We start from the raw sequence: 108,050 nt of genomic DNA on the forward strand, positions 1-108,050 counted from the left end.
GAGGTCGACCCCACCCTCCGCGAGCTGCCAGAGCGCCACCGCCATGCCCGCCGCGGCCCCGCCCAGGGCCACGACGTCCATCACGATGATCGAGTTGAGCTGCATGCGCAGGACCTTCATCGTGACGACGCGGAAGCGCTCGGACTCCTCGTTCATGGCCTCGTGCCGGGCCGCGTCCGCCTGGTAGATCTTGAGGGTGGTGAGGCCCTGGAGGTTCTCGAGGAAGGAGTCACCCAGGGTCGCGTACTCGTCCCAGTAGCTCGCCAGGATGCGCTTGGCGACCTTCTGCACCAGGACGATGGCCACGGGAATCAGGGGCACGCACGCCAGGAGCACGAGGGACGCCGCCAGCGAGGTCCCCCTGAGGACGAGGAAGAGGGTCAGCGGCGCCAGCACCGAGTAGAGGAGCTGGGGCAGGTAGCTGCCGAAGTAGGTCTCGAGCTGCTCCGTGCCCTCGACCGAGAGCTGCACCAGCTCCGCCGTGGGAACGTCGCGCGTGTAGCCGGGACCGACCCTGAGGAGCTTCTCGAAGATGCGCTGCCTCAGCACGCGCCTCACGTCCGAGGAGGCCTCGAAGCACTGGTCGGCCTCGAGCCGCGTCGCCACCGCCTTGACGGCGCAGGAGAGAAGCCCCACTGCCAAGGCGGGGACGAACCCCTGGGTGGAAGCCCCCACGAGCCCCGCCAGCACGGGCGCCAGCGCCCACACCAGCACCACGTCGCAGGCAAGTGAGACCCACTTGAGCCCCACGGCGAGGAGCACGTGGCGCAGGGCCCCAGGCACCAGGTCCAAGAGACGCCTGTCCAACATCCGGCAACACCCTCCCTGCGCCGCAGCGGCGCGGCCGCGGGCGGGCGACGCGCCCCGCGGCAAAAAGTTAGCTTCGTCACTCAGCTGCAAATGATACCCGCTCGCCGCGGGACTGACACTTCCCGCACAATTTGCTAAAGTGTCCATCATTAAAATGTCGCAGGTAGAGGCCATATGGGTCCAGCTACCCAAGGAAAACGAAATCAGCTCGAAAGTCTTGCGACTGACCACGCGAGAGGAGAGGTAGGCGACATGGGCAACGAAGGCAAGAAGGTGAGGGTGCACTACACAGGCACCCTCGACGACGGCAGCAAGTTCGACTCCTCCCACGACAGGGGCGAGCCGCTCGCCTTCACCTGCATGGCCGGCCAGATGATCAAGGGCTTCGACCTCGCGGTGCGCGACATGTCCGTGGGTGACGTCGTCGACGTCAGGCTCGAGCCCGACGAGGCGTATGGCCCCCGCAGGGACGAGCTCGTCCAGACCATCCCCCTGGCGCAGATCCCCGGTGCGGAGGAGCTCGAGGTCGGGGCGCACGTCATGCTCAGCTCCCCCTCCGGCCAGCCCTTCCAGGCCGTGGTCGCCGCCAAGGACGAGGGTCACGTGACCTTCGATATGAACCACGAGATGGCCGGAAAGGCCCTGAACTTCAGGATCGAACTGCTCGAGGTCAGCGAGTAGCCACTACGTCACCCCCTCCCCCGACCGAATGGCACTCGGGAAAGGAAATGGGCCGGGACGTTGCAGAAATGCCACGACGTCCAAAGGACCGAAGATGAACACCACCAGCGAACCCCTGCTTCACGCCTGGCTCCACCTCGCGACCACCATAGACAACGTCAGCATCTCCGCCGGGCTCACCCGCAACGAGATGATGGTCTGCTACGCGCTCTACCTGCAAGACCAGAGGGACCCCAGCATCCCCATCACGCCCACCCAGATCGCGCAGCGGACCAAGATCCGCAAGTCCCAGGTCAACCGCAACCTGAACCAGCTCGAGGAGAAGGGCATCATCACCCGCGAGCACAGCAAGGTCGACCGCAGGCGCGTCTTCGTGCACCTGAACAAGGACAACGTCCACGCCTTCGAAAAGGAGTACAAGGTGGGCCTGGACCTCGTGGACGAGGTCGTCAAGTTCCTAGGCGTCGAGCGCGCCAACGACATCGCCCGAGCCATGGAGGACGTGGCCAAGCTGGCCGAGGAGCAGTTCCCCATGGGGCCCATGTAGGGCGATGCCGCACACCCCGCGCCCCCTGCCACCGGTGATGGCGGGGGGCGCAGCCATGCGTCCGCGCGACGCGGACGAGGACGGAAGTGACGCGATGGCGTACAAGTCGAAGCAGATGATCGTCATGAGGCGCGACCTCAAGATGCGCAAGGGCAAGATCGCGGCCCAGGCAGGGCACGCCTGTGTCGAGGCGACCCTCATGGCCCTCGTGCGCGAGGGAAGGCTCGACGAGCTGCGCGCCACGCCCGACGAGGGCTGGGTCTACCTCGAGGAGGGCGCGCGCGAGCCCACCCCGCTCTCCGACTGGTTCGCGGCGGGAGTGGCCAAGGTCTGCGTCTACGTCGACTCAGAGGAGGAGCTCCTGCGCATCGCGGACGAGGGGCGCGAGCGGGGCCTCGCCGTCGCCCTGGTGCGAGACGCCGGCCTCACGGAGTTCCACGGGGAGCCCACCTACACCTGCCTCGCCTTCGAGCCCCTCCATGCCGACCAGGTCGACCCCATCACGGGAGAGCTGCCGCTCTACTAGGGCAACGGATCCACGGCACCAAGACGGCAGGAGGACGGATGTTCGGGAAGAAGCAGGTCGCACGCGTCACCAGCGCCATCATCGCCCTGCTCGTGGCCATCGTGGTGGCGCTTGCGGGCGGATCCGGCGGCAACGCGGGCCAGGGCACGCCGCAGGAGGGTGCGGCCCAGGCAGGCTCCCCCACCTCCGGCACCCAGGGAACCGCCCTGCAGGACGACGCGCCCTCCGAGGGCGTCAGGGAGGACGGGCGCTACACCTCCAAGGACGAGCTGGCCGCCTACGTCCACGAGTTCGGCCACCTGCCCGCCAACTTCGTCAGCAAGACCAAGGCACGCGAGGCGGGCTGGGACAGCTCCAAGGGCAACCTGGACGAGGTCTGTCCCGGCATGTCCATCGGCGGGAGCCGCTACCACAACGACGACGGGCAGCTCCCGGACAAGCGCGGGCACAGCTGGACCGAGTGCGACGTCAACTACACCGGCGGCTTCCGTGGAGGCGAGAGGATCGTCTTCTCCAACGACGGGCTCGTCTACTACACCGGCGACCACTATAAGAGCTTCGAGCGGCTGTACTAGCGGGGTCCAGCCGGACGGGAGGCACGCGTGAAGAAGGTCGAGCTGCGCGAGAGCGCGTTGGGCGGGCCCGAGGAGCTCCACGCGCTCCTCGCCCGAGAGCTGGGCTTCCCCACCTACTACGGGGGCAACCTCTCCGCCCTGGCCGACTGCCTGGAGGAGCTCGCCGCTCCCACGCGCATCACCTTGGAGCAGGACGGGTCAAGGCGCGGCGACGGTTCGTGGTTCGATCGCGCACGAGCCGTCATCGAGCGCTCCGGCATCCAGAACCCCACCCTCGAGGTCGTCATCCACGCATAGCCTGGCATGCCCGGCGCGCCATCGGGCGGCGGGCCTCCCCTACTCCTCGAGCGCCAGGGGAGACGAGCTCTCCTTCCTCATGCGCTCTATGCGCCTGAGCAGGCTCTCCTTCTTCGGATACGCGTGCGAGCGCCCGAGCGCGTCTCCCGCGTCGTCCACCAAGACGAAGTAGTACTTGCCATCGAGCTGCTGGTGGATGCGGCACTTTGGCGCGGCGACGCGACCGAAGCCGTGGACCGTGCCATCCTGCACGGGAGCGCCCACCGCAAGGGCCCTCGTCGAGTCCATCCCGGCAAGGCACTCCTCGCGCGAGGGATACACCGTGGACGCGAGGACCACATGCCCGTTGCTGTCGCAGAGGTTGAACTGGTAGAGCCCTTCCTTCTCGACCATGACATACTGTCCCATGCGTGCCCCCCTTCTCTCGTGGCGGAGTCACTTATCCACCTGATTCGATATTAGACGCGGGATGCGCGTTTTTGCGCATATCTCCGCAGGCGGACGCCTAGGCCGCGCAACGGTAGGCCCGGGTGCCACACGAAGCGCCAATCCAGGCGCGCTCGTCGAAAGCATCCTTCTGCCGTGACGCGGCGTCATATACCGTTGTGAAATCGGCCGTGCGCGAGGCACGGCCCCGGAGAAGGGGCGGGGCATGTCCAAGCACAGTCGGAGACAGCACACCCGCAAGCGGGAGGACGGACGGGGGCGGCATGGCGTGGCACGGGCCCTCCTGACGCTCCTCCGCACCATCTTGGCCCTCGCCGTCGTCGCGGCCACCGTCGTCGGGGGCTATGCCATCTACCTCGAGAGCCACTACGCGCGCATCCCCGACGACGAGCTGGTCCAGACCGGGAAGGCAGGCGCCGAGGACGCGGCGCGCCAGCTCGAGCCGGGGAGGGAGTACACGGCAGCGACCTACAACATCGGCTTCGGCGCCTACACCCCCGACTACACCTTCTTCATGGACGAGGGCCGCATGGCCGACGGGACGCCCACCCGGGGCACGAGCTCGGTCGCGACGAGCCGCGAGTCGGTGGAGGCCTGCACCCAGGGCGACGTCTCGAGCCTGAGGGACGCCTTCGGGGGCGAGGGCCCGGACTTCGTTCTCCTGCAGGAGGTCGACGTCGACTCCGACCGCAGCCATCATGTCAATCAGGTCAAGGCGTTCGAGGGGGCCTTTGCCGGGTACCAGTCCGTCTTCGCCTCGAACTTCCACTCCGGCTTCCTTGCCTGGCCCATCACGGCCCCGCACGGACGCGTCAGCTCGGGCCTCCTGACGCTCTCGGACGCGAACGTGACCTCGGCCACGCGCAGGAGCTACCCGGTGGACGAGAGCTTCCCCACGAAGTTCTTCGACCTCGACCGCTGCTTCGCCATGCTGCGCATCCCCGTTGCCGACGGACACGAGCTCGTGCTGGTCAACAGCCACATGTCCGCCTACGACGCGGGAGGGGGCAGCCGCGCGCGCCAACTCGCCATGCTGGGCGACGTCCTGTCCTCCGAGCGCGCCCGCGGCAACTACGTGATTGCGGGCGGGGACTGGAACCATGCCCTCTGCGGCTCGCTCGAGCTGTACCCCAGCCGGCAGCAGGTGCCCGACTGGGTTGCCGTCATGGACGACGGGGACCTGCCCCAGGGCTTCTCGGTCGTGCGCGCACAGAACCTGGAGGAGGTCGCCAGCTGTCGCGGGGACGACATCCCCTACCAGCCCGGCGTCAGCTACCAGACCACGGTGGACGGCTTCATCGTCTCTGACAACGTGAGCGCCACGGCGACCAACGTGGACACGGGCTTCGCCACGAGCGACCACAACCCCGTGGCGCTGCGCTTCTCGCTGGGCAACGCCTCGTAGGAGAGGCACGCCGGCCGGGAGAGGAGACCCGCCCTCACGCGCCGGCCATGAAGCGGGGCATGCCGCCCTCGCCCGCCGCCACGGCGATGTCCGCGAGCGCGTCGGCGACGCTGTCCTCGGAGCTCGGCCCTATGTGCCAGCGGGCGGCCTCCCTCACCTCGTCGCTGGCGTTCGCCACCGCGACCGAGTTGGGGAAGCCCGCGATCATTCCCAGGTCGTTCTCGGAGTCACCGAAGGTGGCCACCTCGTCGAGGCCTATCCCCAGCGCATCCGCCAGCACGCGGACGCCCGAGCCCTTGGTCCAGCCCTTGGGCGTGATGTCGATGAGGGGCGCCCAGTTGCTGGGAAACACGAAGTCGAAGGCGGGAAACTCCCCCTTGAGGGCGTCGCGCAGCTCGAGGCGACGCTCGGGGCTACCCCCGCAGCGGATGTTGGACTTCACGTAGCTCGAGGCACCGAGGCGTGGCACGATGCCCGCGCAGCCGAACTCGTCCCCCATGCGTCCAAGCCTCTGCGCGTCGGTGGTCACGCAGAGGGCGTCGCCGTCGACGCCGCTTCCCCCCTGAACGTCGAAGACCGCGAGCACGGTGTCGTCCGTGTTCTGGGTGAGCCACGCCGCGACGCGGTCGAGCTCGCCCCCGTCCAGGCTCGTGACGCTTATGGGCTCGCCGTCCAGGTAGACCATCTGCCCGTTGCAGTAGGCGCCAGTGGCGCAGCACGTCTCGTCGCCCCCGAACATCCAGCCCATGGCGGCAGGGAGCCTCCCGCTCACGGGCCCGAAGTGGAGCCCTGCGTCGAGCATCCCGTGAATCGCGGTGAGGGCGCGGTCGCTCGCGCGCGGCCGCCCGAAGGCGATGAGGGTGTCGTCGAGGTCGGTGAGCGCGAGGCGGATCATGTGGGCCTTCCTGTGACGGGGACGCTCTTCCCATCCTAACGCAATGAAGGGCGGGTGCCGTCTTGGCCACCCGCCCCTGGAGCATGCCGTACCACGTGCCTTTTGCCACCGTGCTGGCAAACGCCTTCTTGCCGCGCCCCTTCGGGCACCCTAAGAGCCCTTTGGACTCCCCTCCTTGGCTCACACCCCAGAACCTGGGTGTCCTGCGACAGATGCGATAACTTGTCACACGCCCTAGCTGAGGTTGCTGTTTGATCGAGGACAGATGCGACTGAAGCACAGCGCCTCATCGGGTGGCGCTCCGACTCCTGCGCAGCTGGGTCGGCACTTCCGACTGTCCCTTGGATTCTGCGATGCTCGTATCGCCTACTAGGCCCTGCTTGCTATGGCCTCTAGAAGAAGACGGGGCTCGCGACGCCAGCTGTGGGACGCCCTGATATCGGCTCTTCCCTGTCCACTGGCATCACCCCCTCGGTTGGCCGATGGCTCGTATCGGCTTCCTGTGTTGATGCAATCGTACCCCAGATTCGGGAATTGTATGCGTTTTTCTGGTCATTTCCGCGAACGGTGGCTTTGGGGGCGCTGGCGAGGGAGACGGCGGCCAGGGGCGGCGGGGCGGCCAAAGCTGCAAGCAGGCGCCCCGCGGCGGGTACAATCTATCCCCTGAGTCGGGGCCGAGCGCCCCATTGGAACAGCCGGACTCCCCGGAGCCACGGCAACGGAGGGATGCCATGCCAGAGCCCATGACCTCGGCCGCAGACGCGACCGCGACCCATCAGGACGACCCCGTCTTCCTCGAGGAGCAGGACCACCTCAAGAGGACGCACGAGCGCCTGCGGGACATCCATGACGCGGTGCAGAGGGAGCTCGAGACCACGCACGAGTATGCTGCCCAGGACCTGCGCGACATGAGCGAGGAAGTCAGGCTCAACTTCAACAGCGACGACGAGACCATGGAGACCCTGGCCGCCATCGAGACCCTGAACAGCGTCATTGACACCTACAACCAGCATCACGACTTCACGCTCGACCGCCTGCGGCGCACCCTCCTGCTCCTGCGGCAACCCTACTTCGCCAAGGTGCGGCTCCAGATGAGGCCGGGGCGGCCCGCCCGCGACGTGTACATCGGGACCGTGGGCATCACGGACGAGCGACAGGTCCCCCTCATCGTGGACTGGCGCAGCCCCGTCGCCCAAACCTACTACAACCAGGAGGTCGGCCCCACGAGCTACGAGGTGGACGGACGCACGAAGACGGTGAACCTCGAGCTGCGCCGACAGTTCGACGTCGTGCAGGACCGTCTCAGGTCCTACTTCGACACCAGCGTGGCGATCCAGGACGCCCTCCTGCTCGGGGCGCTCAGGCGCCACCACTCCGAGAAGCTCCAGGCCATCACGGCAACCATCCAGCGCGAGCAGAACCAGGTGGTGCGCCACGAGGACGTCCCAGCCCTCCTGGTGGACGGCATCGCAGGGTCGGGCAAGACCTCGGTGCTCCTCCAGCGCATCGCCTACCTCTTCTACCAGGAGCGCGAGAGCCTCAGGCCGGACCAGGTCTACCTCTTCTCCCCCAACGACGTCTTCGCCCGCTACATCGACACCGTCCTGCCCAGCCTGGGCGAGTCCAACCCGCACACCCTCACCTGGAAGTCCTTCCTCGCGGGGCAGGGGCTCGACCAGCGCTCGGGAGGCGAGGGCGTGGACGCCTCCGCACTCAGGGAGCTCGGGCGGTCGGTCGCCTCCATCGCCCTCGAGGACGACGACTTCCGCGGCGTCCGCGTGGGCGACGTGCGACTGGTGTCCGCCGCACAGATCCGCAAGTCCGTCGAGGAGCACGTGGGCAGGCTCGGCATGGGCCCCCGCCTCTTCGCGCTCGTGAAGGAGGACCTGCACCAGAAGGTCGAGCGTCGGATGTCGCAGCTTGCCCACAACGAGGAGCTGCAGGAACAGATGCTCTCCCTCGACGTGGACGAGCAAATGCGCATCTTCGGGGAGCTCGTCGCCCCCGCCGACGAGGACGAGACCGTGGCCTGCGCCCGCCGCTATGCCCGCGAGCTCTTCTCGCCCGCCTTCTCCGACGTGGACTCCTGCTCCTGGCTGCGTCTGGACCGCATAGGCATGCGCGTCACCGGCAGGCAGGCCCTGAGCGCCGTCGAATGGCTCTACCTCAAGCTCGCGCTCACCGGGGACGGGGCGCAGGACGCGCGCTACGTGATGGTGGACGAGGTGCAGGACTACAGCGAGGCGCAGCTCATGCTCCTCGCACGCTACTTCGGCCGTGCCCACTTCCTCCTTTTGGGAGACCGTCACCAGGCCATCCGCGAGGGCAGCGCGAGCTTCGAGGCCATCCGCTCCATCTTCGAGGAGACGCACGGCACGGTGGCCCAGTGCCGCCTGCTCACGAGCTACCGCTCCTCCCCCGAGATCACCGAGCTCTTCTGCGGCCTCCTCGACGAGGAGGAGCGCGTGACCCTGAGCTCCGTGAGGAGGCCGGGCGTCGCGCCCCTCATCCGCGCCTGTCCCCAGGACGCGGACGCGTACCTGGCCGAGCTGCGGGCGCAGGTCGAGGAGGCGCGAGGCCGGGAGGGCCTCTGTGCCGTCGTGGCGCAGGACAAGGCCCGTGCCAACTGGCTCTCGCGCCAGCTGGGCGACTCCGTGACATACCTTGGCAAGGGAGACGAGCTCCCCAAGGAAGGCGTGGTGCTCCTGGACCTGAGACTCGCCAAGGGCCTCGAGTTCGACGAGGTCATCGTGCCCGACGCCCAGGCGGAGGCCTACCCGGGCGACGAGATCTCTCGCAGGAGGCTCTACACGGCGATCAGCCGCGCCATGCATCGCGTGGTCGTGCTCAGCCAGGGCCCCATGACCCCGCTGCTCGACGCGTAGGGCCGAGCTCCCGAGGAACGGCCAGACGGCCGGCGCGACCTACGCGCCGGCCGTCTTCCCTCGTGGCACACAAGTCCCTGCCATCGGGACGTGGGGCCAGTACGACCTTCGCACAAGGAAGGGGCCGGAGGATCTCTCCCCCGGCCCCTCGGCTAGCTGGCGGATGCCGTCAGGCAGGCTGCGCTAGGACTCGGCGTACATCGCCTTGAGCTTGAGCAGGTGCTGGTAGCGATCCATGGCCGCCGCCTCGTTGCGCGCGAAGAGCTCCGCCGCGCGCTCGGGGAACTCGGTCGTCAGGCGGGCGTAGCGGGCCTCGTTCATCAGGAAGTCCTGATAGCCGCCCTTGGGCTCCTTGGAGTCCAGGACGAACTTCTTGCCGGCGGGGGCGTCGGGGTTGAAGCGGAAGAGGTTCCAGTAGCCGCAGTCGACTGCCTTCTTCATCTCGTTCTGGCAGTTGGTCATGCCACCCTTCTTGATGGAGTGCATCTCGCAGGGGCTGTAGCCGATGATGAGGGAGGGGCCGTCGTAGGCCTCGGCCTCCTGGATGGCCTTCAGGATCTGCATGGGGTTGGCGCCCATGGCGACCTGGGCCACGTAGACGTAGCCGTAGGACATCGCGATCTCGGCAAGGGACTTCTTCTTGGTCTCCTTGCCCGCCGCCGCGAACTGGGCGACCTGGCCCAGGTTGGAGGCCTTGGAGGCCTGCCCGCCGGTGTTGGAGTAGACCTCGGTGTCAAAGACGAAGACGTTCACGTTGTTGCCGGAGGCAAGGACGTGGTCGAGCCCACCGAAGCCGATGTCGTAGGCCCAACCGTCGCCGCCGAAGATCCAGAAGGACTTCTTGGTGAGGTAGGACTTGTCGGCCAGGATCGCCTTGGCACCCTCGGAGCCGTTCTTCTCGAGCTCCTCGACGTACTTGGCCGCGGCGGCCTTGGACTCGTCGGTGTCCATCTTGGAGTCGACCCACGCCTGGCCGGCAGCCTTGAGCTCCTCGGAGACGCCGTCGGCGGCGATGAGCTCGGAGGTCATGGCCTCGAGCTTGGCCTGCTCGGCCATGTAGCCCACGTAGAGGCCCAGGCCATGCTCGGCGTTGTCCTCGAAGAGGGAGTTGTTCCACGCGGGGCCATGGCCCTCGGCGTTGACCGTGAAGGGCGAGGTGGCCGCGGGGTTGCCCCAGATGGAGGAGCAACCGGTGGCGTTGGAGATGAACATGCGATCACCGAAGAGCTGGGTCACGAGACGCGCGTAGGAGGTCTCGGCGCAGCCGGCGCAGGAGCCAGAGAACTCCAGCAGGGGCTTGTGGAACTGGGAGCCCTTGACGTTGTTGCCCTGGAGCTCCTTCTTCTCGGTGACGTGGTTGACCGCGTAGTCCCAGACCTGCGCCTGGTCGGACTCGCTCTCCTGGGGAACCATGGTGAGGGCGTCCTTGGGGCAAACCTTGACGCAGTTGGTGCAGCCCATGCAGTCCAGCGGGGAGACGACGATGGCGAACTTCAGGCCACTATCCTTGGGCATGGTGACGTCGAGCATGCGCATGTTCTCGGGCGCGGCCGCGACCTCGTCGGCGTCAAGGGCGACGGGACGGATGGTGGCGTGGGGGCACACGTAGCCGCACTGGTTGCACTGGATGCACTTGGACTCGTCCCAGTGGGGGACCATGACGGCGGTCCCGCGCTTCTCGTACGCGGAGGCGCCGAGCTCCCACTGTCCGTCGGGGTTGTCCTTGAAGGCCGAGACGGGCAGGGAGTCGCCGTCCATCAGGTTGATGGGGCCGAGGAGCTCCTTGACCTGCTTGACGATGGCCTCGCGGCCCTCGAGGGACAGCTCGACGTGCTCGTCGGTCGCGGTCGCCCAGTCAGCGGGGATCTCGAGCTTCTTGAAGGCGGTGGCGCCGGCGTCGATGGCCTTGTGGTTGGCGGCGACGACGGCCTCACCCTTCTTGGAGTAGGACTTGGTGGCAGCGTCCTTCATGTACTTCAGGGCGTCCTCGGCGGGCAGGACCTTGGCCAGCGCGAAGAACGCGGACTGGAGGATGGTGTTGGTGCGCTTGCCCATGCCGACCTCGATGGCGAGGTCGATGGCGTCGATCGTGTAGACCTGGATGTCGTTCTTCACGATGTAGCGCTTGGCCTCGGCGTTGAGGTGCTGCGAGAGCTCCTCGAGGTCCCACTGGCAGTTGATCAGGAAGGTGCCGCCGGGCTTGACGTCGCGCACCATCTTGAAGCCCTTGGTGATGTAGGAGGGGTTGTGGCAGGCCACGAAGTCGGCCTTGGTCACGTAGTAGGGCGAGCGGATGGGAGAGTCACCGAAGCGCAGGTGGCTGACGGTCACGCCGCCGGTCTTCTTGGAGTCGTACTGGAAGTATGCCTGGACGTACTTGTCGGTGTGGTCGCCGATGATCTTGATCGAGTTCTTGTTCGCGCCGACCGTGCCGTCGCCGCCGAGGCCCCAGAACTTGCACTCGATGGTGCCGGGGGCCGCGGTGTTGGGGGTGTCCTCCTCGCGCGGGAGCGAGAGGTTGGTGAGGTCGTCGACGATGCCGATGGTGAACTCGCGCTTGGGCTCGTCCTTCTTGAGCTCGGTGTACACCGCGAACGCGTCTGCGGGGGTGGTGTCCTTGGAGCCCAGGCCGTAGCGACCGCCCACGACGGTGAGGTCGCTCATGCCGGCCTCGTAGAGGGCGGTGACGACGTCCTGGTACAGGGGCTCGCCGATGGAGCCGGGCTCCTTGGTGCGGTCGAGGACGGCGATCTTCTTGACGCTCTTGGGGAGCGCCTTGACGAAGTGCTCGATGGACCAGGGACGGTACAGACGGACCTTGACCAGGCCGACCTTCTCGCCGTGCGCGTTGAGGTAGTCGATGGCCTCCTCGAGGGTGTCGCAGAAGGAGCCCATGCAGACCACGACGCGGTCGGCGTCCTCGGCGCCGTAGTAGTCGAAGAGGTGGTAGCTGGTGCCGAGCTTCTCGTTGATCTTGTCCATGTAGGACTCGACGACGGCGGGAAGCGCGTCATAGGTGGCGTTGCAGGCCTCGCGGTGCTGGAAGAAGATGTCGCCGTTCTCGTGCGCGCCGCGGACGTGCGGGTGCTCGGGGTTCAGGGCGTGGTCGCGGAAGGCCTGGACCGCGTCCATGTCGAGCATGTCCTTGAGGTCCTCGAAGTCCCAGGTGGCGACCTTCTGGATCTCGTGCGAGGTGCGGAAGCCGTCGAAGAAGTTGACGAAGGGCGTCTTGCCCTCGATGGCGGCGAGGTGGGCGACGGGGGCGAGGTCCATGACCTCCTGGACGTTGCCCTCGGCCAGCATGGCGAAGCCGGTCTGGCGGCAGGCCATGACGTCGGAGTGGTCGCCGAAGATGTTCAGCGCGTGGGAGGCGACGGTGCGCGCAGACACGTGGAAGACGCCGGGCAGGCCCTCGCCGGCAATCTTGTACATGTTGGGAATCATGAGGAGCAGGCCCTGGGAGGCCGTGTAGGTGGTGGTGAGGGCACCAGCACCCAGCGAGCCGTGGACGGTGCCTGCGGCACCGGCCTCGGACTCCATCTCGACGACGCGCACGGGCGTGCCGAAGACGTTCTTCAGGCCCTTGGCCGCCCACTGGTCGACATGGTCGGCCATGGGGCTGGACGGCGTGATGGGGTAGATGCCCGCGACCTCGGTGAAGGCGTAAGACACCCAGGCTGCCGCCTCGTTGCCGTCCATGGACTTGAATTTTCTTGCCATATCCTCTCCTTCGAAGCGATACGGTCCACCACACCGGTGGCTGTTGCAGAATCACGCCCCAGGACCCTCGGTCCCGGGGACCAGCGCTGCTTGGACCTCCGCCACGCGCCTCTCCATGCGGCAACGGCCCAGACACGTCTCACTATAGCGCAACGGACAGGCACGGGAGCCTCCTTTGTCAGGCCCCCGGGAGCATTGCGGCCCCTCGGGCCGCCAGGGCGGACGATGGCACGCAGGGATGGCCCCCTCATCCGGCCGCCGGCCGGATGAGCTGGGATTATGCTCGTGCGCGATACGATCGGGGACACCACGCGCAAAAAGGGGGAGGGGATCCTCTCCCCTCCCCTCGTGACGCGTTCGTACGGCGTGGCGGCGGGCCCCAGGGGGCCGGGCGCCGCCTAGTCGAGCTTCGAGTTGATGCGCTCGGCGATGCTCGCCTCGTCGGTGGCGCCGAGGACGTCGTTCCTGAAGCCCTCGTCCATGAGCATGACGGCGACCTTCGAGAGGAGCTGCAGGTGGGTGGTGCCCGCCTCTGCCCCGGGGACGAGCAGGGCGATGGCCACGACGATGGGCTTGTCGTCCATGGACTCCCACTCGACGTCGCCCGCGAACTTGACCACCATGACGGTGGCCTCCTTGACGGCGGCGGACTTGGCGTGGGGGATGGCGAAGCCGGACATCATGCCCGTGGTGCCCTCTGCCTCGCGCGCCTTGAAGGCGTCGAGGACGGCCCGCTCGTCGTCGGCGACGCCCAGCTCGACCGCCTTCCTGGAGAGGAACTCGAGGGCCTCGTCCACGTTCTTCGCGGGGTTGTCGAGGAATACGTGCGATGCCTGGACAAAGTCACTCATTGGCTGCTCCTTCGGGACGAGGGCGAGAACCGCGCTCTGTTTCGTGCCTGGCAGGCAGGCTGGCATGCCTGCGCACCGGGCCCTGGCAGGTGCCAGAAAGACAAGGTTAGGATACCACCATTGGAACCATGCGGTCCCATCGAGGCCGCCTAGCCGCGCTGGAGCAGCGCCTCGTAGGCGACTCCGTACATGCCCGCGTCGTTGCCCAGGACGCAGGGCAGGATGCGCGCGGCGGCGGAGGGTGCCAGACAGTGGGAGCGGAAGGATTGGGCGAGCTCCTCTCCGAAGAGGTCGAAGGCGCCCGCGACGCCGCCGCCGATGAGGAAGACTGCCGGGTCCACCACGGCGGAGACCTGCGCCAGGGCGAAGCCCAGCTTCTGGCACATCTGGCCCACGGCCCATGCCGCCGCCTCGTCTCCCTCGCGGTATGCGTCGAAGACGGCGACGGCGTCGGTGGCATGCGCTATGGGAACGGGCCTGGCGCCCGTCCGGACGCAGCGGTCGCGATACAGCCAGACCAGGCCCTTGGCCGAGGCGTACTGCTCCAGGCAGCCCCTCCTGCCACAGCCGCAGACGCGCTCCTCGCCGGGCTCCACCGTGAGGTGCCCCACCTCGCCGGCAGCCCCGAAGGCGCCGGCGACGAGCCTGCCGTCCACCACCACGCCCGCCCCGACGCCCGTGCCCAGCGTGATCATGACGAAGCTCCCCATGCCCTTGCCCGAGCCCTTCCAGAGCTCGCCCAGGGCCGCGGCGTTCGCGTCGTTCACGAAGGCGAGGGTGGCCCCGGGGTACGCCTCCCTGAGCGCGGCGCGCAGGCCGTCCGCGTCGAGGTCGATGTTGGCGAGCAGACCCACGCGGCCCTCGTCATCCACGGGCCCGGGAACGTCCAGCCCCACCGCCAGGAGGTCGTCCGCGACCCTGCCCTGGCTGGCCACGAGCGCGTCCAACCCCTCGACGATGCGCCGGAACGCCTCCTGCCCGACGATGGAGCCCGTGGGGATCTTGGTCGTGCCCAAGAGCTCGCCCTCGCAGCTCATGAGCCCCGCCTTGATGGAGGTTCCGCCCACGTCGATTCCCAGCACGCAGGACCTGCCGTCGTCGGTGCGACCGCCAAGCTCGTCGGACATGTCCCTCTCCTTCCGTCGTCGTTGCCGGGCGGGCCGCCCGACCCGAGGCCCCCGGGCCCCGGTCCGTCTGCAACGAGTATCCAACAAGTGGCAGCGGAACAGTCGATATTTACACGAACTACTAGAACCGGGCCCCGGCCCGTCTGCAACGAGTATCCAACAAGACGCCGCCCGCGGGACCGGGGCGCACGCAGACGGTGTGGGCGGCGGCGGAATCGCGACGGGTCCCGGCGCTTCGGGGTTAGACTCTGGACAGGCAGACAAGACGCGCCCGCGCGAGCGGGCAGAGAAGAGGAGCTCACATGGCCGAGACCACCGACGGCATCCCCAGCTTCGACGACCTCGACGAGCCCGTCGCCGCCACCGCGACGACGACGGCCGCGGGGCAGACCAGCATCCCCGGCATGCCCGCCAGCCCCAACCCCGCCGCCCTGGCCAACCCAAAGGCCGACATCGCGGCCCTGAACGACCTCGAGCGGCACCTCTTCGCACACCGCTATGCCTCCATCGGCATCGAGTGCTACGGCCCCTCGATCGACCCCGAGGCGGCGACAGGAGACCGCGGCGAGGCCCTCTCCATCCTCCAGGAGGAGGACCAGGCGCTGCTCTGCTCGGCCGAGACGGGCGCCCTCCTCGAGCGCCTCGGCTCCGTGGGCGAGCTCCTCTCGCCCACCCAGCGCGCCCAGGTGCGCGTCCTGACGCGCGACCGCTCGAGGCTCGTAGACATCCCGGCCGTCGAGGCGTCCGCCTTCACGCGCCTCACCACCGAGTCCGACGCCGTCTGGCGCAAGGCCAAGGACGCCAACGACTGGGCCTCCTTCGAGCCCTACCTGGACCGCGTGGTCGACTCCATGCGCCGCATCGCCAAGCTTCGCAGGCCCGAGGCGGACCCCTACGACGTCTGGCTCGACGACTTCGAGCACGGCAGCGACCGCGCCTTCTATGACGCCTTCTTCTCGCAGGTGAAGGAGACCGTCGTCCCCCTGCTGGCGCAGATCCAGGCAAAGCGGTGGCAGCCCAGCCGCAGCTGCGTGGAGGGCAAGTTCGACGAGAGGCGCCAGTGGGAGCTCGCGAGCGACCTCATGGCGCTCGAGGGCCTCGACCCCAAGGTCATGTTCCTGACCAAGACAGAGCATCCCTACTCGGACGCGCTCACCACCAACTACGCCGTCATCGCCGCGCACGTCCACCCCGATGACGTGGTGAGCAACGTGTACACCATGCTCCACGAGGGCGGTCATGCCCTGTACGAGACGGGCGTCGACCCCAGCCTCAACTACACCTCGCTCAAGGGCGGCACCTCCTCGGGCATCCACGAGAGCCAGTCGCGCTTCTTCGAGAACTACGTCGGCCGCGACCGCGCCTTCGCCCCCACGCTGCTCGGGACCATGTCCCGCCACTTCAGGGGCCAGCTGGGCCGCGTTACGCCCAACCAGTTCTACCTGGCGACAAACCGCGCGGAGGGCTCGCTCGTCCGCACCGAGGCCGACGAGCTCACCTACCCCCTGCACATCCTGATCCGCTACGAGATCGAGCAGCTGCTCTTCTCAGACGAGGCGAAGGCGGCGGACGTCCCGGGGCTCTGGAGGCAGCGCTACAAGGACTACCTGGGAGTCAAGGTGACCGACGACACCCACGGCGCCCTGCAGGACACCCACTGGGCCGACGGGCTCTTCGGCTACTTCCCCACCTACGCGCTGGGAGGCGCCTACGGGGCCCAGTTCCGCCACCGCATGATCGAGGAGGGCATGGACTGGGAGGGCGTGCTCTCGTCGGGCGACCTCGCCCCCATCCGCGCCTGGCTGCGTGACCACGTGTGGCGCTTCGGCCGCTCCAAGGACCCCGCGCAGATCGTCGAGGACGCCTGCGGAGAGCCCTTCGACGCGCGCCACTACTGCGACTACCTGGTCGAGAAGTTCTCGGCCATCTACGGCCTGTAGGGCAGGGGCCAGGACCGGGCACGCGCCCCGGACGCACAGCCGTCCGGGGCCTTCTTGTGGGGAGGGCGCATGAGGGCGCTGCTTCAGAGGGTCACGGGCGCGGAGGTGCGCGTCGAGGGGGAGCTCAAGGGACGCTGCGGCAGGGGCTACCTCGTGCTCCTCGGCGTGGGCCCCGACGATGACGAGGCCACCGCCCAGAGGCTTTGGGACAAGGTCCGCCGCCTCAGGGTGTTCGACGACGAGGACGGCAGGATGAACCTCTCGCTTGCCGACGTGGGAGGCGAGGTCCTGGTGGTGAGCCAGTTCACCCTCTATGCCCAGACGCGCCACGGGAACCGCCCGGGCTTCACGGGCGCCGCCCGGTCCGACGTCGCCGTCCCCCTCTACGAGCGCTTCTGCGAGCTGGCCGAGGGGGACTGCCCCCACGTGGGCCGTGGCGTCTTCGGGGCCGACATGCAGGTCTCTCTCGTGAACGACGGCCCCGTGACGATCTGGCTCGACACCGACGAGCTCGCCGGCCCAAGGAGGTAGCGGGGCTTTTTCCCTGCTTTGCAAACGCTGCGAAACCGTTCGCCGAAAAGCAGCTAGACAAAAGCAGCTAGACTATTGGGCACATTTGGCGTTAACCAAGGAGAGATTCTATCAAATGAAGAAGTTCATGAGCGAGTTCAAGGAGTTCATCGCCAAGGGCAACGTGATGGACATGGCCGTCGGCATCATCATCGGCGGCGCCTTCACCGCCATCGTGACGTCGCTGGTGTCCAACATCATCAACCCCCTCATCACCCTCGTCACGGGCGGCGGCACCGGCGTCTCGGGCCTGCAGATTCCCGTCAACGCCGACACCGTGATCGACTTCGGCGCGTTCATCTCGGCAATCATCAACTTCCTGATCATCGCCTTCGTCGTCTTCTGCATGGTCAAGGCCCTGAACAAGATGCAGGAGCAGGCCGACAAGCTCCGTCACAAGGAGGCCGTCGAGGAGGCCGCGGCCGCGCCCGTGTGCCCCCACTGCCTCGAGGAGGTCAAGGAGGGCGCCACGCGCTGCCCCCACTGCGGCGGAGAGATCGAGGGCGGCGCCCACGCGGCATAGGCACCACGCTACCGGCACTCAGCCGGGACATGGCAAGGCCAAGGGGGACGTGCTCGGGCGCGTCCCCCTTTCTTGTGTCCCGCCATCATGGGAGGCGAGTGCCTCGGGGCGGATTCCCGGCGACGACAGGCGGACGCCAGGCGCAGGCGGACGCCACCGAAGTAGGTAAGCACCTCGGGCGGATGCCGCGCGGCTATTCCTTCTTGCGAGGCTGGAAGCGGTCACAGATGTTCTTGGTCCGGAGGTACTCCCTGCCAAAGGGGTCGCGTACCGGGACCAGGCCGTCCTCGCGCGCGGCGAAGTACATCTCGGGCTCGTGATGGACGCGGGGATCGGCCAGGGTGAAGCCCCGGCTGCAGGTCCCCTGGTACATCCCGGTCCTCTCGTTGAGCGAGAACTCGGCAAAGACGCAGTCGCTGCAGTGGAGCCCTGCCATGGCCATCCCCTCTTCCCCTGGCGCGGCACTCCCCGGCGCGCGCCCTTGCCTGCATTCTATTCCTAGGTGAGAGGAACTTCTCCCTTGTGCCCGTCCTTCGACCACGCTCCGCGTCACGAGGAGTAGCCTGAGGTCAGTCAATCGCCAGGAGGGCAGCATGAACGACTTCATCTTCCAGTCACCCACCCGCTTCGTCTTTGGCCGCGGCTTCGTCGACCGCGTGGGCGAGGAGGTCAGGGGGCTTGGCGCAAGACGCGCGCTCCTGGTGTATGGTGGCGGATCCGCCGCGCGCTCCGGCGCGCTCGACCGCGTCCGAGCCTCCCTCGCCGCGGCAGGCGTCGACTTCGACGAGCTGGGAGGCGTGCGTCCCAACCCCGAGGTCTCCCTCGTGCGCGAAGGCATCGAGCTCGCCCGTGCCCAGGGCGTTGACCTGGTGCTCGCCCTGGGCGGCGGGTCGGTGATCGACAGCTCCAAGGCCATAGCCTTCGGCGTGCCCTACCAGGGCGACGTGTGGGACTTCTTCTGCGGGAAGGCGAAGGTCGGCGCCTGCCTCCCCGTCGCCGTGGCGCTCACCATCCCCGCCGCCGGGTCCGAGGGTTCCGCCTCCTGCGTCATCAGCAACGACGAGCTGCAGGTCAAGAAGGGCACGAGCTCCGATGCCCTGCGCCCGCGCGTGGCGGTCATGGACCCCGAGCTGACCTTCGGGCTCCCTCCCTACCAGACCGCTGCGGGCGTGACCGACATGATCTGCCACGTCTGCGAACGGCTCTTCAGCAACGCCGGACCCGTCCCCGTGACCGACAACGTCGCCCACGGCATCATCCGCGCGATCATGGGCGCGGCGCGCGTGGTGCACGGGCGGCCCGACGACTACGACGCCCGCGCCACGCTCATGTGGGCGGGCAGCCTGGCGCACAACGACCTCTGCGGCTGCGGAAGGGGGCCTGCCGCCGGCAGACGCGCGGGCGGCTGGGAGAGCCACGGCCTCGAGCACGAGATATCGGCCCATCACCCCGAGGTGGCCCACGGCGCCGGCCTGGCGGTCATCCTCCCCACCTGGATGCGCTTTGCCTGGCGCTCCAACCCGCAGCCCTTCCTCTCCTTCGCCCGAGGGGTCTTCGGAATCGAGCCGGACGACGGCAGCGATGCGGCACGGGAGCGCGCCGTCCTGGCGGGCATCGACGCGCTCGAGGACTTCCTCGCCCAGCTGGGAATGCCGCGCACCTTGGGCGAGCTGGGCCTCTCGCCTTCCAACGTCGACGCCTGGGTTCGCACCCTGGCCCAGAACAAGGGCCCGGTCTTCGGAGAGGTCAGGCCGCTCGACATGGACGACGCCCGGGCGATCTACCTCTCCGCGTTCTAGTCGCATCGCCCGCGCACATGCCCATCGCACGTCGCCCGCCCGCGGCAACGTCCTGCGCGACTTTCTCACGCGTGACTACGTCCGACGCGTCTTTCTCACGCGTGACTACGTCCGACGCGTCTCGATTCTGCGCGAATACGTCCGATACGTCTCTCCGCCCTCCGGCAACTGGGCAAACGCGACGGCATTAGACGCGTTCGACGTAGTCGGGCTTAAAGGCCGCGCATTCGACGTAGTCGGATGTAAGTGCGGCGCGTTCGACGTAGTCGGCGGAAGTCCTAGACGCCTGCGCGGGAGAGGAATGCGGAGAGGATCTGGGCGTATCCCTCCTGGCCCAGCGCCTCGCGCGACTCGGCATGGCCCGCTCCCGGGACCAGGTGCAGCTCGACGTAACCCGCGGTCGCGTCGCGCAAGCGTTCGCTGTTGGAGGGTGGGATGAGGGCGTCGTCCTCCCCGTGGATGAGGCAGAGGGGGACGCGGTTGCCCGCGAGCGCCGAGACGGGGGCTCGTCTCGGCGAGCTCGAAGCCATAGCGCAGGCGACAGGCTGCGTCCACCACGGGCAGGAGCGGACCCACGCGCGCCTGGTCGTAGCCGGATCGGAGGAGTTCGCGCAGGTTGGCGAAGGGGCAGTCCGCCACGGCGAAGTCGACCTTCGGCCTCGACCCCAGGGCACAGAGCGTGGTGGCGCTCCCCATAGACTCCCCCATGAGCCCCAGGGTGATGTCCTCGCCGAAGCGCTCGCGGGCGTCCGCCACGAGCGTCAGGAGGTCCTCCGACTCGACCTTGCCCAGGGTGCAGGTGGCAGGTGCGTTCTCTCCGTGGGCGCGTAGGTCATAGACGATGCAGTTGTAGCCAAGGCTCCCCCAGGCACCGACGTACTTCGCGGCACCGTAGCGATTGGCCCTGAACCCATGCGAGATGATCACGTAGCGGTCGCTGGGCTCGGGCGCGCTCACGAGCTCGCAGTGGAGCTCGTAGCCGTCCTTGCCGGGCGCGACGTACGCCGTCCTCTCCAGCGATTCGAAGTCTCCCCAGAGCCCGTGGTCCTGCTCCCATCGGCGCTCCTCTGTCAGGCTGTTCCCGTGGGGACGTGCGATGGTCGAGGCAATGTAGAGCGCGAAGCCGCACACCGCAAGCACGGCAAGGAGGACGAGGGCGAGCGCTATGGAGGCTGGTCGGGGCATGTCTGGGGCTCCTCTCGCCCGTGGGCACTCTCGGGACGTCGCGTCCAGTCTAGGCCTCGGTCTGCCCCATGGTATCCGGGTCGAGGGTGGGACCCATCCCAAAACGCTTTGTCAACTCGGCATATAATTTGGGAGTGACTGTTTCCTTGGAGGAGGAATACATGGGAATTCGCACCCGCAGGGCCCACATGCACTCCCGCACCCACGTGGTGGGGTTTGGCATCGCCGGGGTCTTCGGCTTCATCGCCCTGCTGTTCGTGACGCTGGCGATCTCTCTCGGCGCCATGGTGAGCAACTGGCTCCAGAGCCTGCCCGACTACTCCTCGGCCAACGCCTACCTGGTCGCCGAGCCCACCACGGTCTACGCCGCGGACGGCTCCACCATCGCCGAGTACTACCTGCAGAACCGTAGGAGCGTCGACCTCGACCAGATCTCGAAGTACGTCCTCCAGGCCACGGTCGACACCGAGGACCGCCGCTTCTACCAGCACAACGGAGTGGACCCCCAGGGCATCCTGCGCGCGGTCGTGGCCCAGCTCGGCGGTGGCTCCGAGGGCGCCTCCACCATCACCCAGCAGCTCGTCCGCAACACCGTCCTCTCTGACGAGCAGTTCGAGCAGACGATCAAGCGCAAGGTCCGCGAGGCGTACATCGCCATCCAGATGGAGAAGATGTACAGCAAGGACCAGATCCTGAACATGTACCTCAACACAATCTACTACGGCCACAGCGCGTACGGCATCGAGGCGGCGTCCACCACCTACTTCAACAAGCACGCGAGCGACCTGACCCTGGCCGAGGCGGCAACGCTGGCCGGCCTCCCCCAGTCCCCCTCCGCCTACGACCCCTTCTCGAACCCCGAGGCGGCGACGGCCCGGCGCAACACGGTCCTGGACCACATGCTCAACGAGGGCGACATCAGCCAGGAGGACCACGACGCCGCCGTTTCCGAGGAGCTCACCCTCAACGAGGGCAGCTTCTCCGAGACCGCGGCGAACTACCCCTACTTCACCGACTACGTGAAGCAGCTGCTCCTTGAGGACTTCGACCAGGACACCGTCATGCAGGGCGGCCTCAAGGTCTACACCACCCTCGACCCCAGCAAGCAGGCGGCGGCCGAGGATGCCGTCCAGAGCCGTCTCGAATCTATCGGGAACGACCGCCTCGACGCCGCGCTCTGTGCCGTAGACCCCAGCACCGGCTACATCGTCGCCATGGTGGGCGGCCGGGACTACTCGGAGAACCAGTTCAACCTGGCCACGCAGGCTCGCAGGCAGCCGGGCTCCAGCTTCAAGATCTTCACGCTAGCGGCGGCGCTCAACGCGGGCATGAACCCCAGCGTGCTCATCAACTGCAACTCCCCCATGCAGTTCACCCCCACCTGGAAGGTCCAGAACTTCGGCAACGAGAGCTACGGCACCCTGAGCCTCGCCAACGCCTTCGCCATCTCGTCCAACACGGGCTTCGTGCAGGTCATCGAAGCCGTCGGCGCGGACAAGGTGGTCAGCATGGCCAAGGCCATGGGCATTGACGTCGACCTTCCCGCCTACGAGTCGATCACCCTGGGCACCGAGGGCGTACCCCCCGTGCAGATGGCCGAGGCCTACGCGACCATCGCCTCCGGCGGCGTGCATCGCGACGCCATCGCCATCACCAAGATAGAGGACCGCAACGGCAACACAGTCTACGAGCACCAGGACAGCCCCACGCAGGTCATCGAGCCCTCCGTGGCCCAGGACATCCGCAAGGTGACCCAGGGCGTCACGCGCAGCGGCGGCACGGCGAGCGTGGTGGGCTACACCATGAGTGCCAACCAGCCCGTGGGCGGCAAGACCGGCACTTCCGAGAACTACCGCGACCTCTGGTTCTGCGGCATCACCCCGCAGCTCTCCGTCGCCGTGTGGTGCGGCTACCAGGAAGAGGCCCCCGTCATCGTGGGCGGCTCCTACGGCCACCCCTACAACACCGCCGTGCCCATCTTCGTGAGCTTCGTGAACCAGGCCCTCGACGGCGTCGACCGGGCGGAGTTCCCCAGCGTCACGACCAGCCCCACCTACAAGGAGAACAGCTCCTGGAAGTTCAGCAAGACCAACGAGTACACGAACAGCAACTATTACTACTACGAGACCGTCGAGGACGACGAGGAGGAGACCCAGGTCGACGAGGAGACCCAGAGGCAGACTCGCGAACGCACCCGTGACGAGTCCGAGTCCGGAGGTGGCACACAGGCTACGCCCGGCGCGTCGACGGGCGGGACGTCCGGCACGGGCGAGTCCACGCCCCCGGCCGAGACGGCGGGCGGAGGCGGATCGACGACTGAGTAGGCACCTTCCCCACGCACATTGCCGCAAGACACGCTTGCCCCCGGCGCCGGAAGTGCGCGTGCCGGGGGCAAGCCGCTTTCTATGGCAAAAGATGCGAGCGAGAGGTGCGTCCTTTCCTACTTGTTGTGCGTGTCCCTCAGCTTGCTGACCAGGTTGACCAGGTCCTTCGCGGCATCCTCGCTGCCCGAGACGACCAAGACGGTGTCATTGCCGGCAACGGAGCCCTTGACCTCGGGAAGCGCGGCGGCGTCGACTGCGGCGGCGACACCAGGGGCGGTGCCGGGCTGCGACTTGATGACCACGAGGTTGCCAGCCCTCTCCACGTCGCTCACGAACTCGGAGACCATGCGCTGCAGGTGAAGGTCCTCGGCCAGCACGTAGATGCCCTCCGCGAGCTTGCGCAACCCCATGTCCGCGATGTCGCGCGAGACCGTCGCCTGAGTGCAGTTGTAGCCGATGGACTGAAGCTCATCCACCAGCGCCCGTTGGGTGCGGATCGACTTGCCCCTCACGATGTCCCTGATGGCATCCTGCCTGTTGTTGCGCCTCTTGACCACTACTCGTCCTCCCAATATGCATGCGTCGACGAGCGACGCGATTCTCACCCTTTACGCATATGCGATAAGGTTTTCTCACAAACATGTTTACTTTGCTCCAGCATGTAAATAAAAGTCAAGAAGTATTGGCTAAACGCACAAGGTGCTTCGATATGCGCAGGCCATCCCCTTACCGGCGCGGTGGCCACGCGACGCCCTTCCCAACGCGACCCAGGCAGCACCGTCAGCCGCAGCGCCGCCGACCCATGGGACCAGGATACTAGCACCTTGCCTGGCCAGGCCTCCGTTAGCCGCTCCCCTGGCACCCGTTCTGACAGCCTGCCGTAATATGTGATGCACGTGGTGCGATTGCGCACGTTCCGGGCGCGTCCGCCAGAGTGCTACGGAGGAATCGAAATGGCCAACTCCCCAGACCCAAGACGACGCCGCGGCTCCTCGGGCCGCTCGGCCAGGTCCGCCGCCCAGCGGCAGAGCGAGCAGCGCTACGGGTCAACCAACAGCAGGGACTACTCGCGCTCCAGGCAGGGGCGCACCCTCAAGGGCACGTCCCACCCCAGCCAGAGGAACCAGGGCCGCTACCGCAGCGAGCGCAACTACCGCTCCATCGCGGGCCATGACACGGGCTACTCGCTCAAGTCGCACCGCATAGGCTTCGAGCGCGGCTCGGGAGGGCTGCTGGGCCGCCACGGCCTCAACAATCGCTCGCTCCTCCTGCTCCTCGCCGGGCTCGTCGTCATCCTCGCCCTCGTGGCGGGGGTCTCGAGCTGCGTCAGGAGCTGCTCCTCCCCCGCACAGCCCAACCAGGGCGACCAGACCTCACAGGCGGAGGGGGGCAACTCCCTCGACTCGCGCGTGGCCGCCGGCGCAAGTGACGACCTCACGGCCAAGTTCTCGACCGCCCTCGACCACGGCGAGAAAATCGCCCAGATAGCGGCCAACGCCAACAAGTACCCGGACGAGCGGCTCTGCGAGCTGGCCCTCCTCGAGCCCGACGCCATCGACTTCGTGACGGCGGTCCCCACGGCCGAGAAGAGCGCCCAGGCCTACCAGGACAGCGTCACCCAGGGCACGTTCCCCGAGCTCTACGACTGGGACATCCGCTGGGGCTTCGTGGACTACGCAGGCAGCAACATCGGCGTCAACGGCTCGGGACCGACCTCCCTCGCCATAGCCTACATGGGCCTCACGGGCAAGTCCGACAAGACCCCCGCCGACCTCGCTGCCGACGCGACGAGCGGCAGCTACGCCACCAACGAGGACATCGCGACCAAGACCGACTTCTTCGCGAGCGAGGCCCAGAAGCTGGGGCTCACCCTGCACGAGTACACGGCCTCGGGAGAGAACCTCTCCACCATCCTCGCGGACGGCCAGGAGGTCGCGGTCATCGTCCAGCTCGCGGCGAACTTCGACAGCCCCTACGTCCACTGGGCCGTCGTCGTAGGCATCAACCAGGACGGCTCGGTCATCCTGCGCGACCCCAGCTCCAAGCAGGCCTCCTCGCACGGCTGGGCGGCCGGGACCATCGGCTCCAACTCCTCGGTCTTCTACGCCCTCAGCTACGACGGCGGGTCGTCCGCGACGGAGGGCAACTCCTCCGGCGAGTAGCCCCACGAACGTTCTGGCCCATGCCCCGGGCGAGGGGGACTCACCTCTCGCCCGGGGCATCTCCATGCGTGGCGGCAACGGGGACCCACGCCAGAGGGACCGTGCCCGAAGGCACCCTGGCCCCAACCAACGAAGGGCCGGGCCGCCAACCAGGCGACCCGGCCCCGCAAGCTGCCCGACGCCATCCGTCAGGCAGGTCAGACGATGTCTTCCCGCACCCTACGAGAGGAGCGCCTCGGAGGCCGCCTGGAGCTTGTCCCTCACGGCCTCGGACTCGGCGCGCGTGGCACCCTTGGAGAAGAGGTAGGCCTTGACCTTGGGCTCGGTCCCCGAGGGACGGAAGATGACCTTGTTGTCGTCCTCCAAGCGGAACTCGATCACGTTGGCGGGAGGCAGCACCTGCGCCTCCTCCTTCTGCAGGCCAGAGACGCGCGGCATCTGGGCGCCGGTGGCGTAGTCGGTCATGCCCACGACCTTGAGGCCGCCGATCTCCGCCGGTGGGTTGTCACGCAGGCCCTGCATGATGCCCGCCATCTTCTGCGCCCCGGCGGCACCGGGGAAGGCGGCGTTGACCGTGCCGTTGAGGTAGTAGCCATACCTCTGGTACAGGGCCTCCATGGCCTCGTAGAGGTCCATGCCGCGGGACGCGTAGTCGGACGCCATCTCGACGCACATCTCGACCGCGACGATGGCGTCCTTGTCGCGGGCATGGGTGCCCACGAGGTAGCCGTAGGACTCCTCGAAGCCCATGAGGTAGCGGTCCTCCTCGCCCTCGTCCTTGAGCTGGTCGATCTGGTCACCGATGTACTTGAAGCCGGTGAGCACGCGTCTGAGCTCGAAGCCCTTGTCACGTGCGAGGGCGTCGGGCATCGCGGACGAGACGATGGTGGTGACCGCGACCTTGCGCGCGACGTCCTCGCCGTTGGCCTCGGCCATGTTGGCGAGCCAGTCCATGAGCAGGACGCCCATCTCGTTGCCCGAGAGCAACTTGTACTCGCCGTCGTGCGGGATGGCGGTGCCCATGCGGTCGGCGTCGGGGTCGGTGGCGACCAGGAGGTTGGGCTTGACCTCGTCGGCGAGCTTCAGGCCGAGCTCGAGCGCCTCGCGGAACTCGGGGTTGGGGTACTTGCAGGTGGGGAAGTTCCCGTCTGGCTCAGCCTGCTCCGGGACGACGGTCACGTTCTCGACGCCGATCTCCTTGAGAATGCGCGTGACACACTCCATGCCCGTGCCGTTGAGCGGAGTGTAGACCACGGAGTAGCTCTCGTCCGCCTTGAAACCGGGGACCGAGACCTTCTTGATGCTCTGGATGAAGGAGTCCAGGACCTCCTCGGGGGTCCACTCGATCAGACCCTTGGCCAGGCCCTCCTCGAAGTCCATGCGCTTGACGTCCTCGAAGGGGTCGACCTTGGCGATGTTGGCGCTGATTTCGTCCGCTGCCTCGTCGGTGATCTGGCCACCGTTGTCGTTGTAGACCTTGTAGCCGTTGTACTGCGCGGGGTTGTGGGAGGCCGTGAGCACAATGCCGGCAGAGGTGTGCAGGTAGCGCACCGCGAACGAGAGCGTGGGGACGGGCTCGATGCGGGGGTAGACGTACACGTGGATGCCATTGGCGGCAAGGACGCCCGCCGCGACCTTCTGGAAGTCCTCCCCCTTGAGGCGGGAGTCGCGGGCGAGCGCGAGCGTAGGCTTGTCGTAGTGGGCGTTGAGGTAGTCCGCCACGCCCTGGGTCGCCTGGGCAACGACGTAGACGTTCATTCGGTTGGTGCCCACGCCCAGGACGCCGCGCAGACCCGCGGTGCCAAAGGCAAGGTCGCGGTAGAAGGCGTCGTTCAGGGCCTCGTCGTCGGATGCCAGCCCCTCGAGCTCGGCCTTGAGGTCAGGCTCGCTGACCTTCTCCCTCCAAAGCTGGACCTTGGCCTGCGTGTCCTTGTCCATGTGCTTCTCCTTTGGGTCGACCTGCTGCGCTCTCGCGCCCTATATGTACCTTGCCCATCATGGTAGTCGTTGGTGGGCACCTCCGGGGTCGCGGCCGCGCCAGAGGGGCGGCGCATGCCGCGGGCGGGGAGCGGAGCGAGGGACGGCAGGTGCGTGCCGCGCAAACCGCGGACAGACTGCGCGGGTCTCGGCCTTTCCCCAGCCCAGCAGAGATTCGCGCGCAAACCGCAAACGACCTGCGCGGCAATGGCCCCGGAGTCTCGTCTGCGGCGCGCAAGCCACGAACAGCCTGCGCGCAATCTCACGTTTTCCCAGCTCGGGAGAATTTCGTGCGCAATCTGGCCCCAGCCTCCCGGCGTGACGGGGCGTGTGGCTTTGGGGAGCACCCGACGATTCCCAGAACGGCGAGAGGAGCCCAGCTATCATGGTTCGCACCTACATTCCACGGGCGAAAGGTGACCCGATGAACGCCGAGCCAGGCCCCACCACCCAGACAGCCACAGAAGTCCCCGACGAAGGCGACGTGCGCCGCGAGACAACCGGAGGCCTCGAGTTCTTCGCGAGCTGCCCCTCCGGCTTCGAGCAGCTGCTCGCCGACGAGCTCTCTGGCCTGCGAATCCAGCAGCTGCGCCCCCTCAGGGGCCAGGTCGGCTTCGTGGGCGGCCTCGAGGACGCCTACCGCGCCTGCCTCTGGTCCCGCATCGCCTCCCGCGTCGTGCTGGTCCTCGCCCGTGTGAGCGCGCGCGATGCCGACGCGCTCTATCAGGGTATCTCCGAGATTCCCTGGGAGGAGCAGCTCCTCCCCAGCTCGACCGTGGCCGTGGACGCCCACGGCACCAACTCCCAGCTCAGGAACACCCAGTTCGTGGCGGTCAGGGCAAAGGACGCCATCGTCGACCGCATGCTCGCGCGCACCGGGGCACGACCTGACGTCGACACCTCGCACCCAGACCTCCGCGTGGTGGTGCGCGTCTCGCGCGAGCGCGCGACCGTGGGCATAGACCTCAGCGGAGAGGCGCTCTTCCGCCGCGGATACGAGGCCGCGCGTTCGCCGCGCGCGAGCATCGCGCCCCTCAGGCCCGACTACGCGGCCGCCCTCCTCGCGGCGGGCGGCTGGTTCCGCAGCTGCCGCCGCGACGACCCCACGCTCGCCGTCGCGCACTCCGGGGCGGGCACCCTGGTGGTCGAGGCGGCCGCGCAGGCGCTCGACCGCGCCCCTGGGCTGCTCAGGCGGCGCTGGGGCTTCCAGGGCTGGCTTGGGCACGACGAGGAGACATGGCAGCGCCTCCTCGCCGAGGCCCAGGAGCGGGCGGAGCTCGGCCAGGAGCGCGTGAGCTCGGGACGGACGCAGCTCGTCCTCCTCGCCTCCGAGGCCCGCAAGGGCGCACTCGACTCCGCCCGCCAGGCGCTCCGCGCGGCCGGAATGGACGTCGAGCTCCGCATGGGCAGCCTGTCATGGCTGCAGGAGCTCCTCGAGGGCCACTGCTCCGAGCGGAAGGGTGGCTTCTCTCCCCTGCTCGTGGCCGACCTGTCATGGCTTGCCGAGGACGAGGTCGCCGTGCAGGCGTCATCGCTGGCGGACGTCGTCTCGCTGTCGGCGCTCGCTGACGACCGGTCGCGGCTCGTCGTGCTGGCGAAGGACGCCACGGTCGACTCCGTCCTGGGCGCCAGCCCTGCCAGCACGAGCGAGGTCTACGTGGGTCAGGACAGGGCGAGCGTGCGCGTCTTTTCCGCCGAGGCGCTGGGAGGGGCGGCCCGGGAGCGCCCCCAGCTGACCCTTCCCGACGGTCAGAGGGTCCCCGTGCTGGTGCCCGCCAGCGACCAGTTCGCCGCGCGCCTTGCGAAGGTCGCCCGGCTCCGGCGCAAGTGGGCGCGGCGCGAGGACGTGAGCTGCTACCGCGTCTATGACGCAGACCTGCCCGACTACGCCGTCACCATCGACCTCTTCCAGGGCTCCGAGCTCATGCCCGCGCGCAAGGGCAGGGGGCGCTGGCTGCAGGTCTTCGAGTACGCCCCGCCGAAGTCCGTCGACCCCGCGCTCGCGCGCATGAGGCTCCTCGACGTGCTGGCCATCGCGCCGCGCGTCCTGGACGTCCGCCCCGAGGACTGCTTCGTCCGCGTGCGCACCCGCGCCCGTGGCGGCTCGCAGTACGCCGACGAGGCGTCTGCGGGCCAGGACGCTCGCCGCGAGCGCGTCTATGGGAGGGAGAGGGACGCGCACGCTCGACAGGACCACCCCCGCCGGCCGACGCTCCCCAAGGGCGCGCACCTTGTGGACGAGGGTGGGCTCACCTTCGAGGTCAGCTTCTCCACCCGCCTGGACTGCGGGCTCTTCCTCGACAACCGCGAGACCCGTGCCATGTTGCGCGAGATGTCCAAGAAGACCGAGGGCTCGAAGCGCTTCCTCAACCTCTTCGCCTACACCGGGTCCGCCACCTGCTACGCAGCGGACGGGGGCGCCAAGCACACCACGACCGTGGACATGAGCCGCCCCTCGCTTGGCTGGGCTCGCCGCAACATGGAGCGCAATGGCTTCGACGGGCCGGAGCACGAGTTCGTCCAGGCGGACGTCATAGGGTGGGTGAGCGAGCAGAGACGCACCGCGAACCGCTGGGACCTCGTCTTCTGCGACGTACCCACCTTCTCGAACTCCAACCGCATGCGCGGGAGCTGGGACGTGCAGCGCGACCATGCCGAGCTGCTCATAGGCCTGAGCCGCATCCTGACCAGGAACGGCCGTGCCGTCTTCTGCTGCAACCTGCGCGACTTCAGGCCCGACGTGGAGAAGCTCCGCCGCTATGGCGTGGAGCTCGAGGACGTGACCACGCAGACCATCCCCGAGGACTTCTCGCGCAACCAGAAGGTGCACCACTGCTACGTTCTGCGGCGCGTTGCCACGGAGTCGCGCGCGTAGGGCCGTCGGCCCATAGGAGCGACCTGACGCGAGGGACCCCGCGCATGGCGACCAGTCAGGACGTCGCCCATGCGGCATGGCCAGGGCACCGATAGCGACCGTGTGACTAGGCACGAGCTGGCATCCCTCGCATAACGAGAGTGGTGGGCTCCGTGCCCGCCCCCTCGGAGCTATGTACTAGGCCCTCGATCGAGCCGGCGCGCCCCTCTCGCCCATTCCCTGGACTCCATGCTGATTTCAGTTATGTAATATCGTATTACGTAACTAGGATCCCATTGACTATAACTATAAAGTCTTTATAGTTAGGGAGAGGGAATGCCGAAAGAGCAAGAGGTCCGAGAGGTGATCAGACGTCTGAGGCGCGAAGGTTGGGACGACGAGCCGGGTCGTGGCAGTCACATCGTCTTTCGCAGGTCAGGATGGATGATCACCGTCCCCACGGCGAAGCGCGAGATTCCCGTCGGCACGTACCGAAACATCGCCAAGGCGGCAGGCTGGATCTAGGGAGCGAAGGGGTTGGTTCGATGAGGGACTATGTCTTCATGACCGTGCTCGAAAAGGACGAGGAGGGGGGCTATGACGTCAGCGTCCCCGACCTCCCCGGCTGCTTCAGCCATGGCGACACGCGCATGAGGGCGCTCGCAAGCGCCGCTGACGCCATGGCCACCTACATCGCGTCCCTGCTTGCCCACGGCGAGCCCGTCCCCGAGCCCCGGCAGGTCTCCCCTGACGACGGACGCGAGGCTGTCGCCGTGTATTTCCAGACAGACGGTTCCTACGTCCTGCCCGGCGAGCGCGTCAGCGCCGCCGAAGCTGCCAGGAGGCTTGGTGTCTCGGCGGGCAGGGTCACCCAGATGATCGCCTCCGGGATATTGGATGGGTTCCGAATCGGCAGGCACACCTTCGTGACCGTCGCCAGCATCGAGCGCAGGCTCGCAGAGGGAAGCCAGCCAGGGCGGCCCTCCGGACGGCAGCGGGCCGCCCTGGCCTAGCCCCTGCCTCTTCGGGTTCACGCCAGCTGCATGCGGGGGCAAGCCAACGGCCTGTCCCCCGCATGCTTCGCCGCGAGCTCCGTAGGGTCGCGCGCGCCTATGCCCTCTTGTAGAAGGCCTCCATGTCGCGCGACATGGCCTCGAGCGTGGGCACGTCCACGTAGGCCATGTGCCCGCAGCCATAGAGGTGCCATTCGACCTGTCCCTTGAGCTCGGACGAGAGGAACTGGCAGCTCATGTCGTGGACCACGTTCCAGTAGGTGGTCGCCGCGTCGTAGCGCCCTCCCAAGATCGCCAGCTTCATGTGGGGGTTGCGCCTCATCGCGACCGCGATGTCGTAGGCGACGTTGGGCGCGAAGCTCTCTCCGTCCTTGCCGGGCTCCTCGTGCGTCCACTTCCAGTTGACTCCCACGCGCTCGTAGTTGCTCGAGAGGTAGCGCGCCGGGCCGCGATACCCCAGCTCGTCGTGGAGGAAGCGCCTGAAGGCGCTGGTCCAGCTGGACTCCACGGCGTCGTCGGCCGCGTCCTCACCCGCGAACCAGGCGTTGCTCGACTGGACGGCCACCGGCGCGTCCGAGCTGAAGCGCATGTCGAGCCGGCCGCAGACCTTCCCCTCGTCGGCCAGGATGTTGCGGCGGAAGTCGTCCAGGGTGATCCTCAGGCGCGCGCGGCGGATGTGCTCGGCGGGAAGTCCGATGAACTCGCCCATCTGGCGCGCGACCTCGTCCTCGCGTGCAGGGTCAAGCCGGTCGCCGCGCAGGAGCGCCGGAGCCAGCACGTCCTCGTCCCAGTCCATGGCGCGCTGGAACCACTCGTCCTCGCCCACGCCCTGCCCCGCCTTGTCAAAGAACTGCGCCGCCGCGGCCATGGTGGGCATCATGCCCAGGTGATAGAGGTCCTCCCCCTCCTGGACCTGGACCCAGTCGAAGATGGCCGAGAGCATGGTGACGCCGGCCAGCTTGACGTCGCGCTCGCCCAGGAGGCGCATCAGGACGGCGTTGCGCACGGTGCCGTAGGACTCCCCGAAGAGGTAGACGGGGCTGGTCCAGCGGCCGTTCTCCTCCAGCCACTGGCTGATGGCGCGCGCGAAGGCGTCCGCGTCGCCGTCCACGCCGAAGATCTTGGAGGTGTCGGCGCCCTCCGCCACGCTCGACCAGCCTGTGCCCAGGGCGTCCAGGAATACGAGGTCGGTCTGGCGCAGCAGAGTGCAGGGGTTGTCCTCGACCACGATGGGATGGGCAAGGTGGCTGACGCCGTCGGTGCGCACGCGGCGGGGCCCGATGCCGCCAAAGTTGATGGGCACGCTCGCGCAGCCGGGACCGCCGTTGTAGGCGAAGGTCACGGGACGGGCGGCGTCCGCCCTGCCCTCGTCGTCCACCGCCACGTAGGTCATCGAGAACATGCGCCCGATGAGGGCGCCGGTGTCCGCGCGCACGTCCAGGTGGGCGGCCGTGCAGTCGTAGTCGATGTGCTCGCCGGCGCTCGCGCCCGAGCCGTCCCACGCGAGGCGGGCCGTCGCGGACTGGGGGGTCTCCAGGCGGGGGTCCGCCGGCACGGTCATGAAGCTGTCCTTGGGAATCCTTGTGGCCGCCTGCGGCGCGGTCGCGGCGTTGGTGGCGTCCTGCTCTGCCATCGTTTCTCCTCACTGGCCCGAGGGCCGATGCCTGGCTCCCCTCGCCTCGCACCAACGGGCGAGAGGGGCCTCCCACTCATTCCCGGCCATTGTATGCGTCGGCTCGGCCACGGGGCGGGCGAGTTGCGCAAGTCAGCCTCTCACCTGGGCAAACCCGGACCTCAAGACGACATCTTCACAGCAGGGGCCCCGACGTCCAACGACGGTCCAAGTCGTGCTAGAGTTCTTCGGTTTGAACTATCCTTATCTGGTAGGCTGCCTGCGCCTTGTGCGTGGCAACCCTGCCCGGAACGCGACGCGCCACGGGCAGCGTGTCCTCGTCGGATGGAGCGTCATGAGTCAAGACAAGCTTTCGGCCACCACCCCCAAGAGTCGACCGAGGTCGAGGGGCGCCGGGATTCCCCTCTCCGCCGGAATGGTCCTGGTGACCCTGGGCGTGGTGTACGGAGACATCGGCACCAGCCCCATGTACACCCTCAAGGCCATCATGGCCGACAACGGCGGCCTCGCGAGCATGCAGACCAACACGGTGCTGGGTGCGCTCTCGCTCATCATCTGGACCCTGACCCTCATCACCACCGTCAAGTACGTCCTGGTGGCCATGAAGGCCGACAACCACAACGAGGGTGGCATCTTCGCCCTCTACAGCCTGGTCAAGCGCTGCGCCAAGTGGCTCATCATCCCCGCCATGATCGGCGGGGCGGCCCTTCTCGCCGACGGCATCCTGACCCCCGCCGTCACGGTGACCACCGCCATCGAGGGCCTGCGCACCATCGACTTCTTCTATGGCATCATCGGAGAGAACCAGCACGTCGTGATCGCCATCACCATCGCGATCCTCTGCGCCCTCTTCGCCCTGCAGCGTGCCGGCACCTCCACCATCGGCAAGATCTTCGGCCCCGCCATGACGCTGTGGTTCCTCTTCCTGGGAATCACTGGCCTGCTCAACATGGGCGCCGACTTCGGCGTGCTGCGCGCGCTCAACCCCCTGCGCGGCATCACCTTCCTCTTTGACGGCAGCATCAACGCCGTGGGGCTCATGGTCTTGGGCAACGTCTTCCTCTGCACCACCGGCGCCGAGGCCCTCTACTCCGACATGGGGCACGTGGGCAAGCCCAACATCTACGTGACCTGGCCCTTCGTGAAGGTCTGCCTCATCCTCAACTACCTGGGCCAGGGCGCCTGGATCCTCTCGCAGCGTGGCAACGAGCACCTCGCCGGGGTCACGGACCTCAACCCCTTCTTCCAGATGGTCCCCGAGGACCTGCGCGTCTTCGCCGTCATCCTCTCGACGCTGGCGGCCATCATCGCCTCGCAGGCGCTCATCACCGGCTCGTACTCCATCGTCTCGGAGGCCATCCGCCTGGACCTCATGCCCCACATGAAGATCAACTACCCCTCCGAGACCCGCGGCCAGATCTACATCCCGCTGGTCAACTCCATCATGTGGGTGGCCTGCATCTTCGTCGTGCTGCTCTTCCAGCGCTCGAGCCACATGGAGGCCGCCTACGGCCTGGCCATCACGGTGACCATGCTCATGACCACCGTCCTGCTCTACACCTACCTCTCGCAGGTGAGGCGCCGGCGCGCCCTGGCCGTGGTCTTCCTGGTCTTCTTCGGCGCCATCGAGTTCATGTTCTTCTTCTCGAGCCTGACCAAGTTCTTCCACGGCGGCTACTTCACCGTGCTCATGGCGGCGGCGATCTTCGTGGTCATGTACGTGTGGAGGCGCGGCACGGCAGTCGAGCACACCCAGACCGTCTACCTGCCCGTGAACAAGTACATCGGCCAGCTGGACGCCCTGCGCAACGACGACGACTACCCCTACGTAGCCGACAACCTGATCTTCCTGACCAACGACTCCTCGACCGACAAGCTGGACCGCGACATCCTCTATTCCATCCTGGACAAGAGGCCCAAGCGCGCCAAGGCGTACTACTTCCTCAACGTGCAGGTCACCAACGAGCCCTACACCCACGAGTACATCGTGAACGACTTCGGCACCGACTTCGCCTTCAAGGTGCAGCTGCGCCTGGGCTTCAGGGTCAACCAGCGCATCAACACCTACCTCTACCAGATCGTGGCCGACCTCATGTCGTCGGGCCAGCTGCCCCCGCAGGACCACAAATACTCAATCTACCGCGACCACAGCCAAGTGGGAGACTTCCGCTTCTGCCTGATCCGCAAGGTTCTCTCGCCCGAGTCCGACATCTCGGGGCTCAACGCCAACGTGATCGCCCTGAAGTACCTGATTCGCCGCATCTGCGGCTCGCCCGCACGCTGGTACGGCCTCGAGAACTCGAGCCTGATCTTCGAGCACGTGCCCCTGTTTGGCAAGTCGAAGCGCCAGCACAAGCTCACCCGCATCTCGAGCATGGGCGGCACCGGCAGCATGCGCCCCGTCACTGCCGAGGAGGCCGTCGAGGAGGAGGGCGACATCTTCACCGAGACCATGAAAAGCCAGATCGCCATCGCCGCGGAGGAGGTCGAGCACGAGATCGTGGGTGGCGACACCGCGAGCTTCAGGCCCCTCGTGATCGACGAAGAGGATGATGAGCCCTCCGTGGACGAGGGCTACTACGACGAGGAGGGTGAGGAGTAGGCCCCGAACCCCAGCAGCCCTGCAGCGACGAGAGGCGCCGAGACACTTCGTCCGGCGCCTCTCGTCTTGTCGAGGGCCCAACCCCATCCCACGAGATCCATATGGTGGACTGGGGGTTACGACGCAAACTCGCTGCTACACCAGTACTCTTGCCCATGATAGATGGCAAAGTCGTCAAACCCCAGGAGCTCCGCCTTGGAAGGGACGCCATCGCAGACGTCACGGAGCAGGGCTTTGAGGGAGTCTGCCTGCTCTCCCAGCGTAGAACGCCCCGCTATGACCCCAGAGGCATCGAAGTCGATGTTGTCCCTCATGCGTCGGAAGGTAAGTGCGTTCCCCGTCACCTTTATGACTGGCATGATGGGGTTGCCCATCGGGGTGCCCCTGCCAGTGGAGAACAGCATGACCTGCGCTCCCCCGGCGGACATGCCCGAGACGGACTCGATATCGTAGCCCGGTGTGTCCATGAGGACGAAACCGCCCTTCGAGGGGACCTCCCCGTACCGCACCACCTGCGAGACGGGGTGGGAGCCACCCTTGGAGATGCCTCCCAGCGACTTCTCCTCGAGCGTCGACAGGCCACCGCATATGTTTCCGGGCGAGGGGTTTGCGCCACGCACGTCGATGTCGTTGGCCAGGAAGTCAGCCTCAAGGCGCCCCACCATCCTCAGGATGTCCTCCGAGACCTCCTTGGAGGCCGCACGACGCGAGAGGATGTGTTCCGCGCCGATGAGCTCGGTCGTCTCTCCCATGAGGACGGTACCACCGCCGTCAATGACCCAATCGCTCACGAGACCGATGGTGGGGTTTGCCGCCAGGCCGCTCGTGGCATCCGAGCCGCCGCAGTTCGTTCCCAAGACAAGCTTGCTCAACGGCATCGGGACGCGCCGGACAAGGGCGGCTCGAGCCACCATCCCGCGGGCGATGCGCACGCCCTCCTCGACGGCCTTCAGGGAACCACCGCAATCCTGGATGGTGATGGCCGTGACGGGCTTATCGCTCATCCGAGAGATCTGTTCGGCAAGTTCCATGGGCTTTGTGCTCTCGCAGCCCAAGCCGACGAGCAGGGTCCCGAAGACGTTGGGGTTCTGGGTCAGGTTGGCAAGGCAGCGTCGCATGATCTCAATGCCGTTTCCCACCTGGCCGCACCCCTTGGTGTTCTCCACGCCAACGGAGCCTTCGACCTGCTGGGCGATGCGTCGCACCACATTGTTCGCACAGCCCACGCTCGAGAGGACGAGCACGTGGTTCCTGATGCCCATCCTGCCGTCGGGACGAACGTATCCGCTAATCATGCCTTTTCGTCCTTATGCTCTCCAGGTTATGCACGTGAACGTGGCTGCCTGGAAGGATGTCTTCGGTCGCCCTACCTATTGCATCTCCGTACTTGTGGACCACCGCTCCCACGTCAATGTGATGCAGGGCGATCTTGTGGAAAATACCGATCGAGTCCCGAGAGACGAGGTCGCACACGCAATTGCCGGCCCTGTCGGTCACCACGATGCGGTCACCCGCGTCGACATCCGACAGGACGGTGGCGACGTCGTCGTTGGCATGCAGACAGAGTGCCTTGCAATACACGACTGGCCTCCCCTTGACGCGACGGAACCAGAACGACTGGCATGACTTGAATCAGGCAGGAAGGAGCCCCTCGAGATATTCGGCAACGCCGGATTCATCGTTGGCGAGTCGGGTGACGTCGTCCGCCTGGACCCTGACCCCCTCGTCGGCGTTGACCATGGCGACGCCAATCCCTGCCTCCCTGAGCATCGAGACGTCGTTCAGGGAGTCCCCGAATGCGACGGTCTCTTCCACAGGTATGCCGAGTCGGTCGCAAAGCCAGAGCAGGGCACTGCCCTTGCTCGCCCCGGCACTCGTGACCTCGATGTTCGCCCACTGGGAGGTGTAGCAGGCCAGGTCCCCTCTTTCTTGTGAGAAGCCATAGACGGCGTCGCGCATGCCCTTATCCGCAAAGAAGACCGTGAGCCGCTCGACGGGATGTCCCTCGGCAACGAAGTCCACCAACGGGGTGTCGATTTCATGGCGGACGGAGCGGATGTACGCCACGTCGCCAGGCAGGAGTCCGAAGCCGTCGAGCTTTCTCATCTCCCCCCGTTCGACGTACGCCTCGCCCTCGCTGAAGAGGTCGATGTACGAAGCCGAGTGGGCGACAAGGTTCAGGAGGCCAACTACCGCGTCCCGCGGGATCGTGCTGGCGCGAAGGTCCGTGTGCCCGCCGTGGGAAAGCTGGCAGACCGTGGCACCATCGGCCGTGATCGCGTAACGAGCGCCAGAGAGATCGATGACCTCCTGCGGAATGCCCACCACGGAACGGCCCGTGCTGGGAACGAAGCCAATGCCGCACCCGGCGAGCCTCTGCAGGGCCCTCCGGGTGCGGTCGCTCATCTGCTTCTCGCCGTCGAGAAGGGTCCCGTCCAAGTCACAGAAGACCATCTGCGGCATCCCGGTCATCGCATTCCCCTCTCGCCAGCCAAACTCCTTGGCTATCGAACCTATGCCATCTGATGGACGGCCTCGTGAAGGCGACGACGGTCATCAGGGTCGTCGCTGTTGTAGTGCCTCGAGTTGACAATGTACTCCTCGATGGCGTCAAGGTTCTTGTCGCTGGACTCGATGCCCAGGTCCTCGAAGCTGAGCGGCATGTCCATGGCACGCATGAACTCCCGAAGCTCCTGCACCTGGTCCTGCTGGCCGTTGAAGTAGAGCTGGCAGAAGAGCCCGACGCCGACGATCTCGCCGTGGACGGCCTTCTGGCCCTCTTTGGTGAAGATGGTCCTCACGCCGTCGTAGATCACGTGCGCGAGCTCGGACTGCTTGAAGCTCTTTGTCGTGTTGGCGATGACGCCCGTGATGGGGACGTTCATGAACGCCACGTCGTTGAGCGCCTTGGTCGCCTCGTGCCTGCGGTTGTCTTCGATGGCCGTGAGGGCGTTGTCCTTGAGGACCCCGTAGGTGTACTCGGCGATGCTGTAGGCACTGAAGATGTCCACGGGGGTGTCTGCCAAGCTGAGGGCGGGCTTACCGTTCAGCATCTCGATGCGCTTGGCCATCGCATCGACGATGCCGGCCGCGGTGAAGCGAATGGGGCAGCTCGCGATGACGTCCATGTCCATCAGGCATGCGTCGATCTCGTGGTCGAAGCGCCAGCTGAGCTTCTTGCCGCCCTCTGCGGTGTACATGACGCTCATGCAGGTGAAGGGGGCACAGCTCGATGCCGCGGTGGGAATGTTCACCGTGCCCAGGCCCGCCGTCTCGCCGACTGCCTTGGCGAGGTCCATGATTCTGCCCCCGCCAACGCCGACGACCTCGTCGGCACCGTACTTCCTTGCCTTCTCGGCGAGCTCCTCGGCACCCTCGAAGGAGCACCATCCCCCGTAGACCTCCACCTGGGGTCTGAGCCCATCCGCCTCCATGCTGCGCATCAGGGCGTCTCCCATTGCCTCCCAGGAGTTGGGGCCGGCGACCACGAGGGGACGCCTGCCAAAACGACCGATCTCGGAGCCACATTCCGCCAGCAAGCCCCGTTCCTGGCGATACCTTCCTGCTCCGAATTTGATTGCGGTGTCCAGCTCTGTCGTGCTGCTTGCCATGTCACTCATCTCCATCCACACGGCGTGAATACTGCGAAAGCCCTCGCGTCCTTAGGAGCGAATCCCTGACACGCGTTCCGACGCCTCTCGCGCGATGCGCGTCACCTCGGAGAAGTCGCCGTCCGCGAACAGGGCGGGCTTCACCATCCACGTTCCCCCTGCCGCAATCACCGCAGGATTGGAGAGGTACTCCTCGAGGTTGTCCAGGCTCACTCCGCCCGTGGGCATGAACTTGTGCCCAACGAAGACCGAGGCGAGTGCCGAAATCGCCTTCGCACCCCCAAAAAGGTTCGCCGGGAAGAACTTCGTCACATCGATTCCCTGGTTCCTCAGCCAGGTGATCTCGGTGGACGTGACGCCGGCGGGGATGACGTTCACATGCTCGGAGAGGGCCCACTCGACGACATCGCGATCCGTGCCTGGAGAGACGAGGTACCTTGCACCCGCGTCGACGGCACGCTTTGCCTGCTCCAGGTCAAGGACGGTTCCAGCGCCAACCAGGACGCCCGGGCACTCGCGGGAAATCAGCGAGATGCACTCTGCCGCCGCGGCGGTCCTGAACGTCACCTCCGCCGCAGGAAGTCCACCCTCCTCGAGCGCACGTGCCAGGGGAACGGCATCAGCCGGATCGTCTAGCACCACGACAGGAACCACACCACAACGGGCAACGTCTTCGTAAAAGCCGTTCTCTTTCATGAATGCGCCGTCAGCCATGAAGGCCTCCCCGGAAATCGAAACTTTTCCTCTTCTGTCTTCAGTATAACGAAATTATTTTTCTAATTCGAAAGCATAGGAAATTTTTTTTGTTTTTCTTCGTAGCTCAACGTAAGGTGGTAGTTATCTATCGCGCGAAGCGTCCTTCTTCGATTGGGATCTCTTCTCCGCAGCTAATGCAAGCGGATCCTTGAAATCCTGGAACAGTACATTCTCCCCATACCTCTCCCCCAGCGTCCTCATCTCGGCGAAGGCATTCCTTAATCTTGAACGTGACACCCAGAGCCCAGAAAGCTCCAGGAGGAAGAACGCCTTTCCTCCGGCGTCATCGAGGGCCTGCCGCTGCTCGTCGCTCAGCCCCTCCACCTCGTCCGAAGGCTTGAAGCCCACGACGTCGAGCATGAGCTCATTGGAGTTGGAGGACTTGAGCTCCACGCGCTCGATTCTTTCCCAAGGCATGAACAGCACGTCGTCTTCCTTGGTGTAGTCTGTCACACCTCGCTCGTCTGCGATGAACAGTACACGCCTCTTGGAAATCTGTCGCAGGTTGTGAATGACTCCGGCACCGAGGAGGAGCGCCACGAATGCGCAAAGCACTCGCATCACCAGAGAATCCGTCGCAAAGAACCCCAGCCAGAGAACGACGAAGGCGATTGCAAGATATGAAATGGAGACCGAAGTGAGCTTGCGCACATCGGTCGAGACGATGACCTTGTCCATACCCGCACCATCCAATCTATGACTCCAACGCCTCGATGATGCCTATCACGCCCGAAAGGTCTCTGGGAGCATATCTTGCAAGGGATCCGGCAGAATGAGGATTGTCCAATGGAATGCGAGCCCTGATGTCTCCGTCCACGCGTCCTTCGGCGGAGATGTCATCGAAGACGAACACGGGAATGAAGCCACCCGCCACTGCAGCCTTGATGCCAACAGCACTGTCCTCGAGCACGAGGCAACGATTCGGGGATGCCTCCAGGAGTGCCGCAGCATCAAGAAAGATCTCGGGGTCAGGCTTGCTGCGAGTCACCATATCGCCCGTCACCATCTGGGGAAAGGCATGACAGAGATGTTCGCTCGAGAGAAGGCTCTTCACCTGGTCCCTTGAGGAAGAGCTGGCCAAGGCATGGGGCAAACCACGCTCGGCCAGGTAATTGAGCAGCTCTAGAAGGCCAGGCTTCTTTCCCGGCCTGCCCCCATGCTCTTCCAAAACCTTGCGCTTTTCGGCGAGAATGTCCTTCCTCCACGTCTGGACATCGTGCTCGTCGCCATAGAGCTCATGGAGCCCTGCCACGACCGTCGGTTCGGTGCGACCGGCAAGATACATGTGGACCCGATCGTTCACCTGGAAGCCGAACTTCCTTGCCGAACGCAGGTACGCCTCGTAACCCAGCCGCTCCGTGTCCAGCACGAGCCCGTCCATGTCAAAGATAACACCTTCGATTAGGCTCATCGGCCCTCCTCAAAACGCAGGGAACCGTTCCGGCAAAAGCTGGCCGGAACGGTTCCTGTGAGATGTATGCCTACTGGTTCCGCATCCTAGTCCTTTGCATTGACCGGAGCTTCTCCCCTGACGTAGCGTTCCACGTCGCCAACGCACTTCTCACCCATGCCATACAGGCATTCGGCGGTATATGCCGAGATGTGCGTGGTAACGAGAACCTTGGGATGGTTGAAATAGGGGTCATCCAACGCCGGAGGCTCGTCGTGCATGACGTCGATCGCAAGGCCGGCAACCGTCCCGTCGTCCAAGGCCCTGAGCATCGCCTGTTGGTCGATGAGGTCCGCCCGAGCGTTGTCGACGACGTAGACACCCTTCTTCATCAGCGAAAGCTCTCGCTCCCCGATTATGTGGAAGGAGCTGGGATTCAGGTCCGCGTTGAGAGTCAGGACGTCGCACTGGGACACTACCGTGTCGATGTCGACGTACTCCACGCCAAGAACGTCTGCCCACATCTCGTGTTGCACAGGATCGCAGGCGAGCACGCGCATGTCGAAGCCACGGCTCAGAATCTCGACGATGCGGGACCCTATGTTTCCGCAACCCACGATACCCAGCGTCTTTCCCGACAGGCCGGACCCGATGAAGGAGGCCCTGTCAGCCCAACGGCCCTCGTTTGCTGCAACGTGGGAGTCACTGACCCTGCGCATGATGTCCATCAGGGTCGCGACCGCGCCCTCTGCCACGGCGTCACGCTCGACCTTGGGTGGGACGGTTGTCACGAGCGTCCCCGCCGCGCACGCTGCGACGACGTCGACGTTGTTGAACCCTATCCCATGTCTGCTCAGCAGGAGCAGATCCCTCTTTGCCTCGAAGAACTCAGCGTCGAAGAACGGAGTGACCGACGCAATGACGACGTTGAAGCCCTTGAGCGCCTCGGCGAGCTCGCGCCCATGAGCATCGCCAGAAACGCGGACCCGAACAACTTCGCCCATGGCCTTCAGACGATCCAGATGCTCCGGAAAGTACTGGCCGAAGGATGAAGAGTTGACGATTGCAATGCGATAGTCCATGGAGCTACTTCCCCATCCTCTTGATTGCGTCGTCCAGGCTGACCTTCTCGCTCGAGGGGATGTTCTGGAAGAACACCTCGACGCCCTTGTCCTGAACAGCCTTGAGCAGCTCTGCATCTTTCTCGTTCAGACCCACGGAGGGTATGATGCGCGTGGAACCGGGCCTGATGGCGATGCCTCCCACGTCTACGAAGGGCAGAGGGATGCCACCGTCGACGGACTTCTTGACGTAGGCAGCGCTCTTGTAGACCAGCATGAGCTTGTAGTCGCCGAACTGGTTCTTGTTCCACTCGTCGACGATTCCGTCAGAGGAGAAGACTTTGATCTTCATGTTCCCCGTAGACTGCGTCGACTCGTAGATCTCCTTCATGAACTCGTCGCTCGCCGTAGCGTCATCTACGACGAAAATCGCATTGGTGCCATGTCCCTTGGACCAGACCTGCATGACCTGACCATGAATCAGTCGATCGTCGATGCGGGCGAGATTGATAACAGCCATTGTCACTATCCCTTCAGTAGAGTTGCTCTGTCCTTTTTGATGAGTCCAGCGCGCCCTGCCTCCATAGCCGTGTCAATGAGCTCGTCGATGCTCTCGATGTCATTCACGTCCTGAATCAGCTCGATCAGGAAAGGCATGTTCACGCCCAGGACAACCTTACAATCGCTTTTGCCCAAACAGGAGAGAGCGACGTTGCCGGGGCTTCCCCCGAAGAGGTCACATGCGACGATCGTCTCCGCTCCCTCGGCGTCGTTCTTGGCAAGAACGTCGAAGGTCTGCTGACGCAAATCGTCAACCGACTGTCCAGGGACCAGGCCCATGGCATCAATGAAGTCCTGCTTGCCCATGATCATCTCGACGCTCTTGACGAGCTCGATGCCGAAGTGGCCGTGGGTGATGACGAGGACCTTTCTAGCCTTCACGCCAACCTCCTAAAGGACGTTCAGAATGCCGAGCACGATCAGGACCGCCGTGTAGATCAGCATGGCCTTGGTAATCTTCAGGCCGTTCTTCTTGAAGTAGAAGTACAGGGCGACCACTGCCGCCAGGGGAATCGCACCAGGAAGGATTCCATCGAGGATCGACTGGATGGCAAAGGTCTTGCCGCTCAGCTCGAACGCCAGAGGGGAAGAGAGCTTGACGTAGCTTGCGGCGAGGATGCCCATCATGAACAGGCCAAGGACGCCCAGGCCATCAATGATGGTGCGTATGCGCTCGCCCTTCATGACCTCGAGAGCAGCACGGCGACCGAGCCTGTGACCGAGCTGGACGAACGCGAAGCCGTAGAGGAACGTCGCGGTGGTGAAGCAGAGCCAGGGCAGAAGTGCGCCGGCAGCGCTGCCCTGCTGGGCAAGGGGCAGGAACATCGCGATGAAGATGTACTGCACGGTACCAGAGTCAATGGAGTCACCGATGCCAGCGAGGGGTCCCATGAGGCCGACCTTGGTGCTGTTTATGATTTCTGGCGAGATCGCCTCGTCGACCCTGCCCTCGTGGAGGGCCTTCGCGCGCTCCTCCTCAAGGGAGGCGGTGATGCCAGTGATGAGGCCCTGACCCCAAATGGCCTGGGTGTTGAAGAACACCATATGCCGCTGGTAGGCCTCACCCAGCATGACCTTGTTCTTGTAGAGCTTCTTGAGAATTGGCATGAGGCCGAAGAGGAAGGCGGGTGCAATCATGCGGTCGAAGGAGTGGGGAACCTCGTTTGCCCACCAACCGCGGAACCACGCCTTGAGGAGGTCCTTCTTGGTGATTTCCTCCGGAGCGTTCTCTTCGCCAAGCATCAGAGCCGGGTCGCCTTCGATGACGCCCTCTTCGTTCAGATAGTCCTTGTAGTCATTGGACAGGATGGTCTTCTCTTCGCTCATGGCTCATGCTCCTTTCTTTGTCGGATGGACTAGTCGTTTGACTTCTTGGCAGTGAACAGCGAGTAGAGAATTGCGATGATCACGCCAAAGACGGCCCAAGTGACTGTGGTGATCGCAGGAACGGTGATCTCCGCCTTCGAGAGGGCGCTGATGAAGGTGTTGGAGGTAACCACCAGGAAGTACGCCAGGAAGAAGAAGGGCAGCAGCGAGCGGTTGCCGATGACATGCATGGTCACGGCGATGCCAAGGGCGGCGAGGCCACCGCCGACGGTGCTGAGCACGTGGAGCACGGGACCGTTGCTGATGGAGCTCATGAAGTCAGAGATGACGGGAGCGCCAAGGTACAAGGCGATGAACATGAGGGGCACGAACAGTGCAAAGGAGATGAGCGTCGGAACCGCACCAATCCAGAAGCCGAGCTTGGCGCTGTCGCCCTCGATGGCGTACTGGTCCATCTTGCGAATGGCAAAGGTGTTCAGGAAGAAGCGGAACTGGTACAGATAGCTACCAAGCAGTCCGACGGGGACGGCGATGGCAACCGCTGCGTTGGCGTCAAGATTGCCGATGACGGCTGCGGAGACGGCAACTGCGGCAGAGATCGAGGGCTCGGAGGGGAGGGGACCGCCAGGTGCGACGACGCCCATGTAGATGAGCTGAATTGCAGCGGTGGTGACCATCGCAAGGGGCATGTTGCCCAGCACCAGACCGACATACATGCCCGTCATGAGGGGGGAGAAACGCATGGTGAGCGTAGCGTAGCCCAAAGCACGCGACTCGACTGCCGCCACGAACAAAGCAATAAGCAGCGCTTGGATAACACTCATGTTGCTTCCTTTCGATTAGGTTCCTTGCTCATTCGCCTCAACGGCGAATGGAACTCCGAAGCTGAGGCACTTCTTCCTTGTCCCTCGCCTCCCCTCGTACGAGAGCATCCTGCGCTCGTCTCTAGTCCAGCTCCTCCCACTTGTGGTGGAAGGAAAGCTCGTGAGGCTGGTCATCGCGGTGGTAGGTGTGGGCTCCGAACCAATCTCGCTGTGCCTGGCAGAGATTTGCAGAGAGAAACTCACTCGTATAGCCATCGAAGTACATAAGGGAGTTGGCAAGGGTCGGGACATAGACGCCGGCCTCGATGGCCTTGACGACCACACGTCGCCAACCAGGCACGGCAGCCTTTATCTCGTCGCGAAACTCGTCGGTGAGCATGAGGTTCTGAACCTTGCCGTCACTCTGGTCATATGCCGCCTTGATGCGGCCGAGGAACTTCGCGCGAATGATGCAGCCCTCGCGCCAGAGCAGTGCGATGTCACCGAGCTTGAGGTTCCAGTCATGCTCGCGGGATGCCTTTTCCAGAAGCTGGAACCCCTGCGCGTAGGACATGATCTTGCTCGCGTACACCGCCTGCTCGAGGTCGGCGAGCAGCGCATCCCTGTCCTCGACGCTCACGCTCGGCTTGTCGGTGAACACCTTTGAGGCGATGACGCGCTCGTCCTTCACGGCAGAGAGGTTGCGTGCGAACACCGCCTCGGCCATAGTGGGAATCGCCATGTGCATCTCGAGGCCCTCGATTGCCGTCCACATGCCCGTGCCCTTCTGGGCGGCTTCGTCCAGGATGTGGTCAATGAGGTCGTCACCCGTATCAGGGTCCTTCTCGCGAAGGATCTTGTAGGTTATCTCTATCAGGAAGGAGTCCAGGCGGCCGTTGTTCCAGCTCTCGAAGGTGTCTGCCATCTCGGCATTGCTCATTCCGAGCACGTTCTTCATGATGAAGTAGGCCTCGTCGATGATCTGGATGTCACCGTACTCGATGCCGTTGTGCACCATCTTGACATACTGGCCGGACCCCTCCGGGCCGATGTAGTCGCAGCAGGGGCTTCCGTCCTCGGTATGGGCCGAGATGTCGGTCAGCAGCTTGCCGAGGTAGTCGTCATAGAGCTTCTTGTCGCCGCTGGGCATGATGGACGGCCCGACGAGGGCGCCCTTCTCGCCTCCGGACACGCCCATGCCGAAGAAGCTGATTCCCTTCTTTGCATAGTCCGCCATGCGACGACTCGTGTCCTTGTAATAGGAGTTCCCGGCGTCGACGACGATGTCGCCCTCGCTGAGTAAGGGAAGGAGGCTGTCGGTGACCGCATCGACCACTGGACCGGCCTTCACCATGAGGATGATCTTGCGGGGAGCCTCAAGCGAGTCCACGAAGTCCTTGAGCTCGTATGTTGCGGTGACCTTGTCCTTCTGGGCCTTCACGCGACTCTCCATGAAGTCCTTGGTCGCCTCGCCGTGACGGTTGTAGACCGAGACGGTATAGCCATGATTGGCGATGTTGAGGGCAAGACTCTGGCCCATCACTCCCATTCCGACGACTCCCACGTAACTGCCCATGGCGCTCCCCTTTCAAAGAGATCCTTCTGGACAACGCAAACCACACATGAACTTCTGAGACTCGTCATATTCTAGACTAGTTTTTTCTAATTTAGTATTTGGTGTCGAAATTTTTTTGTTTTTTGTCGCGATTTGCGGTGGCAGGTCATTCAGGCGATAATATTGCAGGTATTTTTTATAATTGCTTTTATTAAAAGCGACGTTCTACTCTTGAGATTGGACGAGCGCAATGAGCACAACCCCTGCCGTGCTGCTCAGAATCAAGTCCTCTTCTTCGACCTTCACGCCGAAGGAGCAGAAAATTGCTCAGTTCATCCTTGCCAATCCCGTCGAGGCCTCCCGAATGACGATCAGCGAGATGGCCTCGAAGCTCCGACTTGCGGACTCGACCATCTTCAAGTTCGCGAAGCGGTTAGGCTACCAGGGATTCAGGGAATTCCGTGACGACCTTCTCGCAGATGCCTACGACCCGCAGACGTCCATCCACGAGAACATTTGCCCGGACGACGACATCCCGACCGTAACCCAGCACGTGTTCCAGTCAAGCATCAAGTCTCTCGAAGACACGTTGCGCCTGCAGGACCCCGAAGCGATATCGAACGCCGTCGACATACTCCTGGGGTCGACGCGAGTGTCATTCCACGGCTGTGGAGAGTCGAACGCAGTCGCCTACGACTCATACCAGAAGTTCCTTCGCTCTCCCCTGCGCTCCCAGTTCGCCCAAGACTACCACCTGCAGCTCATGCAGGCATCCGTCATGGGGCCGGAAGACTGCGCCATCATCATCAGCCACACCGGGCTCACCAAGGAGATGATCCACCTCTCCGCCATAGCAAAGGATGCGGGCGCGCGCACCATCGTCATCACGAGCTACCCCTCGAGCAAGCTGTTGGAGAATGCGGACGTGGTCCTCGTCTCCATCTCGGACGAGACGGGCTATCGCTCCGAGTCGCTCTCCAGCCGCATCTCCCAGCTCGTCCTCATCGACACGCTCTACACGGCAGTGATGTTCAGGATGCCCCAGGTATCAGAGACCCTGCACAAGATGCGCCGGGCGATTGCGACCACGAAGGCAGACTACTCGGGCCAGATGGACCCCCTCTAGGAGCGAGCCTAGCCCCTCCTGCCTATGGGGACGTAGGCGGAGTCCCCCATGACCGAACGGTAGGCGGGACGTATGATGCGCGCGGCGCCATAGAGCTCCTCCATGCGATGGGCCGCCCAACCGGCGCAGCGGGCCATGGCGAAGATGGGCGTGTAGAGGTCCTTGGGGATGCCTAGCATGGAGTACACGAAGCCTGTGTAGAGGTCGATGTTGGTGCTGATGGGCTTGGTGATGCCGCGCACCTCGCGCATGAGCTCGGGGCCAAGCCTCTCCACGCGGCCAATGAGCTCGAGCTTGTCCAGCTCCCCCTTCTCCTCCGCAAGCTTCCTCGCCTGCTCGCGCACGACCTCGGCGCGCGGGTCGCTCACGGTGTATACGGCATGCCCCAGGCCGTATATGAGGCCGGTCCCGTCGAAGGCCTCGCGCCCCAGGATGCGCGTGAGGTAGTCCGCCACCTGCGTGTCGCTCGACCAGTCGCCCACGTGAGCGGCTATGTCCTCGATCATCTCCCCTGCCTTGTAGTTGGCTCCCCCATGCTTGGGGCCCTTGAGGGAGCCCAGCGCGGCGGCGTAGGCGCTGTAGGCGTCCGTGCCCGAAGAGCTCAGCACGCGGCAGGTGAAGCTCGAGTTGTTGCCGCCGCCATGCTCCGCGTGCAGCATGAGCATGGCGTCGAGGAGCATGGCCTCGCTCCTGCTGAAGCCCTCGTCCCCCCGCAGCACGTCCAGGATGGTCTCGGCCATGGAGTAGCCCTCTCGGGCGGGAGGCACGCGCAGGCGCACCCCCTCGTTCGAGGCGACGTAGGCCTGGTGCGCAACGCTCGCCACGCGGGGCCAGCGGCCCAGAAGCGAGAGCGCCACGTCTATCTCGTGCTCGGGCGAGGTGTCGTCCGGGTTGCGGTCGAAGGCGTAGAGCAGGAGGGTCGCGCGCTGCAGCACGTTCATGATGGAGTGGCTGTAGGTGACGCGCGGGAAGATGTCCAGGTAGCCCTCGGGCAGCTGTCGGCGGGAGTCGATGCGCGCACGGAAGTCGTCGAGCTCCGCCTGAGTGGGCAGGACACCGGAGAGGAGGAGGTAGGCCACCTCCTCGTAGCCGAAGCGGTCGTCGGCGTGGCTTCCCTCCACAAGGTCCGAGATGGAGTAGCCACGGTACCTGAGGTCCCCGCGGTCGGGGACGAGGCGCCCGTCCACCTTGTTATAGCCATGCACGTTCGAGATGGTGGTGAGGCCCACAAGCACCCCGGAGCCGTCGGCGTTGCGCAGGCCGCGCTTCACGTCGTAGCGCTCGTAGAGCTCGTCCGGGAGCCTGTCCGCACGCTGCATGCCTTCGTAGAGGCCATCGGACGCGGCGGGACGCCCCAGCCCCTCGGAGGGCATGGGGTAGGCGTCGGCTATGTGGCTCAGGGCGGAGGTGTCCTTCGAGGTGAGGAAGCTCCTAGCCCGATGCGTCAGGGGACTCTTGGGCATGTCTCTTTCCACGCTCCTCTCGTCTGCCGCCATTGCGCGCGGGGGCGCCGCTGCGGCTGGCCGCGCTAGAGGCGGTACATGAAGTTGAAGACTTCCTCGCGCTGCATGTTGGTCTGCACGCCCAGCTCGCCCGAGAGGCCGCTCAGCTCGTCCTGGAGCGCGGAGAAGTCGACCTTGGAGTCGGCCAGGTCGACCAGCATGGTCATGGTGAAGGTACCCTGCAGGATCGTCTGGGAGATGTCCAGGATGTTTGCGCCGTGATGCGCGAGCGCCGCCGTGACCGCGGCCACGATGCCCGGGCGGTCGCTGCCCAGGACGGTGATGATGGCACGGGACTTGGAGGCTTCATCTGCTACCGCCATGTGGTGTTTCTCCCCTCAAAGAGCGCGTGGGCACCGCATCGGCGCCCACGCTGGTTCTGCGTCGTACCATTGTATGGCAGTCCCGCCCCCGTCCCGGCCGGACGGGCCAAGCGGGAGCACAAGCGTAACCTAGGCCGTGGCGGCCTCCTCGCGCTGGGCGAAGAGCTGCTGCACGTCCTCCTTGGTGGAGTCCAAGGCCACCGCAAGCTCCTGCAGGGAGCGCTCGCGCGCCTGCTTGAGGATGCGCTCGTACGCCACGGGCGGCTTCTTGTTGTTGGCCCTGACCTGCGCGATGCGGTGGCGGAAGGTCTTCGCCACGCGCACGGAGTCACGACAGCTGCCGCGGCGGATCTTGTTCTTGAAGTGCTCCTCCATGGCGTTGTTGTTGGGACCGAGCTCCACGACGTCCAGGTCGGGATACTCGCCGATGAGGGTCATCGCCTCGTCGTGGGTGAGGACGGGGCGCAGGCGCGACTCGCTCGCAATGGGGAAGCTGATGCGCATGGGATGCCTCACGCCCACGGGCATGAGCTGATAGCTGGGCTGGGGGTCATCGACCACCTCATCCACCCTGCAGACGCCCTGGCCCGGATGAACGATGTACTCCCCTACCTCATACATGCAGATGGCACCCCTTCCGTGTTCGGCTTCTTCGAGTCTATCACGGAAGGGGAGAAAATCTCAAATTCTGCTCTGTTTACTCTTGCACTCAGGTAAGGGTAGCCGTATCTTTATTTGTTTCCTTCTCGGCGATAGCCTAACTTGCCTGAACGGCGGCAGCCTCGGACTCCAGGCAGGAGAGGACCCAGGCGACAAGCCTGTCCTGCGGGTCTCCCGAGGCCTCGGCGAGCTCGTAGCCCCTCCCCCACACCGGGGTGAAGGCGACGTCCCTGACGCCGTCGTAGGCCGAGAGGGCGCGCGCGAGGTTGAGCTCCCCACAGAGCGCGGACTCGGTCTGGAAGAGCCCCGTGTTGATGCGCCAGTGTGGGGCGACCTTAGCCTGGCCGAAGCCCTCGTAGCTGCCACAGATGTGGTACAGCGGGTTCATGGACTGGACTCGGTCGGCCATGCTCACGCCCAAGGCGTCCTTCTTCACGACGTCCGCGCTCCAGGAGCTCACGTAGCTGCCGTCCCAGCCCTCGAAGGTCGCGTAGCTCACCTGGTTATTGGCCAGGAGGTCCGACACCGTGCGGTCGAAGTGGAGGGTGGACTCGGCGTCGATGCCAAAGAGCTGGTTCGCCATGGTAGAGCGGTCCAGCGCGTCGAAGGCGCAGACCTCCTTCTGTACCGGGCGGCACTTCGCGACGAAGTCCCAAAGCTCCGTGATGCGCGCGGTCTGGCGCGAGCTGCTGTAGGTGATCCAACGCGAGTCCGAGTTGAGGGCAGAGAGGTAGCTACCCAGGGACTCATAGACCGTGGACTGCACCTGGGAGACGCCGGTGGCCGACGTGGTGGTAGACGCGGATCCGGCCGAAGACGACTCCGCCCCCGTACCATCTCCGCCCGTCCCGGACGTGCCCGCACCAGAGGTCGTGGACGTGGAGCCGGCGGAGCTCAGGGCGTCGATCTCGTCCGCACCCGAGGCGGCGAGGTTGGGGTCGCCCGGAAAGCAGGAGTCGGACATGCGGGCAGGCGTGTAGGTGTAGGGGAACTCAGTGCTGGAGAGGAAGCTGCTCGCACCGTCCTCGATGCAACCTAGCAGCTGGTCGTAGTACTCGCCCGCAAGGTAGCTCCCGTCCGAGGTCTCCTCGAGCCCGAGGGCGTTGCCCTCGCCGTCCGTCAGACCGAGCTGGTTCACATAGTCACCGTAGGAGTCGGCGAGGTCGTGCGAGAGCTGGGCGGTCCAGCTGCCCTCCTTGCGCGTCCCCGTGGTGGAGAACTGGCCCATCATCCATTCGTACGCCCCGTCAGCGGTGTCGAAGGAGGTGACGGGACACCAGGAGGCGGAGCCGCAGATGGCGTCGGACACCGCGTTGCCCTCGTGGTCGTGCGTCACGGCGCCGATGGCCTCCAGGTACTTCTGGTAGAGCGCGGAGTCCCCGCCCGCACCGAGGACCGCCGAGACGCCGCCGCCCGCGCCGTAGCCCGCGACGAAGACGCGGTCCAGGTTGGCGGGGAGCTTGGAGGCGTTGTAGCGCAGGTAGCGCACGGCCGCCTTGAGGTCGACGACCGGCCAGGGTGCGCCGCCCGGATAGAGGTCCTGGGAGTCGCTCGCGATTCCCGCGGAGCGACCGCGGAAGCCCGCATAGACGTACACCATGCCGGCAGAGAGGTAGCGGCTCAGGCCGTCGTAGGAGTAGGAAGTGGGGCAGGCCTGGGCGTTGAGGCGGGCGGAGTTCACAGGCATGACGACGGGCGCCGTCTTGGGGGTGAGTCCGGCCAGGGTGGCGTCCTGCTTCACCGTGCACTTGTAGCTCTCGCCCGACTTCTGCGCGTCGAAGTAGGCACCCGGCACGAAGATGGCCAGGGACTCGTAGGACTCGCTGCCGGGCTTCAAGCAGTACTTGACGCCCAGCTGGTAGTAGCAGTCGTTGGCAGCGTCGTGCTTCCAGGCGTCGTCCTTGAGTGCCAGCCCCTCGAACTCCTCGAGAACGACGGAGGGCTGCTCCTGCTGCTGGTCAGTGGCCTGGTCGCCCGTCTGCCCGCCGGGACGCGCGCAGGCGGCGAGGCCCAGGCCTGCGGTTACGGCCGAGAGGGCGAGGAAGTCTCTTCTGCTGGCGTTCATGTGTCCTCCTAGTTGCGTGCGCTCCCCTGCGCGCCGTATCTGACGTTCGTGCCGGACGGCGCGCCCCATGACGTGGTGGCGCGGCCGCCCGGCGTCCGCGCTACTGGTCTCGGACGCTCCGTGAGATCTGGTCTGCCACCGACGCCCCGTGGCGGCGGTCCTCTCCCCAGAAGCAGCACGAGACCATGCCGGGGCCGACGTGGCAGCCGATGGTCGGCCCTATGGTCGAGATCATGGTGACGGCCGAGTCGTTGCCCTTGTGGATGATGTCCGCGAGGCGGTCGGCGTCGCGGGGGCAGTCGGCATTGCCGATGGCCACCACGTTGGAGAAGAGGTCGTCGTTGTGGTTCCGCTCGTAGAAGGAAGCCAGCTTGCGCAGGCCCTTCTTGCGCCCACGCGAGATGCCGATGACGCTGAGCGCCCCGTCGAGGTCAAAGGTGAGAAGGGGCTTCACGTCCAGGGCCCCGCCCAAGACGGCGACCGACTTGGGAACGCGCCCGCCGCGATGCAGGGCGTCCAGGTCGTCCACCATGAAGATGGTCTGCACGAAGTAGCGCGCCTCCTCCGCCCAGCGGACCATCTGGTCTGCCGTGAGGCCCTTGTCACGCTGGCGGATCGCCTCGACCACGAAGAGGTACTGCGCCGTCGATCCCAGCTTGAGGTCGACGATGCTGATGGGCAGGCTGTGGCCCACCTCCTCCTCCAGACGCGCGAGCGCCGTCTGGGCCCCCTCGTAGCAGCCCGAGATGCCGCTCGAGAAGCAGAGGTAGACGGTAGGGAGCTCGAGTTCCGCCGCCTCGCGGAAGGCGCGCTCGAACTCCAGCTGGGAGGGTTGGGAGGTCATGGGGCAGGCGCCCTTGCGAATCTCCTCGTAGAAGCTGTGGGGGTCACGGCTTTGGAAGAGGTCGTCCTCGCCGCTGAGCCCGCCCTCACGGCCGGCCTCGGTGTAACTGAAGTGCAGGCAGCGTATGCCGGAGTCCTCCACCATCTGCTGCGTGAAGTCGCAGGGCGAATCCGTCATCAGGTTGAACTTCGCTGGCATGCATCCTCCTCGGCGCGGGTGGGCCTGGGGCCGTGCCCGGCGTCGAGCGGACACGGCGGAACCTACTGATGGTATTGTACGCCCAAGGGTTTTGGACGTCCGAACGGGGGGGCTGCCTCATGCTTGGCTTTGGTCTGCGGAGGCGGAACGGCAGGGAGAAGGGTCCCCTGCCCGAGGGGACGAGACGGCTGGGCCTGGTGTTTCGCGGAGAGGTCCAGGGCGTCGGCTTCCGCTGGACCTCCCAGCACGTGGCCGGCGAGTCGGGCTGCACGGGCTGGGTCAGGAACGAGGACGACGGCAGCGTGAGCATGGAGCTCCAGGGGACGGACGACGCCATATCTGAGTTCTTCGGGCGCTTCTCGAACGCATACGCCCGCTACCCAATCGACTATCGCATCGACTCGAAGGTCGAGCTCGAGCCCGTGCCCGGAGAGGTCGGCTTCCGCGTGCGCTACTAGCTGGAGACGGCGCGCCGCGAGGCGGGCGGTCGCGTTCGAGCGTGCGAGCTGCAACATCCTGCACGCTGCCGCACACGTTTGCGTGTTCGCTACAGCACCACACACGCCGTTGCACACGCCCCCAGACGCCTAGCACGCCATCGCGCACAGTCGCAGCACCACGCACGCAGTTGCGCACAGTCGCAGCACCACGCACGCAGTTGCGCACATTCGCCGCATCGCGCACGCAGTTGGCAGATACCGCCAATGTGCGTAACAGCGTGCTGGATAATTTGCTTGTGCGCAACGGCGTGCTCAGCAGGACTGCAGGGGAATCCTCTCGCCCGTCTCGAAGGGCTAGGCGAGAAGGCCCAACAACGCATACGCCAACATGCCCACTGCGGCACAGAGGACCAGGGACTTCGTCCTACGCGCCACGATTGCGACGATGACGGCGGCGACCAGCCCGGACGCCGCTGCCAGCGGGTCGCGCGCGATGGCCGAGGGGTCGAGGAGGTCGTTTGCCACCAAACCGGCGAAGGCGGCGGCCGGTATGAGTCCGAGCGCCTCCCCGACACGGGGCGAGAGGCTCCTTCCCCTCAGGAGCAGCAGAGGCAACGTCCTGAAGGAGAGGATGGCAGCAAAGGTGACAGCCCAAGTGAGGGCGATCTGAGAGGCGCTCATGACCGGATACCCCCACTCCGGCCCCAGGCCTGCCAGGCAAGCCCGCAGACAACGCCACCGGCGGCGCCGAGGAGCACGGCTGCGCCCTGGAGGTCAGCGAGCTTGCAGACGAGGACGAGGAGTGCCGAGACAAGGGCCGCGACGTAGGTGGACCCGTCATGCAGCTGCCCCAGGAGCAGGCACACGAAGATCGAGGTCATGCCAAATGACATGAGCGCGGTGGGTAGGCTCACCATGCCACCTACGAGCACGCCTGCGGCATTGGCAAGCGCCCACGCGGACATGCAGAGGAGGTTGAGGAGAAGGCCGTCGCGAACGTCCCAGCCGGCATCTCCCGCAAAGCGGTCGAGGTTGACGCCGAAGGACTCGTCCGTGACAGTCGCCGCAAGCGCAAACGCGTCAAGGCGCGAACCCTTGCCCAGGTAGGGGGCAAGTCCCGCCGAGTAGAGAAGCTGTCGCGAGCTCACCAGCACGATGCTCGCAATGGTCGTGGGAAGCGGCATCCCAGCAAGGACCATCTGGGGCAGCACGAACTGGCCTGCGCCGGTATAGAAGGTGGACGAGAAGGCGAGGGCGAGGAGGGGACCGAAGCCAATCTGCGCCTCGAGCACGCCACAAGGGATCCCAATGACCAGGTAGGCGAGAACGACGGGCAGCGCATGGGGAAACACGTGCGCAAGCCGTCGACCCACGGTGCCATTGCCCCCCTCTTTTGAAGCCATTGCGCCCCCTTGCGCATCACCGACAAACCGATCCCGCGGGCAAAGGCTAGCACCCTCGAGAAGCGCGCCTTGGCAAAGCCACAGTCGGGAAACCATTCGGTCACGTCGCCTTAGCGCACCCCGCGCGATTTGGCATGCGGGAGGCGCGCGAAGGTGTACGCGCTTGCATGGGACACCGCAAGGAACAGATACCCACCCAACAGGAAAGCCCGTCTACCTTCACGCAGGTAGACGGGCCTTTTTTATGGTGGCGGGGAAGGGAATCGAACCCCTGACACGGGGATTTTCAGTCCCCTGCTCTACCAACTGAGCTACCCAGCCGAAGCGCTTGCGCTTGCAAGCCTGTTTAATATAGCAAAGAATCCCAAGCCGTCAACGGATTTCTCGAATCTCCTTCTCGTGAAGGTTCCCGACTAGAAGGCGCCGCCTCCGCCGCCTCCGCCGAAGCCGCCTCCGCCACCACCGGAGAACCCGCCACCACCTCCACCGCCGTCGCTGAAGGACGAGCTGGCGAGCTCGGCGGTGCTGACCTGGTGGGCATGCGAGATGTTCTCGCCAAAGTCCGCGACGGGCCTGCCCAGGCCGGGCTCGGTGTGATACCAACCGTACACAGGCATGATCTGGGGATCCTCGAGAATCTGTGGTGCGGCGATCTTGAGCTGCTTGATGACCTCCTCGGAGACACCGAGGACGACAGCCAGGACCAGGAGCTGGTTCCAGAGGACCACGTCCTGGGGAATGGCCTCCTCAAGGCGGGTGAAGTCGAGGAGCCAGCGCCTGAGTGCCTCCAGCTTCGCCTTGAGCTCGATCGCCTCGGAAGAGAGGCTCTCCATGCCGCGGGCGCTCCAGATCGAGAAGACTCCTGCGACGGCAAGGAGGACGGCCGCGGGCAGCCCCCACGTCCCCGCGACCTCTCCGATCAGCATGAGAAACGCCAGGCCCACGGCAAGGATGACGTCAATGCCGCCAAAGAGCGCCAGGCCCACACGACCGTTCGAATGCTCGTCCTCGGAGAAGCGGCGCTCCGTGAGGCAGGCCTCCACGGTCGTCTCCCAGTCCTCGTATGCGTCCCTGTATGTCTCGGCATCTGACTTTGCAACGTCACCAATCTCGGAGAAGTAGAGGGTGGTCGAGTCGCTGCGCGTGCCCTTTGGGGCAATCTTGCGGAAGAGGAACTTTATGGTGTCCTCGTCGATGCGTCGCGCCTGTGCCTCGCCTGGCCCCTTGGTACGAGCGATGGAACGGCCCACGTTGTTGGGAGTGAGCTCGAGCCGGTACTCGCTGTCCTGGTGGGTCCGGCCAAAGAGGCCCTTGCGGCTCGTCTTCACCATGCTGAGCTTTGCCATCCCAAGGTCGGTGAGACGCATGAGTGACGCAGTGAGGTCCTCCTGCTGCGGAGTGCCGCCCTTGATGAGAGCCCCCAGAACCGCGGGGTGGTCTGCGGAGGGGACGTCGCGGAAGTACTTGTCGTCGAACTGGGGCTTGTGCGTCTCCTTGTACCTCAGGCGCCTGGATATCGCATAGGCGCAGGACGCGATGGCGGCAAGGCCCCCGAAGCCCGAAAGCCCATACGAGATCGCCCGGGCCTTCGCACGCTTAGCGTTGGCCTCGTCTGCCCAGCCCTGCTCCTGCGAGGTGATGTAGTCGAGTCTCGCCTCGCTCGAGGCAGTCGCGTCAGAGAGCCATTCGGACGGGAAGGCGACGCGCGCCTCGGCGTACTCGGAGCTTCCCACGCCTGGCACGCTGTAGACGACGTTGCCGTCCACGACGTACACGCTGGCATCGAGGGGGCCGTGCCCCCAGACCCTCACGTTATCGCCCGCGCTCACCGTCTGGCCAGAGGGCACGGGTAGGTGCACCACGCAGCGAACGTTCTGGGACTCGACGTCCCAGCCATCCGAGACGAACTTCCAGTAGAGCTCGGAGGTGTCGGCGTAGCGACGTGCGAGCTGGGAGTCGACATAGTTGATGCGGAAGGTGGCCGACTCGTCCTCGTGCGCCGAATAGAGCTTCACCTGGAGGTAGCTGCCGTAGTCGGTCACCGTGTAGGTGCCGTCGTCGCCCGAGCTCGACATGGTGAAGGACTCGAAGGAGCCGTCGGTCACGAGGCCCACCTCGCCGATGGTCACCTGCACTTCCCTGCCCTCGTACTCCCCTTTGGGAATCTTCCAGTACACCCCATGGAACGAGCCATCGAAGTCGTAGATGCGGTCCTCGGTGACCGAGAGGCTGCCGTCCGTCGCCACGGTGGCGTCTATGTCCACGCGCGTGATGGCGTAGTCCTTTGCCAGTGCTCGCAGGGGCAGGAATGCCGCGGCAACGACCAGGGCAATCGCGGCAAGCAATACGGCATGGACCCGCATTTTGCGGGCATGGCTGCGGGGAAGCGACATGGTTCCCTCCGATCCGTCTCGGGGGAGGGCCCTGGAAGCCCTCTCCGTAAGAGGATACCAAAGCGGAATGCGCCACCCATCGCCGTCGCTCATGAGGGAACGGGCCCAACGAGCGTGAGGAGCGTCCCACACACGTCCAAGGTGTCGCCGACCTGCATGCGGGCGAGGTCGTCCACCGCGCGCCCACGCAACATGGCGGGGTTCGTCGAACCCTGGTCCTCGACCACGGCGCCCCCCGACACGAGGGACACCCGCAGATGACGACGCGAGGCCGCGGCAGAATGCAGCACCACGTCGTTCGAGGGCAAGCGCCCCACGTTGAGGCCATCCTCGGGGATGGGCACCACTACCTCGAGCTCGCTGCCCCTGACCCACACCGACGGGATCCCGCTGGTCCTGGCACCCATGGGCATGCCGGACAGCTCGAGCGTCCTGCCATTCTCCTCGAGCTCGAAGGGTGGCATCCCCTCGTCCCAGCCCCGAGGCTCGTCCAGGTCGTCCTGTGGGGGCAGGTCCGGACCTGACGAGCCCGCACGGGAGAAGTCGAAGAGGCAACCGTAGCAGACGTCCATGTCCGAGAAGAGCTCCATGCCACAGCGGGGACAGCGCTTGGTCGTCTCGCCCTGGCCTTCGGGCTGGACGGGTGGTTCCAGCGCCAAGGAAGTGGTTCCGTACTCATCCATGCTCAGATACCTTCCTCTTGGGTCGGGATTCCCCTCCCGACAAATCGAACAGCTCGACATGACTGCCCTCGAGAGGCCATGGCCTCGAGCCCGCAGGCCTCTCCAGCACGGCCGCGGCACCGTGGCAGCACAGAATCGTCCCGGCGCGCAGGGCCCTCCGGACGAGGAGGACCCTCCCTCCCCCGTCCAAGAACGCGACGTCTATCGCGTAGCGCATGCCCACGCAGTGGATCGAGTGGCAGGGCATGATCACGATGGGCATGGCGTCAGGCCCCGTTCCCAAGAGCCCCCGTGCCCGTTCACAGAAGCGCTCCCTGAGCTCGAATCGGCCCAGTGTCGTCCCATCCGCGAGTCGTGCCCCCACCATGCGCCCTACCATCCCCCTCACCTACACCACCACCCCAGGCCTGAAGCGGTCGACGGTGATGGAGCGTTCGTGCCGCAGGAACGCAGGGACCCTCAGGTCGATCCCGGCCATCGAGAAGGAGCTCGGCCAGGGACGGTACGAGAGGGTGCAGGTGAACGTGGTGAGGAGGGGCGAGACGGGAAACGACACCCCCTTCCCCCTTGGCGCAGGACCTAGGTCCCCCGAGCTGACCGCCACCTCACAGCCAGATACCGGGAGCCCGTCCTCGATCGCCGCCCTCACCTGCGCGCAGGCAGACGCTACGTCCTGCTCCCTCGCGGGACTCACCCCGTGCGCGATGACGCAGTCGGGCGCGACCCTGTCGAAGGCCGCACAGGCTTGCAGGAAGCGGACCATGTTGAATGCGACGAGGGCCACCGCGATCACAATGGGAAGCAGCACCGCGAGCTCGACGACCATCTGCCCCGCCTCGCCTCGCGACACTCCGGCGTCGCTCGCCCCGGCCCATGTCCATGCCACCCTCATGTCAGCGCCCCCAAAATCGTGGCCAGGTCTATGGTCAGGGGGATGGTGGTGCCCTCCATGCCGGGAACGGGCAGTTCGGCAACCGTGAAGGTCTTGTCCCCAAGCTCGTCGGAGACCATCTGCGCACAGCGGCCCAAGAGCTCCCTGGGTTCCATCGGCAGGGCCTGCACCAGCTCCCTCACCTTGCCGACCCTCTCGAGCCCTGCCCGGTCCAAGACCTGCTGGCTGTTCACCAAGACGGGCTTTCGCAGCCTCATGTCCGCTGGCTCGAAGCCCGCAGACGTCACCGTCGCAGAGATCTTCTTGCGCAGCCACGACGCGACCCTCTCGCCGAACACGCCCCCTATGCCGTCCAGCACGTCATCCGCGACCCCCGAGACGCTCTCGTAGGACGAGCCATACGAGACGAGCAGCCTGCCCCAGATGCCCATGATGCCACCCACGAGGTCGAGCACCAGGCCCCCGTCCGAACGGGTGACGCCCTCGAACACGCTCGAGAGGACGTTGTGCCCGTCGGTCCCCTCGTCCGGGGCAAGGGTGGCGGCAGAGACGGCGGCGCCACGGGGGAGCTCTCCCTCGGAGGAGAAGTGCGAGATCCCCGCCGGCACGGGGGTGAGGTCCGGGCGAGACACCACGGCCATGCATCCGTAGGCGCCGGGAGGGCAGAGCCTCGGCCTCCCCACCGAGAGCAGCTTCATGGCGCGCTCGAACGCGCCGTCCGCACGCTCCGCAATCTCTTGCATCTCCCGTTCTGCCTGGACCTCCTCGTCCCTTGCCACCTGGTACTCGCGCGAGGCCTCCACGACGATTCTCCAGTAGTGCTCGTAGCCGTTCGATATGTTGGTGGACGCGTCCGCCACGTTGCCCATGGCCACCGCGTCCATGCGACAGTCGGGGCAGACGGCGGCAGACCCCTCGTCGATGTCCGCGAGGCTCGCAAGGCCCGCATAGGGACCCCGGGCACCGGGGCAGTCGAGCGAGCAGTGCAGCGTCCTCACGCCATCCTCGATGGTGCACGGCCAGACGACGTCGGTGTACAGGGTCGTCTCCCTGACCCCCGCCGTGGTATGGGGGAGTTCGGGCAGGTCGATCGAGCAGCCCTCCTCCGACTCGTCACAATGCGCCTCCGATGTCCGCTCGTAGGCGTAGCGAAAGAAGGCCTTGCGCGCACAGGACCTCTGGAGCTCGTCCGCGTCCGAGCCCGTCTCGCCCTCTGCCGACCAACGGGTCAAGTAGTAGTTAGCGCTGCGGAGCCGCGCGAAGTCGAAGCGCCATGACGAGGGCTCCGGATAGGACGGGTTCTGCCCTCCGGACAGGCCCGCAAGCCGCTCGGCCCGACTTCTCAGGCAATAGGGGTCGTCCACGTTGTCCGCTCGCCAGGCCCTCTCCTTTGCCGCCTCGGCACGCTCGTGGGCGGCCTGTTTCCGAGCGGACGCCTCGGCGAGCCTCCTGGCATCCTCCTCCATCTCCTCGGCGTCCAGCCCGTCGTCGAGCCCGGAGAAGTCGGACTCGCTCTTTTGGGGAAAGGGGACGGCGAGCCCCACGTAGCGCACGTCACCCTTGGAGTTGGCGGACACGCAGGACGCGGAGTTCGCCATGACCAGGGCGGGGAGGGCCGCCTCCAGGCGAGAGAGGCCCTCCGAGGCGCTGCGCGCAAAGCCGCGCCTCGCGTCGAGCACCTTCCTTCCCGCAGCAAACACCCCCGTCGACATCGCCTGGAGCGGAGGTATGGCGGCTATGACGAGCGCGGAGGCGCAGATGACGGAGCCCAGGAGCCCCATGCTCAGGACGCAGGCGTCCACCACCTGGGCGACGGTCGAATACGCCGCCACCACGTTTGACCCGGCGAGCGCCGAGGCGTCGGCCACCGCCTGCACGTCGGCAGAGCGGGAGGAGGCCCACTCGAGGGTGGCGAGGGAGAACACGAGGGAGAGGCTCACGAGGAGCGCAACGGCCACCGCCACCGTGGTATAGCCGCCGTCGTCCCGCACGAAGATGGCGAGAGGGCTCGGCAGCTCCTCTCCCCTAGTCCCAGATGGTCTGCCAACTCGCATAGCTCCCTCCCAACCACGATGGCCTCAGCCCCTCGCTTGCCCTTGCCTCGAGCACCACTCCCCGTCCGTCGCTCCTGCCCGCAAGCGCCATCGCCGCCCCGAGGAGGGGAAGCGGCCTCGCATGGCCGCGCAGGCCCACCTCGACCCGGCCGCCGGAGCTCGACACGCTAACCTCCCAGCCCTCCTCCCCTCCCACGTGAAAGAGGGGAACGTCGGGCACCGCGGCGAGCCTGCGCAGCGCGAAGGCCTTGCACCCGTCGAGGTCGGACCCATGGTTGGTGAGCGCCACGCGGGCCGTCTCCGCGGCCGCCGACCGCATGACCACCAGCGAGTAGCCAAGGCAGGCGGGCTCCAGCAGGATGGCCAGGATGAGCATCAGGGAGGGCAGCAGGACCGCCGCCTCGACGGTCGCCTGCCCAGAGGCCGAGTACGGGACGACGGGGACGAAGCCGGCCGTGACACCATCCAAGGCGCCCCTCCCTCCCGGCTCCTCAATAGAGGAGGACGTCCTGGAGTGCCGCGACGAGCCCTCCCGCGCCGAAGCCGTGGGAGGCCGCGTCGAGGGCTCCGCGCATGAGCCCGCCGCCGCTCGCTTGTCTCCAGACGGCCGCGAGGACGAGCGTGGGGACAAGGAACGCCAGGGTGACGAGCAGGTATTCCACCGTCGACTGGCCACACGTGCCCAACAGAAGAGCCTTGGCGCAAGCCCCCGTCCCCCTGAACGTCGAGCGGGCGGACCGGGCAGAACGAACACGGCCCCCGAAAAGCCGAGCCTCACAACGCATCGACCCCCTCCCCCCACTCGTCCGCCCTCAGCCGTGTGACCGCCTCCCTGCACCCACCGCCAGGCGCCGCAGAGACCTCGCACACGTCCACCCAACCATCGCCCTGCACGACGCAAACCCAGACCCTTCCCAAAAGGTCGGCATAACCCGCGCTGACGAGCACGCAACCACCCCCTTCGCGATACCTCCCGAGCAGCTCCCCGGCCAAGTCGGGCACGTCACGGGAGCCATGGACCAGGACATGGCTCCCTCCCTCCCGAGGGACGTCGGCATTCCCCTGGCCCACTTGGCCCCCGTCGCCGCCCCCGCTCCCGACGGACATACCTGGTTCGGCCTTGCCATCCGGCCACATGCCACTCGGAGGCGCGGGCGACCCGTCACCGCCACGACGAGTGCCCTCGGCATCACCCTCACCGTGCCCTCCCACCTGTCGCAGGACGGCGTCGCCCGGGACACCTCCCCTTTCCAAGAGCCGTGGGACCCCCACGATGACGGCTGCCGCGAGGAGGCAGGACGCCACCAGGACCGTCCTGCCCGTGCGGCGCAGGTGGGACTTCCTCGTCACAGCGAGTTGATGCCGTCCGAGATGGCCGTCCAGAGCTCCTGTACCTTCCCGCGAAAAGCGACGATGGCCACAATGGCTATGACCACCAGGACGCCGACGAGGATCGCGTATTCGGTCGTCCCCTGCCCGTCCTCGCTTGCGACGAGCTCGCGGGCCCGAACCGCCAAGCCAGCAACCCACACGCCAAGTCCCTGCATCTCTTCCACCTTTCTTCCCTGCCCCCGACTGGGGCGCAGCTAATGACCCAACACGAGCGAGGAGCCGAGGAGCGGCCCCAGTATCGCCAGGAGCATCGCCGGGACGATGAGGGTCCCCAAGGGGACGAGCATCTTCACCGGGACCCGCTCGATCTCCTCCTCCACCTGCGAGCGCTGCTCGTCCCTGATCGCCTGAGCCTGCCCCTCGAGGGCGTCGGCCAAAGGCGAGCCGAAGGCGAGGGCCTGGGCGACCGTCTGGGCAAAGCTTCCCAGAGCATCGACCCCCAGCTCGTCCGCCATCGCCCTCAGGGCCGCCTCGCGCGAGCTGACGCCCATGCGCCAGGAGGTGAGGGCGGACGAGAGCGCGCCCGCAAGCCGGCCCTCGTAACGTTGGCAGTAGAGCTCGAGCGACGCATCGAACGAGAGCCCGGAGAGCAGTCCCAAGGTCACCACATCGAGCATCGAGGGCATCTCGCGGAGGCAGCCCATCCGCACCCTCGAGCTGCCCGCCTGTACCCTCGCCCTCGCCACGGGTCCATAGCCCTCCACGACTTCCAGCAGTCGATTCGCAACGAGCGCCGGCCCACGGGCAGAGGGCGCACGGGCCGCCCCCCTCCCCCTGCGACCGGCATGCGGTGGCCCCAGGAGCAGAAGGCAGGCCACGAAGGCGAGGAGTGCCACCGCGCCGTGCAGGGCGATTCCAGCCATCAGAGCACCCCTCTCATCAGGCGTCGGATGATGAGCAGCGCGAGGGCGTCCATCCCTGCGGCGACCAGCACGCAGCCTGCCCCGAAGAGCGTGGCGAGCCCCGACCGGAAGTCGGGAGACACGAGCGAGAGCACCCCGATGAGAATCGCCGGCAACGCGCACACCACGCGGGCGGAGAGCCTTACCTGGGCGGTCTTGACCGCGAGCAGCCTCTGGAACTCCCCTTGGCGCTCGACCATCTGCGCCGCATGCTCGAAGAGCTCCCTCAGCGGGCTGCCCGTGCGTTGCGAGATGGTGAGGGCCGTGGCGAGAAGGCCCACGCCGGGAGCCTCGAGCTCCTCGCGGAGCGCGTCCATCGACCCCTCGACCGAGATGCCGCAGCGCAGCCTCAGCGAGACGCGAGCGAAGGCCGGTGCCACGACGTCGGGGCTGTTCGACCCCAGGTAGTCAATGGCCTGGGAGAGCGTCTCGCCCGAAGCCAGGGCCATGGCGAGGGTGCGGAACACCCCCGGCATGGCCTGCGCGAGCTCCCTCTCCCTCCTCCTCCGCGTCGATTGCGCCAAGAGGGGGACGCCCACGGCAAGCAAGAGCGCAGCCAGGGGCAGCGCCAGCCAGGTGCCAAAGAGGAGGGCGAGGACGACGCCTGCCAGGAAGCCGCCCGTGAGAAGCAGCGCGCAGGACCCCTCGCGAGAGGTCACAAGACCACCTTGGGCCACGAGGCCGCCAAACTCGTCTGCGGCAAGGCCCCAGTCATCCCTCCCGGCCAGGAGGTGGACCAGGGGGAGGGTGGCCAGGCGCTCGGCCGCGACTCCGGCAAGGCGCCTGAGCCGTCGGGTCCTCCAGCCCTCCGCACGCGCACGAGGCAGCCCGCCTCCCACGAGCGCGAAGCTCCCAAGCCACGCGCAGCCACCTAGGCCAAGGACATACGCCGCCTCCAAAGCGCCACCTCCCCCTCGTCCAAGACCCCCTCCTCCAGGCCCCGGCCCACGAACGCAGGCTCGAAGCCAAAGCTCCAGCAGCGCGACGCCTCGTCGAAGCGGACCGCCTCCTCCAGGCGCACGCCGCCGGACCCCTCCCGCGTGACCGCGTTGAGCGAGGCGATGACGCGCCTGCCGTCCGGCAGCCTCTGCGACATGACCAGGAAGTCAAGGGCAGTCGCTATCTGCTCCTCGATGATGTCGGTGGGCAGGTCCATCCCGAAGCGCGCCATGAGCACCAGGCGCAACACCGCCTCCTGCGCCGTGCCCGCATGCAGGGTCGTCAGAGACCCGTCGTGCCCCGTGTTCATGGCCTGGAGCATGTCGATGGCCTCCTCGCCGCGCACCTCGCCCACCACGATGCGGTCGGGCCTCATGCGCAGGGCGTTCTTCACCAGGTCGCGGATGCTTATCTCGCCCGAGCCCTCGATGGATGCGGTGCGTGCCTCGAGCCTGACCACGTTGGGATGGGAGTCGAACTTGAGCTCTGCGGAGTCCTCGATGGTCACGATCCTCTCGGATGGCGGTATCTCGCACGAGAGGGCGTTGAGGAGGGTCGTCTTGCCCGATCCGGTTCCTCCCGCCACGGCGACGTCCTGGCGCAACCTCACCGCCCAGCTGAGGAGCTGGGCATACCAGTCGGGCAGCGACCCCAGCTCGACGAGGCGCCCAAGCGTGCTAATCCGGTTGGAGAACTTCCTGATGGTCACCATGGGCCCGTCGATCGCGATGGGGGGCGACACGGCGTTCACGCGGTCCCCGTTGGCGAGTCGCGCGTTCACGATGGGACAGTTGCGGTCGAAGCGTCTGCCCAGGGGAGCCAGTATGCGGTCCACCACCATGAGAATCTGCTCGTCCGAGTCGAACACGGCACGCGCGGGATGAATCCTCCCCTCCCGCTCGAAGAAGAGGCCCTCCCTGCCGTTCACCATCACCTCCGTCACGCTGTCATCGTCGAGGAGCGGCTGGAGGGGACCCAGCCCGCATATGTCGTCCAGGACCCAGCCCTCGAGCTCGCCCCGCTCGTGGGGACCCAGGGTGGAGAAGTCGCCCGAGCGCAGGATCGCCTGGCACGCCACGGAAAGCTCGCCCCTGGCACGCGTGGAGTCCGCGGACGATGCCATGGACGCCACCACCTCGAGTCCCAGCCTGCGGACCAGCTCCCGCTTGAGGCGCTCCTTCAGGTCCATGAGCTCGCGAGTGCCGCGAAGTCCCCCTTGCGGCGGCTCCTCCCGTACGGAGGCGGGCGAGACGAGTGCGGCCTCCTGCTCGCGCACCATCTGCAGGACGGACATCAGCCCACCTCCCTCCTGAGCCCGAAGAGGCCGCGACGCCTCCTTCCCGGCTTGAGCTCCAGGGCATGCCTGGTCTCCTCCCCGTCGGGAAGCGCCCCCAGCTCGGCCAGCAGCTGGGCCATGAGGTACGAGACCGCCTCAGAGAACTCCGAGCGGGACGAGAGGAGCCTCTCGGTCTCCCCGGCGGCAAAGAGCTCCTCGGCCTCCTCCCCGCCGTCAGGCACCCTGAAGAGCCGTGCGCCCTCGAGCCCGGGCTCGATCCGCGCGAAGTCGACCTCCTCGTCCCCTCGCAGGTCGTCCATGTTCCTGACGCGCACGATGCGGGTGCGGGCGACGCCCAGCCTCACGGCCAAGGCGCTCGTCCTGCCCAGTGCCGCAAGGCCGCCCTGCCGGTCGTCGTGCACCAAGACCAGGCGGTCGGCAAGCTGCACCGCCTGTGCCGCAGCGTCGCTCAAGCCCGCGGGGCCATCCACCAGCACCACGTCGAAGCGTGAGCTCAGGTACGAGATCAGGGGCCTCACCAGAGGCGACACGAGCTCCGCCGTCTCGGGGCGCTCGCAGGGGCCCCAGAGGTACACCTCGTCCATGCAGCGGGCGCAGCCGCGGCCCATCTGCTCGGGCGTGGGCGGGACCTCCCCCGCCAACCGGGCGAGGTCCACGGGATGTCCCACGCCGAAGCGCGTGTGCAGGTCACCGCAGCCGAGGTCGAGGTCGACCAGGGCGACACGCAGCCCCCAGGACGACATGACCGCCGCGGCGGAGGCGACGAGCGAGGTCTTCCCCACGCCACCCCTGCCCGAGGCGAAGGCGAGGACCGGCGCGCGCTCCCCGGCCGGTAGCCCAACGCCTCCCTCCGCGGGCACGCCACGGGCAGGCAGGCCCGTCTCGCCCTGCCCCCGGCCGCCAGCTGCGCCGACCCCCTCCCGATGCGTGGGCGAGCGTCCCGACGGCACGCCGTCGGCGCGCCCCGACTCGGGGACGGAGCCTCCCATGGGCCCGCCAAGGCCCGTTGCGTCTCCATGCGCAGGACGGTTGTCGCACGTGCACGCATCCCCAGCGCCGAGCGGATGGCCTCCCTCTGCCTGCCGCCCCAGGGACCCCGCCGCGCGACCCCTCGCGCTGGACGTTGATGAGCCCCCGGGACGGCCAGACGACGTGCCAAGCTCGTCCAGGTCGATGACCCGGTCGATGCCCGCCCGGGACGCACGCGAGCGCAATGACCCGGAGACCTGCCTGCCCACCAGGACCACCTCGCTCGCAAGGCCGTCTTGGGCCAGCGCCGCGGCGAGGTTGACGTCAGACACTCCCCTTCCCGTCAGCCCCACGATGGCACCGACGCTCTGGGGCTCCTCCTCCCGGAAGCGACTCCGCATCTCGGTCGCGTCATCGGCGAACGAGAGGACCGCGAAGGGCTCGACCGACCTGAGGGCACGGGCAACCTCCGCCCTGCTGCCACGTGACGTGCATCCCAACCAAAGCTCGCTCATGCCCGCACCTAACCCTTCCTGTCCTTCTCCCGACCCGGGCCAGACCCTTCCGGGGCGGCCCCCTTCGCCTGGCCCGCAGCACCGTCCTTCCCGTCCGACCCGTCCTTGTCGGCACCCGCCTGACCTGGCTTGGACGGTTTCTCCTCACCGCCAGCCCGCACCCCCTCGACAGCCGGGGAGTCGGCGGGATCCTCGAGCTCCTCCGGGGCCTTGGCCGTCTCGGCCCCCTCGCCGTCCCGGACGTCCTCCGCGGGGAGCACCAGCCTCAGGTCGCCCTTCGCGCTGGACGAGAGGACCGCCGACACGTCCTCGGGAAGCACGGCCAGGCCCAACTGACCCGAGCCGGCGATGGGAGAGGTGCCTGGGGAGGAGATGACCTGCATGTCACGGGCGAGAAGCTCCGACCCCGTGTCGCCCACGCGATAGGCGATGACCTGGGAGCCCACGGCGACGTTGCGCGAGATGCCCAGCTTGTCGGTGATGGGAAGGGAGAGGCCGACGTGTCCCGCGGGAACCTGGGCCGAGTCAGACGCGTTCCTGAACGCAAGCTCCGTAACCGGGGCGTTGCGTGCCACCGGAACGCTCACCTCACGCCCCACGACGTCCTCCAGCCGGGTCGCGGCACCCTCCGGCGCGAGCGCGGCCGCCCAGTCGCGCACGGCCACGTCCGCCTGGCCAACAACCTGCCCAGGCTCCAGGCCCTCCCCCGCCACCACCAGCCCCACGATCTCCCCGCCGTAGCGCGCGATGGCGTCGGAACGCGCGCGGTCGGCCTCCTCGCGCACGCCCTGCACGTAGACGTGGCAGAGGAGAAGTGCCAGGACCGCGCAGGCGGAGGCGAAGACGACCCTGAACCTCAGCGACATGCGAACCCCTCCCCAGACGACTTCCCCAGGGCAACTTCGCCCGTGAGGAAATTGTCACGCCAGAGGAGGGGTCCGCTCGCGTCCTTGGAAATCGGGCTGGCACGAAGCTGGCGCATAGCTAGCAGGCAGCTGCGCGCATCTATGGTCTGAGCAGGCGTTTGTAGAAAAGTCAGAGGACCACGTCTGGATCCAGGACGCCCAGGGAGGAGCGCATCTCGCCCGCGAGGGCGACGTAGGCGTCGTATTTGGGGCGGCGAACGGCACCAGACTCGAGAAGCGCCCTCACGGCGCAGCCGGGCTCGTGCGTGTGCGTGCAATCGCGGAAGCGGCAGTCGCGAGCCGCGTCGGCGAGGTCGGGGAAGACCAGAGCAAGGCCCCTTTCGTGCCCCACCAGGGGCAGGCTCCTGAGTCCCGGCTCGTCCACGACCACCCCTCCTCCGGGGACGCTCACCATGCGTCGGGCGACCGTGGTGTGGCGCCCCGCGTCATCGGAGGCCCGCACGCTCCCCGTCTCGAGCGAGTCGTGCCCGAGGAGGGAGTTGAGGAGGGTCGACTTGCCCGCCCCGGACTCGCCCAGGACGATGGCGACGGAACCACGGGGCACCAGCTCCAGGACGCCACCCAGGCCCCAGCTCGCCCCTGCCGCGAGGGCGGCCGCCTCCAGGCCCGGGCGACCTCCCGTCGCGGGCTCCACGGAGCAGCTGGCGCAGACCGGCACGTCTTCGCCCAGGACCGCGCGGATGGAGCCGACGTCGCGGGAGAGGAGCGACGACCCAGCCCTGTCCGCCTTGGTGAGGACCACGGCCACCCGGCAGCCGCAGTCGCAGGCGATCACGGCAGAGCGCACGATGCGGTCGCAGGGGACGGGCGTCTCCCCCAGGGCCTGCACGACGAGGACGACGTCGACGTTGGCCGCAAGGGTCTGGCGCTCGCCCCGAGAGCCACCGCGCCAGCGGGCGATGTCGCTCTCGCGCGGGAGGACCTCCTGGATTATGCCCATGTCATGGGCGGGCGGGCGTCGCAGGGCCACCCAGTCGCCCACCGCGGCGCGCCCCTTGCTGGCATCCACGCGGCCGGCCTTCGAGAGCGCCACGGCGAACTCCGCCCTGAACGCCCCCTCCCGGCAGAGAACGACGGGGAAGCCCCGGTCCAGGCGCACCACGCAGCCCAGGCTCAGCTCGCCCTCCCCCTCGCGGCCGCCCGCAGTCCCCTCCCTGGCCATGATTCCAGCAAAGGCGGCCTCCTGGCGTCCGCTTGCGCGCAGCTCGGAGAAGTCGGGCAGGTCGGCAAGGGAGAGGGGCCCCGACGGGAGCCCCATGCCCCCGCCGACGCCCCTCTTGGCACGCCTGCCTCTGTCGTTGCGACGACCCAACGCTTAGGCTTTCGCCTTGTCGACGCGGCGCATGATGGCCTTCTCCAGCTCGACGATCGGGATGATCAGCGCGGCGAGGCCTATCGAGATGGCGTAGTGGACGAGGTCCAGCTCGGCGAAGTCGAAGGCCTCGGAGAGCGGCGTCTCGATCACCACGAAGGTCAGGAGCAGGGCCACGACGAAGGCGCCCCAGAGCCAGAAGTTCTGCTTCTTGAGGGTGAAGACGGACTCGCGGCGGCTGCGCATGTTGAGCGAGTGGAACATCTCGACCATCGAGAGCGTAAGGAAGGCCATGGTCATGCCCTCGAGCCCGCTGCCGTTGCCCGCGACCACGTCGGCCAGGGATACGCCCTCCGTCGCCAGGCCGATGAAGTAGGCGCCGAGCGTCAGCACGGCGATGATGGTGCCCTGGACGATGGTGTCGAGGCCCATCCCGTTGGAGAAGATGCCGTCCTTCGAGTCGCGGGGCTGGCGCTCCATGATGTTTGGCTCGGCACCCTCGGTCGCCATGGCGAGAGCGGGCAGGGAGTCGGTGATGAGGTTGATCCAGAGCAGGTGCGTGGGCTCGAGCAGGGTGAAGCCCATGAGCGACGCGACGAACACCGTGATGACCTCGGCCAGGTTGGAGCTCAGGAGGAACTGGATGCACTTGCGGATGTTGTCGTAGATCCGGCGACCCTCTTCGCAGGCGTTGATGATGGTCGCGAAGTTGTCGTCTGCCAGGACCATGTCGGCGACGTTCTTGGTGACGTCGGTGCCGGTGATGCCCATGCCCACGCCGATGTCGGCCTTCTTGATGGAGGGGGCGTCGTTGACGCCGTCACCGGTCATGGCGACGACCTTGTCCTTCTTCTTCCAGGCGTCGACGATGCGCACCTTGTGCTCGGGCTGGACGCGGGCGTAGACGCCGAAGCGCTCCACCTCGTCGGCGAGGTCCTCGTCCGAGATGCGGTCGAGCTCGGCACCGGTGATCGCCTGCTCGCGGCTCTCGATGATGCCCAGCTCGCGGGCGATGGCCACGGCCGTGTCGATGTGGTCGCCCGTGATCATGACCACGCGGATGCCGGCGGAGTGGGCCTCCTCGATGGCCGCCTTCACCTCGGGGCGGACGGGGTCGATCATGCCGGAGAGCCCGACGAAGGTGAGGTCCTGCTCGAGGAAGCCGGGCTCGAAGGACTCGGGCATCTCCTTGCCCCAGTCGCGCCGCGCCGAGGCCATGACGCGCAGCGCGCGGTCGGCCATGGCCTTGTTCTGCTCCATAATCCGGGCGCGCAGTTCGTCGGTCATGGGCACGACGCCGTCCTCGCTCATATAGCGGGTGCAGCGGGCCAAGACCACGTCCGGGCCGCCCTTGGTGTGCTGCTCGTAGCCGTCGTGGTCTTTGACCACCACCGACATCATCTTGCGGCCGGAGTCGAAGGGCGCCTCTCCCACGCGCGGGCGGCTCTGGGCCAGCTTGGCGGTGGTGTAACCCTCCTTGGCGGCGTCTGCGACGAGGGCGGCCTCGGTGGGCTCGCCGGTCGCCACGCCAGCGGCGTCGTCCCACTTGGCGTCGGAGGCCAGCGCCATGGTGCGCACGTGGGCCGTAAGGTCCTCGGTCGCGTGCTCGACCACGGTCATCTTGTTCTGGGTCAGAGTGCCCGTCTTGTCCGAGCAGATGATCTGGGTGCAGCCCAGGGTCTCGACGGCGCTGAGCTTGCGGATGATGGCGTTCTTCTCGCTCATCTTGGTGACGCCCATCGAGAGGACGATGGTCACGACGGCGACCAGGCCCTCGGGGATGGCGGCGACGGCCAGGGACACGGCGATCATGAAGGTGTTGAGCACCAGGCCGAGGTCAGAGATGAAGCCCAGGCCGTGCTTCACGAAGCCGGTCAGGAAGACGATGGCCGAGATGGCGACGACCAGGATGGTGAGGGCCCGCGAGAGCTCGTCGAGCTTGACCTGCAGGGGCGTCTGCCCCTCCTCGGCCTGGGCCAGGGCGTCGGCGATCTTGCCCATCTCGGTATCCATGCCACAGGCGACCACGACGGCGCGGCCGCGGCCGAAGACGACGGTGGAGCCCATGTAGCACATGTTCTTGCGGTCGCCCAGGGGCACGTCGTCGGCGCCCTCCTCGAGGGAGATGACCTCGGCGTGCTTGGTGGCCGGCACGGACTCGCCCGTGAGGGCCGCCTCCTCGATCTTCATGGAGGCGCTCTCGAGGATGCGGCAATCCGCCGGGACGGAGTCGCCCGCCTCGAGGATCACGATGTCACCCACGACCAGCTCGGAGCTCGGCACGCTGACGACCTTGCCGTCGCGGACGACCTTGCTGGTGGCGGCTGCCATCTCCTGCAGGGCGGCAAGCGCCTCCTCGCTCTTGGCCTCCTGGACCACGCCCAGCACCGAGTTCAGCACGACGACGAACATGATGATGATCACGTCGGCGAAGTCGGCCTCGCCCTGGACGATGCCCGTCAGGGCCGAGATGACGGCCGCGATGATGAGCATGATGACCATGGGGTCGGCCATCTGCTGGAAGAAGCGCTTCCACAGCGGGTCCTTCTCGGCCTCCTTGAGCCTGTTGGGCCCGTTCTGCTCCAGGAGCTCGGCGGCCCTGCCGACACCGAGCCCCTGCTCCTCGTCCGCGCCGCACTCCTTGAGCACGTCCTGCGCGGGAACCAGATACTCTCTCACTGCTATCCCCCCTGGGTCTGGTGGCGGCCCCCTGCCGCCACGGCGACGCACCTGGCAGATTGATGCCCGATCATAATTCCCCAGGAGGGGCAAGGGCTCACCAAGGTTGCCGTGCCAGGCACCTTATAAGCAAGACATTGTACATGCGAGAGGGCACTCGCCGTACCACGGGAACGTCACCGTTCCACGGAAAGCTCGATGTGGGTGGTTTTCTCGGCGAAAAGCACCCGGAACCACCCACTTCTTGCCCCAAGTGGCAGGTGAAGCACCCACATCGCCCCTCTCGCGGCAGAACGTGCGGGCACCCCTCTCGCGGCAGGACGTGCGGGCACCCCTCTCGCGGCAGGACGTGCGGCATGGGAGCCACGCCCCGGCGCCGTGCCCCCACCCACTCGTCCTAGTCCCAGAACTCGTCCGCGAGGATCTTGAAGCAGACCTTCCGTATGGGGCCGGACTCCATGCCCGCCGGGGCCAGGTTGGGCATGTGCGGCTCCCCCACCACGAAGAGGACGAAGCGCCCGTGGCCCAGCTCCCCGCCGAACTCGTCATCGTTTCCCACCGCCACATCGAGGTACTGCTTGTCCACCCCCTCGTCGTAAGGCGAGAGGGGCTCCGTCGCTCCCGGGGTCACGAGAAACGCCTCGTGACCCTCGACGTCCACCTGGAGGTCCATGTAGCGACGGTGCGCCTCGTAATGCGCGTCCCCACGCCTGCGCGTGGTGGCGTCCTGCGCCAGCGCGAAGACCCTGTCACCCAGGATCTCGTGCCTGCCTGCCTCGAGGGCACGGTAGTCGTTCTTCCCCAACCAGTCGATGAGCACGTCAAAGCCTCTGTAGAGGCCACCGTAGCGCTCGACGCCAGCCATGCCGTCATAGATCATGTCCCTCTCCTCCACCTCGGTGCGGGCGCCACTCCTCGGCGACGCCCACGCCATCTCGTCAGGACCGGTTCCGTGCCAGCCGCTTGGGCTAGTGGGCGCCCACCTCGCCGGAGGTGGGGTTGTAGGTGCCGCCGCCGCGCTTCTCTCCCATGACGTCGGCCTCGCTCAGGGTGACCCACTTCACGCCCTTGCGGGTCTCGTACGCGTACGCAAGGTGCAGCATGCCGTCGGCGGCCTGCATGATGCAGGGGTACTCGTACTGCATGTTGTTGGAGCGGTTCTCGTCGCCCACGTAGCCCTGGCCGCGCTCGATGTGGCGGATCAGCGGGAAGGTCTTGCAGCCGTCCTCGGAAAGCGCGATGGAGACGGGGCAGCGCAGGCCCGGCCAGGCGCCCTTCTGGCCGTAGGACTGGGGCGCGCTGGAGTGGTTGTAGGCCACGGCGACGCGGCCGCTCGCGAGCTTCACGGCGCAGATGCCGGAGTTGTTGTTGGGCAGCGGGGTGGGAACGGGCTCGGTCCAGCTGTCACCGAAGTCCGTCGACTCGCTGCGATAGATCCAGTCCGCCTCACGGGAGCGCATCAGGCACACGAGGTGTCCGTCCTCGAGCTCCACGACGGTGGGATGCACGCGGCCTGCGGAATTGGGGACCATGACCTGGCGCCAGCTCCTTCCCTCGTCGTCAGAGATCTGGAAGGCGGAGGGGTCGCCGGCAAGGCCGGAGGCGGAGTCGGTGCACAGCCAGTTGCCATAGACCCAACGGCCGTTGGAGAGGACCTGGATGGGCTGGCGGGAGAAGGTGCCCTCCTCCGGGAAGACGACCTCGGGCTCGCTCCAGGTCAGGCCGTCGTCGACGGAGACCTGGCGCTTTACCACGGCGGTGTACTGCATGTTGTCCTTGCCGGGCTGACGACCCAGCTGGGAGGTGTACATGCACCAGATCTCGCCGTTGGGAGCAAGGAAGAGCGAGGGGTTCTGGTCGCTGCGGTCGTCGTCATGGGATACGTACGTGGGCTCGCCCCACTTGTCGGAGCCCTTCTCGAGGCGCGAGATCACGACGTTGATGTCGGTGTCACCCTCGTAGGTGCCGGCGAACCAGCAGCAGAGGATGGTGCCCCTGGGGGTCTCGACCAGGCCAGGGCCGTGAGCGGTGGTCCAGGGGCCGGGGTTAACGAAGGCCTCCGTGATCTGCATCTCGCTGTCGTAGTAGACCTGTCCGTCAGGCGTGAGCCTCTCGAGCGTCTTGATTGCCATGGGACCCCTCCTCGCGCTAGGCGCTGACCGGCAACTTCATGACGATCTTGCGGTAGTGGTGGGGAGCGTCGACGTGCGAGATGGCCTTGTGACCGTCGCGCGGGAACGCTGCCCAAAACATGCCCTCGCTCACCAGCATGTGGTGGTCGCGCCTGCCATCGAAGCGCTCCTTGTCGCTCTTCTCGTCATAGGGAATCGCGGTGGTGAGGTCGGCCAGCTCCTGCCAGGCGATCTCCTCCTCGCCGTCCAGCAGAATCTGGACGTCGATGAAGTGGCGGTGCGCCTCGAAGGTGCCCTCGCCCAGCGGTTTGGTGTCGCCCTCCTGGATCATGAAGTGGCCGCCCTCGAACTCGTAGCGCCCGACCTCCAGGGAGGCAGCGTCCCGAATGGCCTCCAGCCCATTCTCGAGCTGGGGAAGCAGGCTCGCATAGCTGCGGATGTTCTTGAAGTCGTCAACGATCATGGAAGTTCCCCCTCTTTGCTTCTGTGGTGGCTGGCGACGCCGGAGCGCCGCAGCCCAGACGGAGCCACCCCTCGGAGCTGCTGAGGGGTGGCACTGGATTGGAACCTAGGCAGGGAAGACTATCAGTGCACCGGCGGTGAGGAAGACCAGACGGACGAAGTACTGCGGGATGGTGAACTTCCAGAACTCCGCCATCGTGTACTTGCCCATGCCGAACGCCATTGCTGGCAGGCCGTCGATGGGCATGTAGTGGCCGGCCCAGCCGGAGAGCGTCACGGCAACGGCGGCGGCCATGGGGCTGATGCCCATGCCCTGGCACACGGCGATGGCCAGCGGCGCAAAAATCATGACCGTGCCGACCTGCGAGCTGGTGAAGCAGGCAAAAGTGGAACAAAGCAGGGCGAAGATGAAGACGACTGCAAACGCGGGAATGTTGGTCCCGAGGGCGTTGGCGACGGTGGTGCCCACGAGGGTGGAGAGGCCCGTGTCGGCGAGGCAGTTGGCCACGGGAATGACGCCGGCGGTCATAAGGATGATGGGCGAGAACAGGTTGTCACGGCACTCGGTGAAGTCGAGTACGCCTATGAGTACCATGACGATGGCGGCGACACCGGGAATCATGTAGGCGAGGGCACCGATGCTGTCCACCATCATCATCGCGACGATCGAGATGACGAAGGCGATGATGACCGTCCGCTCCTTCCAGGCCGGCATCCGCTCGGCACCAGTGTCGGCCAGAGCTGCGGCGTTCTCGACGGTGGGCTCGGCCACGGGGTGGGAAGGCAGGAACTTGTATCCAATGATGGCCCAAACGAGGAAGCCGGCGGAGAGGAACAGCGAGACGATTGTGAACTGTAGCATGGTCAGGTTGTCGGAGCCGAAGCCGGATGCGGAGAGGACCGAGATGGCGACGCCGTACTGCAGGGCCACGTTGATGGGGATGAGCGGGTGGTTCGACGCGATGCCCAGCGGAAGCATCAACTTGGAGCCAGGAAGCTTCTCGTTGTAAGGCATGGTCACGACGAGCGAGAAAATCAGTACGTAGAAGGCGGTCGAGCCCATGCCGACGATGGAGGCACCCAGCATGACAACCAGGAGGAGCAGAACGTAGCTCTTGAAGCCACCTCGCTCGACGAGCCTGGCCATGGTGCTCTTGACCTTGAGGATGAGCGAGGTCTTCTGGATGGCCGCGAGAATGACCATGAAGAAGGCCAGCATCCACACCGTCGAATTGGTGAAGCCGGCGAAGGCGTAGCTCACGTCGCCCAGGCCGAGCAGCACGATGAGGATGCATGCCGCGATAGGCGGCAGACCAAACGGGAGCACATCGAACATGATCATGAGAATCATGGCGACGAGAACGACGAGCGAAAGGATCATCGCGGTAGTCATTCTGCTCTCCTTTCCAGTTTTCTGCCGTCTTTTTGACAGCAGTCCCTAGGCGACCGGCCTCCCGGCCGCCCCGCTACCAGATGGTTCTTGACGCTCGTGGGGCTAGTCCCTTGCCTTGGCCTCCCTTCCCGCTGCCATGCGCAGGGCGTAGTCGATCGCGTTCACGAGGCTGAGCTCGTTGGACGTCCCCTTGCCCACGAGCGCGAAGCCGGTGCCATGGTCGACGGAAGTGCGGATGATGGGCAGGCCCAGCGTGATGTTGACGCCCTCGACGGCCTTCCACTGGTTGGTCGCGCGGTCGATCACGAAGCCGAGGACCTTAGTGGGAATGTGGCCCTGGTCGTGGTACATGCAGACCGTCACGTCGTACCAACCGCCGTTCATCTCGGAGAAGACCGTGTCGGGCGGGACGGGGCCGATGGCATCGATTCCCCTGGCCTTCGCCTCCTCGATGGCAGGCTCGATCTCTTCGATCTCCTCCCTGCCGAAGAGCCCGTGCTCGCCGCAGTGCGGGTTGAGGCCGGCGACGGCGACGCGGGGCCTCTCGATGCCCAGGTCGAGGCAGGCCTGGTTGGCCAGCTCGATGCACTCCAGGACGCGGGCCTTCTTCACGCGGTCGCAGGCCTCGCGCAGGCTCACGTGGGTGGAGACGTGCACCACGCGGAAGTCGTGGTGGGCGAGCATCATGGTGTACCTCTTGGTGCCCGTGTAGGTCGCGTAGATCTCCGTGTGGCCGTCGAAGTGCATGCCTTGGGGTGCCAGTGCGAGGTTCATGGCCTCCTTGTTGAGCGCGTTGGTCACGGTGGCGTCGACCTCGCCCGCCATGGCGAGCTCTATAGCCCTCTTGACGCTCTGGAAGGCGGCGTTCCCGCCCTCGGCACTGACCTCGGCGAGCTTGAACTCCCTGACGTCCCTGATGAGGTCGAGCTGGTAGACGTCTATGGTGCCGGCCTCGAACTTGGCCTCTCCCACGCTGCGCACGGGGTTGACCCCGATCTCGGGATGGTTCACGAAGCCCTTCGCCTGCTCGAGCATCTTGGCGTCGCCCACCACGATGGGACGGCAGCGCTCGTAGAGGGAGGGGTCAGAGAGCGCCTTGACGGTGATCTCGGGGCCGTTGCCCGCGGGGTCGCCCATGGTTATGCCCACGATGGGCAGGTAGGTCTGGGCCATCTCTAGCACACCCCCTTCGCGCGGTCCTCTTCGAGGGCCTTCCTCAGGGCGCCCATGCCCTCGTCGGAAAGCTGGTTGAAGGGGGCGCGGCACTTGCCAACCGGATAGCCCAGCAGGTTGACCGCGAACTTCACGACGGTGTTGGGGTTGCCGTACTTGAAGACGCTGCGCAGGTTGGCCACGGCGTCCTGGCAGGCCTGGGCAGCGTCGAGGTCGCCGGAGACGAAGTTCTCGTAGATCCCCACCATGTTCTTGGGGTACACGTTGGCACAGCCCGCGATGGAGCCCGTGGCCCCGTGCTGGAGGGCGCGCAGGATCAGCGCGTCGTTGCCCGAGAGCACGGAGAAGCCCTTGCCCGCGGTGAGGTCGATGTAGGCCTTGAGGTTGTCCCAGTCGCCCGAGGAGTCCTTGGCGCCCACGATGTTGTCGACCTCGGAGAGCCTTGCCACGGTGGCGGGCTCAAGGGCGTTGCCCGTGCGCATGGGGATGTTGTAGAGCACGATGGGCATGTCCACCGCGGCGGCGACGGCCTCGTAGTGGGCGACGAGCTCGGCTTGGCTCGCCTTCGCGAAGGAGGGCGTGATGACGGAGAGGACGTCGGCGCCGAGGTCCGCGGCCATCTTGGATTGCTCGATGGTCTCCCTCGTGCTTATGCAGCCCGTGCCCGCATAGACGGGAACGCGTCCCGCGACATGGTCGATGACGGTCTTGAGCACGAGGCGCTTGTCCTCGCCGTTCAGGATGTAACCCTCGCCGTTGGTGCCGAAGCAGAAGATGGCATGGATGCCCGCGTCGATCTGGCGGTCCACCTGGCGGCGCAGCTCGTCCACGTTCACGCTCTCGTCCTCGTTGAACGGCGTGACTATGGGAACGATGATGCCCTTTACGTCCACGTCCCTCATGGCATGCTCCCCTCTCTTGACCTTGTGGAAGTCCTACATGACCCTCTGATAGATGGCGCGTGCGTCGTCGGCGGTGATCTCGCGCATGTTGTTGACCAGGAGGCGCGTCACCTGCATCCCCGCGGCCACGAGGCCGTCGAGGTCCTCGGCGGGAACGTCGAACTCGCGCAGGCTCGTCGGAATCTCGAGGTGACGGACGATGTCGCCCATCCAGGCGACGAGCGCCTTCGACTTCTCCTCCTCCGTCTCGAGCTGCCTCTCGCCGTGGTACACGCGGTCCCACGCCGCGGCGAAGCGGCTGCGGCAGACGGGCTCGTTGAACTCCATCACGGGGACCAGCAGCATGGCGTTGGAGACGCCGTGGGCGATGTGGTACTTGCCGCCCAGTGGATAGCTCAGCGCGTGCACGCCCGTGGTGCCGGAGGCGGTGATCGCGACGCCGCCATAGAAGGCCGCGCCCTGCATGGCGTTCTTCTCGGCCAGGGCGCTCGGGTCGTCGCAGGCTGCCTCGATGTTGTTCATGATCAGGTCCAGGCCCTCGAGTGCGAAGGTGTCGCTGAAGGGGTTGGCCTTGTTGGAGGTGAAGCACTCGATGCAGTGGCAGAGCGCGTCCACGCCCGTCGCCGCGGCGATGGGGCGGGGGAGGTTCTTGGTCATCTGCGAGTCGAGCACCACGTAGTCGCAGATCAGGTTGTCGTTCACGATGCCGATCTTGAGCTCACGCTCGGGCACGCCCACGATGGCGTTGGGGGTGCACTCGGCGCCGGTGCCCGCCGTGGTGGGAACCACCAGGATGGGCACGCACTTGCGGGCGCGTCCGGAGTCGTCCAGGAGCTCCTTGACGCCGTATTCGTCGGTGACGAGCACGCTGGCGAGCTTAGCCGCGTCCATGACCGAACCGCCGCCGCAGGCGACGATGAAGTCGGCACCCATGGACTTGAACTCGTCGATCACCGATTGGACGGCCATGTAGCTTGGCTCGGCCGGCAGGTCATCGAAGACCCGGTACTCGATGCCACTCGCCTCGATCTGCTCCTCGACCAGGTCGAAGAGGCCGATCTTGCGGATGCCCTTGTCGGTGAAGGCGGCAACCTTGGTCGCGCCCGCGCCCTTCAGGACCTCACCGATCCTTCCCAGCGCGTCGACGCCGCTGTAGACCGCCTTCGGGAGCTTGAGGTTGTACGTTTCCAGCATCGTCTACACCCTTCCTTCCACGCCGTGCGACCCAGAGAGCTCGAGGAGGAGGTCCTCTCCCCCAAAGCCGCCCGACTTCGACAAAACGTGAATGACGCCCTCCCGCATGTGCAGCTCCGACGCGACCACGCCACGGGCGACCTCGCCCAGGAGGCGCACCCTCTCCGTCCCCAGGGCATCGAGGAGGGCGAGGAGCACGTCGCCTCCCACGGCGAGCACCTGGCCTGAGGGGTGGCCGAGGCAGACCCTCGCCAGGATGCGGCCCAGGTTCTGGCTGATGCGATCGCGGTTCTGGCAGGCCGCCTCGCCTGCGTCCGCCCGGTCGAGGGAGGTGGCGTCGACCACGGTGAGGGGGCTCTCCGTCCAGCTCCTCATGACGTCGGCGACGAAGTCCCTGCCCTCGGGACCCTCGACCCAGCCTGGGTCGAGCTTCTGCGCAACCGAGAGGTCGAAGCTGGGGGCACCCGCCTCGCGCGCGCGACGACATTGGCCGACCGTCACTTGGTTGACGCTCCCGCAGAAGGCCAGGAGTGGCTCGGTACCCAGGTCAAGAAGGGGCGCGGGGGCGCACGCAGCCGCAAGCTCGCAAGCCAGGGCATGCGAGAGGCCCGCACATCCCGCAAGCGCGAGGCGCTCCTCCCCAAGCGAGAGGAGCTCGCGCGCGCGGTCTTGCAGTGCCCCCTCGCTCGTGGCGTCATATATAGCGATTCCTCTGAAGCCGGCGAGGACAGGCTCGTCCTCCGCGACCTCGAGGAGGGGCGCATCCGACTGGCCCGAGAGCAACTCCCTCACATGGGAGCTCACGACCGCCTCGAAGGGATCGCGCCCGAAGTGGGACTCGCTCACCGGCACGTCGCCCACGAGATGGATGCCGCCCCTGGTCGTCCTTCCCATGGCCGGCCAGGCGGGCACGAAGTGCACGCAGCCCCTGCCCGTGGACTCCCAGAGGGCCGAGAGCTCCGCCCCGACGTTGCCGCGCAGGACGGAGTCCGTCTTCTTCAGCAAGATGGGAACGCCGGCCTCGCAGGCCGACTCCACGATGCTCGAGACCCTGAGGTACGCACCAAGCGGACTCATGTGCCGGGAGGCCGCGTTCACAGCGAGCACGGCGCCGTCGCCCTCGCCGAAGAGCGAGCCCACGCGCGTCGAGGAGGGTGAGGCGACCACGTCGACGCCCATGCCCACGAAGGGGACGCTCGCGTCAAACGCGCCGGTCAGGTCGTCGGAAACGATGAGCAGCCTTGCCACGTCACACCTCCCGTTCGAATTTGCGGGCTCGCATTGCAATTCGTTGCCACACATTCTCCCCACATGCCATGAGGCTGGTAAGGAGCTCCCGAGACCAATAGTGTCCAGATATGAAACAATAATGGCCGGACCAAAGGTGGCCGGACAGGTCGGCGGGCGAGCCGTCCGACGGACATGGAAGGCAGGCCAGATGCCTCGTACCAGGGCACTTCTCATCGCGCCGTACCCCGAGCTCTGCACCGTGGCGGACGAGGTCTCGAGGGAGTACCCCGAGCTCGACCTGACCATCCTCACCGGCGACCTCGAGAGCGGGCTCAGGGAGACTCTCCAGACCTTCCAGTCGAACTACGACGTCGTCGTCTCGCGCGGGGGAACGGCGCAGATGCTCAGCGAGGAGGTGAGCCTCCCCGTGGTAGAGATCGAGCTCTCGGTCGTGGACGTGGCACGACAGCTCCGCGACCTCGCTCCGCGGGGAGACCGCGTCGCCATCGTGGGCTTCGCCAACGCCCTCGGCGCGCTCGAGCGCGCCCTCGACCTCCTCCCCGAGGGCGTGCGGCTCTTCCCCGTCGAGTTCTCGGACGAGGTTCCCCTCACCCTCGAGCGCATCGGGGGCATGGGTTTCGACCTCGTGCTCTGCGACACCGTCTCGCGCAAGCTCGCGCTCTCCATGGGGCTCGAGGCGGAGCTGCTCGCGTCCGGGGCGGACAGCCTGAGGAGCGCCTTCGATAACGCGCTCTTCCACTGCCGGCACTGGGGGCTCGAGCGCGAGCGCGGCCGCATGCTGTGGGAGATCGCCAAGAACCAGCCCGGGGGACTGGTCATCTACCTGCGCGGGGGAGGCCTGGTCTTCTCCAACCTGGGGGAGGACGAGGGGGTCCTCTACCCCTTCCTCGAGCGGCACCTCCTCGACCGGAGGTCGCGCCGGCTCGCCTTCAGGCGGGCGGGGCGCGTGTGGAACATCCGTCCTATCTCCGTCGAGGCGACCGAGGAGCCCATCGTCGCCTTCGCCATCAGCTCGCACGAGGAGCCCTTCAACAAGACCTCGGCCGTCGGCATCGACTACCTCGACCGCGAGGAGGTGCGGCGGGACCTCGAGCAGAGCTTCTTCTACATGTCCGGCGCCTGGAGGGCCCGCCTGGACGAGGTGCGCTCGCTTGCGGGAAGCGGCAGGCCGCTGCTCCTGCGCGGCGAGGTGGGGACGGGCAAGGAGCACCTGGCGCGGCTCGCCTACCTGGAGTCGCCCCTGAGCGACGTGCCCCTTGTCTTCGTCGACCTTGAGCTTTTGGGCGAGAGGGGCCTGCGCTTCCTGGAGGAGAGCTACCACTCCCCCCTCTTCGAGGGGCGCCAGCTCATCTTCCTGCGCGGGGTCCACGCGCTGGAGAGGCAGGCCTGGCACGACCTCCTCGCCGCCATCATCCAGAGCAGGGTGGACCAGCGAAACTTCATCGTGGTCTCCGGGAACGACGCGGACGACGGCTCGCAGTCGGAGGCGGCGCTGGCCTTCTCGGAGCGGCTCAGGTGCCAGGTGCTCGAGACGCCGCCACTCAGGGAGGACGGCACCGTGCTGCTCGACGCGGCGGACGGGTACCTCGCGGCGCTTGCCGGCGCGGGAGGGGTGGCGGGCAAGAGGGATGGGACGGACGTGGCGGCGGTCGAGAGGGGTGGGGCCGCGGCGGTGGGCCTAATCGAGCCCGGGGCCCAGGACCAGCTCCTCAGGGCGAGCTGGCCCAGAAACTACTACCAGCTCCAGAAGGTCCTCGACCGCGCCTGGGCGCTCAGCGGCGGGGAGACCATCGACGAGGCGCGCATGCGCGAGGCCATCGCCCACGAACAGGTGAGGGATGACGCCGGCGTGATCTTCAGCCGCGAGGGAATCGACCTCCTGAAGCCGCTCGCCCAGACCGAGAGGGAGATCGCCTCCCTGGCGGTGCTCAGGTGCGAGGGCAACAAGAGCCTGGCTGCGCGGATGCTGCAGATCTCGCGCACCACGCTCTGGCGCATGCTCTCCCGGGAGGAGTAGGAACGGGGGTGGGGTCGCGAGCGAGGTCGGTCTCCCCACGGAGCCGCCACCCCCCGTGCGAGTCCTCGATGGCCCCGCGTGCCGCGCCTCCGGAGTTGTATGCGGTTTTCTCGCCTGAAAAACAGCATACAACTGTTTAAGACTTATATATTAGCAGGTAGAACGCCTGCCCGGTTTTGAAGTTGTATGCGAGAACAGCAAACAACTTCTCTCGCCCACCGGCTCGGCGCGGACGCCCCCACGCCCCCCGGGCGCGCGCCCGCCGACTTCGCGCGCGACTCCGCCGATTGTCGCCCCTCGCCCGCCACGCGCGGCTCCGCCGACCCCCACCCGCTCTCCCCGCGACCCGACGGGCGAGCGGCGACCTGCGCCTCAGGACCCAAGGGTCGCCATGGGAATAACGAACACTCCATCCTCCCTCTGGTAGGCGACGCTCCCCCTCCCAACCACGACGGCAAGGAAGGCAGGGGGCTCCACCTGGGCCGCAGCGTTCGCGCAAAGCTTGGACCTCAACCTAAGCAGGTTGCGCGCTGCCGCATCCGCCTTCGTGTCGCTGAGCTTCACCTCGACCGCCGCCCAACGGCCGCCGTGTTCCAGCACCACATCCACCTCGAGTCCCTTGTCATCCCGATAGTAGTGGACGGAGTTCCCCAGACCAGGATAGGTGGAGAGGAACACTCTGAGGTCACGAAGAACCAGGGACTCGAAGAGGTCTCCCAGCGTCTGCGTGTCGCGCACGAGCCTCTCTGGCGTGGCGCCAAGCAGCGCCGCCGCAAGGGAGGGGTCCGTGAAGTAGCGCTTGGGACTCACGCGCACCCGAGCCTTCGCCCTGAGCGGGGGTTCCCAGCCCGCAAGCTCCTCGACCAGGTAGAGCCGTTCGAAGAGCCCGACATAGGACGTCAGCGTGTCGACGGAAACCCCCTGAGCGCCCATGTCCCGGATGAGCGTCCTCTTCGTCGCGGCACGGCTCGAGTTGAGGGCAAGGGACCTGAGCACGGCAAGTGCCGTGTCGGCAGAGAGCCCCTCCTGCATCACGTTGTCATCCAGCACGGCCTGAATGTATTGGGATGCCATCTCGAACGCAACGACGTCGGGCGCACCCAGCGCAGCGGGCCAACCTCCCCTGCAGCACCACCGAGCGACGTCGGCGACCGAGGTGGGGCTGGTGGCAGGCGAGAATGACCCCTCGAAGAGGCCCCGGAGGCTCACTTCGGCCGTGGACTCCCCCAGCTCCGCAAGCGTCATGGTGCGCATGCGAAGCCGAGCGATGCGCCCCGCGCCACTGTGATGCACCTCTCCCCGCCTCGCCGGCTCAAGCTGGGTGGAACCCGTGAGAAGGAGCCTGCCCGTCTTTGCCGCGGAGTCATCCACGAAGCGCCGCGCCGCGTCCCACACCGCAGGCACCTCCTGCCACTCGTCCACCAGGTGCGGCGCGTCCCCCAGAAGGGCCAGCGAGGGGTCGACCTCGGCCATTTGCCTCTGCTCGCCCCTGTCGAGCTCGGTGACGCTGGCCGCCCTGGAAAGTGCACTCCAGGTCTTGCCGCACCACTTGGGCCCCGTGATCTCCACGCACCCGAAGGCACCCATGAGCATGTCGAGGCGAGCGTCGGTCAAGCGCGGCAGATATCCGTCCGGAGTCAGTCTGTTGGGTTTACTAGACATGTATTTACCTCGCTGTTCCATATTTTACCCCTAATTCGTTAGTTATTTTACACCCTTGAGGCTAGACGCCTCACACCCTCCCGGCAGACGAGACGTTCGCCCGGGCCCGACGGACGAGCCGGGCCGGGACGGGGGCGTCACCCCCGTGCGGGCCCTCGATGGCCCCGCGTGCCGCGCCTCCGGAGTTGTATGCGGTTTTCTCGCCTGAAAAACAGCATACAACTGTTTAAGACTTATATATTAGCAGGTAGAACGCCTGCCCGGTTTTGAAGTTGTATGCGAGAACAGCAAACAACTTCTCTCGCCCACCGGCTCGGCGCGGACGCCCCCACGCCCCCCGGGCGCGCGCCCGCCGACTTCGCGCGCGACTCCGCCGATTGTCGCCCCTCGCCCGCCACGCGCGGCTCCGCCGACCCCCACCCGCTCTCCCCGCGACCCGACGGGCGAGCGGCGACCTGCGCCTCAGGACCCTCACCTGCGCTAGAATCAAGACGTCAGGGCGTACTTGGATCGGGGCTGCGGCTCCCAGAGAAAGGAATCGTCACATGAACGTTCTCGTCTTCGGCACCAAGAGCTACGACAAGTCCTCGTTCAACTCGATCCTCCCCAACTACCCGGAGCTCAAGGTCGACTTCACCGAGACCAACCTCACCCCGCTCACCGCCACACTTGCCCAGGGCTACGACGCCGTCTGCGCCTTCGTCAACGCCAACGTCGGCGCCATGACCCTCGAGGTCCTGCGCGGCCTGGGAGTGGGACTCGTGCTCATGCGCTGCGCCGGCTTCGACGCCGTCAACGTTGAGTTCGCGAAGTCGCTGGGGATGAAGGTCACGCGCGTCCCCGCCTACTCGCCCGAGGCCATCGCCGAGCATGCCATGGGCCTCGCCCTCACCGCCAACCGCCGCATCCACAAGGGCTACATCCGCGTGCGCGAGAACAACTTCTCGCTCGAGGGGCTCGTGGGCGTGACGCTGCACGGCAAGACCGCGGGCATCATCGGGACCGGCCGCATCGGCGCCGCGCTCTGCCGCATCTGCAAGGGCTTCGGCATGACCGTCCTGGGCTCCGACCTCTATCCCAACCAGAGCCTCGTCGACGACGAGCACATCATCGACGAGTACGTGGACTACGACACGCTGTACGCCCGCGCCGACCTCATCTCGCTCCACGCCTTCCTCAACGAGGACAGCTACCACATGATCAACGACGAGAGCATCGCCAAGATGAAGGACGGCGTCATCTTCGTCAACACGGGCCGCGGCGGCCTGGTCGACTCCAACGCGCTCATCCGCGGCATCAGGTCGGGCAAGATCGGCGCCGCCGGCCTCGACGTCTACGAGGAGGAGAACGCCAACGTCTACCAGGACCGCGAGGACCAGATCCTGGGCTCCTCCATCACCGCCCGCCTCTGTTCCTTCCCCAACGTGGTCATGACCTCCCACCAGGCCTTCTTCACCAAGGAGGCACTGGGCCAGATAGCCGAGGTCACGCTCCAGAACGCCCGCGCCTTCGCCAACGGTACCGATTTTGTGGAGCGCAGCGTCGTTTGCTAGGCAAGTTGCCCATTTGTCAATGACGCATCTGCGGACGTCCTATAATCATTGGTCGTCAGTTTTGTTGGACGCCAAAATCAGGCTGGTCCCCTTTCGGGCCAGCCTGAGTCACATAGGAAGACCGAAAGGAAAGAACATGCCTGCCAAGAGAACCAAGATCGTCTGCACCATGGGCCCTGCGACCGAGAGCGACGAAGTCCTGACCGAGCTCATCAAGAACGGCATGAACGTGGCCCGCTTCAACTTCAGCCACGGCAGCCACGACTACCACCGCAACAACATCGAGCGCGTCCGCCGCATCTCGAGCGAGCTGTCCATCCCCGTGGCCATCATGCTCGACACCAAGGGCCCCGAGATCCGCACCGGCCTGCTCAAGGGCGGCCAGAAGGTCACCCTCAACACCGGGGACAACGTCGTCGTGACCACTGACACCTCCATCGAGGGCACCGCCGAGCGCTTCTCGCTCGACTACGCCGAGCTCCCCCACGAGGTCGAGAAGGGTTCCACCATCCTGATTGACGACGGCCTCATCGGCCTCGAGGTCGACCACGTCGAGGGCGACGACATGCACTGCAAGGTCACCAATGGCGGCGAGCTGGGCGAGCACAAGGGCGTCAACGTGCCCAACGTCGAGGTCGGCCTCCCCTCCGTCACCGAGCAGGACCGTGCCGACATCATGTTTGGCTGCGAGCTGGGCATCGACGCCATCGCCGCGTCCTTCATCCGCAACGCCGGCGCCGTCGAGGAGATTCGCCAGATCTGCGCCGAGAGCGGCATGCGCAACGTCTACATCTTCCCGAAGATCGAGAGCGCCATGGGCGTCAAGAACTTCGACGAGATCCTGGCGGTCTCCGACGGCATCATGGTCGCCCGCGGCGACCTGGGCGTCGAAATTCCCGCGGCGCAGGTCCCTCACGTCCAGAAGACCATCATCCAGAAGTGCAACGACGCCTACAAGCCCGTCATCACCGCCACGCAGATGCTGGACTCCATGATCCGCAACCCCCGTCCCACCCGCGCCGAGGTCAACGACGTCGCCAACGCGGTCTACGACGGCACCGACTGCGTCATGCTCTCGGGCGAGACCGCTGCCGGCAAGTACCCCATCGAGGCCGTCAAGACCATGGCCTCCATCTGCAAGGAGACCGAGCGCTACCTGCTCGAGCACCACAACTTCCACGACCGCGGCGGCCTGCGCAACGTCAACGCCTCCATCGGCCTGGCCGCGGTCGAGATCGCGGACCGCGTCAAAGCCAAGTGCATCATCTGCCCCACGCACTCCGGCCGCACCGCGCGCCTGATCTCCAACTTCCGTCCCAAGCTGCCGATCTATGCGATGTCGCCCTCGAACCACGCCATCCGCAAGACCTGCTTCCAGTGGGGCGTCCACGCCTACAAGACCACCGAGCAGGGCTCGCTCTCTGCCACCTGCTACAACGCGCTGACGGTGGCGAAGGAGCAGGGCCTGGTCGAGAAGGACGACCTGGTGGTCATCACCGCCGGCGACCCCCAGACCTCTCCCTCCCAGGGCGACTACATCACCTCAACCAACATGGCCATGGTGTCCCAGATCCAGTAGCGCGGGCGCTCATAGTCGCACGTCAGGCGGGGCGGTCCAACTTCGGGCCGCCCCGCCCTCCTGTGTCCGCGCCAACAAGGCGCACGGCCCGTCGCGGCGCGTCCCTCTCCCCCACCCGACCATGCCCGATGCAAGCGCCGGGCAGGCGCGCCATGCGAAGGGGAGAGCCGCCGCGGCCATCGCCGAAGCGGCTCTCCCCTCTTGGAACGTGTGCCTGGCCCGACTAGAGCTCGGCCCCGTTGGTCCTGATCACGTTCTGGTACCAGAAGAAGCTGTCCTTGCGGACGCGCTCGAGGCTCCGCAGGTCGTGCTCGCCACGGTCCACGTAGATGAAGCCGTAGCGCTTGCGGAAGCCCTGGTGCGAGCTCAGGAGGTCCATGACGGACCAGGGCGAGTAGCCCATGAGCTCGACGCCGTCGCGCATCGCGTCGCGACAGGCCCCCACGTGGGCGCGCAGGTAGTCGATGCGATAGTCGTCGTGCACGCGCCCGTCGGCCGTGAGCTCGTCGGGAGCCCCCAGGCCGTTCTCGGTGATGATGATGGGCACGCGGTAGCGTGCGTAGTACTCGTCGAGCACGATGCGCAGGCCCATGGGGTCGATCTGGGCACCGTACTCGCTGGCCTCGAGGGAGGGGTTCCTCTCGTCGCGGCACCAGCCGTACTGGTCGAAGTCCACCTCGTTGCCCCGGAAGGCGCGAGACCCCAGGGGGTGCTCGTCGTCGACGGGGAGGTAGCTCGCGCAGAGGGTGCGGTAGTAGTTCAGCGCCAGGTAGTCCATCTTGCCATGGCGCAGGGTCTCCGCATCCTCGGGGAGCATGACGGGCACGATGCCGCGCTTCTCGAGGTAGTCCATGTAGAAGCCGGAGTAGGCACCGTACTGGCACATGTCCAGGTTGTACAGGGTCTTGAGGTAGTCGTTGCTGCGCGCGGCCCAGACGTCCTCGGGCTTGGGTGTGAGCGGGTAGGTGCAGGTGGACGAGATGGCAGGGCCCACCAGCCCTCCCTCGACCAGCTCGTGACAGGACCTCGTCGCGCGGGCGTGCGCCAGGGACATGTGGTAGTCCATCTGGGCGCGCAGGCGGTCGGCCTCGAGAGGGTCGGACGCCGCGATGTTCATGCGCTCGTCCACGCGGACCATGAGGTTCTGCTCGTTGATGGTCTGCCAATGCTTGACGCGGTCGCCGAAGCGCTCGAAGCAGATGCGGGCATAGCGGTCGAAGGCATCAACGCAGCGACGGTCGGCCCAGCCCCCGTAGCGCTCCACGAGCGCCCAGGGCAGGTCGAAGTGGTACAGGGTCACCCAGGGTTCGATCCCCGCGGCGAGCAGCTCGTCGATGAGCGCGTCATAGAAGGCGACGCCCTCCTCGCTCACCTCGCCGTCGCCGTCGGGGACGATGCGCGTCCAGGCGATGGAGAAGCGATACATGCCCAGGCCGAGCTCCTTCATGAGCGCAACGTCACCGCGCCAGCGGTGGTAGAGGTCGCTGGCGACCTTGGTGTCGGCCTGGCGGTCGGAGCGCTTGAAGGCGTTGTGGTCCGCGACGCTCGGGCCCTTGCCGCCCTCGTCCCAGCCCCCCTCGATCTGGAAGGCCGAGGACGAGGCGCCCCACCTGAAGCCCTTGGGGAAGCTTGCTGGCATTGCGTGCTCCTCTCCCACGATCTGGCTAGGCCTGGGCGGCGACGGAGGCCGCAGGGGCCTTCTCGCCCACAGTCGCGGGCAGGTCCTCGAAGCCCACCACGTAGGTGGCGACGCAGGCGCCCACGAAGGCGACCAGGCAGCCCACAAGGTAGAAGACGAACGGGGTCATGCCGAAGGCGGCGTAGGTGAAGATGGTCAGGACGCCGTTGTTGGCGAAGGCGTCGCCGTAGACCCCGCCCGCGCCCATGATGGCGCCGCCGATCGCACCGGCGACGATGGCGCAGGCCATGGGCCTCTTGAAGCGCAGGTTGCAGCCGTAGATGGCGGGCTCGGTGATGCCGACGAGCACGGCCGAGATGACCGCAGAGGCAGAGACGCCCTTGAGCTGCTCGTTCTTGGTCTTGAGCATGACGCCGAGGGCGGCTCCGCCCTGGGCGAAGTTGGCAGCGCCGGCAAAGGCAAGCAGGTTCTGCCTGCCGCTCACGGCGACGTCGTTGAGGCCCACGGGAAGCAGGGCGCGGTGGGCGCCGAAGATGACGAGCACGCCCCAAAGGCCGCCGACCACGGCACCGCCGAGCAGGGCGTTGAAGTTCATGAGGGCGTAGTAGACGACCTGGATCACGTTGCCGATGACGATGCCCACGAGCCCGAGGAGGCAGAGGGTGAGGGGCAGCATGACGATGAGGGAGACGCCGGGAACCACGATGATCTGCAGGATCTCGGGGACGTACTTCTTGAGGAAGCGCTCGACGTACATGAGGACGAGCACGGCCAGCAGGATGGGGATGACCGACTCGGTGTAGCTGAAGACCTTGGTTGACTCACCGATGGTCCAGGCCGCCTTGACCACGGGCAGGCCGAAGATGGTCGTCGCCGTAGAGGTGTCCTGAATCAGGGCGTCGACCTGCGGGTAGCAGAGGAAACCACCCAGCACCATGGCGATGATCTCGTTGCACTTGAGCGCCTTGGCCGCGGTGTAGCCCAGGAAGACAGGCATGAAGTAGAAGATGATCTGGCTCGCGGCATAGAGGAGCACGTAGGTATCGGAAGTCGCGATGTCGATGCCCTGGCGCGCGAAGATGAGCTTCGCGGCGGTGAGCAGGCCCTTGATCAGGCCGGCCGCGGCGATGGCGGGAATAAGCGGGGTGAACATCTTGGCGACGGTCTGCAGGATGCGGTCGCCCAGCTTGCCCTTGGGCTCGTCGGCGACGGGCTTGCCGGTCTCGGCGTCGACGAGGCCGGTGCCCTCGATGCCCGCCATGGGCAGGAGCGCGTCGTAGACCTTCTCGACCTTGGCCCCCAGGACGACCTGGAACTGGCCCTGGGCCTTGACCACCTGGATCACGCCCTCGGTCTGCTCGACCCTCTTCTGGTCGACCTTGCCCTCGTCCTTGAGGACGAGCCTGAGCCTGGTGAAGCAGTGCGAGACGTCAGAGATGTTCTCCTTGCCTCCCACCGCCTCGAGGATTTCTGCCGCGCTCTTTGCTGGATCCATCCGTACTCCCTTTCCTAGGGGCTTGTAGGGCTGACTTGGGGCCTCGCCGCGCGACGCCGCCGGCGCCGTGGGGGCTATTGGGCCTTGAGGAATTGGTTGACGTGCATGGCGAGGTAGAGGCGCCGCTCGCTTGTGCACTCCCAGGAGCTGCGCTTGCGGAGGTGCTCGACGATGCGCTCGGTGCAGGCATAGGCGGCAGGGTAGGCCTTGCGGATCATGTCCAGCATGCCATCCGCGTCGATGCCCCCCTCGGGCGGCTCGGCGTCGCCGAGGAGGACCGAGACCAGGTAGCGCAGGTGCGTGATGAAGCGGGTGTAGGCATAGCACTTGTGGTCCAGCACCCCGCCCGCGAAGGACTCCACGATGGAGACGATCTCCTCTATGAGCTCGGTGCTCTCCATGACCAGGTGCATGCCGCCCGCCCCAGAGGCCTGGTCCATCTCGGCGCTGACGATGTGCACGGCAATGGTGTAGGCCTCGGAGTCGGGCAGGCGAATCCCGCAGCAGCGCTCGCAGACGTCCAGGCCCTTCCAGCCCACCTCGACCTCGCGCGGATACACGATGCCGATCTGGGTCGAGAGCGGGTTCTCGAGGTGAATCCCGCCCTCCTCTCGACTGATGGCGAACTGCAGGTGGTCGGCGAGGGTCAGGACCAGGTTGGGATTGAGCTCGCCGAAGCGGTCGCCTGCCAGCTCGATTATCTCCGCGGAGGCCTCGAGCACCTTGTCAGAGAGCGAGACCAGCATGGGAAGCAGACTCTTGTCGATTCCATAGAAGGCGCGCTCGATCTGCGTGGAATCCTTGAGCTCGTAGGGAGTCTTGGGAAAGCCAATGCCACGACCGAAGACCACGAGCTTGCGCCCGCTGTCATCCAGTGCGATGGCCACGTTGTTGTTTATCTTGCTGACGATAAACATAAAAATACTCCCTGGAACGGCACAGCGACAGGCGGGCCATGGGGCCCGACGCCTGCGCAAGTGATTTCTCCGAGGAGTAACAAACCTGCTGAATCGAGGAGCATTCTAGAGCATGCTTGGCATGCGCGCAAGGAGGAAGAGGACCCATTTTGGAATCCAGACGACAGGCGCGCCAGAGGCCAGACGCCTCTGGACCCAAGTCATGGCCAGGCGCGTCTGGCTAGTGCCACATGCAGCGGAGGGAGTTCGAGACGTAGGCGCTGCGCATGCGCGAGGTCATCGTGCAGGGAAGGACCCTCGCAAGCAAGATGGACACCCTAAGAAAGCGCCACCGTATCTCCGCGCGCATCGGCGATCCCCCCATCCCCCACCTTCGGGGCGACTATCTCGAACGGAAACGTACCGGCTCGGTTGAACGCCGAGATGAACATCCGGATGGCGTTGGACGGCGTGGTCCCGATCTGCTCGGTCGCCTCGAAGAAGCGGTCCTTCTCGTCGGGAAGGACCTTGGCCACCACCGGCGTCAGCTTTTCCTTCATGTTCACCCCTGCGAGCTGTTTTTTGCTACGTTTTGCTGCTGCATTGGTATTACTTCGTATGCCTTAGGTATACCAGATAATACCTTTTGCTCCGTCGAGAAAGGGAGGCATTTCGCAGACGGCTGCTGGAGGCATGCGAAAAGATGATCGCGACCCAAGAAGGAGGGGCGGCGGACCCATCTGGACCCGCCGCCCCGACGTTCGAGCGCTCCATGTGTTGACGGGCCGGTGCTTGGAGCCGCGTCCCACCGTCCCCTTCGTCGATGCTCCGGCCTAGCGTTGGGCCTCCACAGCGATCCAACCCTCTTCGCTCAGATGGCAGCGACAGGACGAGAAGCCCGCTCCCAGCATGGCCGCCTCGTACCCCTCGGGCGAGAGGACCGTCAGGTCGTACTTGCGGATGTTCGCCAGGGTGTCCGGGTCGAGCCCCTCGTGCAGGTACACGTCAGCGACCAGGAGGAAGCGGCCGCCCGGACGGACGACACGAGCGACCTCGCGCAGGTTCGCCTCGGGGTCTGGCCAGAAGTAGAAGCTCTCGACCGTGGTTACCACATCGAAGCTCGCATCTTCAAAGGGAAGCTTGGCCACCGAGGCGCAGACCACGTCCATCGCGCCCGCTGCGATGGGCTCGGTGTTTGCCAGGCGGGACTGCTCGCATGAGACCTCGGAGTAGTCCAGTCCGGTGACGTGGCCCCACAGGGTGCCGTCCCCGGCCGCGGCGATGCGCCGGCCCAGGCGGCCCATGGTTGCCCCTCCACCGCAGCCCACGTCCAGGGCCTGGTCGCCCGGGGCGAAGGACAGGAAGTCGAGTGCCCAGTTGGTGAGGCCCTCATGGCTCTGGTTCATGCGCCGCAGCATCTGGGCGCCAAAGCTGCCCTCGGGGCGGGCGGGGTTTCCCGCCTGGGTCACACGACGCTCATGGTCGTCAAGCCCTGCCACGCCGCCCTCCCGTTCGACGCGGTCGTTCGTCTGGCCTTCGCCTTCCATGGGATCCTCCCGTTCCTCTCGCCCATACGGACGACCCATGTCGACCGTCCGGCGTCACGTTTGTCACGCCCACCCTAGCCAAGCCACGACCGCTCGGCAACGGTCTTTCGACTTTGTCAATTGCGGCCCGCATGCGCGATTGTGGTCTATGCTCAATAGGTTGCCAATCGAACGAGGATGCGAGCATGAAGCCAATCATCGGAGTGACCCCCCTCACCAACCCCGACACGGGCGAGACGGTGATCCGTCCCGGCTACTTCGAGGCGCTGACCTCCTGCGGGGCGATTCCGGTCATGCTTCCCTACACAAATGACATGGCGGACGTCGACCAGCTCCTGGACCATGTGGATGGCATCCTCCTCACCGGCGGCTACGACGTCGACCCCCATCTGTACGGAGAGGACCCCCTGCCCCAGGTGGATGCGCCCCAGACACGGCTCGACGCCCTGCAGATGATGCTGGTCCCCCGCACCATCGACCGAGACCTCCCCGTCCTGGGCGTCTGCCGTGGTATCCAGATTCTCAACGTCGCGCTGGGCGGCAACCTGATCCAGGACATCCCCACGCAGCACCCCCAGAGCCACACCCACTTCATGGAGCCGCCCTTCGACGCCCCCTGGCACGACGTGAGCATGGCCGAGGGAAGCCCCCTCAGCACGCTGCTCGACGGAGAGCTGACGATGGGCGTCAACAGCAAGCATCACCAAGCCCTGCGCGAGCTCGCCCCGGGAATCGAGCCCATGGCCTGGTCGGACGACGACCTCGTCGAGGCCGTGTGGATGCCCCGGAAGAGCTACGTGTGGGCGGTCCAGTGGCACCCGGAGCTCATGTTTGCCAGCGACTCGCACCAGCGGCGGCTGATCGAGAGCTTCGTGGCCGCAGCCCAGGAGCACGCGTCCGCGAGGTAGCGAGCGCAAGTCCTTGTTCTATTTGAGCTGTGCCATGATGCGCTCGAAGTTGCGCGTTATTGGCGTCTCCATCCTGGATCTCAGCTCCTCGATGCCCGGAAGACCCTCGCTGGCATCGAACACCCCGCCAATCTTGCCGATTACATCGGACGCGATCCGCAGCATAGTCTCCACGCACCATGCCTCGTCGAATCCATAGCCCCTCATGCCCGCACCCTCTGCATACTTGCTCAATGCCTTTCTGCTCATCCGACCGAAGCGATTCTCTCCCCCTATGCCCATCGCAAGCCGTCCGTCCCTGCGCATGGACTCGTAGCAAAGGCCAGATGCGACGTCGTACATCGGAGCCAGAAGCGCGTCGCCCCCTCCGCCCAGCAGGACCGAATAGTTCTTGGCATGAGCATCTGGAGCCCCTATCAGCGTGTTGAAGAAGAGCATCCTGGTGAACAGCTCAACATTTGTGCGTGCCCTGCTGGTCTTCGACAGCAACCGTACGACGTCCAACGCCCCGGGGCCTCCGTCAATCGTGTACTTCATGTCGGGCATGACGCCCAAGGCCTGGCATAGGTCCTCCTGGTGGATGCGAGCGATCTCGCCCTCTCGGCCGACCGCCCTGTCATAGCAACGAACGACGATTGCGGGCTCATCTCCGAACATCCTGTATTCGACCCTTGATACGGGCAGGTTGCATGCAGCAGCAAGTCTCATGCACACGTATTCGTTCAGAGCCTGGAGGCTATAGCCAAGGACCCCGTTCTTGAAGATATGCGTGGTCGCGGCGGATCCCTCGCAGGAGCACCACGCGCCTTCTCGCAATGCAAGTGCGAACTTCCCCTGATTGCCACCCAACGACCAATGCTCCCCCCCTCCCCACCCAAGAGTCCTTCGGGCCTTGGCGAAGCCGTCTGAGGCGATTGCAAATCTGTTCGTCAGAGAGGGACACGTAGCGTGAGGAGCGTCCCAGCACCTTAGACACGCTGTCTGGCGTGCAGAACTGGACCCCACCAGGACAGTCCAGGCCGATATGCTCAAGCAGGGCCAGGGGATTATTGGCGCTCACGTCGAACTCACGTGCAATGTCTCGGCGGACTGCCTCGCTGTCGGGCAAGAGGCCGAACAGATAGGGCCTTAGTCTTCGCTCCGCATATGCACCATTCCTCACGGGAAGGGAAAGGGAGAGGGGAATTCCATCGTAGCCATCGGCATACCTGAACTCGAAGCTGCCCGAGTCGGTCTGCGAGAGCATGCCGACCTCTTTGGTTCCCATAATTGCGACAAGCTGTCGGGACATCCTCACCCCTCCCAGCCATACGCATCGGAGAGGGACTCGGCAACAAAGTCCGCGTAGGTCTCTTCATAGCATTTCGTTAGCTCTTCGTCAGACACCTGAGGCGAAGCAGACGCCTGCCGCACGGCAGTCGCGGTGCTCGAGCCACCACCAACATACAGCGAGAGCCCAAGGGAGCCCAAGATCCCCAAGAGTTTGTCGAGTCGAATGTCCGTCGCCTCTCCCTGCTCAAGCGAGAGCACAAGCCGCTCGGACACCCCGGCCTTGTCCGCAAGCTCCCGCTGCGTCAGCCCAAGCTCGAGCCTCCTCGAACGAACCGCTTGCCCCATTTGTCTCGGAATGTGAATCTGTCGCATCGTCAATCCAATCCGCAAAGTTCTGCGGTCAATCACCAGGACAGCGCAACTCAACATTGTCACATGGTGAGAGGTACGGGTAGCACGGGGACTACGCCCAGTCGAAGTTCTCCCTGCCAGCGCCCAGCTCGAAATGATGCCTCACGATGCCCAGGTCGACGCCGGCGAGCGCCCCGGGCGCATAGCTCGCATGCACCGTGCGGCCTGAGCCCTCCAGCATGAACGCCTGACGGTTGATGGCAGTGGGGGCAAGGAGGGCCGCCTCGACGCCCGCCCTGAACCACTCGGGCTCCTCGCCTGCGTAGGAGCTCACCTGGTCCGCACGCTTGGAGCGGTGGGGCCTCCCCTGCTCGAGGCCATGGCCCACGCAGACGATGCCCACGAGCTTCTCGCCCTGGGCCATGCCCGCCGCACGCGAAGCACCGCCACGGCTGAAGGTCCCGCCCACCCACCAGCTGTTCAGGCCCAGGGTCTGGGCATGGAGCATGAGGTCCGAGCTGCACCAGCCCAGCGCCTCGTCGAGCGAGCCGTCCTCGGGACCCATGAGGGCGACGTAGTCACGCACGCCGCGGGCGAGCGTCATGCGGAGCAGCGCGCCAAAGGCATGTCCGTCGTCGTGGACGAGCACCATGTGGGTGCCATGCTCGTGGTTGAGGAGCTCGACGCGCCCCTCGAGGGCGGCAAGCTCCTGGTCGTCGAGCGGCCGTCCGTCGAATTTCCTCACCGTGTGGCGCGCGGCCATGGCCTCTTGCATGTTCATATGTGACGTCCCTTCGGTTCGCGTTGGGGAAAGACTATCCCAGCTCGATGACGTCCAGGTCGTCGGGCACGAAGACCTGGCCGCCGAAGAGCGGTGCGCCCTTCGCCAGATAGAGCTCGCGACGTCGCCCGAGCTGCTGCTCTCGCTCGGCACGCGATTGCGCACGCCCTTTTCGCCCAGCACGCTGTTGCGCACGGCGGACCCTGCGTTTGCACAGATGGTGAGAGGGGCGAGTGTGCGCAAGCGCGTGGCGGATGCCGGAGGCGTGCGCAACTGCGTGGCGGCACAGCTCGCACACATGCCGACCTGCCTTGCAGGCATTAGCGCGCCTCCGACGCGACCTTCCGCAGGATGCCGGCAAGCGCCAGGGCATCCCTCTCGCTCAATCGGCCAATGCGTCCCGCAGTCCCCAGGTACGAGGCAGGAATCTGGGCAATGCGATCCACCCGAGCAATCGACGGCTTGTCCAACCCCGCCTGTGCCCAGTCGACAAGCCTGTAGTCATTCTCAAGATGGAGCTTGTTGGTGGCGCTGGTAACCATCATGACCAGCTGGTCTCTGCCATCAGACGCCAGCACGATAACGGGCCTGTACTTGTAACCCTTCCCTTCCTGAAAGTTGAAGCGGGCGTGCCAGACCTCCCATCTGCATAGGTTCAAGTCACTCATCCTCGTCCCAGTCCGCAGGGAGGATGGCGGTGTCCGAGGAGTCCAGCTGTGCCTTGTATGCCAGCGCCGAGAGCTCCTCGAAGCTCGGAGCCTCAGGACGGAGGTCAAAGGGAAGGCCGCCGACCTCTATCGACTTGACCAGGAACATGTTAATCGCGTCATTCAGGCTGATGCCCCAGCGCGCGTAGACCTTCCGCGCCCCATCGCGCACCTTGCGGGGAGCGCGTGTCTTTATCTCCGCGTCATGAGGGGGTGTCACAGTTGCCATACTTTACCTCCTTTGCAGTACTTACCCGAATAGTACCCAAATCGGGTACTATCTCGAAGTCTTTCAAGCGAGATGAGCGGTGCCTTTCTCGCTTGGCACGCACGAGCGCACGAAGTGCCCATCCCGCACGCTGTTGCGCACACGTTTTTCATCCAGCACGCTGTTGCGCACGCCCCTTTCGCCCAGCACGCTGTTGCGCACAGCAGACCCTGCGTTTGCGCAGATGGCGAGGGGGACGGGCGTGCGCTTTAGCGTGGAGGATGCCGGAGATGTGCGCTTTAGCGTGGAGGATCCCGGAGGCGTGCGCAACGACGTACTGGCGGCACGGCCGCACATGGACCGCCCAGCACGCAAGACATCAGTGAACATTCGATGCAATCTTCCTCAGAATGCAAGCGAGCGCCAAGGGATCCCTGTCGCTCAGTCGGCCGATGCGTCCTGCAATCCCCAGGTACGAGACCGGAATCTGAGCGATGCGGTCAACCCAAGCAATCGATGATCGCTTCAAAGGCATGGGCCATCAGAGGTACATCACGATGACCTCCATCATGCAGATGACGGCCATCCCAATCAGAATGCCGCCAATCGCGTGGCCCAGCCCGTCTCGCTTCTGGGCCTCGATTTGCTCATCGGTCGCCTTCCTGTTTCCCGCAATGGACCTAAGGCCCCTGCCGGACACGAGCAACGCTCCCCAAACAACCAAGACCAGAGAGACGACAAGCAGAGCCACCACCCCGATGGACTTCGTCTCCATGCCATCCTCCTGGGAAACCGACGATCAATGCGTTCCGTCACACATCATAGCCCGACCGACGGGGTGCCCGCAAGGATGCCCCGTAATGTCAAATATACCTATCTACCTGCTAATATGGCGTAACTGACGTCAGGGAGCAGACGCCAGAACGACAACGGGCCTGTACTTGTAGCCCTTCCCCTCCTTAAAGCTGAAGCGAGCGCGCCAGACCTTCCGTGCCTCGTCCCGCACGCGATTGCGCACGCCCCTTTCGCCCAGCACGCTGTTGCGCACAGCAGACCCTGCGTTTGCGCAGATGGCGAGGGGGACGAGTGTGCGCTTTCGCGTGGAGGATGCCGGGGACGTGCACAACTGCGTGGCGAGTCCAGACGAATGCGCGCAACGGCGTGCCAGCGACCCAGAGGCATGCGCAACGACGTACTGGCGGCACGAGCCGCAGCCGTAACACAACCGGCCACGCCTCGCACCGCCACCAGCGCCGTACGCGCGTCCCTCTCGCCTGGCCCTCGCTCCCGCTAGAGGGCGGCAGAGTAGATCTGCTCGACGTCCTCCTCGCTCAGCTCCACGAAGCTGCCCTTGGAGCCAGCCGCCGCCTTCTTGGCCATGACCGCGAAGTGCTCGTCGCTCGTGATGCCCACCTCGCGCAGGGTGGCGGGCATGCCCATCGTCCTGAAGAAGAACTCGCGCGTCAGCCGAATCGCCTCGTGCGCGATCGCCATGTCGTCCGTCTCGCCCACGCCCCAGACGTTGCGGCCGTAGCGCGCAAACACGGGAGCCGTGCGCTCGTCCAGCACGTGCTCCATCCAGGCGGGCGTCAGGATCGCGAGCCCCTCGCCATGCGTGATGTCATAGAAGGCCGAGAGCTCGTGCTCCATGGGATGCACGCACCATGCCGGCGAGCAGCCCTCGCTCACCAGGCCGTTGATGGCGTGGCTCGACGCCCACATGAGGTTGGCGCGCGCCTCGTAGTCGTCCGGCTTGGCCAGCGCGATGGGCCCGTAGTGGATGCAGGTCTTGAGGATGCCCTCGGCGAGGCGCTCCTGCAGGAAGCTGCCAGGCTCGAAGTGGAAGTAGTTCTCGAAGGTGTGGCTCATCATGTCCGCCGTCCCCGCTGCCGTCTGGCGCGCGGGCACCGAGAAGGTATAGCTGGGGTCGAGCACGGACATCGTGGGAAGCAGCGCCGAGCCGGCCGTCCCCCACTTCTCGTTCTTCTCGAGGTCGCTGATCACCGCGAAGGCGTCCATCTCGGACCCCGTGGCCGAGAGCGTCAACACGGTGTAGATGGGCAGCGCGGCCTCGATCAGCTGCGGATGGATGACCAGGTCCCAGGGGTCCCCGTCGTAGCGGGCGCCCGCCGCGACCACCTTCGCGCAGTCGATGGAGCTGCCCCCACCGATGGCGAGGACCATGTCGATGCCGTTGGAGCGGCAGAGCTCGACGCCGCGTCGCACCGTCTGGATGCGGGGGTTGGGCTCGACGCCATCGAGCTCAAAGACCTGAATGCCGGCCTCGCCCAGGACGCGAAGCGCCTCGTCGTAGATGCCATTGCGCTTGATGCTGCCGCCGCCGTAGCAGAGAAGCACCCGATCGCCGCTCTGGCGCAGCTCGCTTAGGTGGCTGATCTGGCCTCGGCCGAAGTGAATCTTGGTGGGCGCAAAGTAGGTGAAGTCGAGCATGGCACTCCCCTTCCGACGACGTCCGTGCCGTCCCCACGGCATCGTGACGGGAAGAGCGTAGCACGGAGGGGAGAGAGGCCCGAGCCCTTTGGCTGGAATGCGGGCGCACGCGACGGTCGTGCGAGGCCATGACCGGAGCGGCCATGCTAGAACGCTAGAGCAGCCGCACCCCGTGCTCCTCGCAGGCACGCACCATGTCCTCAGGCCAGATGCTGGCCTGCACCTCTCCAACGTGGACGCGGCCCAAGAGCAGCATGCACAGGCGGGACTGTCCGATGCCGCCACCGATGGTGAAGGGCAGCTCGTCCGCCAGCACCGCGCGGTGGTACGGAAGCTCGGCTCGCTCGGGGCACCCCGCCTTCTGGAGCTGGGAGCGCAGTGCCGCGGCATCAACGCGGATGCCCATGCTCGAGATCTCGAGCGCGCGCTGCAGGGGCTCGTACCAGAAGAGGATGTCGCCGTTGAGCTGCCAGTCGTCGTAGTCCGGCGCGCGACCGTCATGCGGCTCGCCGTTGGAGAGACGGTCGCCGATGCGCATCAGGAAGACGCAGCCAAGCTCGCGGGTTATCGCATCCTCGCGCTCGCGCGGCGTGAGGTCGGGATAGCGCCGCAGCAGCTCCTCGCTGTCCACGAAGTGCATCTCGTCAGGTAGGCGGTAGAAGGCGTCCGGGTACTTGTACCAGACCTCGTGCTGCATGTGCTTGATGATGCGGAAGACCTCGGACGCGGTGCTGCGCAGGGTCTCCTCGTTGCGGTCCTCGCGGCGGATGACGCGCTCCCAGTCCCACTGGTCCACGTAGCAGGAGTGCAGGTTGTCCAGCTCCTCGTCGCGGCGCACGGCGTTCATGTTGGCGTAGATTCCCTCGCCCGGCTGGTAGCCGTACTTGCGCAGCGCCATGCGCTTCCACTTGGCCAGCGACTGCACGACCTCCACGGTCTCGTCCGGCTGCCAGGGCACGTCGAAGCTCACGGGGCGCTCGACGCCGTTGAGGTTGTCGTTGAGGCCGGAGCTCCTCTCCACGAAGAGCGGGGCAGAGACGCGCGATAGCCTCATCTCGCGGCCCATCTCGCGCTGGAAGGTGTCGCGGATGTACTTGATGGCATCCTCCGTCTGGCGGACGCTCATCTTGGGGTCGTACTGCTCGGGCAGGTAGAGGGACATGTCTGGCGCTCCTCGGCGATTAGCTTTGCGTTTGCACGTATGGCATTGTGCTCGCAGTGGGCATGCCCAGGCAAGCTCTCGGCAAGGGCGCAACACGCTGATAATACAGGTGAGAGGGGCGCGCATGCCGCCGGCGCGACGGCGGGGACAATACGCTGCGGCCGCGGCTGCGTCACGCTGTGGCTGCGTCACGCACGCTGACGCGCACACGCAGTACCGCCGAGTACGCTGATACGCACGCGCGCCAGCACGTTTGCCCAGTTGGGCGCTGGCGACATTGTGCGCTCGAGCGTGGAGAATTCCGGGCGCGTTCGCTTCAGCGTGTGGGATGGCCCGCACCGCACCAGGTGCCCAATAACGGTTGTCGGCACCTCTCACCTGAAAAGGCACCGGCAAACGCACGTCTTTGGGGAGAGGCACGGCCATCGACGCCGTTTGTCGGTACATCGCGCCAAGGAGACCACCGACAAATCAGCCCCTACCCAGCGGCAGGTACATCCACCCCGTACCTGGCACGACCTTGAAGCCATAGCGCTTGTAAAACATGCCGGCCTTCTCCGAGGCTGGGTCGACCAGAACCGCTCGTGCCCCAACCTGACGTGAGACGACGAGAGCGCGTTCGATCGCGTCGGCCAGCAGCGAACCGCCCAACCCAAACCCCTGGAAGCGCCGGTCTACCCCCAGCATGCCCAGAAGAACCGCTGGAATCTGTTCCGGCACATTGCGTCTAAGCCAGCCACCTTGCACGTCGGCCCGCAACACCGAGTGAGCACTCAGCGAATACAGGCCAGCAATGATTCCGGCTTCGGTCGTAACGACATGAACGGAAGCCGTCCCCGCCCTGACCGAACGCAACGCACGCCTACGCACCCATGTGTCCACGACCGGCTCACCGCACTCAAAGGCAGAGAGGTCATCACCCTCACCAAGCAGTCGAGGTGGGAGAAACCGGCTCATTCCCACACTCTCTTCTGCCCAAGGAGTACTCGTGCCTCGTCGGGAAGCGGCAGGTCAAGCGCCTTCTTGAACTCATCGAAGGCCTTGCGGGCCAGGCGCGTCTCGGTCTCTTCCGCAACGTCCTCGCGAGCACGCTCCCTCAGGCATTGAACCGCCCATTGCGTGAGTGTCATGTCCTTCAGGGCCGCCGCAAGCTCGAACTCCTCTCGCTCCGTCGGGGTAAGCCTCATGTCGAGCCTGCTTGTGCGTGCGCTCTTTGGCAGCGTAGCCATGGTCCTCTCCTCCTCTTGTACGAATATTATACGTACAAGAGGAAACTCACCACCCCTAGAGGTACGTGACCGTCTGCGAGATCTCCTTGCGGCTCGAGTGGTTGGCGAGAGGACCCGTACCCTCGGTCGCATGGCCCAGGTCAAGCATCATGACGGCCTCCTCGCCCTCGGGAAACCCGAGGACCTCGGCCGCCTTCTGGGGGTCAAAGAAGTTGACCCAGCAGCTGTCGAGACCGGCGTCGGTGGCGGCGAGCATCATGTGGGTCGCGACGATGGCAGCGTCCTCCTCGGCGGAGTTCCGCGAGCCGCCGGGGTAGGTGAAGGCCGCACCGGAGTTGCTGGTCACGACCAGGACGACCGGCGCGCCGTAGCGGCAGGGCGTAATCTGGTCAATCTTCTGCAGCGCCTCTGCCGTACGCGCGACGTAGACGTGCTGCTCCTGAATGTTCTTGGCGGTGGGGGCAAGCCGCCCCGCCTCCAGGATGGCCTGCAGCTGCCCATCGCTCACCGCGCTGCCGTCGTACTTCTTGCAGGCATACCTCTTGGCGATGACCTCGCTGAACTCCATGGCTTGTTCCTCTCCTCTTGTGACGCGTTTCGCTACTGGTGTTTCTGCCCAGCAGGGGTGGCGCGTAATCGAAGGGAGAAGGATTTGGCACAGAGAAGACGCAGTGCGGCCTCCGATCGAGGCGGGGCGGACGGGGCGGCTTGTCCGGCCGACCAGCCGGCTGTGCCCCAGTCAGTTGCGGACCTTGGCCCTTTCAGGGTCCGCAACTGACTGGGGCAGAAGTCCGTAACTGACCCAGGACAACCGGAGCTTTGCGCCAAAGACAGGCTCACCACCGGCTTAGTTGCGGACTTCTCCCCCGTCAAACTCCGCAATCAATTCAACCGCAAGGTGCCGCGCGGCTACATAGCGATGGTGGACGTGGGCATAGGGGCGCCGCAGCCGGGGGCCATACACTGCGTGGCCGTCGACGGCGCGCTGGTGTTCGGCGTGCTCACGGAGCTGGCCAACGGCTTCGAGCTGGCCCCGCTGTCGTGGGACCCCACGGCGCGGCTCGTGATAGTAGACTACGGCCAGTCCCGCGTGGACCGGCTGGGGACGGTGGTCCGTGCGACGATGCCGGACTGGTACGAGATTTAGGAGGGGTTCGCATGGAGGTGCGCGGAATCGAGAGCGGCGAGCGCATGGAGCTTGACAACAGCGGGATAACGTTCGAGTCGCCGGACGAGTCGGCGAACCCGGGCCACGCGTCGTGGGGCCTAGTCAACGACGTGTCCGTCGAGGACGGCCAGGCGCTCGAGAGGCGCGTGACGGTGACCCGCGTCGTGCTGCTGGGCATATTCGCGCTCGCCGCGAAGAAGAAGTCCGGCGGCACGAAGTACCTCACCGTGGACGGGGACGGGTTCTTCTGGGCCATGGAGGTCGACCGCAAGCGCGTCAAGGACGCCCAGCGGTTTGTCATGCGCGCCAAGTCCATGCTGGCGCGGGCGTAGCCGTGCCCAGGCACCGCTCCGCCCTCGGCTCAAAGCGCGTCGTGGGCACCGACGCCGACGGCCGCCAGGTGTGGGAGGTGTCCGTCTCGGCGGGCTACCGCGCGAACGGGAGGCAGCGCCGCGTGTCCAGGCGCGTGCACGGCACGGAGAGGGACGCGCAGCGCGCCCTGGTCCTGCTCGCGGAGGAGATGGGCCGCACGCCCACGCTCGGGGACTCCACGACCCTCGATGACTACTTCTGGTCAACGTTCCTCCCGGGACGGGCGGCGCGCACGACCCGGGTCAACGTCGAGACGCTCCGCAGCGCCTACCGCTGCCACGTGGCCCCGGCGTTCGGCGGCTCCGACATAGGCTCCATCACCAACGTGGACGTCCAGCGGTGGGTGGACCGCCTGCCGCCCCAGTCCGCGCCCACCCACGTCCGCGTGCTGCGCACCATCCTCAACCAGGCGGCGTTCGACCACATGATCGGCGAGTCCCCGATGGGGCCCGCGTACTCCTTCCGCCTGCCGCGCGGGCGCAGGAAGGCCCCGCTGCCCGTCTGGGGCGTGCCGGAGGTGACGGAGTGCATGGCGCGCCTCGCGGGGGACCGCCTGTATCCGCTCTGGCTGGTCATGGTGGGCGCTGGCCTGTCCAGCTCGGAGGCGCTCGCGCTTGACTGGGAGTCAGTGTCATGGGCCGACGTGACGGGCATGGACGGGGCGGACCACCGCCAGGCCGTCGTGTCCGTGGGCGGGGCGTACACCTCCCGCGACGGGATGAAGGAGCCGAAGAACGACCGCAGGTACCGCTCCGTCCCCGTCTCCCAGCCGTTCTCGGACGCGCTCTGGGCGTGCCGGGGCGCGACCGACCCCCTCTGCGTGGGGCGCCAGGGCGGGCGCATGAGCCCGAACTACCTTCCGAAGCGATGGAAGCGCCTCTTCTCGGAGGGCCACGCCCTCCACGACCTGCCCTTCGTGGGCATAAACCGCATGCGCGCGACCTACTCCACGCTCATGCGGCCCTGCATGGCGTGGACCACACGGTGATCAACGCCATGCAGGGCCGCTCGCGCGACTCCCGCGTGCTGTACACCAACTACCTCAACCCCTACGAGGGCACCTTCGGAGAGTCCGCAGACGCCATGGGCAGGGTAGTCAACGGCTCTTAGCGGTCCTTAGCGGTTTCGGCCATCCGACGCAAAAGAGCAGGCCGGAGGTTTTCGGCCTCCAACCTGCGTTTTCCTGGTGGGCGTTACAAGATTTGAACTTGTGACCTCTTCCGTGTCAGGGAAGCGCTCTCCCCCTGAGCTAAACGCCCGAATATGTCTGCCGCGCATGGGGGTTCGCGCAGCGCGTTAGCTACTATAGAGGAACTCCCCCCAGCATGCAACAGATATTTTCTCTCCATACCTACTCGCTCGAAGTGGCTGGCGGAGCGCTTGGCGCTGATGCGGCGATGGCGGCGCGTGCGTCTCTGCCGCGACTACGCCGAACGCGTGCGTTTTTGCCGCGACTACGTCCGGCGCGTCTTTTCTCCCTCGCTCAACTGGGCAAACGCAAGACTCTCAGACGCGTTCGACGCGCTCGCGAGCGATGATGACGCGTTGGACGTTGTCGATATGCAGACGACTGCGGGCTGCCAGAAAGCACTCGATTGGAAGAATCGCTATCTCAGCAGTCCACGGATTTGATCCGCGAAGGAGGGCAGGTCCCTATAGACTATCTCCGTGACTATGGTCCAATCGGTGCCGCCGTAGCCATGTACCAAGCGATGTCTCGTGCCCGCGACCTTGGACCACGGGATTTCTGGGTGCGAGGCCCGCAGTTCTTTGGAGACGTGCGAGTCGAACTCGCCCACGTTATACAGCGGCGTTGTGATTGCCCACTGAACAAAGCGATCGGATATCAGGATCTCGCGTGTGATGTCGCGCTCGACGAGCGTACTTGCGAGCTCATCGGCGAACTCAAGTGCTCGCTCGAGGTTCCGGCGATCGGAGTCGTTCATGCCACACGCACCTCGTCATGCTTGACCGAACTATAGAAGTCGGAGGCCGGATTGAGTTCGCTTGCTTCGTAGACGTCAACTCGCTTTCCAGAGGCTTCAAAGAGCTCCTCGGCAATGGAGAAGATGTCCGTACGATCAAAATCGGGACCGCCATAGATGATGAGGTCAATGTCCGAGTCTTGCGTCGCTTCCCCACGTGCGTATGAGCCGAATAGGGCGGCGCCGCTCGCATGATATCGCCTTAGGATTGGCCTGATGATCTGGGTGATCTCATCTCTTGAAAGTGGCTCGGACATGACGCCTCCTCTCCGCTGTGAACCATCTTGATTGTACTTGCCTAAATGGCAGGACGGCATTCTTTCGGTGACTTGTCAGATGGCTGGCATGGTGGACGGCTGTCGGCTGGCATTGGGAGTTTCCGGCCACTCGCCCCGTCATCCGCTCCGTACCAAGTCAGCATTATTTTCTCTTCTGCTGACCTCATTCGCATTTGCCCAGCTCACGGAAAGGTTAGTCAGCAAAAATTCAAATTCTGCTGACTTATCAAGATGACATGATCGGCCATCATGCCTGCGACAGCGTCCAACGCGTCATCATCACTCGCGAGCACGTCGAACGCGTTTATACGCGTCACGTTTGCCCAGTTGAGCGATGGAGAAAAGACGCGTCGGACGTAGTCGCGGCAAAAACGCACGCGTTCGACGTTGTCGCGGGCGAGAAGCGCGCGCTGGACGTTCTCGCGACAAATTCGCACGTGTTGGACGTAGTCGTGGCAGTACCGCACGCATTGGACGTCGTCGCAGGCGAGATATGCGCGCCGAGCGTAGTCGCGCGGTCGACACGCACGCGTTGGACGTTGTCGCAGCAAAGACGCACGCGCCTGACGCCGTCGCGGCCGCCGCGCGCCCCTCTCCCCTACATCTCGTCGCAGTAGCTGACGAAGTCCAGGTTCTGAATCGAGTTGAGGAACGGCTCCTTCTGGCCCAGCTCGAAGAGGTGGATGGACATCGTCGCCGCCATGCCCCTCTCGCCCGACTCCCCGCGCGTCAGGGTGAAGTCGCTGTAGGTGCAGTCCCACGAGTGCAGCATCTTGAGCATCTTCTTCGCGCCGCTGCGATCCTCGAACTCGACGTAGATGTCGAAGTTCTTCGACTTGCTGCGCACCCGCGCGTCGATGCGCGACAGCACCGCGAAGGTGAACAGGACGAAGACCAGCGCGATCAGCGTGCCCTCCATGAACCCGATGCCCGCTGCCAGGCCAATGCAGGCGCAGGCCCAGAGCCCCGCTGCCGTGGTGAGGCCGCGCACCTCGTTGAGGCCGGTGACCATGATCGTGCCCACGCCCAGGAAGCCCACGCCACTGATGACCTGCGCGCCGATGCGGTTCATGTCCGCGCGCGCGTCGGGGAAGGTGACCAGCACGTACTGGGCCACGAGCATGGACATCGCCGAGCCCAGGCACACCAGCACGTGGGTCTTGATGCCCGCGCCCTTGTTCTTGTACTCTCGCTCGAGGCCGATGACCACGCCTACCAATGTCGCGAGCGCCATGCGCAAGAACACCGCCTCGGCGCTCCAACCTGCGGTCACGTCTGCCAGATGGGTGAAGTAAGCTCCCAGCACCCGATTCCTCCTCCTAATCAAAGTTCCAACGATGCAAAAGGCGCGTCGCACCAGCCGGCGCGACGTTGCGGTCCGTGCGTGTTCGCAACTATATCCCAGCGCGCGTACGCTCCCCGATGCACGACGCCAGATGGCGCAATCGGGGAGGTAAGGGCCACGAGGGGCGGCAACCAACGCGAACGGGGCGGGAGCCATGACCGCGACGGGACATGACGGCCGAGAGACACGCGCGTACGCCGCCCCCTCCTAAGCCCAGCCCGGCACGCCCTCCGGACTGCGGACGACCACGCCGCCCCCCAGGCACTCCAGCCCGTCGTACACGACGGCGCTCTGACCGGGCGCGACCGTGCGCCGCGGCTCGTCGAATTCGACCGTGGCCCAAGGAAGCCCGTGCACCACGTCGGGCTCGCGGGGCGTGACCAGAGCCTCGACCAGCTCGCCCGTGTGGCGGGTACGCAACAGGTAGCGGCCAGCTTGAGGCGGGAGTCCCGCAATCCAGCGCACGTCAGAGAGCTCCAGGCCCCGGCACCAGAGCCCGGGGCAGTCCAGGCTTGCGCTGACGTAGACGACGTTCCTCTCCACGTCCGTGGACACCACGTAGCGGGCAGGCCCCCCGCCCAGGTCGAGCCCACGACGTTGCCCCACAGTGAAGAGGAAAGCCCCGTCATGGCGGCCCAGGACCCGGCCCGTCTCCCATTCCACGACGTCTCCCGCACGGCGTTCCAGCGTGTCCAGGAGGAAGCTGCGGATGCCCACCTCGCCCACGAAGCAGATGCCGTCGGAGTCCGGCTTGGCCTCCACGCCCAGGCCCCGCTCGGCGCAGGCGGCACGTACCTCCGCCTTGCTGGCATAGCCGCCTATGGGGAAGAGCGTGTGCGCGAGAACCTCACCGGGGACGCGCCAGAGGAAGTAGGTCTGGTCCTTGTACTCGTCCGCGGCGCGGAAGAGGCGCGCGGGTGCGACGAGGCCGGACGCGGCGCCAAGGCCGTCCATGCCCGCCTGCCCGGACGCCGGGACGCCCGCCTGCGGCATCGCCGCCGCGACCCCGGACG

The 108,050-nt window shown here is 66.0% G+C and carries 104 protein-coding genes, 2 tRNA genes and 1 pseudogene (1 of these 107 running past the window's edge); 27 read left to right on the top strand and 80 right to left on the bottom strand.

Annotated features, from left to right (window positions below; genetic code table 11):
• Positions 1 to 810, bottom strand: the start of a protein-coding gene (locus Q5923_RS02310; RefSeq protein ID WP_009279616.1) for an ABC transporter ATP-binding protein/permease. 957 nt of this gene lie to the left of the window's left edge; the window shows 810 of its 1,767 coding nt (coding positions 1–810); the start codon lies at positions 808 to 810; its stop codon lies off the left edge, out of view.
• Between the two features lie 252 nt (positions 811 to 1,062).
• Between Q5923_RS02310 and Q5923_RS02315 the strand changes: the two genes are divergently transcribed.
• The 5 genes from Q5923_RS02315 (at position 1,063) to Q5923_RS02335 (ending at position 3,436) form a co-directional block, all read left to right on the top strand.
• Complete coding sequence (locus Q5923_RS02315; protein WP_009279617.1) at positions 1,063 to 1,491, top strand: peptidylprolyl isomerase; 429 nt, start codon at positions 1,063 to 1,065, stop codon at positions 1,489 to 1,491.
• Between the two features lie 94 nt (positions 1,492 to 1,585).
• The gene (locus tag Q5923_RS02320) at positions 1,586 to 2,038 is read left to right on the top strand and encodes a MarR family winged helix-turn-helix transcriptional regulator (RefSeq protein ID WP_009279618.1); all 453 of its coding nucleotides are present in this window, start codon (positions 1,586 to 1,588) and stop codon (positions 2,036 to 2,038) included.
• A gap of 55 nt (positions 2,039 to 2,093) precedes the next feature.
• Entirely contained in the window at positions 2,094 to 2,564 is a 471-nt protein-coding gene (gene pth2, locus Q5923_RS02325) for an aminoacyl-tRNA hydrolase (RefSeq protein WP_009279619.1), read from the top strand.
• 38 nt (positions 2,565 to 2,602) lie between these two features.
• Positions 2,603 to 3,139: a ribonuclease domain-containing protein gene (locus tag Q5923_RS02330; RefSeq protein ID WP_009279620.1), complete on the top strand. Its 537-nt coding sequence runs from the start codon at positions 2,603 to 2,605 to the stop codon at positions 3,137 to 3,139.
• Positions 3,140 to 3,166: 27 nt separating this feature from the next.
• Positions 3,167 to 3,436 carry a barstar family protein gene (locus Q5923_RS02335; RefSeq protein WP_009279621.1) on the top strand — a complete coding sequence of 90 codons (270 nt, stop codon included), beginning with the start codon at positions 3,167 to 3,169 and terminating at the stop codon, positions 3,434 to 3,436.
• Positions 3,437 to 3,475: 39 nt separating this feature from the next.
• Here the strand turns inward: Q5923_RS02335 and Q5923_RS02340 are convergent, their stop codons facing one another.
• Positions 3,476 to 3,844, bottom strand: coding sequence for a YegP family protein (locus Q5923_RS02340; protein WP_303131880.1), 369 nt, complete (start codon positions 3,842 to 3,844; stop codon positions 3,476 to 3,478).
• Between the two features lie 244 nt (positions 3,845 to 4,088).
• Between Q5923_RS02340 and Q5923_RS02345 the strand changes: the two genes are divergently transcribed.
• A complete protein-coding gene (locus Q5923_RS02345; RefSeq protein WP_303131882.1) occupies positions 4,089 to 5,288 on the top strand; it encodes an endonuclease/exonuclease/phosphatase family protein in 1,200 nt (399 codons plus the stop codon).
• A gap of 34 nt (positions 5,289 to 5,322) precedes the next feature.
• Here the strand turns inward: Q5923_RS02345 and Q5923_RS02350 are convergent, their stop codons facing one another.
• Complete coding sequence (locus Q5923_RS02350) at positions 5,323 to 6,183, bottom strand: HAD family hydrolase (protein ID WP_303131884.1); 861 nt, start codon at positions 6,181 to 6,183, stop codon at positions 5,323 to 5,325.
• Positions 6,184 to 6,914: 731 nt separating this feature from the next.
• Here Q5923_RS02350 and Q5923_RS02355 point away from each other — a divergent pair.
• Positions 6,915 to 9,068, top strand: coding sequence for an ATP-binding domain-containing protein (locus tag Q5923_RS02355; protein WP_303131887.1), 2,154 nt, complete (start codon positions 6,915 to 6,917; stop codon positions 9,066 to 9,068).
• 183 nt (positions 9,069 to 9,251) lie between these two features.
• Here Q5923_RS02355 and nifJ read toward each other — a convergent pair whose 3' ends face one another.
• The 3 genes from nifJ to Q5923_RS02370 all read right to left on the bottom strand — a co-directional run bounded on the left by nifJ (position 9,252) and on the right by Q5923_RS02370 (position 14,766).
• Positions 9,252 to 12,788, bottom strand: coding sequence for a pyruvate:ferredoxin (flavodoxin) oxidoreductase (gene nifJ, locus Q5923_RS02360; protein WP_303131888.1), 3,537 nt, complete (start codon positions 12,786 to 12,788; stop codon positions 9,252 to 9,254).
• Between the two features lie 398 nt (positions 12,789 to 13,186).
• Positions 13,187 to 13,639 carry a PTS sugar transporter subunit IIA gene (locus Q5923_RS02365; RefSeq protein ID WP_009279627.1) on the bottom strand — a complete coding sequence of 151 codons (453 nt, stop codon included), beginning with the start codon at positions 13,637 to 13,639 and terminating at the stop codon, positions 13,187 to 13,189.
• 149 nt (positions 13,640 to 13,788) lie between these two features.
• Complete coding sequence (locus tag Q5923_RS02370; RefSeq protein WP_303131890.1) at positions 13,789 to 14,766, bottom strand: ROK family protein; 978 nt, start codon at positions 14,764 to 14,766, stop codon at positions 13,789 to 13,791.
• 302 nt (positions 14,767 to 15,068) lie between these two features.
• On the opposite strand from Q5923_RS02370, the gene Q5923_RS02375 reads away from it, so the two are divergent.
• The 3 genes from Q5923_RS02375 (at position 15,069) to mscL (ending at position 17,799) form a co-directional block, all read left to right on the top strand.
• Positions 15,069 to 16,706, top strand: coding sequence for a carboxypeptidase M32 (locus Q5923_RS02375; RefSeq protein WP_303131892.1), 1,638 nt, complete (start codon positions 15,069 to 15,071; stop codon positions 16,704 to 16,706).
• A gap of 69 nt (positions 16,707 to 16,775) precedes the next feature.
• Positions 16,776 to 17,237: a D-aminoacyl-tRNA deacylase gene (gene dtd / locus Q5923_RS02380; RefSeq protein ID WP_303131894.1), complete on the top strand. Its 462-nt coding sequence runs from the start codon at positions 16,776 to 16,778 to the stop codon at positions 17,235 to 17,237.
• A 115-nt stretch (positions 17,238 to 17,352) separates the two neighbouring features.
• On the top strand, positions 17,353 to 17,799 hold the full coding sequence (gene mscL / locus Q5923_RS02385) for a large conductance mechanosensitive channel protein MscL (RefSeq protein ID WP_009279631.1): 447 nt from the start codon (positions 17,353 to 17,355) through the stop codon (positions 17,797 to 17,799).
• Between the two features lie 193 nt (positions 17,800 to 17,992).
• Here mscL and Q5923_RS02390 read toward each other — a convergent pair whose 3' ends face one another.
• Positions 17,993 to 18,235, bottom strand: coding sequence for a hypothetical protein (locus tag Q5923_RS02390; RefSeq protein WP_303131896.1), 243 nt, complete (start codon positions 18,233 to 18,235; stop codon positions 17,993 to 17,995).
• A 157-nt stretch (positions 18,236 to 18,392) separates the two neighbouring features.
• Between Q5923_RS02390 and Q5923_RS02395 the strand changes: the two genes are divergently transcribed.
• A complete protein-coding gene (locus tag Q5923_RS02395; protein ID WP_303131898.1) occupies positions 18,393 to 19,598 on the top strand; it encodes an iron-containing alcohol dehydrogenase in 1,206 nt (401 codons plus the stop codon).
• A 278-nt stretch (positions 19,599 to 19,876) separates the two neighbouring features.
• On the opposite strand, the gene Q5923_RS02400 is transcribed toward Q5923_RS02395, so the two are convergent.
• Together Q5923_RS02400 and Q5923_RS09525 are read right to left on the bottom strand one after the other, a co-directional pair.
• Positions 19,877 to 20,128 (bottom strand): hypothetical protein, encoded by a 252-nt coding sequence (locus Q5923_RS02400; protein WP_303131900.1) that lies wholly within the window; start codon positions 20,126 to 20,128, stop codon positions 19,877 to 19,879.
• A 136-nt stretch (positions 20,129 to 20,264) separates the two neighbouring features.
• A pseudogene (locus Q5923_RS09525) lies at positions 20,265 to 20,783 on the bottom strand (alpha/beta fold hydrolase); the annotation flags it as partial.
• A 161-nt stretch (positions 20,784 to 20,944) separates the two neighbouring features.
• Between Q5923_RS09525 and Q5923_RS02410 the strand changes: the two are divergent.
• Positions 20,945 to 23,107: a transglycosylase domain-containing protein gene (locus Q5923_RS02410; protein WP_303131904.1), complete on the top strand. Its 2,163-nt coding sequence runs from the start codon at positions 20,945 to 20,947 to the stop codon at positions 23,105 to 23,107.
• Positions 23,108 to 23,223: 116 nt separating this feature from the next.
• On the opposite strand, the gene Q5923_RS02415 is transcribed toward Q5923_RS02410, so the two are convergent.
• The gene (locus tag Q5923_RS02415) at positions 23,224 to 23,664 is read right to left on the bottom strand and encodes an arginine repressor (protein ID WP_009279636.1); all 441 of its coding nucleotides are present in this window, start codon (positions 23,662 to 23,664) and stop codon (positions 23,224 to 23,226) included.
• A gap of 396 nt (positions 23,665 to 24,060) precedes the next feature.
• Between Q5923_RS02415 and Q5923_RS02420 the strand changes: the two genes are divergently transcribed.
• A complete protein-coding gene (locus Q5923_RS02420) occupies positions 24,061 to 25,269 on the top strand; it encodes a hypothetical protein (protein ID WP_009279637.1) in 1,209 nt (402 codons plus the stop codon).
• Positions 25,270 to 25,488: 219 nt separating this feature from the next.
• On the opposite strand, the gene Q5923_RS02425 is transcribed toward Q5923_RS02420, so the two are convergent.
• Entirely contained in the window at positions 25,489 to 27,207 is a 1,719-nt protein-coding gene (locus tag Q5923_RS02425) for a phospho-sugar mutase (RefSeq protein WP_009279638.1), read from the bottom strand.
• A 463-nt stretch (positions 27,208 to 27,670) separates the two neighbouring features.
• On the opposite strand from Q5923_RS02425, the gene rlmKL reads away from it, so the two are divergent.
• The 3 genes from rlmKL (at position 27,671) to Q5923_RS02440 (ending at position 31,113) form a co-directional block, all read left to right on the top strand.
• Positions 27,671 to 30,121 (top strand): bifunctional 23S rRNA (guanine(2069)-N(7))-methyltransferase RlmK/23S rRNA (guanine(2445)-N(2))-methyltransferase RlmL, encoded by a 2,451-nt coding sequence (gene rlmKL, locus Q5923_RS02430; RefSeq protein ID WP_303131908.1) that lies wholly within the window; start codon positions 27,671 to 27,673, stop codon positions 30,119 to 30,121.
• A gap of 315 nt (positions 30,122 to 30,436) precedes the next feature.
• Complete coding sequence (locus Q5923_RS02435) at positions 30,437 to 30,625, top strand: type II toxin-antitoxin system HicA family toxin (protein WP_303131910.1); 189 nt, start codon at positions 30,437 to 30,439, stop codon at positions 30,623 to 30,625.
• Between the two features lie 20 nt (positions 30,626 to 30,645).
• Positions 30,646 to 31,113 carry a type II toxin-antitoxin system HicB family antitoxin gene (locus tag Q5923_RS02440; protein ID WP_303131912.1) on the top strand — a complete coding sequence of 156 codons (468 nt, stop codon included), beginning with the start codon at positions 30,646 to 30,648 and terminating at the stop codon, positions 31,111 to 31,113.
• Positions 31,114 to 31,210: 97 nt separating this feature from the next.
• Here Q5923_RS02440 and Q5923_RS02445 read toward each other — a convergent pair whose 3' ends face one another.
• On the bottom strand, positions 31,211 to 32,746 hold the full coding sequence (locus Q5923_RS02445) for a S10 family peptidase (protein WP_303131914.1): 1,536 nt from the start codon (positions 32,744 to 32,746) through the stop codon (positions 31,211 to 31,213).
• 334 nt (positions 32,747 to 33,080) lie between these two features.
• Here Q5923_RS02445 and Q5923_RS02450 point away from each other — a divergent pair, with 334 nt between their 5' ends.
• Positions 33,081 to 35,348 (top strand): KUP/HAK/KT family potassium transporter, encoded by a 2,268-nt coding sequence (locus tag Q5923_RS02450; protein ID WP_303131916.1) that lies wholly within the window; start codon positions 33,081 to 33,083, stop codon positions 35,346 to 35,348.
• 116 nt (positions 35,349 to 35,464) lie between these two features.
• Here Q5923_RS02450 and Q5923_RS02455 read toward each other — a convergent pair whose 3' ends face one another.
• The 13 genes from Q5923_RS02455 to gndA all read right to left on the bottom strand — a co-directional run bounded on the left by Q5923_RS02455 (position 35,465) and on the right by gndA (position 46,432).
• Positions 35,465 to 36,643 (bottom strand): UxaA family hydrolase, encoded by a 1,179-nt coding sequence (locus tag Q5923_RS02455; RefSeq protein WP_303131918.1) that lies wholly within the window; start codon positions 36,641 to 36,643, stop codon positions 35,465 to 35,467.
• Positions 36,636 to 36,929 (bottom strand): UxaA family hydrolase, encoded by a 294-nt coding sequence (locus Q5923_RS02460; RefSeq protein WP_303131919.1) that lies wholly within the window; start codon positions 36,927 to 36,929, stop codon positions 36,636 to 36,638. The genes Q5923_RS02455 and Q5923_RS02460 overlap by 8 nt, the downstream gene beginning before the upstream one ends.
• A 51-nt stretch (positions 36,930 to 36,980) precedes the next feature.
• Positions 36,981 to 37,820, bottom strand: coding sequence for an HAD family hydrolase (locus Q5923_RS02465; protein ID WP_303131920.1), 840 nt, complete (start codon positions 37,818 to 37,820; stop codon positions 36,981 to 36,983).
• Between the two features lie 41 nt (positions 37,821 to 37,861).
• Entirely contained in the window at positions 37,862 to 38,959 is a 1,098-nt protein-coding gene (locus Q5923_RS02470) for an iron-containing alcohol dehydrogenase family protein (RefSeq protein WP_303131922.1), read from the bottom strand.
• Between the two features lie 51 nt (positions 38,960 to 39,010).
• Positions 39,011 to 39,673 carry a bifunctional 4-hydroxy-2-oxoglutarate aldolase/2-dehydro-3-deoxy-phosphogluconate aldolase gene (locus tag Q5923_RS02475; RefSeq protein ID WP_009279647.1) on the bottom strand — a complete coding sequence of 221 codons (663 nt, stop codon included), beginning with the start codon at positions 39,671 to 39,673 and terminating at the stop codon, positions 39,011 to 39,013.
• 123 nt (positions 39,674 to 39,796) lie between these two features.
• Positions 39,797 to 40,393, bottom strand: coding sequence for a hypothetical protein (locus tag Q5923_RS02480; protein ID WP_303131925.1), 597 nt, complete (start codon positions 40,391 to 40,393; stop codon positions 39,797 to 39,799).
• A 16-nt stretch (positions 40,394 to 40,409) separates the two neighbouring features.
• Positions 40,410 to 41,126: an HAD family phosphatase gene (locus Q5923_RS02485; RefSeq protein ID WP_303131927.1), complete on the bottom strand. Its 717-nt coding sequence runs from the start codon at positions 41,124 to 41,126 to the stop codon at positions 40,410 to 40,412.
• Positions 41,127 to 41,212: 86 nt separating this feature from the next.
• Positions 41,213 to 42,187: a D-isomer specific 2-hydroxyacid dehydrogenase family protein gene (locus tag Q5923_RS02490; RefSeq protein WP_303131929.1), complete on the bottom strand. Its 975-nt coding sequence runs from the start codon at positions 42,185 to 42,187 to the stop codon at positions 41,213 to 41,215.
• A 4-nt stretch (positions 42,188 to 42,191) separates the two neighbouring features.
• A complete protein-coding gene (locus Q5923_RS02495; RefSeq protein ID WP_009279651.1) occupies positions 42,192 to 42,686 on the bottom strand; it encodes a PTS sugar transporter subunit IIB in 495 nt (164 codons plus the stop codon).
• Between the two features lie 5 nt (positions 42,687 to 42,691).
• Entirely contained in the window at positions 42,692 to 43,108 is a 417-nt protein-coding gene (locus tag Q5923_RS02500; RefSeq protein WP_303131932.1) for a PTS sugar transporter subunit IIA, read from the bottom strand.
• A 9-nt stretch (positions 43,109 to 43,117) separates the two neighbouring features.
• The gene (locus Q5923_RS02505; RefSeq protein ID WP_009279653.1) at positions 43,118 to 44,053 is read right to left on the bottom strand and encodes a PTS system mannose/fructose/sorbose family transporter subunit IID; all 936 of its coding nucleotides are present in this window, start codon (positions 44,051 to 44,053) and stop codon (positions 43,118 to 43,120) included.
• 29 nt (positions 44,054 to 44,082) lie between these two features.
• Positions 44,083 to 44,877: a PTS sugar transporter subunit IIC gene (locus tag Q5923_RS02510; protein ID WP_303131935.1), complete on the bottom strand. Its 795-nt coding sequence runs from the start codon at positions 44,875 to 44,877 to the stop codon at positions 44,083 to 44,085.
• Positions 44,878 to 44,998: 121 nt separating this feature from the next.
• Entirely contained in the window at positions 44,999 to 46,432 is a 1,434-nt protein-coding gene (gene gndA / locus Q5923_RS02515; protein ID WP_303131937.1) for an NADP-dependent phosphogluconate dehydrogenase, read from the bottom strand.
• 229 nt (positions 46,433 to 46,661) lie between these two features.
• Here gndA and Q5923_RS02520 point away from each other — a divergent pair, with 229 nt between their 5' ends.
• The gene (locus Q5923_RS02520; RefSeq protein ID WP_303131939.1) at positions 46,662 to 47,537 is read left to right on the top strand and encodes a MurR/RpiR family transcriptional regulator; all 876 of its coding nucleotides are present in this window, start codon (positions 46,662 to 46,664) and stop codon (positions 47,535 to 47,537) included.
• An 8-nt stretch (positions 47,538 to 47,545) separates the two neighbouring features.
• Here Q5923_RS02520 and Q5923_RS02525 read toward each other — a convergent pair whose 3' ends face one another.
• From Q5923_RS02525 to Q5923_RS02545, 5 genes are all read right to left on the bottom strand, one after another.
• Positions 47,546 to 49,000: a citrate/2-methylcitrate synthase gene (locus Q5923_RS02525; RefSeq protein WP_303131941.1), complete on the bottom strand. Its 1,455-nt coding sequence runs from the start codon at positions 48,998 to 49,000 to the stop codon at positions 47,546 to 47,548.
• Between the two features lie 65 nt (positions 49,001 to 49,065).
• Positions 49,066 to 49,362: an ACT domain-containing protein gene (locus Q5923_RS02530; protein ID WP_009279658.1), complete on the bottom strand. Its 297-nt coding sequence runs from the start codon at positions 49,360 to 49,362 to the stop codon at positions 49,066 to 49,068.
• Positions 49,363 to 49,491: 129 nt separating this feature from the next.
• Positions 49,492 to 49,983, bottom strand: a complete 492-nt coding sequence (locus tag Q5923_RS02535) for a CarD family transcriptional regulator (RefSeq protein WP_303131944.1) — start codon at positions 49,981 to 49,983, stop codon at positions 49,492 to 49,494.
• Positions 49,984 to 50,119: 136 nt separating this feature from the next.
• Positions 50,120 to 52,087, bottom strand: a complete 1,968-nt coding sequence (locus Q5923_RS02540) for a subtype A tannase (RefSeq protein ID WP_303131945.1) — start codon at positions 52,085 to 52,087, stop codon at positions 50,120 to 50,122.
• A 100-nt stretch (positions 52,088 to 52,187) separates the two neighbouring features.
• Positions 52,188 to 53,129, bottom strand: a complete 942-nt coding sequence (locus Q5923_RS02545) for a DegV family protein (RefSeq protein WP_009279661.1) — start codon at positions 53,127 to 53,129, stop codon at positions 52,188 to 52,190.
• A gap of 119 nt (positions 53,130 to 53,248) precedes the next feature.
• Here Q5923_RS02545 and Q5923_RS02550 point away from each other — a divergent pair, with 119 nt between their 5' ends.
• On the top strand, positions 53,249 to 53,587 hold the full coding sequence (locus tag Q5923_RS02550; RefSeq protein ID WP_083558255.1) for an acylphosphatase: 339 nt from the start codon (positions 53,249 to 53,251) through the stop codon (positions 53,585 to 53,587).
• Positions 53,588 to 53,923: 336 nt separating this feature from the next.
• On the opposite strand, the gene Q5923_RS02555 is transcribed toward Q5923_RS02550, so the two are convergent.
• The 27 genes from Q5923_RS02555 to Q5923_RS02685 form a co-directional block, all read right to left on the bottom strand.
• The gene (locus Q5923_RS02555; protein WP_072499846.1) at positions 53,924 to 54,250 is read right to left on the bottom strand and encodes an AzlD domain-containing protein; all 327 of its coding nucleotides are present in this window, start codon (positions 54,248 to 54,250) and stop codon (positions 53,924 to 53,926) included.
• Entirely contained in the window at positions 54,247 to 54,972 is a 726-nt protein-coding gene (locus Q5923_RS02560; RefSeq protein WP_303131948.1) for an AzlC family ABC transporter permease, read from the bottom strand. The genes Q5923_RS02555 and Q5923_RS02560 overlap by 4 nt, the downstream gene beginning before the upstream one ends.
• A gap of 245 nt (positions 54,973 to 55,217) precedes the next feature.
• Positions 55,218 to 55,293 (bottom strand) — tRNA-Phe (locus Q5923_RS02565).
• A 92-nt stretch (positions 55,294 to 55,385) separates the two neighbouring features.
• The gene (locus Q5923_RS02570; protein ID WP_303131950.1) at positions 55,386 to 57,365 is read right to left on the bottom strand and encodes a DUF2207 domain-containing protein; all 1,980 of its coding nucleotides are present in this window, start codon (positions 57,363 to 57,365) and stop codon (positions 55,386 to 55,388) included.
• Positions 57,366 to 57,454: 89 nt separating this feature from the next.
• Positions 57,455 to 58,048 (bottom strand): FHA domain-containing protein, encoded by a 594-nt coding sequence (locus Q5923_RS02575; protein ID WP_303131952.1) that lies wholly within the window; start codon positions 58,046 to 58,048, stop codon positions 57,455 to 57,457.
• Entirely contained in the window at positions 58,041 to 58,436 is a 396-nt protein-coding gene (locus Q5923_RS02580; protein WP_368501938.1) for a hypothetical protein, read from the bottom strand. Before Q5923_RS02580 ends, Q5923_RS02575 begins: the two co-directional genes overlap by 8 nt.
• Positions 58,437 to 58,940 carry a hypothetical protein gene (locus Q5923_RS02585; protein ID WP_303131954.1) on the bottom strand — a complete coding sequence of 168 codons (504 nt, stop codon included), beginning with the start codon at positions 58,938 to 58,940 and terminating at the stop codon, positions 58,437 to 58,439.
• Positions 58,937 to 60,994 (bottom strand): hypothetical protein, encoded by a 2,058-nt coding sequence (locus Q5923_RS02590; protein ID WP_303131956.1) that lies wholly within the window; start codon positions 60,992 to 60,994, stop codon positions 58,937 to 58,939. The genes Q5923_RS02585 and Q5923_RS02590 overlap by 4 nt, the downstream gene beginning before the upstream one ends.
• A complete protein-coding gene (locus Q5923_RS02595; RefSeq protein WP_009279670.1) occupies positions 60,966 to 61,463 on the bottom strand; it encodes a TadE family protein in 498 nt (165 codons plus the stop codon). Before Q5923_RS02595 ends, Q5923_RS02590 begins: the two co-directional genes overlap by 29 nt.
• 22 nt (positions 61,464 to 61,485) lie before the next feature.
• A complete protein-coding gene (locus Q5923_RS02600; RefSeq protein WP_156439405.1) occupies positions 61,486 to 61,680 on the bottom strand; it encodes a hypothetical protein in 195 nt (64 codons plus the stop codon).
• An 88-nt stretch (positions 61,681 to 61,768) separates the two neighbouring features.
• Entirely contained in the window at positions 61,769 to 62,344 is a 576-nt protein-coding gene (locus tag Q5923_RS02605; protein ID WP_129583148.1) for a hypothetical protein, read from the bottom strand.
• Positions 62,341 to 62,541, bottom strand: coding sequence for a Flp family type IVb pilin (locus Q5923_RS02610; protein WP_009279672.1), 201 nt, complete (start codon positions 62,539 to 62,541; stop codon positions 62,341 to 62,343). The genes Q5923_RS02605 and Q5923_RS02610 overlap by 4 nt, the downstream gene beginning before the upstream one ends.
• Before the next feature lie 39 nt (positions 62,542 to 62,580).
• A complete protein-coding gene (locus tag Q5923_RS02615) occupies positions 62,581 to 63,249 on the bottom strand; it encodes a type II secretion system F family protein (protein ID WP_072499841.1) in 669 nt (222 codons plus the stop codon).
• Positions 63,249 to 64,187, bottom strand: a complete 939-nt coding sequence (locus Q5923_RS02620; protein WP_083558253.1) for a type II secretion system F family protein — start codon at positions 64,185 to 64,187, stop codon at positions 63,249 to 63,251. Before Q5923_RS02620 ends, Q5923_RS02615 begins: the two co-directional genes overlap by 1 nt.
• Positions 64,160 to 65,521: a CpaF family protein gene (locus tag Q5923_RS02625; RefSeq protein WP_072499840.1), complete on the bottom strand. Its 1,362-nt coding sequence runs from the start codon at positions 65,519 to 65,521 to the stop codon at positions 64,160 to 64,162. The genes Q5923_RS02620 and Q5923_RS02625 overlap by 28 nt, the downstream gene beginning before the upstream one ends.
• On the bottom strand, positions 65,521 to 67,008 hold the full coding sequence (locus Q5923_RS02630) for a P-loop NTPase (protein ID WP_303131960.1): 1,488 nt from the start codon (positions 67,006 to 67,008) through the stop codon (positions 65,521 to 65,523). Before Q5923_RS02630 ends, Q5923_RS02625 begins: the two co-directional genes overlap by 1 nt.
• 8 nt (positions 67,009 to 67,016) lie before the next feature.
• Positions 67,017 to 67,874, bottom strand: a complete 858-nt coding sequence (locus Q5923_RS02635; RefSeq protein ID WP_009279677.1) for an SAF domain-containing protein — start codon at positions 67,872 to 67,874, stop codon at positions 67,017 to 67,019.
• A gap of 169 nt (positions 67,875 to 68,043) precedes the next feature.
• Positions 68,044 to 69,246, bottom strand: a complete 1,203-nt coding sequence (locus Q5923_RS02640) for a ribosome small subunit-dependent GTPase A (RefSeq protein ID WP_303131961.1) — start codon at positions 69,244 to 69,246, stop codon at positions 68,044 to 68,046.
• Positions 69,247 to 69,249: 3 nt separating this feature from the next.
• Positions 69,250 to 71,925 (bottom strand): cation-translocating P-type ATPase, encoded by a 2,676-nt coding sequence (locus Q5923_RS02645; RefSeq protein WP_303131962.1) that lies wholly within the window; start codon positions 71,923 to 71,925, stop codon positions 69,250 to 69,252.
• Between the two features lie 397 nt (positions 71,926 to 72,322).
• Positions 72,323 to 72,805, bottom strand: coding sequence for a YhcH/YjgK/YiaL family protein (locus tag Q5923_RS02650; protein WP_303131963.1), 483 nt, complete (start codon positions 72,803 to 72,805; stop codon positions 72,323 to 72,325).
• Positions 72,806 to 72,893: 88 nt separating this feature from the next.
• Positions 72,894 to 74,057, bottom strand: coding sequence for an exo-alpha-sialidase (locus tag Q5923_RS02655; protein WP_303131964.1), 1,164 nt, complete (start codon positions 74,055 to 74,057; stop codon positions 72,894 to 72,896).
• A gap of 16 nt (positions 74,058 to 74,073) precedes the next feature.
• On the bottom strand, positions 74,074 to 74,520 hold the full coding sequence (locus Q5923_RS02660) for a YhcH/YjgK/YiaL family protein (protein WP_303131965.1): 447 nt from the start codon (positions 74,518 to 74,520) through the stop codon (positions 74,074 to 74,076).
• Between the two features lie 105 nt (positions 74,521 to 74,625).
• Entirely contained in the window at positions 74,626 to 75,912 is a 1,287-nt protein-coding gene (locus Q5923_RS02665) for an SLC13 family permease (protein ID WP_303131967.1), read from the bottom strand.
• A gap of 102 nt (positions 75,913 to 76,014) precedes the next feature.
• Positions 76,015 to 77,085 (bottom strand): 4-hydroxythreonine-4-phosphate dehydrogenase PdxA, encoded by a 1,071-nt coding sequence (gene pdxA / locus Q5923_RS02670; RefSeq protein WP_303132013.1) that lies wholly within the window; start codon positions 77,083 to 77,085, stop codon positions 76,015 to 76,017.
• A 2-nt stretch (positions 77,086 to 77,087) separates the two neighbouring features.
• Positions 77,088 to 77,987 carry a 4-hydroxy-tetrahydrodipicolinate synthase gene (gene dapA, locus Q5923_RS02675; RefSeq protein WP_303131969.1) on the bottom strand — a complete coding sequence of 300 codons (900 nt, stop codon included), beginning with the start codon at positions 77,985 to 77,987 and terminating at the stop codon, positions 77,088 to 77,090.
• A gap of 33 nt (positions 77,988 to 78,020) precedes the next feature.
• Positions 78,021 to 79,181, bottom strand: coding sequence for an iron-containing alcohol dehydrogenase (locus Q5923_RS02680; protein ID WP_303131971.1), 1,161 nt, complete (start codon positions 79,179 to 79,181; stop codon positions 78,021 to 78,023).
• Positions 79,182 to 79,184: 3 nt separating this feature from the next.
• Positions 79,185 to 80,429, bottom strand: a complete 1,245-nt coding sequence (locus Q5923_RS02685) for a four-carbon acid sugar kinase family protein (protein ID WP_303131973.1) — start codon at positions 80,427 to 80,429, stop codon at positions 79,185 to 79,187.
• Positions 80,430 to 80,619: 190 nt separating this feature from the next.
• Between Q5923_RS02685 and Q5923_RS02690 the strand changes: the two genes are divergently transcribed.
• The gene (locus Q5923_RS02690; RefSeq protein ID WP_303131975.1) at positions 80,620 to 82,449 is read left to right on the top strand and encodes a PrpR N-terminal domain-containing protein; all 1,830 of its coding nucleotides are present in this window, start codon (positions 80,620 to 80,622) and stop codon (positions 82,447 to 82,449) included.
• Positions 82,450 to 82,821: 372 nt separating this feature from the next.
• Here the strand turns inward: Q5923_RS02690 and Q5923_RS02695 are convergent, their stop codons facing one another.
• A complete protein-coding gene (locus Q5923_RS02695; RefSeq protein ID WP_303131977.1) occupies positions 82,822 to 84,111 on the bottom strand; it encodes an ATP-binding protein in 1,290 nt (429 codons plus the stop codon).
• A gap of 545 nt (positions 84,112 to 84,656) precedes the next feature.
• On the opposite strand from Q5923_RS02695, the gene Q5923_RS02700 reads away from it, so the two are divergent.
• Both Q5923_RS02700 and pyk read left to right on the top strand, forming a co-directional pair.
• Positions 84,657 to 85,664: a 2-hydroxyacid dehydrogenase gene (locus Q5923_RS02700; RefSeq protein WP_303131979.1), complete on the top strand. Its 1,008-nt coding sequence runs from the start codon at positions 84,657 to 84,659 to the stop codon at positions 85,662 to 85,664.
• A 136-nt stretch (positions 85,665 to 85,800) separates the two neighbouring features.
• A complete protein-coding gene (pyk, locus tag Q5923_RS02705) occupies positions 85,801 to 87,243 on the top strand; it encodes a pyruvate kinase (protein ID WP_303131981.1) in 1,443 nt (480 codons plus the stop codon).
• Positions 87,244 to 87,466: 223 nt separating this feature from the next.
• Here pyk and Q5923_RS02710 read toward each other — a convergent pair whose 3' ends face one another.
• The 5 genes from Q5923_RS02710 to Q5923_RS02730 all read right to left on the bottom strand — a co-directional run bounded on the left by Q5923_RS02710 (position 87,467) and on the right by Q5923_RS02730 (position 92,820).
• Positions 87,467 to 88,882: a glycoside hydrolase family 1 protein gene (locus Q5923_RS02710; RefSeq protein ID WP_072499836.1), complete on the bottom strand. Its 1,416-nt coding sequence runs from the start codon at positions 88,880 to 88,882 to the stop codon at positions 87,467 to 87,469.
• Positions 88,883 to 88,907: 25 nt separating this feature from the next.
• The gene (locus Q5923_RS02715; protein ID WP_303131984.1) at positions 88,908 to 90,377 is read right to left on the bottom strand and encodes a PTS transporter subunit EIIC; all 1,470 of its coding nucleotides are present in this window, start codon (positions 90,375 to 90,377) and stop codon (positions 88,908 to 88,910) included.
• Positions 90,378 to 90,451: 74 nt separating this feature from the next.
• A complete protein-coding gene (locus Q5923_RS02720; RefSeq protein WP_303131986.1) occupies positions 90,452 to 91,294 on the bottom strand; it encodes a PRD domain-containing protein in 843 nt (280 codons plus the stop codon).
• Positions 91,295 to 91,611: 317 nt separating this feature from the next.
• Positions 91,612 to 91,833, bottom strand: coding sequence for a type II toxin-antitoxin system RelB/DinJ family antitoxin (locus tag Q5923_RS02725; RefSeq protein ID WP_062530470.1), 222 nt, complete (start codon positions 91,831 to 91,833; stop codon positions 91,612 to 91,614).
• A 273-nt stretch (positions 91,834 to 92,106) separates the two neighbouring features.
• A complete protein-coding gene (locus Q5923_RS02730) occupies positions 92,107 to 92,820 on the bottom strand; it encodes a class I SAM-dependent methyltransferase (protein WP_303131988.1) in 714 nt (237 codons plus the stop codon).
• A 185-nt stretch (positions 92,821 to 93,005) separates the two neighbouring features.
• Here Q5923_RS02730 and Q5923_RS02735 point away from each other — a divergent pair, with 185 nt between their 5' ends.
• The gene (locus Q5923_RS02735) at positions 93,006 to 93,728 is read left to right on the top strand and encodes a gamma-glutamyl-gamma-aminobutyrate hydrolase family protein (RefSeq protein WP_303131989.1); all 723 of its coding nucleotides are present in this window, start codon (positions 93,006 to 93,008) and stop codon (positions 93,726 to 93,728) included.
• Positions 93,729 to 93,746: 18 nt separating this feature from the next.
• Here the strand turns inward: Q5923_RS02735 and Q5923_RS02740 are convergent, their stop codons facing one another.
• From Q5923_RS02740 to Q5923_RS02785, 12 genes are all read right to left on the bottom strand, one after another.
• Positions 93,747 to 94,577, bottom strand: coding sequence for a HipA domain-containing protein (locus tag Q5923_RS02740; RefSeq protein WP_303131990.1), 831 nt, complete (start codon positions 94,575 to 94,577; stop codon positions 93,747 to 93,749).
• Positions 94,465 to 95,019, bottom strand: coding sequence for a HipA N-terminal domain-containing protein (locus Q5923_RS09530; protein WP_368501939.1), 555 nt, complete (start codon positions 95,017 to 95,019; stop codon positions 94,465 to 94,467). Before Q5923_RS09530 ends, Q5923_RS02740 begins: the two co-directional genes overlap by 113 nt.
• 2 nt (positions 95,020 to 95,021) lie before the next feature.
• Positions 95,022 to 95,429: a helix-turn-helix domain-containing protein gene (locus Q5923_RS09535; RefSeq protein ID WP_368501940.1), complete on the bottom strand. Its 408-nt coding sequence runs from the start codon at positions 95,427 to 95,429 to the stop codon at positions 95,022 to 95,024.
• Between the two features lie 34 nt (positions 95,430 to 95,463).
• Positions 95,464 to 96,132 (bottom strand): nitroreductase family protein, encoded by a 669-nt coding sequence (locus Q5923_RS02745; RefSeq protein ID WP_303131991.1) that lies wholly within the window; start codon positions 96,130 to 96,132, stop codon positions 95,464 to 95,466.
• Positions 96,133 to 96,452: 320 nt separating this feature from the next.
• Positions 96,453 to 96,800, bottom strand: coding sequence for a type II toxin-antitoxin system PemK/MazF family toxin (locus Q5923_RS02750; protein ID WP_062530458.1), 348 nt, complete (start codon positions 96,798 to 96,800; stop codon positions 96,453 to 96,455).
• Entirely contained in the window at positions 96,793 to 97,068 is a 276-nt protein-coding gene (locus tag Q5923_RS02755) for a type II toxin-antitoxin system RelB/DinJ family antitoxin (RefSeq protein ID WP_009277803.1), read from the bottom strand. The genes Q5923_RS02750 and Q5923_RS02755 overlap by 8 nt, the downstream gene beginning before the upstream one ends.
• 520 nt (positions 97,069 to 97,588) lie before the next feature.
• Positions 97,589 to 97,822 carry a hypothetical protein gene (locus Q5923_RS02760; protein ID WP_303131992.1) on the bottom strand — a complete coding sequence of 78 codons (234 nt, stop codon included), beginning with the start codon at positions 97,820 to 97,822 and terminating at the stop codon, positions 97,589 to 97,591.
• A 515-nt stretch (positions 97,823 to 98,337) separates the two neighbouring features.
• Positions 98,338 to 99,498 (bottom strand): iron-containing alcohol dehydrogenase, encoded by a 1,161-nt coding sequence (locus Q5923_RS02765; RefSeq protein WP_303131993.1) that lies wholly within the window; start codon positions 99,496 to 99,498, stop codon positions 98,338 to 98,340.
• Between the two features lie 154 nt (positions 99,499 to 99,652).
• Complete coding sequence (gene asnA, locus Q5923_RS02770; protein ID WP_303131994.1) at positions 99,653 to 100,660, bottom strand: aspartate--ammonia ligase; 1,008 nt, start codon at positions 100,658 to 100,660, stop codon at positions 99,653 to 99,655.
• Positions 100,661 to 101,131: 471 nt separating this feature from the next.
• The gene (locus Q5923_RS02775; protein WP_040656632.1) at positions 101,132 to 101,617 is read right to left on the bottom strand and encodes a GNAT family N-acetyltransferase; all 486 of its coding nucleotides are present in this window, start codon (positions 101,615 to 101,617) and stop codon (positions 101,132 to 101,134) included.
• Positions 101,614 to 101,889 carry a DUF1778 domain-containing protein gene (locus Q5923_RS02780; protein WP_009277808.1) on the bottom strand — a complete coding sequence of 92 codons (276 nt, stop codon included), beginning with the start codon at positions 101,887 to 101,889 and terminating at the stop codon, positions 101,614 to 101,616. The genes Q5923_RS02775 and Q5923_RS02780 overlap by 4 nt, the downstream gene beginning before the upstream one ends.
• Positions 101,890 to 101,944: 55 nt before the next feature.
• Positions 101,945 to 102,457, bottom strand: a complete 513-nt coding sequence (locus tag Q5923_RS02785) for a nitroreductase family protein (RefSeq protein ID WP_009277809.1) — start codon at positions 102,455 to 102,457, stop codon at positions 101,945 to 101,947.
• A 330-nt stretch (positions 102,458 to 102,787) separates the two neighbouring features.
• On the opposite strand from Q5923_RS02785, the gene Q5923_RS02790 reads away from it, so the two are divergent.
• From Q5923_RS02790 to Q5923_RS02805, 4 genes are read left to right on the top strand one after another with little or no spacing between them, the layout of a single operon-like run.
• Positions 102,788 to 103,036 (top strand): hypothetical protein, encoded by a 249-nt coding sequence (locus Q5923_RS02790; RefSeq protein ID WP_303131996.1) that lies wholly within the window; start codon positions 102,788 to 102,790, stop codon positions 103,034 to 103,036.
• Positions 103,037 to 103,047: 11 nt separating this feature from the next.
• Positions 103,048 to 103,389, top strand: a complete 342-nt coding sequence (locus tag Q5923_RS02795) for a hypothetical protein (RefSeq protein WP_303131998.1) — start codon at positions 103,048 to 103,050, stop codon at positions 103,387 to 103,389.
• Between the two features lie 2 nt (positions 103,390 to 103,391).
• A complete protein-coding gene (locus Q5923_RS02800) occupies positions 103,392 to 104,417 on the top strand; it encodes a hypothetical protein (RefSeq protein ID WP_303132000.1) in 1,026 nt (341 codons plus the stop codon).
• Positions 104,414 to 104,539 (top strand): hypothetical protein, encoded by a 126-nt coding sequence (locus tag Q5923_RS02805; RefSeq protein ID WP_303132002.1) that lies wholly within the window; start codon positions 104,414 to 104,416, stop codon positions 104,537 to 104,539. Before Q5923_RS02800 ends, Q5923_RS02805 begins: the two co-directional genes overlap by 4 nt.
• Positions 104,540 to 104,613: 74 nt before the next feature.
• Here Q5923_RS02805 and Q5923_RS02810 read toward each other — a convergent pair.
• The 5 genes from Q5923_RS02810 to Q5923_RS02830 form a co-directional block, all read right to left on the bottom strand.
• Positions 104,614 to 104,688: transfer RNA gene (locus Q5923_RS02810), tRNA-Val, on the bottom strand.
• Between the two features lie 348 nt (positions 104,689 to 105,036).
• Positions 105,037 to 105,375 (bottom strand): DUF86 domain-containing protein, encoded by a 339-nt coding sequence (locus Q5923_RS02815; RefSeq protein ID WP_303132004.1) that lies wholly within the window; start codon positions 105,373 to 105,375, stop codon positions 105,037 to 105,039.
• Entirely contained in the window at positions 105,372 to 105,671 is a 300-nt protein-coding gene (locus Q5923_RS02820) for a nucleotidyltransferase family protein (RefSeq protein ID WP_303132006.1), read from the bottom strand. The genes Q5923_RS02815 and Q5923_RS02820 overlap by 4 nt, the downstream gene beginning before the upstream one ends.
• A gap of 619 nt (positions 105,672 to 106,290) precedes the next feature.
• Complete coding sequence (locus tag Q5923_RS02825) at positions 106,291 to 106,998, bottom strand: MgtC/SapB family protein (RefSeq protein ID WP_303132007.1); 708 nt, start codon at positions 106,996 to 106,998, stop codon at positions 106,291 to 106,293.
• Positions 106,999 to 107,244: 246 nt separating this feature from the next.
• Positions 107,245 to 108,050: tRNA-specific 2-thiouridylase (locus Q5923_RS02830; protein ID WP_303132009.1), on the bottom strand; the 806-nt coding region annotated here is incomplete at its 5' end.

Origin of the sequence: uncultured Olsenella sp. (assembly GCF_959602185.1) — a bacterium.
Taxonomy (GTDB): domain Bacteria; phylum Actinomycetota; class Coriobacteriia; order Coriobacteriales; family Atopobiaceae; genus Olsenella_I; species Olsenella_I phocaeensis.

Coding starts and splice junctions, on each gene's coding strand:
- Q5923_RS02315 (WP_009279617.1), top strand. CDS start 1,063: ATGGGCAACGAAGGCAAGAAGGTGAGGGTGCACTACACAGGCACCCTC.
- Q5923_RS02320 (WP_009279618.1), top strand. CDS start 1,586: ATGAACACCACCAGCGAACCCCTGCTTCACGCCTGGCTCCACCTCGCG.
- pth2 (WP_009279619.1), top strand. CDS start 2,094: ATGCGTCCGCGCGACGCGGACGAGGACGGAAGTGACGCGATGGCGTAC.
- Q5923_RS02330 (WP_009279620.1), top strand. CDS start 2,603: ATGTTCGGGAAGAAGCAGGTCGCACGCGTCACCAGCGCCATCATCGCC.
- Q5923_RS02340 (WP_303131880.1), bottom strand. CDS start 3,844: ATGGGACAGTATGTCATGGTCGAGAAGGAAGGGCTCTACCAGTTCAAC.
- Q5923_RS02345 (WP_303131882.1), top strand. CDS start 4,089: ATGTCCAAGCACAGTCGGAGACAGCACACCCGCAAGCGGGAGGACGGA.
- Q5923_RS02350 (WP_303131884.1), bottom strand. CDS start 6,183: ATGATCCGCCTCGCGCTCACCGACCTCGACGACACCCTCATCGCCTTC.
- Q5923_RS02355 (WP_303131887.1), top strand. CDS start 6,915: ATGCCAGAGCCCATGACCTCGGCCGCAGACGCGACCGCGACCCATCAG.
- nifJ (WP_303131888.1), bottom strand. CDS start 12,788: ATGGCAAGAAAATTCAAGTCCATGGACGGCAACGAGGCGGCAGCCTGG.
- Q5923_RS02365 (WP_009279627.1), bottom strand. CDS start 13,639: ATGAGTGACTTTGTCCAGGCATCGCACGTATTCCTCGACAACCCCGCG.
- Q5923_RS02370 (WP_303131890.1), bottom strand. CDS start 14,766: ATGTCCGACGAGCTTGGCGGTCGCACCGACGACGGCAGGTCCTGCGTG.
- Q5923_RS02375 (WP_303131892.1), top strand. CDS start 15,069: ATGGCCGAGACCACCGACGGCATCCCCAGCTTCGACGACCTCGACGAG.
- dtd (WP_303131894.1), top strand. CDS start 16,776: ATGAGGGCGCTGCTTCAGAGGGTCACGGGCGCGGAGGTGCGCGTCGAG.
- mscL (WP_009279631.1), top strand. CDS start 17,353: ATGAAGAAGTTCATGAGCGAGTTCAAGGAGTTCATCGCCAAGGGCAAC.
- Q5923_RS02390 (WP_303131896.1), bottom strand. CDS start 18,235: ATGGCAGGGCTCCACTGCAGCGACTGCGTCTTTGCCGAGTTCTCGCTC.
- Q5923_RS02395 (WP_303131898.1), top strand. CDS start 18,393: ATGAACGACTTCATCTTCCAGTCACCCACCCGCTTCGTCTTTGGCCGC.
- Q5923_RS02400 (WP_303131900.1), bottom strand. CDS start 20,128: ATGGCTTCGAGCTCGCCGAGACGAGCCCCCGTCTCGGCGCTCGCGGGC.
- Q5923_RS02410 (WP_303131904.1), top strand. CDS start 20,945: ATGGGAATTCGCACCCGCAGGGCCCACATGCACTCCCGCACCCACGTG.
- Q5923_RS02420 (WP_009279637.1), top strand. CDS start 24,061: ATGGCCAACTCCCCAGACCCAAGACGACGCCGCGGCTCCTCGGGCCGC.
- Q5923_RS02425 (WP_009279638.1), bottom strand. CDS start 27,207: ATGGACAAGGACACGCAGGCCAAGGTCCAGCTTTGGAGGGAGAAGGTC.
- rlmKL (WP_303131908.1), top strand. CDS start 27,671: ATGAACGCCGAGCCAGGCCCCACCACCCAGACAGCCACAGAAGTCCCC.
- Q5923_RS02435 (WP_303131910.1), top strand. CDS start 30,437: ATGCCGAAAGAGCAAGAGGTCCGAGAGGTGATCAGACGTCTGAGGCGC.
- Q5923_RS02440 (WP_303131912.1), top strand. CDS start 30,646: ATGAGGGACTATGTCTTCATGACCGTGCTCGAAAAGGACGAGGAGGGG.
- Q5923_RS02445 (WP_303131914.1), bottom strand. CDS start 32,746: ATGGCAGAGCAGGACGCCACCAACGCCGCGACCGCGCCGCAGGCGGCC.
- Q5923_RS02450 (WP_303131916.1), top strand. CDS start 33,081: ATGAGTCAAGACAAGCTTTCGGCCACCACCCCCAAGAGTCGACCGAGG.
- Q5923_RS02455 (WP_303131918.1), bottom strand. CDS start 36,643: ATGATTAGCGGATACGTTCGTCCCGACGGCAGGATGGGCATCAGGAAC.
- Q5923_RS02465 (WP_303131920.1), bottom strand. CDS start 37,820: ATGACCGGGATGCCGCAGATGGTCTTCTGTGACTTGGACGGGACCCTT.
- Q5923_RS02470 (WP_303131922.1), bottom strand. CDS start 38,959: ATGGCAAGCAGCACGACAGAGCTGGACACCGCAATCAAATTCGGAGCA.
- Q5923_RS02475 (WP_009279647.1), bottom strand. CDS start 39,673: ATGGCTGACGGCGCATTCATGAAAGAGAACGGCTTTTACGAAGACGTT.
- Q5923_RS02480 (WP_303131925.1), bottom strand. CDS start 40,393: ATGGACAAGGTCATCGTCTCGACCGATGTGCGCAAGCTCACTTCGGTC.
- Q5923_RS02485 (WP_303131927.1), bottom strand. CDS start 41,126: ATGAGCCTAATCGAAGGTGTTATCTTTGACATGGACGGGCTCGTGCTG.
- Q5923_RS02490 (WP_303131929.1), bottom strand. CDS start 42,187: ATGGACTATCGCATTGCAATCGTCAACTCTTCATCCTTCGGCCAGTAC.
- Q5923_RS02495 (WP_009279651.1), bottom strand. CDS start 42,686: ATGGCTGTTATCAATCTCGCCCGCATCGACGATCGACTGATTCATGGT.
- Q5923_RS02505 (WP_009279653.1), bottom strand. CDS start 44,053: ATGAGCGAAGAGAAGACCATCCTGTCCAATGACTACAAGGACTATCTG.
- Q5923_RS02510 (WP_303131935.1), bottom strand. CDS start 44,877: ATGAGTGTTATCCAAGCGCTGCTTATTGCTTTGTTCGTGGCGGCAGTC.
- gndA (WP_303131937.1), bottom strand. CDS start 46,432: ATGGGCAGTTACGTGGGAGTCGTCGGAATGGGAGTGATGGGCCAGAGT.
- Q5923_RS02520 (WP_303131939.1), top strand. CDS start 46,662: ATGAGCACAACCCCTGCCGTGCTGCTCAGAATCAAGTCCTCTTCTTCG.
- Q5923_RS02525 (WP_303131941.1), bottom strand. CDS start 49,000: ATGCCCAAGAGTCCCCTGACGCATCGGGCTAGGAGCTTCCTCACCTCG.
- Q5923_RS02530 (WP_009279658.1), bottom strand. CDS start 49,362: ATGGCGGTAGCAGATGAAGCCTCCAAGTCCCGTGCCATCATCACCGTC.
- Q5923_RS02535 (WP_303131944.1), bottom strand. CDS start 49,983: ATGTATGAGGTAGGGGAGTACATCGTTCATCCGGGCCAGGGCGTCTGC.
- Q5923_RS02540 (WP_303131945.1), bottom strand. CDS start 52,087: ATGAACGCCAGCAGAAGAGACTTCCTCGCCCTCTCGGCCGTAACCGCA.
- Q5923_RS02545 (WP_009279661.1), bottom strand. CDS start 53,129: ATGCCAGCGAAGTTCAACCTGATGACGGATTCGCCCTGCGACTTCACG.
- Q5923_RS02550 (WP_083558255.1), top strand. CDS start 53,249: ATGCTTGGCTTTGGTCTGCGGAGGCGGAACGGCAGGGAGAAGGGTCCC.
- Q5923_RS02555 (WP_072499846.1), bottom strand. CDS start 54,250: ATGAGCGCCTCTCAGATCGCCCTCACTTGGGCTGTCACCTTTGCTGCC.
- Q5923_RS02560 (WP_303131948.1), bottom strand. CDS start 54,972: ATGGCTTCAAAAGAGGGGGGCAATGGCACCGTGGGTCGACGGCTTGCG.
- Q5923_RS02570 (WP_303131950.1), bottom strand. CDS start 57,365: ATGTCGCTTCCCCGCAGCCATGCCCGCAAAATGCGGGTCCATGCCGTA.
- Q5923_RS02575 (WP_303131952.1), bottom strand. CDS start 58,048: ATGGATGAGTACGGAACCACTTCCTTGGCGCTGGAACCACCCGTCCAG.
- Q5923_RS02585 (WP_303131954.1), bottom strand. CDS start 58,940: ATGAGGGTGGCATGGACATGGGCCGGGGCGAGCGACGCCGGAGTGTCG.
- Q5923_RS02590 (WP_303131956.1), bottom strand. CDS start 60,994: ATGCGAGTTGGCAGACCATCTGGGACTAGGGGAGAGGAGCTGCCGAGC.
- Q5923_RS02610 (WP_009279672.1), bottom strand. CDS start 62,541: ATGCAGGGACTTGGCGTGTGGGTTGCTGGCTTGGCGGTTCGGGCCCGC.
- Q5923_RS02615 (WP_072499841.1), bottom strand. CDS start 63,249: ATGGCTGGAATCGCCCTGCACGGCGCGGTGGCACTCCTCGCCTTCGTG.
- Q5923_RS02625 (WP_072499840.1), bottom strand. CDS start 65,521: ATGTCCGTCCTGCAGATGGTGCGCGAGCAGGAGGCCGCACTCGTCTCG.
- Q5923_RS02630 (WP_303131960.1), bottom strand. CDS start 67,008: ATGAGCGAGCTTTGGTTGGGATGCACGTCACGTGGCAGCAGGGCGGAG.
- Q5923_RS02635 (WP_009279677.1), bottom strand. CDS start 67,874: ATGTCGCTGAGGTTCAGGGTCGTCTTCGCCTCCGCCTGCGCGGTCCTG.
- Q5923_RS02650 (WP_303131963.1), bottom strand. CDS start 72,805: ATGATCTATGACGGCATGGCTGGCGTCGAGCGCTACGGTGGCCTCTAC.
- Q5923_RS02655 (WP_303131964.1), bottom strand. CDS start 74,057: ATGGCAATCAAGACGCTCGAGAGGCTCACGCCTGACGGACAGGTCTAC.
- Q5923_RS02660 (WP_303131965.1), bottom strand. CDS start 74,520: ATGATCGTTGACGACTTCAAGAACATCCGCAGCTATGCGAGCCTGCTT.
- Q5923_RS02665 (WP_303131967.1), bottom strand. CDS start 75,912: ATGACTACCGCGATGATCCTTTCGCTCGTCGTTCTCGTCGCCATGATT.
- pdxA (WP_303132013.1), bottom strand. CDS start 77,085: ATGGCCCAGACCTACCTGCCCATCGTGGGCATAACCATGGGCGACCCC.
- dapA (WP_303131969.1), bottom strand. CDS start 77,987: ATGAGGGACGTGGACGTAAAGGGCATCATCGTTCCCATAGTCACGCCG.
- Q5923_RS02680 (WP_303131971.1), bottom strand. CDS start 79,181: ATGCTGGAAACGTACAACCTCAAGCTCCCGAAGGCGGTCTACAGCGGC.
- Q5923_RS02690 (WP_303131975.1), top strand. CDS start 80,620: ATGCCTCGTACCAGGGCACTTCTCATCGCGCCGTACCCCGAGCTCTGC.
- Q5923_RS02695 (WP_303131977.1), bottom strand. CDS start 84,111: ATGTCTAGTAAACCCAACAGACTGACTCCGGACGGATATCTGCCGCGC.
- Q5923_RS02700 (WP_303131979.1), top strand. CDS start 84,657: ATGAACGTTCTCGTCTTCGGCACCAAGAGCTACGACAAGTCCTCGTTC.
- pyk (WP_303131981.1), top strand. CDS start 85,801: ATGCCTGCCAAGAGAACCAAGATCGTCTGCACCATGGGCCCTGCGACC.
- Q5923_RS02710 (WP_072499836.1), bottom strand. CDS start 88,882: ATGCCAGCAAGCTTCCCCAAGGGCTTCAGGTGGGGCGCCTCGTCCTCG.
- Q5923_RS02715 (WP_303131984.1), bottom strand. CDS start 90,377: ATGGATCCAGCAAAGAGCGCGGCAGAAATCCTCGAGGCGGTGGGAGGC.
- Q5923_RS02720 (WP_303131986.1), bottom strand. CDS start 91,294: ATGTTTATCGTCAGCAAGATAAACAACAACGTGGCCATCGCACTGGAT.
- Q5923_RS02725 (WP_062530470.1), bottom strand. CDS start 91,833: ATGAAGGAAAAGCTGACGCCGGTGGTGGCCAAGGTCCTTCCCGACGAG.
- Q5923_RS02730 (WP_303131988.1), bottom strand. CDS start 92,820: ATGGAAGGCGAAGGCCAGACGAACGACCGCGTCGAACGGGAGGGCGGC.
- Q5923_RS02735 (WP_303131989.1), top strand. CDS start 93,006: ATGAAGCCAATCATCGGAGTGACCCCCCTCACCAACCCCGACACGGGC.
- Q5923_RS09530 (WP_368501939.1), bottom strand. CDS start 95,019: ATGTCCCGACAGCTTGTCGCAATTATGGGAACCAAAGAGGTCGGCATG.
- Q5923_RS09535 (WP_368501940.1), bottom strand. CDS start 95,429: ATGTTGAGTTGCGCTGTCCTGGTGATTGACCGCAGAACTTTGCGGATT.
- Q5923_RS02745 (WP_303131991.1), bottom strand. CDS start 96,132: ATGAACATGCAAGAGGCCATGGCCGCGCGCCACACGGTGAGGAAATTC.
- Q5923_RS02750 (WP_062530458.1), bottom strand. CDS start 96,800: ATGAGTGACTTGAACCTATGCAGATGGGAGGTCTGGCACGCCCGCTTC.
- Q5923_RS02755 (WP_009277803.1), bottom strand. CDS start 97,068: ATGGCAACTGTGACACCCCCTCATGACGCGGAGATAAAGACACGCGCT.
- Q5923_RS02760 (WP_303131992.1), bottom strand. CDS start 97,822: ATGGAGACGAAGTCCATCGGGGTGGTGGCTCTGCTTGTCGTCTCTCTG.
- Q5923_RS02765 (WP_303131993.1), bottom strand. CDS start 99,498: ATGCTCGACTTCACCTACTTTGCGCCCACCAAGATTCACTTCGGCCGA.
- asnA (WP_303131994.1), bottom strand. CDS start 100,660: ATGTCCCTCTACCTGCCCGAGCAGTACGACCCCAAGATGAGCGTCCGC.
- Q5923_RS02775 (WP_040656632.1), bottom strand. CDS start 101,617: ATGAGCCGGTTTCTCCCACCTCGACTGCTTGGTGAGGGTGATGACCTC.
- Q5923_RS02780 (WP_009277808.1), bottom strand. CDS start 101,889: ATGGCTACGCTGCCAAAGAGCGCACGCACAAGCAGGCTCGACATGAGG.
- Q5923_RS02785 (WP_009277809.1), bottom strand. CDS start 102,457: ATGGAGTTCAGCGAGGTCATCGCCAAGAGGTATGCCTGCAAGAAGTAC.
- Q5923_RS02795 (WP_303131998.1), top strand. CDS start 103,048: ATGGAGGTGCGCGGAATCGAGAGCGGCGAGCGCATGGAGCTTGACAAC.
- Q5923_RS02815 (WP_303132004.1), bottom strand. CDS start 105,375: ATGAACGACTCCGATCGCCGGAACCTCGAGCGAGCACTTGAGTTCGCC.
- Q5923_RS02820 (WP_303132006.1), bottom strand. CDS start 105,671: ATGTCCGAGCCACTTTCAAGAGATGAGATCACCCAGATCATCAGGCCA.